Below are 115,343 nucleotides of genomic sequence, written 5' to 3' on the forward strand. Positions count from 1 at the left end.
GCACTTAATTCTGATAAACTCAATTCGCTAATCGCTTGTTCTGCCTTTGGTGTACCAACGTCTTTTTTTGTTAATGCAGCCGCTTCTAAAATTGCTTCAGCCAGCTTATAACTTTCTGGGTGAATGCCTGTAGTATCGAGTGGATTTTTTGCCTCTGGGATACGTAAGAAACCGATTGCTTGCTCATAAGTTTTTGCACCTAAACGTGGAATTTTTTTTAGTTGCGCACGTGATGTGAATTTTCCGTTTTCACCGCGCATTATTACGATATTTTCTGCTACCGTTTTCGATAAGCCCGAAACATATTGTAACAGTGACGCTGACGCTGTATTTACATCAACACCTACTTGGTTTACCGCTGTCTCTACGATAAATGTTAGTGATTCAGCTAGCTGTTTTTGAGAGACGTCATGCTGATATTGTCCGACACCAACTGCTTTTGGTTCAATTTTTACTAATTCAGATAAGGGATCTTGTAAGCGACGTGCAATCGATACTGCGCTACGCTGCTCTACTTGTAAATCCGGGAACTCAGCACGTGCTACATCTGAAGCTGAATAAACGGAAGCTCCCGCCTCATTGACGATTACATATGCAACCTGCTCATCTACTTCTTTTAACACTTCCGCAATAAATTGCTCTGTCTCACGTGAAGCAGTCCCATTTCCAATTGCAATAATGCTTATTGGATACTTTTTCAATAATTTTATAATCGTTGCTTTTGATTTCGTTGTATCTGATGTCGTATGCGGATAAATTACACCGATTTCAATCATTTTCCCTGTTTCATCAACTACAGCTAATTTACAGCCTGTACGATAAGCCGGGTCAACACCTAATACCATTTTACCGCGCATTGGTGGTTGTAGTAATAAATTACGTAAGTTTTCCGAGAAAATATGAATCGCCTGTGTTTCACCTTTTTCGGTTAACTCTGAGCGCAATTCGTTTTCAATGGACGGTTTAATCAGGCGTTTATAGCTATCTAATATCGCTAATGTCACTTGTTCGACAGATGGACCAACAAAGTTTTTCGGAATGAAGTGCAATTCCATTTGTGTTGTTGCCTTCTCAATAGGTACGTCAATTGTTACGCGCAATATGTCTTCCTTTTCCCCACGATTTACTGCTAATGTACGGTGAGGTGCTATACGAGAAACCGGCTCTTCGTATTCATAATACATTTCGAATACTTGTTTTTCGTCTTTTTCTGCATTTTTTACAGCTGTTACAAGCTTCCCTTCACGCCAAGATAATTTACGCAGCTTTTCTCGAATTGTGGCATCATCTGCAAAATATTCCGCTAAAATATCACGCGCACCTGCTAATGCATCTTCTATAGATGTAACACCTTTTTCTTCGTTTATATAACTAGCAGCAAGTTGCTCTACTGATTGCTTTGTAAATTTTAATATGTGCTCAGCTAGTGGTTCTAACCCCCGTTCTTTGGCAATCGTTGCTTTCGTACGTCGTTTTTGCTTATATGGTCGATATAAATCTTCAACACGTTGTAATACTGTTGCCGCTTGGATGGCTTGTTGTAATTCTGCTGTCAACTTGCCTTGCTCAGCAATTAAGCGTACTACTTCTTCTTTTCTCGTTTCTAATTGTTGTATGTAATGATAGCGATCTTCAATGGCTTTTATTTGTACTTCATCTAGAGAACCTGTAACTTCTTTACGATAACGCGCAATAAACGGTACGGTATTCCCTTCTTCTAATAAGTCAATAACTGCTTGTGCTTGTTTCGGTTGTACATTTGCATCTTGTGCAATCATTTGTAGCATTTTCTTCTGTTCCATCGTGCCACTCCTTTACGTTTGAACTCCTTTTAGTTTACCACTAACAATCCTTTGTTACTCTTGAAAATTCGCAATTTCACCCACAAAAAAAGAGTCCACTTGTGCAAAAAATCAGTAGACTCTAAACGGTTATGATGATATTCCGCCACTTGAAACAATAGCATCTTGTAATTTTTTTATCGCCTTGCGCTGAATACGCGAAACATGCATTTGTGATATGCCAAGTCGTTCACCAGCTTCTTTCTGGCTTAGCTGATCTAAATAGGTAAATTGGATAATTTGACGCTCGCGATCATTTAACACATTCATTACATCCGTTACGATCATACGACGATTCGTTATTTCATAACCGTCATCCTCTTTACCAACGACATCGAATAAGGAAACGGTACTACCATCTGAATCGGATTCAATCGAATGATCCATCGATAACGCTTGATAACTACGCCCCATCTCCATCGCTTCAAGCACGTCTTCTTCTTGCACTTCTAAATAAGTTGCAATCTCACTGATCGAAGGTGAACGCTGCAACTCTGTAGTTAGTGCTTCTACTGCTGATTTAATGCGTGGTCCAAGCTCTTTAATTCGCCTTGGTACATGTACATCCCATGTTTTATCTCGTAAAAACCGTTTAATTTCACCAACAATTGTTGGCACAGCAAATGCTTCAAAGCTTCTGCCAAAGGAAGGATCAAATCGTCGAATCGCACCTAATAAGCCAAGCATACCAACTTGTACAATATCATCATAATAAGATTTACCATGAGAATATTTACGAGCAATTGACTCTACTAATTGTTGATAATGAAGTACTAAGTTTGTCTGTGATTCCTCGCTGGTATGCTCTTGATATTCTGCAATCCAATTTAGTACTTCTTCTCTTGATGAATTTCTAGGTAGTGATTCTTTCGACATTCCCCTTCACCTGCTCTCTCGAGACATACTTTGTCATGAAAACCGTTACGCCGCCTTCATTATTAATTTTCACTTCATCCATTAAAGATTCCATTAAGTAAATTCCTAATCCACCCTCACGTAAAAGTGCTACGTTTTCATCCTCATGATATGGACCGATTTTAGATTTTACTTCTTCAAAGTTAAAGCTTACGCCGTAATCTGCTACCATAATTTCAATTTTGTCACTGTAAAGTGCACAGCCAAGTACTACTTCTCCACTTTCGCCTTTATAAGCATGATGAACAACATTTGTTACCGCTTCACTTGTTGCAATTTTTAAATCTTCTATTTCGTCATAAGTGAATCCAACACGCACAGCTAAACCAGAAATCGTTAAACGAATGACACTAACATATTGCGATTTAGCCGGCACTCTGATTTCGATATAATCAAATGCTTTCATCATTTCATCTCCAACTCCTCGTCGGTTTCAATACTCATTAATTCACTTAATCCTGTAATCTCAAATAATCGTACTAAACGACTAGATAAATTCACTAATTTTAACGATGCGTTTTCACGTGTTATCTTTTTGTAAAATGCCACGAAAATTCCTAAACCCGTACTATCCATATAATTCACTTTCGATAAATCTAACTCAATTTTTCGTCCTTCTACAACTCTAACTGTTTCTAACTCTTCACGTAATACAGGGACTGTAAACGTGTCGATTTCCCCTTCAATATAACCTCGTAGCACGTTGCCATCTTCTCTAAACTGAACATTGACATTCATTATTAGACACCTCCATCTACTGAATTATATTAAAATTCCCTTTTTCTGTGTAATTAAACCCATTTTCTTAGATTATTTTTTTATAAAAACCACAGTAAAATCATCTTCTAAATCAAATTCTGGCATAGCTTTTAAATAAGCGTATATTTGCTCACACATTTCTTGTGCCGTAAGATGGTTATAACTCAACGCCAATTTTTTTATGACATCACGCGGATCTATATCTCCCCGTTTGCGGAAATCGGTCACGCCATCTGTAATCATTAAAATAAAATCGTTGTCCCCCATTTCAATCTCATATTGAGGGTAGTTAACTTCAGGCATTACGCCTAATAACAAACCTTTAGACTCTAAATCATAGAAAGTTTGTTCACTCGCGCAATAGTAAATTGCCGGTTCATGACCAGCAGAACCATATGTAAACAGACTGTTTTCAACATCATATGTGCCATAAAACATCGAGACAAACATACTATCATCAACACTTTTTTCAATGATGCGATTTAAAACGCCTAAAATATGCGATGGCTCATTCGTTGCATATTCTAACGTATCCAAACCATACTTAACCATTGACATACATAGTGCTGCTGGTACACCTTTGCCTACTACATCCGTCACAGCCACGCTAACATAATGTTCATCATCACTTAAAAAATGTACATAATCGCCATTCATTTTACGAATGGGAATGGATACCATACCAATATCAATGGCTTCAATTTTCGGAATTGTTGTCCGAAGAATCATATCTTGAATTTTCGTTGCTACATTCATCTCAATACGTAATTCTTCTTGTTGTTCTAGTAAACTTTGATGTTCTTTTAATGTCAGCCCAAAATGCACCATGATTTCGATTAAAAAATCAAAGCTATGTGAAACATCCTCCGACACATTCGGATAAATATGTTCAATCGCATATTTATGAATATTAATCACTTCTTCAGGCGTTACCTTTTTCTGAATCAATTGTCGAATAAAATTTTGGCCGATATACAAATTTCGTTCAGTTTGATTCTCTAAGTAATCAGATAATATTTTCTGATATTGAATTTGTAATTCTTTCAATTATCATCACTTCCTACTACACCCATTTTTCAATTATAACGATTGTCCCTTTACCGGTAGTTGACTGAATATCCATCGAATCCATCAGTCTTTTAACGCCTGGTAAACCCGCACCAAGACCGCCCGAGGTAGAATAGCCATCTTCCATCACTTTTTTTAAATTATTTATACCGGGGCCTTTGTCAGCAGCGATAATACGTATTCCCATTTTGTCCCCTTCATTAATCCGTTCCATTGTTACTTCTCCTGCACGAGCATATAAATAAATGTTTCGAGCAAGTTCACTAATTGCAGTTGTAATTCGAGCTTGATCTACCGCACCAAAACCTATCGCCTTTGCTTCGTTCCTTCCAAGTTGGCGTGCAGCTACAATATCCCATTCTGTTATAATCTCTACGGTAGCTTTTGAATCCATCATAGCGCCTCCAATTCCTTAAGTTTTCTTTAGGGGAATTAACGCGTAACATAAAAATTTTAAATAGTCAATTTATTATAACAAACTTCGTCACTCTCTGTGTAATTTATGGTAATAGTCTAAATTTTACAAAAATATACAGATGGTTATTTTCCATTTTACTGCATAATTCTACTTTTTACACTATTTAAAACTTGTTAATTCATAATATATTTTAAGATTCTTCCCTAAAATATGCTTCGACTAACTATTTTGCAAATTATTGATTTTTTATGTGGATATACTGCGTAATAGATTGATTTTCGATTTATAGTATCCATTCTTTTAATTAAAAATCATAAAAGTCCTCAGCATTGTATTGATTTTAGCCTATTAAAAAAACACCGAAACGATTATGTTCCGATGTTTTTTTTATGTATTAAAATTTTACAAGTCCTAAACTAATACCAAGTGCCATGTCCACTTCATGCATTAATTTGGCATCCAGCTGTGTAATTCGATCTGTTAATCGAGATTTATCAATAGTACGCAATTGCTCAAGCAAAATTACCGAATCACGTTCAAAACCATACTTTTTAGCATCGATTTCAACATGGGTAGGTAATTTTGCTTTTTGAATTTGCGCAGTAATTGCAGCGATAATGACTGTTGGACTAAAACGATTACCTATATCATTTTGAATAATAAGAACAGGTCTTGTACCACCCTGCTCTGAACCTATAACTGGTGATAGGTCAGCAAAAAAAACGTCTCCACGTTTTACAATCAAATTGTCATCCCCCGCTTACGAGACGCTCCACCATATGTTCCGCTTCATATTCTGCATGTAAGCACTCACTGCAAATCGTCAGATTAATTTGCGACATTTCCACATAGCCTTTCATTAAAGCTTCCCGTATTTGATTTGGTTGCATATGCTTTGTATATTCCTTAGCCGCTAAATACGTAATCATACCACCATTATTCGTACCACGACCAAACTTTCTTTCAAATTGTACAATTAACTCATTAGGAATATTAATTACTACTTCTTCTACATCAATAATTTCTTTTGCGTACAAAACAAGCACCTCCACCGAACATTCCATTTCCATACCATTCTAGCATTGAATGGCTACAAAGAAAAGACAAGAAAGTAAAAAAACTGACAATTCTCGCAGTGGGAAATGACAAATAAGTGAAAGTACTTATTTTAATCCGCATTTTTTCGACAAAACTCACATTACAATTACTTATATACTCTAGGAACCCGGGCTGTAATTACACAAGGTACTTCATAGTTAATTGTTTCTAACTTATTGGCCCAGTCATCTAATGTAATTCTCTCTTGCCCTTGATGACCGATTAAAACAACAGGTTCTCCAACATTATATGCTTTTGGTAGTAAAATCATACTTTGATCCATACAAATTCGTCCAATTATTTTAGATCGCTCGCCACCTACAAGTACCTCTTGCCCACTGAGCTTGCGAATCATCCCATCTGCATAACCGATTGGAATTGTACCAACATAAATATCTTCCTCTGCTGTAAATGTCGCACCGTACCCTACTGACTGTCCTGCTTTAAGCTGCTTTACATGAACTAACTCCGTTTGTAACGAAAAAGCAGGTTGAATCGGGAAAGGTAAAATTTCTCCAACATATGATGAAGGAAGTAAACCGTACATTGAAATCCCAAAACGTACTGCGTCATATTGTAAAGATGTATCTTTTACTAACGCGGTTGCTGTATTTGCAACATGTACTAGTCTTGGCTTCGATGGCAATGCCATTAACAACTCCTTAAATAAGGATACTTGGTTGTCAAAGTACAAAGAATCTTCCTCATCAGCCGTTGCAAAATGTGTAAAAATCCCATCTAAAATAAAATGCGGTGAAGCTATGATCGATTCGTATAAAGGTATTAGCTCTTCTCTCGAATCCACACCGATACGCCCCATACCTGAATCAATTTTAATGTGCAACTTCACTGGCTGTGACTGCGGAAAATATGCAGCTGCACGCTCTAACCAGTCTGTTGAAAAAACAGTGAGGGTAATATTTTCCTTTGCCGCATATGGAATAAAGTTAGGTGGTGTTGCACCTAGTATTAGCATATCAGTTTTTGGGAAATGTGCTCTCATATGTACTGCTTCATCCGGTGTTGCAACTGCGAGCATTGTCGCCCCTGCTTTGATTGCTGCTTTTGCTACTTCAACGTCACCGTGCCCATATGCGTTCGCCTTTACGACGGCAATAATTTGCACATCTTGTTGGAGGTACTGTCGCAATGACGTAACATTTTGTTCAATTGCTTGTAAATCGATTACTGCTTTTGTAGGTCGAAAGTTAGTTTGAATATCCATAATAATTTTACCCTCTTTTTGTAAATTTAAACATAATTTTGAAAACTATTTTTGACTACCTTCTTGAACACTTGCCGCTACTTCTAATAATTCTTCTTTCGAAAGTTTCGTGGATGCAATGAAGAATGACATGCCATCTTTGTCCCATTGAATCGAATGCTCTGTAATAGCGCCAATTGTATCCCCTAAATCAGCTGGATCTCCTGTAGAAAACACAGGTAATATACTTTCATTATAATTTATTGGCTGTTGCATCATCGTAAATGGCTTTTCCCCTTCAAACGTTAAAATGACACGTGAATTTCCATCTTCCTGCACTTCAAGCTCATCTGTTAATTTTGTATGAGCCCAATTCACAGTTGGATAATATACTTTGAACTCAGTGTTAACTATATCGGCACTAGCTGCCTTTTTTTCCTCATCATCTGAAAATTTTTCTACTGCATATTCTTCTGCCTTATGTTGTACACCTAATTTAATATCTTTAAATTGAATAACAACTTGCTCTTGTAACTCCCCGTCTAATACACTCACTTTTGTTGGCAGCATCGTTTTTTTGTTTATTGAAATTTGTTGAACCGGTAATGCAGTACGGTCTACATTTCGCGTTTCAAGCTCAAATACAAAGTTTTCTTCATCTTCTGTCATTACTAAATTTTTATCCGCTATTAAATCTTCTGCTAACGCACCAATTAAATATCCCTGGCCATTTTGCTTCGGCCATTCACTTTGAAACTTATGTGTTTTACGTAATGCCGGTGTAACAACAAAAACCCCTTCTTCATTGCGAACAATTAGTTGCTGCTCTGTTTCACCTTGTGGATTAACCGATACACGGTAAAAATCTGGTTTCGTATGCCATACATTTACATCATAAATCCTCGGTTCGCTTCCTGTTTTTACTTCCATAGATGCCGTTAATTCGTAGCCTTTTGCTTCACTCCACTTTTTATTGACATCTTCAATCACTTCTTCCTGCGTCACCTTGCCACAAGCCGCTAGAAAAATACAAAATGCGACAACTACGAGCAATCGAATGTTCACTGCTCCACCCTTTCCTTCATCTGTTCTCGATAAAACAACATATGAAAGAAAGAAGGCATGTATGTATTATTGCATTAAGATTACTTGTGCAGCAGCTGTCGTTTTCGTATGTGTAATGGAAATAAAACCATTCACCAGATCTCCGTCAAAGTAAAGCACGGGCTTCCCTATCTCATCTTTTAATATTTCAATTTGCATCAGTTCGCAGTCTTTCCCTATCCCTGTTCCATTTGCTTTAGAGTACGCTTCTTTCGCTGCAAATCGCCCCGCTAAAAACTCAACCTTTCGTGCGTGCGAAAGCGGTTCAAAAATTTTTAACTCTCTTACGGTTAATATACGTTCGACAAACTTTTTTGAGCGCAACATCATTTTTTCGATACGCTCTAATTCAATTAAATCTAATCCTATTCCTTTAATCATTTGAAGGCTCTCCCTTTCTTTTACGTAATATTCCAATGTATAATAAAAATAATTCGTTGTTTGTAGGACATTATCGAGGTGGAATATGTTTATTCGTAGAGAAAATTTTAAACAATACATTACGTTATATCCAGTTGTGTCGTCAATTATTGCCATCAATTTCATCGTTTATTTACTAACATTAGTTCCCGGCTTTGGTGAGCGACTTTTATATACTGGCATGAGCGTAAATGGTTTGATCGCTCAAGGTGAATGGTGGCGCATCATTACATCAATGTTTTTACACGTAGGCTTTACCCATGTGCTTTTTAATATGTTTTCATTATTTTTATTTGGTCCTGAGCTCGAAAAAATTGCAGGCAAGATGCGCTTTTTAACCATCTACTTTTTAGCAGGCATTTTTGGTATTGCAGCAACTTATTTAACGCAAGAACCGACCTATGCAAGTGTTGGTGCTAGTGGTGCGCTTTATGGGATTTTCGGCGCATTTGCCGCTCTTGTCTATTACACAAGGCATTTATTCCCTCAGCTAAAGCAAATCATCTTACCGTTAATCGTCATTAGTGTTATTATGACATTTTTAACGCCAAATATTAATATCGCTGCCCATCTTGGAGGGCTTATTGCCGGCTTTATTTTAGGAATTGTTTATTTCAACCCGAAAAATATGGTACGTTGGCGCGAAAAAAATATTCGACGTGTAAAATAGAAAGCAAATGAGACCGCCCCAAAACGAGAGCGGTCTTTTTTATTTTTCATACCAACATAATATCGTTTCCACTTCTTGCTGGTCAATGTGACGTACTATAGCCGATGCTCCTGTCATCCCAGACATCACTACAATTTTCGCCGAACCAATATCGCGTCGTTTTTGGAAATAGGTTTGACGGCCTTGCGTCACTTGAATGCGCTTTTTCACCGCAAAAAAGGTAACGCGACTAATCACACGAGACACAATCGTAATTTGGTTTTCGTAAAGTGTGTAGCCTGTTGTTTTGAACTGCCATCTACCTAATAAAATTATCGGCACTATTAGTAATAACGACAATAAGCCATACGGATAAAAGAAATACGATATAAGTCCAACGAGCGGAACAAACCAGATAAAATCAATTCGATAAAAAAATGGAAGTGCTTTTTTTGGCGGCTTCACATGTGAGGATAATGAAAAATCATAATCCGGGAACAGTTCCTCAAGCGGCGTAAGTAGCTCTTTCTTTGCAATTAACGGCAACAAAATGATTTTTTTATTTGCTTCTCCGCTAAAACCACCACCAGCACTTTCTACAGCTACTGAAGCAAGACCTAGTAATTGTTGAAATGGATTTTCAACAATTTTAATTGCTTGCACCCGGTTCAACGGAATAGTCACACGCTTTTTTTCAATTAAGCCACGAGTAATAATTAATCGTTCTTGCTCTTTTGACACCGTGAAATTATAGTAATTTAAACATGTAAAACCAACCGAAATAATCCACGTTAAAAGTAGTACGAGCGCAATTATAATCGCCACCGCAATAAAACTATATTTCATCAAAAATGCAACTTCATCATAGATCGCATCAAACGGTATAAACTCCGCAAATTGCGAAACAGCTGCAAACACCCCCGCTAGCACTACTCCCATACCACTTGATGTCGTCGCAAGTAACAATAACTCCGGAATTTGCATTTTATGTACAACCGTTGATGGAACTTTTTCAATAATCGGCTGTTCGTTTTCTTCTATTATAGCTTGTTGGTTTTTCGCATACTTCATTCGAATTTCAATTTCATCGGCTGCTGCACGTGTTACAGCTGTTAATTCCGCTTCTGGTTTCCCATTTTTGCTACCAGCTGTTTCAATTTGTACTTCAACAAGCTTAAAAATTCGGTGAAATATACCTTCTTTATAATTTAAGTTTTGAATTCTTTCAAATGGAATATATCGCTTCTTTTTTACAAATAGACCGTATTCAACGCGGAGTTCACTATCCTCAAACCAATAAACGAAAGTCCACCATTTAATTCCCCCATTAATGATCGTCCAAAGTAAAACAACAGATAGAATCATTAATGGTACCATTTCTCCAAAAAAGTCTTTACTACGGTAATCAAAATTAAAGTTAAATCCATTCGCCACTATAATGATAGCAATTGGCACTAATAGGTCCTTCAGTGCCTTCACAACATTAATTAAAACTGCCGCAGGATGAAGTTTAAACTTTTCATTAGACATCATCTTCCGCCACCCTTGCTAATTCCGAAATTTTCATACGTAACATATCCGCGTATTCTAACTCTAGCATCGGAATAGTATGAACTGTTGCCGCTGACGATATTGAAATGTTTGCTAAATTGTATTTTTTTAATATCGGACCTTGCTCTGTATCAACATGCTGTACACGCACCATCGGAATTAAAGTACGTGTCACAATAAATAAGCCGCTTTGAATTTCAATTTCTTGTTCACGTACTTCATAGCGCCAAATTTTCCAACGAATATTCGGGAAAATTATGATTGAGCAAATGATTGATAATACAACAATTACAATCATCAGCCATTGAATCCATACTGGCCAACTGAATTTAATTGTTAGAAATACGGCACCAGCTGCAAGTAATGCTAAAATCATCGTTTGAAAAAATCCATACAAACGCCAAACAGTTACCGCTTTTTTAGGTAATTGGTTTTGTGGTTGTGCTCTCATTTTATTTACACCTCGTTTTCTCTATCTAGATATACGATTTAAATGATATTTCGTTTCACTTTTATCATACTATAACACTTCCATGTTCTTGAAACTTTACATTGATTTTATTTTTAAACTAAAAAACACATCCGCGAATTAACGCAGATGTGCTTTGGATTGTATAAATTAGTCTTCGCGACGTTGACGAGGACGACGGTCACGAGAAGATGAACCTTCGCGGCGTCCGCTTCCTTCACGACGACCGCCATCACGACGTTCGCCACCGCGGCCACCTTCACGACGACGATCTCCACCGCCATTACCACCACGACGGTCTCCACCACGGCTACCTCCACCACGGTTGCGGTCATTACCACCACGACCACGGTTTCCACCACCATTAGAACGTTCACGACGCATTGGTAATGGACGCTCTTCTGTTAACGTAACAGGCGTTGCATCTGGCTCTTTTGTAATAGACTTAAGTGCAGCTGCCACTAAATCTAACGCTTCGTTATTTGCTAATAACTGAGCTGCTAATTCACGGTAGTTGCCTAAATCATTGTTTTGCACTAATTCCACCAACGATTGCATTGCATCTTCTTGTAAGCCTACTAAAGCTTCTTCAGATGTTGGTGGACGTAAAGGATTCATACGTTTTTTCGTAGTTTCTTCTACGATACGTAAGTAACCCATTTCACGAGGTGTTACAAATGTTACAGAAGTACCTTGTTTACCAGCACGGCCAGTACGACCAATACGGTGAACGTAAGATTCTGGATCTTGTGGAATATCAAAGTTGTAAACATGTGTTACACCAGAAATATCTAAACCACGAGCAGCTACGTCTGTTGCGATTAAGATGTCAATTTTACTTTCTTTAAATTGACGTAATACAGAAAGACGTTTTGCTTGTGATAAGTCACCGTGAATTCCTTCTGCTAAGAAACCACGTAAACCTAATGCTTGAGATAACTCATCAACACGACGTTTTGTACGACCAAAGATAATCGCTAACTCTGGTTTTTGAGAATCTAATAAACGAGAAAGTGCATCGAACTTCTCACGCTCAGTAGCTTTTACAAAGAACTGCTCAATGTTTTCCATTGTTAATTCTTTTGCTTTGATTTTAACGATTTCTGGGTTTTTCATAAATGTTTCAGCAATTTTGCGGATTGCAGGTGGCATTGTTGCTGAGAATAATAACGTTTGACGATCAGATGGAACAGACTCTAAAATCGCGTTAATGTCATCAATGAAGCCCATGTTTAACATTTCATCTGCTTCGTCTAATACTAATGTTTGTACTTCGTCTAATTTCATAGTACGACGGTTAATATGGTCTTGAATACGACCAGGTGTACCTACGATAATTTGTGGTTTATTTTTAAGCGCACGGATTTGACGACTAATTTCTTGTCCACCGTAAACTGATAATAATTTTACGCGCTTATCATAACCTAATTTATAAAGTTCTTCTGAAACTTGGATTGCTAATTCACGAGTTGGAGCAATTACTAAAGCTTGGATATTCGGATTTTTAGGGTCGATTTTCTCGATTAATGGAATACCGAATGCAGCTGTTTTACCAGTACCTGTTTGCGCTTGACCTAATACGTCGCGGCCAGCCATGGCAAAATTAACTGTTCCTTCTTGGATTGGTGTTGCTTCTTCAAACCCCATACGCTTAATTGAACGTAATGTAGATTCACTAATGTTTAATTCTGAAAAATTTGTCAAACTCTTCAATCTCCTTTTTCCTATTAAGTTGACAAATGGTTACATTTTCAGATAAAATGGCGGCAAATTTCGAGCCATTGTAATTGGAACGTTTCCGTTACTAAAAAATTCTCTCTACTTACAAAATGTAGAGTCTCTTATATGAAAGGAAAGCCCGGTCATTGCCGAGCGGTTCGATTCTACAGTTTCTTAATTGCAATGCATTTTTAAAAAATAGAATAAAACCGTTATCAAAAAAAAGCACTCTTCACCTAAAACGCTTGAAGAGTCTTTGCACAAAATGTATCCATTGCTTTACATAGTCTAACACGGGAGTTCTCGGTATGCAACGTTTATGCTTATGTGAATTGTTATATACTATGCATCATTTAAAAATTGAAAGACCTTTTGAAACCAGCTTTCGCAGTCATCACTATAGCAAATGTGATGTTTTCCCTGCTCAGAAATATACAGTCTTTTTTCTGAAGATTGAAGTAAATTTTGCAAATAAGCTGCTGTAGAAAATGGGACAATCCCATCCAATCTCCCTTGTACAATAAATGTCGGACACTTTATATTTTGAATATACGGTGCTGTTTTTTGCACAACACGTGTAAATTCTACCGTGGCAGATAACGGAACATGCTTAAACTTAAATTTGTAGCGTGCAAATAATTCATTATCCCCCAATTGATGATGTATGAAATCTTCGGCCATTAAACGAATATCTTTTATAAGTTGTGTCGGACTAATATATTTTGCGGCCGCACTAAGTAAGACTAACTTTTTCACCTTATAACGAATTGCTAAATACATCGCGATAACCCCTCCCATTGAAAATCCAACTACGATAACTTCATCAACCTTTTTCTTTAAATTTCGATAGGCAACTTCCGCTTCCATCATCCAATGTTCCGCTTTATAACCTTTCATCGCCAACTCTTCTGCCTCACCATGTCCTGAAAAAGTTAGGATACTTACTTCCCACGTTGTCCGCTGCTGAAGAAAATCTACTAAAGGTTGTACCTCATAAGGGCCACCTGAAAATCCATGTAAAAAAAGTATACCTGTCGACACAACATCACCTGAATTCATAATTTTTTGTTTATTTTTCCCGATAAAATTTTATACATTTAAGAAGAAAGGAATGGAATATGAAATCTTTGAAAAGAATTTATTGAATTTATCGTATAGTAACAATCAATATTTAGATACATTATTCAAGGAAGATTGGCATGTTGAAAATGGGTCGCTATTTAAAGGCGAGGAAAATGTTGAAAACATGAACGATGAGCTTGATCTCATTTTATCGGATATGGGCATTGTAGCAACCATTTTCTTAAATGATACTCGTATCGCGACGAATGTCAAAATTGATGGTAGACGCGCTGTCGGTACATTATCTAAACTCATTCATAGATTCAAATTTTAACAAACAAAAAGACGTAGAATCATAGCTTAAATGCTGATGACTCCACGCCTTTTGTTGATCAATTATTGCGCTACGTTTTGTATAATCGTTTCAAGTTTCATGCCGCGTGAACCTTTTACTAAAATGAGTGTATCTTCCGTTGCGTGCTGTTTGATCGTTTCAATAATCGGCGCATAATCCGTTTCTGAATAAACAAGAAGTTCCGAATTAAATTGACCTTGTAGCTTTTCATATAACCATTTCATGCGTGGGCCATATAAGCATACATAGCTCACAACGTCCGCATCGATATGTTGGGCGATTTCTTCATGCATTTGTTGCTCGTCATCACCTAGCTCCAACATATCTCCTAGTACCAACCATTTATCGCCGCGAATCGATGTTTGATTTACAAATTGAACTGCTGCATGCATGCTTGTCGGTGCTGCGTTGTAAGCGTCATTAATGAATAACACATCGCCAACAGGAATCAGCTGCATACGCATATCTGTTAACACGACTTGCTTTAATGCCGCGCGAATTTGCTCGTCTGTCAAACCGAGTGCTTTACTTACAAGCATCGCGTTTAGCGTATTTTTCACTTGGTGCTCACCTAATACCGAAATGAAGAAATCTCCGTCGATTGCACCTTCAACGTGGAATCTGCTCCCTTCAGCGTTTGCTACAATATTAGATGCAACTAAATCTAAGCCTTGTGTAAAGCCAACTGATTGGGTTCTTAAAGTCGGCTGTTTTTTAATAAGGTTTTGTAATAATGGCTCATCACCATCAAAGAATAATACACCATTGTCATCTAAACCTTGAATGATTTCAAACTTTGCCTGTGCAATGCCTTCACGAGAGCCTAAATCTTGCATATGTGCTTCACCGATGTTTGTAATAATCGCATAGTGAGGGCGCGCTAACTTCGTTAAAAATTCAATTTCACCAAAGCCGCTCATACCCATTTCAAGCACTGAAATCTCTGTGTCTTCATCTAGCTGTAAAATCGTAATTGGTAAGCCTAATTGGTTGTTAAAGTTCCCAATTGTTTTTTGTACTTTATAATATGGTGCTAATGCGCTCGCTAAAATATCTTTCGAAGATGTTTTACCGTTCGAACCTGTAATGCCAATAAATGTTGCTCGATGCTCATTACGGTAGCCCTTCGCCATTTCTTGTAGCGCAATTTCTGGATTATCGACAAAAATTAGCGGTAAGTGCTGCGGTGGGTTTGGTTCATCATTCATCCATAAAGCTGCCGCTGCCCCTTTTTCAAACGCTTGCTCAACAAAGCGGTGACCATTTACAGCCTCTCCTCGAAACGGAATGAATAAATCTCCTTGCTCGATTGTACGTGTATCAATAGAAACACCTGTTACAACGGTTTCTGGAAATGCTTGATTTTCAATGTTTAGCCAATTTGCTAGTTGTTGTAAATTCTTCTTCACGGTTTCCCCCACTTAGTCTCTGTTGTATTGAAGTTGTTGTTTCTCGGTATGGCGCTCAACTGCAAGCGCGATTAAATTTTTAATTAGCTCTGGATACGGCATATTTGTATGTTGCCATAATAATGGATACATACTTACCGGTGTAAAGCCTGGTAAAGTGTTCACTTCATTAATAAAAATTTCATTGTCTTCGGTAACGAAGAAGTCTGCACGTACTAATCCAGCTCCATCAATTGCTTTAAATGCCTTTTTCGCCATGTCTACTAAGTTCTCATACACTTGCTCTTCTAAAGGGGCTGGAATAATTAACGCTGTTGAACCGTCTTTATATTTTGAATCATAATCGTAAAACTCAGTCATCGGCTTAATCTCACCTGCTACCGATACTTTTGGCGCATCGTTTCCTAACACAGCTAGCTCAATTTCACGTGCTGTAACTCCTTGTTCAACAACGATTTTGCGGTCATATTGTAAGGCAAATGCAATTGCTCTTTCTAACTCTGTAGCATTTGAAGCTTTACTAATTCCCACACTTGAACCTAGATTTGCAGGTTTTACAAACATTGGATAGCCTAATGTTTCTTCACATTTCGCTGTATAGCCTTGCTTGTTGCTTTCCCACTCACTGCGAATAAAATGTACATATGGCACTTGAGGTAAGCCTGCCATTTCAAATAGCTGCTTCATCGTTACTTTATCCATCCCAGCAGCAGAACCCAGTACACCGTTACCAACGTAAGGAATATTTAATACTTCTAAAAATCCTTGTACCGTACCGTCTTCCCCATTAGTACCGTGTAATAATGGAAAAATCACCTCGAATGGATTTGCCATATGTGCCGAAATGAATTGCATAATATTATTATCAGATTGCTCTGATGTTGATGTAAATTGTAATTGTTCGATTGATTGTGCGGCTTCTGTTAGTTGAGGTCCTACACGCCATTCACCATTTAATGTAATAAAAATCGGAAAGACATCAAACTCGCTAAAATCTAAAGCTTGTGTTACTGCCTTCGCTGTAGATAGTGATACTTCGTGCTCGGCGGACTTACCACCATATAATAAACCGATTCTTTTTTTCATTTCTTTGACCTCCAGTTTTCACTATTTTCTAGTGTACCATTTCTATCAATTACGCCTCGGCTAACTTTTGTCCAGATTTTTTTCAAGTTCACTTAAAAAATCCCTCTAAAAATCTGTGACATCCGCCGAAGCATTGGACCAACACGATGTTGGTCACTCAGGCGTTGTCGCACGATGCGGCGCTCTTAGCCTGAGTTCCTCTAATTCAGTCCGAGTTTGAACCCCCACTGAATCAAGTTAAAACGCTAGCGAGCATTCGTCATAAAAACACCCACTGCTTATTTTGCTGTGAGTGTTAACTAATTTGTATTAATTCATCATAGCTTAGTTTTAAAATTTCATTTAAGTCGTCCCATACTTCATCTGGGTAATCATAGTCACTAAGCATTCGGACTTCGACTCCATAATGAGCATTAGGCTTATCTAATTTATATAGTGACAGTAACGCGCCTTCCTTCACATAAGGTCTATATAATCGTAATGTTGAAGGATCAATTGCTGGTGAATTATTTTTACTTTTTCTCCGCCAAAAATTCCCTGCGCCTTCTTTTTCTTTAATCATCTGATTAAATAAATTCGACACGAGTATTTCAGAATCCCCGATAAAACGATAATAAACTTTCGTCATTTTATCTGCAACGGATGAATAGTACGTATAACGGTTTTGTAATTTACTAAAGAACGGTGTCGCGAGTGGCTCACGCTTATGACTTAAATACAGCAGCTCTGCCTGTTCAAGCGGTGTTAGTGCATTGACATTTTTTTCAGATGCAAAATCAACCCAGCATAAATCCCGCTTTAAATCTATTTCTTTTTTCAAAAAACCTGACATATCTTCATTCGTTACAAAATCGAATTGCGTATGCATATTAAACGAGCCATCTTCGTAAGCGTGATTTAACAGCAAAATATTTTTCATCGGCTCAACAGAAGTAATAAATTGCTTTACTGTTAACCCGCTATATACGACAAAATGTTCTACATCGTTCATATGTATATAGATATGATGCATAAAATCTTCTGCTGCCTTCACTTTCTTCGCCACGAAACACAACTCCTTTAATACGAATAATAGATTTATTATATGACTTCTTGTGCAAATTTGAAACATTTTATCCTTTGTTTCGTCCAACATTTAAGTCAAAAGAAGTTCAAGTATTTTTCCTAAGAATATGATACAGTAAATAAAGCAAAAAGCTTTGTTTTCTGCACTTATTCTACTTTACATAAAGTAGCGCCTCAATACAATGAGTAGAGATACTTACGCTATGTAGAGTAATCTAATAATTATTTTAGGTAGATACAAAAAATACATTCCTTAATTTGTTAGTATCTTTAACCCCTAGAGTGATAAATCAATTACGCCTTGGCGTAATTGCGGACATACTTGGCATTTAACCCACACATATAGAAGTGGAGGACTTTTGTACCTGTCGCTTTGCTTACGGTACAATAAAATATGCTGAAGAAAGTTAAAAAAACATAAGGTGAAACGATATGGATACAAACAATTATAATTTTAATAAGCGTTTCGATTGGCCGCTTACCATCATTTTATTTTTATTTCTTGTGGTCAGCCTTAGTGCCATTGCATCTGCTCAAACTTCAGGGCAATATGGGGGAAACTACGTAATAAGTCAAGCGATTAACTATGTTATATTTGCCTTTATAGCAGGGGTTGTCATGTACTTTGACCCCGACCAATACAAAAAGCTAGCATGGCCTCTTTACGGCATTGGCCTAGTACTTTTAATCGCCGTTGTTGCTATCCCACCGTCAACTGGTATTACGTTATATCGAAACGGGGCACAAAGCTGGTTCATAACACCGATTGGTAGTATTCAGCCAGTAGAATTTATGAAAACCTTTTATATTTTGGCAATTGCATACTTAATTAGTAAGCACCACGAAAAATTCCAGAATAAAACGATTAAAACGGACTTCGCTTTACTTGCTAAAATCGTTGCAACATTAATCGTTCCTTTAGCATTAATTATGCTGCAACCTGACTTAGGCTCGAGCCTTGTATTTATTGCCATCACTGCAGCGCTTGTAGTCGTTGCAGGAGTTACATGGAAAATCATTTTACCGCTATTTGGTGGGGTAGCCGTTATTGGTGGCTCACTTCTTTGGATGGCGCTGTATATGCAAGATTTCCTTGAAAAAACATTTGGCTTCCAACCATACCAATTTGCGCGAATTTATTCATGGATAGATCCCTATTCATATGCAACATCTGACGGCTATCACTTAATTACATCACTAAATGCAATTGGCTCTGGTGAAATTTTTGGGAAAGGCTTTATGTCACGTGAGGTGTACGTAGCCGAAAACCATACTGACTTTATTTTTGCTGTCATTGGGGAAGAATGGGGCTTTATTGGTGCAAGTGCCGTTATTTGCTTATACTTCTTACTGATTTATCATTTAACAAAAACAACGCTTCTTTTAAAAGATCCGTTTTGTACGTATGTTTGTGCAGGGATTATTGCAATGATTACGTTCCACGTATTCGAAAATATCGGGATGACGATTCAACTATTACCAATTACCGGTATTCCACTTCCATTCATAAGCTACGGTGGTAGTTCGATGATGGGAAATGCACTCGCAATTGGTCTAGTCTATAGTATGAAATTCCATTACCGCACATACATGTTTACATCAAATGATCCAGACGATGAATAAAAAATGAATATAAAAAGCGACCGCAGTCTATAACTTGCGGTCGCTTTTTTAGTTTTGTGTTTGTGGAGTTTGCGTTGGTGGTGTTAATACTTTTAAGAGCTCAAGACGCGATTTTGTAACTGTCGCTGTAACACCGACTTTTGCTAAATTGCTAACAATTCGTTTTAAATCTAATTCTTTCGCCATTCGGTACACCTCAAGCTTTCCTATTGTAATTTATATAACGAATTCGATTCTAAAAAGTTTCAATTCCAAAGGTCAGACCTTATACCTCTATATATTACCACAACAATCAAGGTCTAAATTTATCAGATTTGTTACAAAAATAATTCTCTAAATTATTATTAACCAATTCATCACGAAATAAACGAATGAAATAAAATTCCGATTATTCCCCTTCATTTCTTTTTAATTAATAATTTACACTATGTTCGCAGTAAAAACGATAGGTAATTTAAATTAATGGATGTTTAGCAAACATTATAGGTGGAAATATTGTAGATAGAAGGCACATTTTGTCGTTATATTTCACTTAAGAATAAATAACTCCGCATCTCAATATGATACATTACGTCTTCTTACTTAACTAAAGTTTAATAGGAGGTGCTTCATGATGAACAATTACGAAAAAAATATATACATTCCAAAAGAATTAACAAATTTCCATACTTGTTTAACTCAGTCTGCTGAACAAGTGGCGATTTTAACCCCTGTTTCACAACCGGCATTTTTGCATGAAAGTAAATTTGCAGGACTACCATTTTTAACACATGAGTTGGAACATCCAAAAGATGAATACAACCAATATATGCTATTGTTAGCACAAATCAATTTTGCTGAATTTAAACTAGAGAAGCCTTTTCCAGAGGGCGGCATTTTACAATTTTATATTTCCCAACATTGCTACGATAAAGTTAAATTTCATTCACAGTATTGCCATTTCAAAGTACAATTTTTATCTCATCAGGAAGACTATAAGAATGGTCTCCATGACTTTACGTATTTGAGAGATGTCAATTTAACGCATTTTCCAATTCAGCAGGAAATGAAGCTGCATGCTACAACACAATTCGAGCCCGTTTCCGCTACAGATTACCGATTAATTGACTATTTCAATCCAGAAATAATGACAGCTTCTATTACTTTAGATGAACGTTCATTCGAAGATGTTTATTTAGAAAGCTATTTAGCAGCCGACCATAAAATCGGTGGTTATCCTTACTTTATTCATGAAGATTTCCGTAAACAATCCTACTATTTACAGCATTACGATACATTATTATTGCAAATTGTATCGAATGATGAACAATATATTATGTGGGGCGATAGTGGTATTATTAGCTTCTTCATCAACTCTGATAAACTTGCAAATCAGGATTTTTCAGATATTTACTTCCATATCGAAGAATACGATTAAACGATACTTGTTACACTGGGCAAATAAAGAGCCGAGTGTTTCTTTTTGCGTTCAAACATTTTACGTTATAATAAGAACAATACTAAAGCACCCTTCCCGTACTGAGTGAGCAAAACGCCACATCCATGTGGCATGCCCCCAATCACTCACATCGTGTGAGCCTCAGACATTGGATATTCTTCCTGCGAAAGTATGCGCACTACCACTTTTGTAAAAGGAACCGAAAAGATTGAAGGGACATAAGCTTTAACTTAGACAGCTTGTAAAAGAATTATGCATGCTTATCTTTTTAGATTAAACATAACGTATGCAAAATAAAAAAAAGTAGGTGAACTTTTTGAGTGCGATTATTGATAAATATTATCTTGTTCCAATCGTTCTCTTCATTAATGTCATCTTTGCGATTACCGTCATCTTTTTAGAGCGCAAAAAACCTTCATCCAGTTGGGCTTGGCTACTCGTACTTTTCTTTTTACCGTTTGTCGGATTTTTATTGTATTTACTTCTAGGTCGCCAGTTACGTAAAAAACATTTATTCCGCTGGGATGGAAAAAAGGATATTGGTATTGACCGCCTCATAAATTATCAAATCGAAGCAATTAAAAATGACCAACTCGAATATCGTACCGATCATGTAAAAGAATACAACCATCTTATATATATGAATTTAACGACAAATAATTCCGTCTTAACACAAGATAATTCCGTACATATTTTTGATGATGGTGCCGATAAATTCGAAGCGCTTATTAAAGATATTCTTACAGCAAAAAATCATATTCATATTCAATACTACATTTTCAAACTCGATAATTTAGGTCAACGTATTTATAACGCTTTATTAAAAAAAGCAAAACAAGGTGTCAAGGTACGGATTTTATATGATGAAATGGGCTCACGTGGTGTACGGAAACGTCACTTTAAAGAGCTCCTTGATTTAGGTGGTCAGGTAGAAGTATTTTTCCCATCGATTTTACCGCTTATCAATCCACGCTTAAATTTCCGTAATCACCGTAAGATTGTTGTCATTGATGGTCGAATTGGCTATATTGGTGGTTTTAATGTAGGAGATGAATATCTTGGATTGTCCGACCGATTTGGTTATTGGCGCGATACACATTTGCGCCTTGAAGGTAGCTCTGTGCATCCACTACAAACACGCTTTATTTTAGACTGGAATCAAGCAAGCGCCAAAAATGATATTCAATATGCTGAGCGTTACTTCCCGATCATTCCGCAAAAAGGAACTGCCGCATTACAAATTATTTCAAGCGGGCCTGACACAGATTGGGAAGTAATTAAAAATAATTATTTACGCTTAATAACCAATGCAAAACGTTATGTTTATATTCAAACGCCGTATTTTATTCCAGACGAATCATTCTTTGATGCTGTCCGTGTTGCGGCACTCGCTGGGATTGATGTACGCATCATGATTCCAAATAAACCGGACCATATGTTTGTTTACTGGGCGACTTATTCCTATGTCGGCCAACTCGTCGAAGCTGGTGCGAAAGTATATCATTATGAGAAAGGCTTTATTCACGCCAAGATGATTGTTGTTGATGATGAGGTAGCATCTGTTGGGACTGCCAATATTGATGTGCGAAGCTTTAGCTTAAACTTTGAAGTAAATGCTGTTTTGTATGACCGCATTTTGGCACATCAACTTGCAGAAATTTTTGAGGGTGATATGTTAGATAGCGTAGAATTAACACATGAACTTTATAAAAATCGATCAAATATTATTAAATTTAAAGAATCTATTTCTCGACTATTAACACCAATACTATAAAAAAAGTGTGAGGAAAGTTATTACTTTCCTCACACTTTTTTACTCTATCCCTAAATATTCTTCTAACGTAACGCCTGCTTCATATACTTTTGTGGCCAAGTCGCCATCTAAATAGCGGAAATGCCATGACTCATACATAAACCCTGTAATATCCTCTTTCCCTAGTGGATAACGTAAAATAAAACCGTACTTGTGGGCATTGTTAACAAGCCATTGCCCTGCCTTCGTTTCTCCAAAGGCACTCGTTAACCATAGATCCTCACGCCCCTTTTCACCAATATCGAATGCTAGTCCTGACTGATGTTCTGAATAGCCAGGGCGTGCGCTATAACGGTCCGCTGCATCTTTTCCATCCTTCGCTACATAACGATCATAAAGTGACGTTTGGTATTCATAGGATCTGAAACCACTGAAAGCCACTAATTCGATACCTTCTGCTTTTGCGGCTGCTGCCATTTTTTCAAATGCCGCTACTGCAGTAGGATCCTCACCCTTATTGTAGTTTGCCGGTAACGGGATTTTTTTGTTTACAATCAGAACACCTTTAACATACGTTGGTTCTGTTGCTGGCTGTTGCTCCACTAGATAGCCATTAACAACTTCTGGTTCAGTTGAAGGTTGCTCGGTTTCCGTTGTAGAATCTATCGGTTTCTTTTCGGGATTGTCTTCCGGTAGTTCAGTAACACTTGATTCAGAGTCGTCCACATTATTTGTTTCATCCACTTCATTCGTTTCTTCTGACTGTTGCTCATTTTTAGCATCATTTTGCAATACAGAAGATTGTGCAATATAGTATTTATAATAGACTGAGCCTAAAATCGCGATTAATAATACACATGAAATCGATACAATCACTACAATAGGACTCTTTTTTTTCTGTTTTGAGTTCATTACCATTCGCCTTCTTCTTTAATTCTTTTACTTTATCCATTTAACATTATAACAACAACTAATACCGATAAAATGGCAAAGATCATTGACATTTTACGCATCCAATTTGCTTCTTTGTCATGCCCCTTTTCTTTAAACGTTCTTGAGCGGAAAAAGTTTGTTATTGTAAACATAATTGTCATCGATAAAATTGCTGCATCCATGTTTTGCTTAATAATAAAAAACAGTGCCGATAAACTCGAAGCCGCTACTAAAACAAGCGAAATCATTCTTTCATATTTTTTCATGAAAATCTCCTTACATTATATTGATAGCATTATTCATGATTATATACCAAAATAAAAAACCCTCCACCCTTTTGCCTCAATCATGCAAATAAATTGCACGAAAACGAGCGTAATATAAATGGAGAGTTTTATATGATTGTTCATAACCATTGCAATTCAAATACAGCACAAAAAGTATCCGTTCTAATCAAAAGATCTTCATAATTTAAACAATTACAACGCTTGGATCACATAATTGAAGACATGTAATGAAACATTATACGTTTTCGTACTCAACTTCTGTCATTTCAAAGCGGAAAAACTCATGATGTAATTCGTCGCGGAAGTGTTTTGGTGTAACTCCTGTGTATTTTTTAAAAATACGTGTGAAATAACTTTGATTACAGAAATGGAATTGCTCCGAAATAGATGTAATGCTCTTATTCGTATGACGTAAATAATATTGAGATTCTTCGACACGGCGAACATTTAAATATTCTACTAAAGTAATACCTACGTGTTCACGGAAAATGCGAGATAGATGGCTCGTACTGATATGGAAATTCGCCGCGATGCTCTCTACCGTTAAGTCATTTTCAAGCTCGTCGTTTATGTACATTATTACTTTGTTCACCGTTTGATGACGGAACGTTGGTTGCTTACGATCTGCGATAAAATATACATAAAAATCGATTAAGTCATCTGCAAACTGTAAAAATTCTGCATCCTTCATTTTGTTTTCAACCATATCTGCACATGCTAAATTAAACGCAAAGGCCTTTTTTGAAGGCACTTGATTATCTAATAGCTTACGTGCAACAATAGAAGATAAAATCACAAAATATTGACGTACTACTTTAATAACTTGTTTTCCAAAACGTAAAGACAAAATATCAATAATTTCGTGTAACGTCTTTTTCGCCTTCGAAGCCTCTAAATGATACACTTCAAATAAAAGTTTTGATTCTAGTACGAAAAAATCTTCGATGCCAGCATATTGATTGATATTATCAATTTCTTGGAAGTAGCGTTTTGAAATTGTTTCCGAGATTGAACGTTGATGTAGTTGCATAAATTACCCCATCTTTCTTCAGAATGGCTATTCTGTTTCTTGTTCGAAAAACTTTAATGCTGTCTTTCACACATGCAGATAGAAGTGTTTAATGCAGCAACCAATCTACCTACAATTTTATAAAAATATTAAATTTCGCTATTTCGCTAAGTAGTCAATACTTAAAGTCAATTTATTAAGCGAAGTGATTATTTATACGATTCTAAAAAATAATCAAACAATACTCTGTTTTAACATAATATTGTTTGCATTATTAGTAACTATAGAGAATATTACCATATTTTACGTTTTCCTTTCAACCTAATTTTAACAATTAATATAGTTCTAAATCATTATGTTACTTCCCTTTTTTTGAAAAAAATGCGCTGAATACATTGAATAATCATGATTTCATGCATCTTTTCATGCATCCAATTTTGTTATTATTATCCAAATTATAGTTACTGAAATCTCCACTTTACTTTGTTAGATATAATTTTTCAATAATAAAAAAATCTTCTTAACCTAATTTCTTTAAATATGTAGTAAAATAGTTCATAATTGTATAAAATGCTTATAAAGAGGTGTTAGAGAGTGGATCCAAAACAAATAGAAGAAATTATGGAAGTCATTAAAGAATTTTTCCCGGAAAATACGTCAATTGCTATTTCAGATACAAATGAGTATATATACTACCAAGCTAGCAAAAAGGTAGATTTAAAAATCAAGCCTGGCGATCCAATTAAGGAAGGTTCAGCTGCTTTTAAAGCTTTAACTTATGGTCAAAAAATCAATTCATACATCGAATCTGATGTATTTGGTGTTCCATACTACGGTATGAGTATTCCATTAGTTGAAGAAGGCGAGACAAAAGGCGCTATTACAGCGATCTTCCCTCAAAAGCCTTCACCATTTTTAACAAATTATATTACAGTTAAAATTGATGATTGCTGGTACCCGATTAAACATAACCAAGTGATTTACCTTGAAACTCAATTACGTAAAACTTTCGTAAAAACGATGCATCGCGAAGGTTACCACCGCTTAAATTTAAGCGACTTAGAGCTATTTTTAGCGCCTGATTCTTTCATCCGTTGTCACCGTTCGTACATCGTTAATATTGACTTCATTGATGAGATTCAACCAGATTCTCATTCTACATTCTTATTAATTATGAAGGATGGTACTCGCATTCCCGTTAGCCAACGTTATGCTAGCTACTTCCGTCGTTCATTAGGATTCTAATATATAAAAAGCGATTTCTCACAAGAGAAGTCGCTTTTTTCATGACTTAGTTATATAACAGTTGGTCTTTTTATCGCTTTTTTCAGTCATTATTGCATAAATTTGCTACATCGCCCTCATTTTCTATATCTCATCCGACGTTTAATTTGTCGTTTTTGTCGCATTTTATCTCTAAATAACGTTTTTTAAGCGCTTTTATACATTCCACAAAGAAAATGTGACAATTTGATGATAGTATTAATGTAAATGTCAGTGTAAGAGCTGACGAAAAAACAGAAAATTCCAACAAAAATTTTCTTTTTGCTCAAACCATCAAAAACTTTTTAGGGGAGGATTTTTTAATGGATCCACGAGTTGAGAAACGTTTAGGTTTAAAACAATTAGCAGATAAAATCGTATCTGCACAAGAAGCTGCTGCTTTAATTCAAGATGGCACAGTAGTAGGTATGTCTGGATTTACTCGCGCTGGAGATGCAAAAGTAGTTCCAATGGCTTTAGTTGAACGCGCTAAAACTGAACAAATTAAAATTGACGTATATACAGGGGCTTCTTTAGGTCCTGAAGTAGATAACCACTTAGCAGCTGCTGGTGTTATCAATAAGCGCGGTCCGTTCCAAGGTGATGCGGTAATGCGTGGTTTAATTAACAAAGGCGACATCAAGTACGTAGACGCTCACCTTTCTCACAATGCTGAGTTAGTACGTCAAGGTATTATCGGTCCAATTAAACACTTAATTTTAGAAGCTGTTGCAATTACTGAAGATGGTTTAATTATCCCAACTAACTCTGTTGGTAACTCACCAATCTTTGCTGAGTATGCAGAAAACATTATTATCGAATTAAACATTTCTCACCCTGAAGCATTAATCGGTATTCACGACATCTACATTCCAGGTGAACAAGGTAAGCGTGAAGCGATCCCAATGACAAATGCTGAACAACGTATCGGTGAAATCGGTATCCGCGTTCCTGTTGAGAAAATCCAAGCAATCGTTATTTCTGAAGAGCCAGATGCTCCTTCATTAATCGTTCCTCCAGATGAGGAAACACAAAACATGGCAAACATTTTATTAGACTTCTTCCGTGATGAAATTAAAGCGGGTCGTTTAACAAATGAACTTATGCCATTACAATCTGGTGTAGGTTCTGTTGCGAACGCTGTATTAGATGGCTTTGCTGATTCAGAGTTCGAAAACTTAGTTGTTGCTTCTGAAGTATTACAAGATGCAGTATTCAACTTAATCGATGCTGGTAAAGTGCGTTTTGCAGCTGCAACTTCAATTACGTTAACAAAAGAGCTACAAGATAAAGTTTACGGTAACTTAGAAGCTTACGCTGATAAAATTTGCTTACGTCCACAAGAAATCTCTAACCACCCAGAGCTTATCCGTCGTTTAGGTTTAATTTCTATCAACACGGCTCTTGAGTTAGATATTTATGGTAACGTAAACTCTACACATGTTTCAGGTACAAAAATGATGAACGGTATCGGTGGTTCTGGTGACTTCGCACGTAACGCTCGTCTTGGTATCTTCGTAACGAAATCTTACGCAAAAGGTGGCGCGATTTCTTCAATCGTACCAATGGTTTCTCACGTAGACCACACTGAACACGATGTAGATGTAATCGTAACGGAACAAGGTATCGCGGATTTACGCGGTCTTGCTCCTAAAGAACGCGTTGAATTAATTATCAACAACTGTGCTCACCCAGATTTCAAAGAGCAATTATGGGATTACTACAACCGTGCTTACGAAGCAACTGGTGGCGCGCACACTCCTCACATCTTAGAGGAAGCTCTTTCTTGGCACGTAAACCTTGCTAAAAACAAAACAATGAAAAAAGAAGTAGCAAAAGCTTAATTTTTTCCAAAAATAAAATGCGATGCGGTAGAGACATCTAACCGCATCGCATTTTTATTGTTGATGTTGCTGCTCGTTGTATTGATCTATCATTCGCTGTGCGCCACCTTCACTAATGAACTCATTCTCATCAATAGCTAAAGTCTTTTTACTTGCCGCGCCTTCAGCAACGTCACCTGCTACATCGCCAACTGATTGGATATGTTCTTCTTCTGTAGAATATTGCTTGTTGCTTTGGAAGTTTTGTTTTTGTTCGTTTACTGCTTTTGTTGCTCTATCACGTGCTTCATTAAGGAAGACCATCGCTTTATCACGATTTTCCTTCTTACTTAAAAATGAAGCAGCTCCTGCTAATAATCCTGCAACTACAACGCCTTTCCCTTTAAATTTAGCCATTGTTAATTACCTCCTAAATCTTGATTATTACACGTTATTTATATTACCCTTTCATAGGCTTATTCAAACATCTTCAGAAATATGATTAAAAAACACCTAAAATGGGAAATATAATTATAATATGATAAAAAGGAGTGCTGACCATGTTCCAAAATAAAGAAATTCAATACAAAGGCATTGAAGTATTAAGTTTATTAGGGGTGGCGACATTCCTAACGTTCGTAATTTCCATTTTTATAGGTTAAAAAAAGGACTGCGCGAAAAGTAAATACTTCTCGCGCAGTCCTTCGTTCATGTATTAATTATCCGCTGCAGGCGGTGCTTCTGCGGTGGTCGAAATACGAACGAATGCTAAAACCGTCACATCGTGTGACAACGCATTCATGACAAGCATCGTGCTGGCCTCCATCCTCGGCGCAAAGGAGGTGTCCCAGAATCACTTCTCGGACACCCCCTTTTTTATGCCTTTAGATCATCATAGGTATCGCTTTTTTCAAATGCTGATACTACATAGCTACAAATGGCATTCATTTTCAAATTGTTTTCACGTGCATAATCTGCTGCTGCGTCTAATAATTTTTTGGCTACCCCTTGCCCACGCAGTACATCAGATACATATGTGTGATCCATATTCATAACTCCGTCACGCAAGATCCATGTAATTTCTGCTACGCGTTCACCATTTAGCTCATACTCAAAAGCTCCATAATTATTCCCTTTGTCTCGATACGTAAATTCCATATTTCTCCCTCCTCGTTATTTTTACTATAGCATAATCATGATTTAATCAAACAAAAAAGCTCCCAAAAATTGAGAGCTTTCTATGTTTATTATTCTTTTGAGAACCAAGAAGAAATAGTGTCGATTAAATTATTAAAGAAGTTTTTCACACTTTGCCAGAAGCCTTCATCCTCTAATATCGCACCGAATTTTTCATCAAATGTAGCGGTTAAATCTGAAAGCTGATCCGACCATTTACTAAAATCGATATTTAAGTTACTAATACGATCCATTAAATCTACTAATAATTGACGGTCCGCATCACTTAAGTTAATTTGGAATTTTGCCAACTGGTCTTCAACAATTTGCTGTACCTCTTCTTTTGTTTCTGGTTTATTCTCAGCAATCACTTTTTTAATTTGTGTTAATAATTCTGCTACTTGCTCATCTGTTACCCCTGCAGATTCTGCAAGTGATGTTGCTACTGATAATTCGTCATTTGCTACGTCTGTACGCTCAATATCAAGTTTTTCACCTGTTTTTACTTCGTAGGCTTTATAAATCCCTACTAGCGCAGAGTGTCCAGTTACTGGCTTCGGTGCCGCAATTTCAACGATGGCATCTTCAATACCAGCTGTTAACATAGCGCTTGCATACATTTCTGAAGTAACTTGTGTAATATTTTCTGGTGTTACAATGCTAATTACAAGCCCTTTCCCTTCATCTTGACGTGTAATTTTTGCAGAAGAAAACATGCGTGAGCTTGGATTTGAATCTTTAATATATTTGGCTAAATCTTGACCTGTTATGGTAATTTCATCTACTTCAGTTTCTTTGTCTACACGTAAAGCCGTTTTGACTGTTTCCTTTTCATCTGCAGATAAGTTACCTCCATAAACAACAATTGGTACACCTAATTTTTCGTTAATTGGATTCTTTGTTTCTGTCGATGCAGCTGATGCGCTAAATGGCAGTACAATTGATAGCATTAAGGCAAGAGCAGCAACTAGTGCGATCCATTTTTGTTTCATAATATTTTCCCCCTTCGAAATATATATGCCTACGCATGTACATTCAATTATTAATACGAATAAAAAAAGTAAAAGGTTTCATTGGAAAGATTTACCTTTTACTTTTTTTCATCGTACATTTTTATTATTCGATCAATTACGCCCCGGCTAATTCTCGTCCTAGCCTAGGCCTGCACGATGCAGGTCAGTTAGCCGTTATCGCATGGATTCGATGAACTTAGGCAAACCTTCTAAATTAACTCCTTTAAAAAATCTGTAACATCCGCCGAGCATTAGGTCAACATGAAGTTGATCATGAAATCGTTGTCACAGGACGTGAAGCTTTTAGCCTTTGTTCCCCTAGTCAGCCGAGGTTTGTAACGCCTGCTGAAGTAAGTTAAACGATTTCTGTCCAACCATCTTGCTGCGTAATTTTACGCGCTTTCATTAATGTACCTAATGCACGTTTGAAAGCCCCTTTACTCATATTGAACATTTCTTGAATTTCTTCTGGTGTTGATTTGTCTCCGAATGGCATTTTGCCGCCCACGCTTTCTAAATAAGCAAAAATCTTTTCAGCATCATCACCTAAACGTTCATGTTTACGCGGTAAAAATGAGCCATTTAGTGATCCATCTTCTTTTACGTCGATAATACGCACGGTTACGTCTTGACCTAAACGTGGCTCAGCCATCATTTCTGATTGATGCACAAAAATACGATACGGAGCTTCTACACCAAGTAAAAATGAGCCTACTGGTAATAAACGATACGGGCGAGCTGAAATTGTTTTGTTGAACATATCTTCTAACGCGCCTTCGTACATGTCATTTACTTTTTCTTCTGTAATGAGACGGCCAAATAAATCACCATTACGATCTGTACGTAATGTCATGTATAATTGGTCACCTGGCTCTGGCCATACCTCTTGGATTGCTGGTAAGTCTTCTGCGCGTACGAGCACCTCGCGAGACGTTCCAATATCACAATAAGCGCCTTCTTTTGTTACTTTTAATACACGCGCCCAACCGTAATCTGCCTCTGTAATTTGAGGAATTGCTGTTGTTGCCTGTAAGTCGCCACGACGATCCGTATATAGAAATACTTTTACTGTATCACCAATCGCCACTGTTTCTACTACATCTGAGGCATTTAACGGAATTTCGATATCACCGTTTGTTAAAATATAGCGTGAACCTTGCTCCTCTAATACCGTTAAATTAACAACTTGTCCTGATTTCATTAATTGATTCATTTTGTTCTCCTTTTTCCTGTCAATCATTACATACTATGATTTGATTTCATTTCTTCAAGCTTCCTTGTCACTTGTGGTTCATCTTCCAAAAGCTGCACAAGGTCTGCAATTCGATCGATTGAATTCCAGCTCAAGTGGTGTTCGATGCCTTCTACATCTTCATAAATTCGTTCTTCATCAACCCCGATTAAACGCAAAAATTGTTCCAGTAACTCATGACGTTGTACTAACCGCTTACCTAATTTTTGCCCTTTTGGCGTTAATGTTAACCCTCTATATTTTTCGTAGACTAAGTAACCATCTTTATCTAACTTCTGTACCATTTTCGTTACTGAGGAAGGTAGAACAGATAAAGCTTCTGCAATATCGGACACACGCGCATAACCCTTATTTTCAATCAATAAATATATTTGTTCAATGTGGTCCTCCATGCTAGGTGTTGGCATAACTGTTCCCTCTCTTTCCAATTGCTCTTTTAAGTGTACTACAATATTAGACAAAAAGTTAACTGAAAAACCGTAATACTAAATAAAAGAGACGATCCAAGTTATAGCTCAAACTTGAATTGTCTCTTTTCATTTCCTTATCCAACTTTTAAACGTTGCAAAACCTCGAACTGTTGCTTTGCTTATAGTACAAAAAGAATTTGCTGAAGCAAGTTTAACCAGTTTAAAAGGATTTCTCTTTAATGGCGAGGATATCGACCGACCATATGAAGCGCTCGAATAATTTGCTTATTAATCTCTTCAATATTTTCTGATGTATTAAGTTGTTTGAACACGTCATCTCTTGCTTTTTCAGAAGCAACATAGCGAGAGGGTAAAGCATTAAGTGCAATTGCATTTACATCCATTTCGCACTGTTCACAATGGCAAAAGGTTTGATACTCAACACCATGAAGAAGGAAGCTGACAAGTCCTCGAACAATTTCTTCAGTCACATTTACTAATTTAAAATTAGACATCCCTATTCTTCGCCTCATTCGACTTCTATTTTATCTAGTTAATAATATAACGTTCTCAAGGATAACTCAAGATTTTATAAATCTAAAATAAAAAATCGCCATTTCAGCACTTTTAATAGTATAAAATTACCATTTCCAGGTATAAAACATTTTTATTTCGTGCCATTTTTCATCAATCTTAAGGCATTCAAAATGACAAGTAATGTTGCCCCAATATCTGCAAAAATAGCAATCCACAATGTAAGCCATCCTGGAATTACAAGTAAAATTGCCATTAATTTCAACCCAAGTGCAAACGTGATATTTTGCTTAATAATTGTCAATGTTCGTTTACTTAGCTTCATCGTAAATGGAAGTTTTGTTAAATCATCACGCATGAATACAATTTGTGCTGTTTCAAGCGCTGCATCTGAACCAGCGCCACCCATTGCAATTCCTATATTGGCTGATGCTAACGCTGGTGCATCGTTTACACCATCCCCTACCATTGCAACAGAACCATATTGCTGTTGCAGTTCTTTCATTGCTTGAAGTTTATTTTCTGGTAAAAGGCTCGCACGTACATCATCAATTGCTAACTGACTCGCTATTTTTTCGGCAGTTAGTGGGGCATCGCCTGTTAGCATTACAGTATGTTGAATGCCATTAGTATGAAGCATTTCAATCACAGTTTTGCTTTCTGGGCGAACCTGATCGGCAATCGCAATTACCCCTATCACTTGTGTAGTACTTGCTGCCACAATAACAGAATAACCTTTAGAAGATAAATTTTTAATCCTTGTCATAGAATGCTCGGAAACTGTGACAAGAGAATTAATCCAGCTGGCACTTCCTACATATATAATGTCACCTTCTACGGTTGCATAGGCACCTTTCCCCGTAACCGATTGGAAATTTTCAGTAGAAGGAATGTGAATTTTTTCATCGAATGCTTTCGATAAGATTGCACGCGCTAATGGATGCTGTGATTTCTTTTCAACAGCAGCCACTTTTGCGAGCAACGTATGCTCCTCACCAACTTCAGTTATAACTTCCATTACTTCTGGTTGCCCTTTTGTTAACGTACCCGTCTTATCAAAGGCTACCGCTTGAACTCGACCCAATTCTTCTAAATAAGCACCGCCTTTTATTAGCACTCCTTGGCGCGCAGCATTTCCAATTGCTGTGACAATGGCTACCGGAGTTGAAATAACTAATGCACAAGGGCAACCTACTACTAGAACTGCTAATCCTTGATAGATCCAGTGTGTCCAATCGCCAGTAATTATACTTGGAATAATGGCTACTAAAAGAGCAACAAGCATAATAATCGGTGTATAATATTTCGCAAAACGATCAACAAATTTTTGAGAAGGGGCTTTTTGTGTTTGCGCTTCTTCTACTAAATGAATAATTTTAGCAATTGTTGTATCTTCAACACGCTTGGTTACCTTTACTTCTAAAGCACCGGCTTCATTTATTGTTCCTGCAAATACATGGTCTGTTATATTTTTCGTTACAGGGATGGATTCTCCAGTAATAGCAGCTTGGTTAACTGTAGAGCTCCCTTCTACTACAACACCGTCCATCGCAATTTTTTGCCCCGGTTTTACTAATAAAATATCCCCAATTTGAATCTCTTCAGTTGCTACTTCTATTTCATGAACATGCTCTCCATGTGCACGTTTAATAACTGCATTTACCGGTGCAAGTTCAACTAATTGTGAAATCGACTGTCTCGCTTTATTTATCGAATACGCTTCTAATGCTTCACTTACTGCAAATAAGAATACAACGATTGCGGCTTCTTGCCATTCTCCAATTATCGCGGCTCCAATTATCGCAATCGTCATGAGCGTTTTCATATCAAATTCGAAGTGGCGTAAGTTTTTTATACCCGTTTTAAAAATCGGATAACCTCCTACAATTATCGCAATTGCATAAATGCTATTTACGAAAATATGTCCCTCTCCTAAGAAGAAACTACAAAGTATACCCATTAGTACGAAAGTTAGCGCAAATAAAGCCAATTGATTTTCTTTCTTTTTCAAGAAAGGTTGCTTTTTCGTTCCCTTTCGTTCACTTGCCTTTGAAATTTTTATTCCATCAAATGCACCTGCCGCTTCTAACTGCGCAATCGATACATCGCCCGTAACCGTTAATTTAGCAGCTCCAAAATTAAGTTGTACGTCCGTTACTGTTTCAATTTCTTTTATATTTCGCTCGAATTTTGCAGCACAATTTGCACACGATAAATTTTCTAAGCGATATTGCTCGGTTTTCGTAGCCATCGTTCTCACTCCTTTGAATGCTCGTAAGCTATTTTTACAATTTGATAGACATGCTCATCTGCTAGTGAATAATACATCAGCTTGCCCTCACGCATTGATTTCGCCAAGCCATTGTCCTTTAAATTACGTAAATGGTGAGAGGTTGTCGCAATACTCGCATCAATAATCGCTGCTACATCACATACACAAAGCCTTTCCTCGATAGTTAATGCGTACACGATTTTTAACCTTGTTTCATCTGCAAGCACCTTTAATAGTTTTGAAACATGGGCTAGATCGGGCATTTGCGTTTTCACCTTTTCAACAGCCTGCTCATTTATTTTTGTAATTTCGCACGTTTCCTTCAAAATATCCACCTCATTCAAAGATCTATTTGAATGTATTATAGCTTATGCCATGTCACATTCAAAGGTTTATTTGAATGAAAAAAGCTCCTCCTTTTTAAAAGAGAAGCTTCCCAAAATCAATTCCCCCCGGCGTAATTGCGTCCAGATTTTTTTCGAGCCAAATCGAAAAAAATCTGTGACATTCGCGGGGCTCAACTTGGTTCAGCCGGGGTTTTAACCCCCACTTATAGAGGTAGAGTACTTCTGTACCTGTCACTTTGCTTATGATACAAAAAGAATTTGCTGAAACAAGTAAAACTTATTCAGCTTTTAAAAGTAATTCATAGCGCATATCCATTTCCCCATTAATCTTTGTTGTATGGTAATGACCGTTTACCCAGTTCGATACTTGGCTGTCGTACCATTTCGATTTAACATGACCACTTTGACCTGGGCCAACAATATGTTGAGCGGACGATAAATCATTCAAATCTGCAACGAAGCGCCATGATGCTCCATGGTTTACATTGCCATTTCCATCTTCAGCAGCTGCTTGTACGGTAACGCTAGAGCCACCTACTGCTAAATTATCAGGATTTAAGTACTCTGCAATAAAGCTAGACGCACTTGATAAAGGGTGATTGAATGTAAGCTTATTGTAGCTACCCCATTTCCATTTCGAAACAGTTTTACCGAACTGATCTTGAATGGCTAATACTGCGTCCTCAAAGGCCTTATAAACAAATTTATCTATGCCACCTTCACCTTGAATCCAGACACCTTCATTTCCAGCGTAGGCATCACGTAACATTTGGTTAGTGATTTGTGGTTTCGCAGGCATTAATTTATACATATCAGCTGGCATGGCATCTTCAAATAATGCCTCTTTCATATTTTCAATTAAAAAATAATATACAAGTGGTGCACCTTGCTCTTGATCGTCATAGTACTCCCACTCTTCTAGTAATGTAAGTTCTTTTGCATACTTGCCTTCTGTATCTTGCTCCTTAATCGTAGCCAGTAAGCTCGGTAAAAATTCCTCGGCATGTAGATTTTTCTTATCCATTTGTATTGCTTTCATATCGGAAGACGTCAATTTTAACTGTTTACCTGTTTCCTTATCGTATACAGGTGTTTCAATCATTTCGACAATGCGTTCATAACGATATGGCTGTGCCCAAAGGTTTGATAAATGATAGGGATATTCTTTGCCCACAACTTCATTGTTGGCTGTTGCAATATAACCTTCTTTTGGGTTAATAACTGACGGTAGTTCGTCAAACGGGATATAGCTTTCCCAACCGTATTCTGATGAATTACCTGGTACTGGCAATGCGCCTGTACCTTGTTTACGAATTGGTACTTTACCGTTTGCTTTATATGCAATTTTGCCATCTGTTGATGCAAATACGAAATTCTGTGCTGGTGCTTTAAAATCTTCTAATGCTGTTTCAAACTCTTCCCAGTTTGTTGCTTTGTTAAAGCCTAGGATGGCTCTTAATTCTTGCGTTGATTGAAGTGCTGTCCACTGCATAGAGAACACTTCTTTAACCTCTGTTTCTTTTAACATAATGTTTGAAATAATAGGACCGTGACGTGTTTCTACTACTTCAAACTCTATCGTTTCGCTATCTTTTACTTTAATCGGCTCTTGGCGAACAGTTGCGTCCTCCCAATTTCCATCATATTCAAATTGATATGGATTTTCTGGGTTCGGCACTTCAATATATAAGTCTTGAACATCTGGATTTACATTCGTTACGCCCCAAGCGATTTCTTCGTTATGCCCTAAAATAATTCCTGGAATCCCCGCGAAAATAACACCGCTTACATTTTGTTCTGGTGATTGTAAATGCATTTGATACCAAATAGAAGGCGTACTTAACCCTAGATGTGGATCATCTGCAAGTAATGGCTTGCCAGATTCCGTCAACTCTCCGGCTATTACCCAGTTGTTACTACCATTAAATTCTGGTGGTAAATAATCTGGTGTAAACACGGATGCGATATCTGTTTCTATATTTAAGTTTGCTTCAATAATCGATTTTGCGTTTTCTGGATACTCAACAAATAATTCTTTTGCCTCTTCTTCAGTATAGTTTTGTAATGCCCAGGAGCGGAATGCTTGCTGATTCCAGTTACCACCTAAATCGTATGCCATATATTTACCGATTGTTAATGAATCAAGTGGTGTCCATGGCTCAGGTGTATAGCCTAATAGCTTAAATTCAAATGAAAGCTTACTTGTACCCTTTACTTCATCAATGAAAGCATTCACTCCGTCAGCATACCATTCTAATATTTGTTTTGATTCTTCATCATAGTCTTCCCATGAAAGTTCTGCCGCATGTCGCAAGCTAAATGTACGGAAGTATTTATCAGTTTGTACCGCAGCCTCCCCAATTACTTCAGCAAGTTTACCACTTGCTTGACGACGCGATAAATCCATTTGGAATAAACGATCCTGTGCTTGTATATATCCTTGTGCACGGTAAAGGTCAGCATCTGATTTTGCATTAAGATGTGGAACCCCTTCACCATCCCGTGTAACTACGACATCGTCATCTAAAATTTTGACAACTGCCTCCCCTTCAATTAAAGGCTTTGAATTCGATACGTATACATGTAACCCTGCAACTGCAACCCCACCCAAAATAATGACTACACCAATAACCCAAATAACAAAATTGACCCATTTGCGCCATTTTGGCTTACTCATTTGTTGTGCCATGAAATCCACCCCTTCAGTTCTTAGGATCAATTACACCTCGGCGTAATTGCGTCCAGATTTCTTTCGTGATTGCTCGAAAAATTCCTCTGAAAAATCGGAGACATCTGCCAGAAGCTTTGGGCCAACACGATGTTGGTCACTTAGGCTATGCCGCACGATGCGGCACTTTCAGCCTAAGTTCAACTCTTCAGCCAGGGTTGAACCACCAATGAAACAAGTTAAATGAAGAAAAAACGTATTGGTATTTTAACCCAATGCGTTTTTCTATTTTACACTATTTTCAATTTTAATACGATAGGACAATGATCGCTACCTAACACATGCGAATGAATCGTTGCCTCTTGTACTTGCTCTACTAAATGATTGGATACAATAAAATAGTCGATGCGCCAACCGATATTACGTTCGCGCACTTTATTCATATATGACCACCATGTAAAGTGATCTGTTTCATTTGGATGAAAATGACGAAACGTATCGGTAAAGCCGCTTGCTAATAAATCAGTCATCTTTCCACGTTCCTCATATGTAAAGCCAGAATTTCCAATATTCGATTTCACGTTTTTTATATCGAGCTCTTCATGTGCCACGTTTAAATCCCCACAATAAATGACAGGCTTCTTGGCATCAAGTTCCTTTAAATACAACGCCATTCGATCTTCCCAAAAAAGGCGTTCTGCTAAACGCGTTAAATCGCGTTTCGCATTTGGAACATACGCATTTACTAAGTAAAAGCTAGCATATTCAAGCGTCAAAATACGCCCTTCATCTGGAGCTACCTCATCTTCTATCCCGTAACGTATAGAAATCGGCTCATGCTTTGTAAAAATAGCTGTCCCTGAATAGCCTTTTTTAACGGCAACATGCCAGTATTGATGGTAGCCTTCGAGTTGGAGCTCAATTTGCCCTTGTTGACATTTAGTTTCTTGTATACAGAAAAAATCAGCATCTATGTCGTGGAAGTAATCTAAAAATCCTTTTGTAACACATGCACGAATGCCGTTTACATTCCATGAAACAAACTTCATTCCTTCTCCCCCTCTACAAAATTTGTATGTTCGGAAAAATTTTTAGCTGAAAAAATAGATTTCGTACATAATCGTACGAAATCATACTTTTTTGCATTATGAATTTCTAAAATATCTTTTGCCCTAGTATATATTCACACCAAAGCTAACGAACACTCGTATTTAAATGTTAGGACGATTTTAAGCTTCATCTTCTCCAACAATTTTTACTTCCATTTCTAAATCAACATCAAACTTTTCTTTTACTGTACGCTGTACCATTTGAATCGTTTCAATGTAATCTCTTGCTGTTGCATTGTTTTTATTTACAATAAATCCAGCATGCTTTGTCGACACTTCTGCCCCTCCGACCCCTTTACCTTGGAGTTCGCTATCTTGAATAAGTTTCCCAGCAAAATGTCCAGGTGGTCGTTTAAAGACACTTCCAGCTGACGGAAATTCAAGCGGTTGCTTTGATTCACGTTGGAATGTTAAATCAGCAATTTTTTCATCTATTTGCTGTTGATTTCCTTTAGCTAATTCAAATGTTGCCGAAAGTACAAAATAACCATTTTTCGCGATAATGCTTTTTCGATAAGAAAGCTCCAACTGGTCATTCGATAAGACGAGTAGCTCGCCTTCTTTCGTTACAACAGTACAAGATGTAACAACATCCTTAATTTCTCCACCATATGCACCAGCGTTCATTGCCATTGCACCACCGATAGATCCTGGAATGCCACACGCAAATTCAAAACCAGTTAAGCTTTGTGACGCTACTTGTTTTGACACCTCTTTAATTAATGCACCACTTTGTGAAAAAACCGTAGTGCCTTCTACGCGAATTTCATTTAATAACGTGAAATGTAATACAATGCCACGCACGCCACCATCACGAACAACCATGTTCGAGCCATTACCTAACATTAATAATGGTACATTGTTTTCATGTGCATATTTAATAACTGCAATTACCTGCTGTTCTGTTTTTGGAAGTACTAATACATCCGCATTGCCGCCTAATTTTGTCATTGTATATTTTTTTAACGACTCATTGGTCTTAATATTTGTTGTTGGAATCCACTGTAATAAATCATTTGCCCATTGTTGAATAGTCATAAATAATACGTTCCTTTCTTGTAAAGCTTCATACCTTCTTAGTATCTGTTTTTAGCAACCGTTTTACAAGTAAAATACGACTACTTATAACCATTTTTTCGACCAAACTTCGATTTCTCGAACAGCCTGCTCCAATGAGTATCCTTTTTCTGTTAAATTGTATTCCACACGAATTGGTACTTCCGAATATACTTTACGCTCGACGATTTCTTCTTTTTCGAGCTCCTTTAAACGTTCTGAAAGTAGACGCCCACTAATTGGCAATGCAGCCTCAATCGCATTGAATCGCTGCGGCCCTTCTAATAATTGATAAATAATTAAAGCCGTCCAACGTTTCCCTACCAGTTCCATTGCTTTTGACAAGCGTGGACATAAAGCTGTTTCCTTCATATTATCACCCCGTATTTAACATATTACGAATTCTTTTCTTATTAAATGCATAATCTTATATTAACACCTTTTTTTAATTACGAAAAGTAAGTAGCTTACTTTGAACAAAATACCATTGTATATTTTAGAGATATATCTTATGATTAATTTATACATTTGTTACATATTTTGGAGTGATATTATGACGACATATTCTGTTGACACGTTCCATTCTTCAATTAACTTTTCAATTAAACATATGATGATTACAAAGATTAATGGCACATTTGATTCGTTTTCTGCACATATTGAAGCAGATGATATTGAAACCTTTACAAATGCGTTCATTCGCTTTGAATTGGATGTAGCCAGTGTTAATACGCGAGATACTTCAAGGGATCAACATCTCATTTCTGCTGACTTTTTCTATACTGATCGTTTTCCAAAAATTATTTTTATCCAAAAATCGATTGAAGGTACAAACAATTCTTTTAAACTTCATGGGGACCTAACGATTAAAAACATAACAAGACCTACTACTTTTGATGTTATTTATACAGGGCATGTTAAAAATCCTTGGGATGGCGATACATATGGCTTTACTTGCACGACTATTATTAACCGAAAAGATTTTGGTCTAACATACAATGCCGCGCTCGAAGCAGGTGGTCTTTTAATCGATGAACTCGTTACCATTAACGTTGAATTACAGCTGAATATACTTAAATAACAGGTAAAAAGGTCACTCGCGAAATGTAGCGAGTGACCTTTTCTAATATTTAGTACAACAATTATGCTGTAACTGTAGCTAATTTTTGAGCTGCTGCTTTAACGTTTTCTAAACCAGTAGCAATGATGTTTTCTGCTTCTGCAGGATTTGCATTGTGACCTTCAATAATTACTTCTTCTACTTTTTGCATACCATAAACGCCACCAATTACACTGTTCATGTAGTTAACTGACATTTCCATAGGAGCCATTTCTGGCGTAGAGTAGTAACCACCACGAGCATTTAATAAGATGTATTTTTTGTCTGTCATTAAGCTTACTAATTGACCTTGCTCATTATATTTGAATGAATAACCAGCGCTGTAAGTATAATCAATGAATGATTGTAAAGCTGCAGGAATTGTTAAGTTCCATAATGGGAAAGCAAATACTACTACATCTGCTGCATCTAATGCTGCACGAGATTTGTTCATTGAATCAACTGAAGCTTGCTCAAGAGCAGTTAATGCTTCACCATTTTGTAATTTACCGAAAGCATTGAATAATTCTTGACCGAAGTATGCTAAGTTTTCTTCAAATACATCAAAAGTTGTTACATTTAAACCTTCAACTGTAGCTGCTTCAGCCATGAAAGTGTTATACATTTTTGTTGAAATTCCGTCTGGACGGTTATTTGCTTTTACTACTAATACGTTTGTCATTTTACTTTAAACTCCCTATATCATATATTTTTGTTTTGAAATTATATATCTCCATTACAAGTATCTCTAATTCGAGGTACTTTTATATAATAAAGGAACAACCGTAAAAAATCAATACGATTGTTCTCAGACTTTAGGCTGAAATTAAATTCCGCAGGATTCGTCCGTACACGTAATCCCATTTCCGCCCTGCATTTTTAACGGTTTACGTAACCCTGCCTCTTGTGCTGCTTTTTCAATTGCTTGTTCAAACACTTCTTTTGGCTGAGCCCCTGAAATACCGTATTTTTGATCGATGACAAAAAACGGTACACCGCGCACGCCTAGCTGCTGTGCAATAGCAATATCTTGTTGCATCTCCGCTAAATAGTCATCGTTTGCTAGTACTGCCTGTGCTTGTTGACGCTCTAAACCAACTTCTTCAGCTAAATTTAATAACGTTTCATCATGTCCTATTAATTGACCTTCTGTAAAATAGGCCTTTAATACTCGCTCTGAAAACGCTTTTCCCTTGTCTTTCGTTTCAGCCCATTTCGCTAAACGATGGGCTTTTACTGTATTAGCATTTTTCATGTCGTCAAAGTTGAAAGCTAATCCAACTTCACTTGCTCGCGCTACTACATTTTGGGTCATTTTTTTTACTTCTTCAATTGACATTCCATACTTTTGTTGTAAACCCTCATAAATCGGCTCTGACGCATCTTCTTTAACAGTCGGATCTAATAAATAACTTTTCAGCTCTACTTCAATTGCCTCTCCGTAACCGGCCTGCTCTAATACATGTTCTAATTGTGTCTTACCAATATAACAAAACGGACACACATAATCTGACCATACTTCTATTTTCATTTTCCTCACTCCTTTTCGAATTCATTGTACTGACTCCACTTTAAAAGTACAACTAAATCAATTACGCCTCGGCGTAATTGCGTCCAGATTTTTTTCAAGCTCGGGGCCACAGGACGTGGGCCAGTCAGCCGTTGTCACACGATGTGACGTCTTTAGGCTGACTTCCTCTTTAAAACTCACTAAAAATATCTGTGACATCCGCCAGGGCTTGGGCCAACACGATGTTGGTCACTCAGGTGTTGCCGCACGATGCGGCGTCCTTAACCTGAGTTCCTTCATTCAGCTGGGGTTCGACCACCTTGAAAGAGTTCCATTTTAGCATTAATACCCCCCTGTAGAAATAGGGGACTTCTGCTGAATCAAGATAAACTTGTATAAAATAACGTTCAAATAATCATACTGAAAAATAAAAATGAAAAATAAAAGGTGATTCTTTGAAACAATCGCTCTGGCTATCTGACCAGCAACCTATATCTGCCCCATCTGTTCAACAATCTATTACTTGCGATATTTGTATTGTAGGTGGGGGCATTAGTGGCATTTATAGTGCCTATTTATTGGCTAAACAAGGCTTTTCTGTCGTCCTAATCGAAGGACTATCGCACTTTGCTAACGGTACAACTGCTTATTCTACTGGCAAATTAACGACACAGCATCAATTAATTTATTCCAAGCTTTCGTTAGAAGATGGGTTACTCTATTACAAAGCAAATCGACAAGCAATCGAACAAGTTGTTGAGCAAAACCCAGAGAGCTTTTCACGCGCCACTTCTTTTTTGTATAGCACCACTAAATTAGGCAAAGAACAATTAACCGAAGAAGCCAAACGCTATGAACAGTTAGGTATTCCTTACATCGCTACAAAGGATACAGAGCTGTCACTATCAATTGAATTAGCACTTGGCATAAAAGACGAAGCGCAAATTAATCCAGTCGCCTTTACAAATCACTTTGCATCATTGGCAAGAAAACATGGGGCAGAGCTCTACTTAAATACACGCATAACAAGTATTGACTTGAAAAAGCGTCATTTATTAACAAGTTTGGCGCATTCTATTCACTACAAAAAGCTTATTTTATGCACCCATTACCCAATCGAGGCAATAAAAAATTTAACTATGCTTAAATTGCAAATTAGCCGTTCCTATTTAACCGCTACAAAATGCAACGAACTACTTGAAGGCCAATATTTAAGCATTGATACACCCGGTCGAACAATTCGTACTGCAAGCATTGATGGGAATCCCTATTTTATATACGGGGGCTATTCACACATAGCGGGAACGAATTCAGAAGTGAATTACTATGAATCCCTTCAGCAAGAAGTACAGGCATTGTTTGAATTGCCAGCACCAAGCTTTTGTTGGGACGCTCAAGACATGATGACTTTCGACCAAATTCCATTTATTGGGCAAGTAAATCATACAGATGACTCTCTCTATATTGCAACAGGCTTTAATAAATGGGGCTTATCTTCATCACTTGTAGCAGGGCAATTACTTTGCGATTTATTAAAAGGAATAAAAAATCCAACTAGCGATTTATTTTCGCCGAGTCGGTCTAATTTTGGGAAAGCATTATATTTTATGTTGCAAAATGGAAGTTTTATCAGTAAGGAATTCATCAAGGGTTATCTTACGCGAAGAGATGCACCGCGCTGTACTCATTTAGGCTGTAAAACAAGATGGAATGAAAACGATGAGACATGGGATTGTCCTTGCCACGGCTCACGCTACAATAAAGAAGGACAAGTAATCGAGGGGCCAGCTGTCTATCCACTGGACATAAAAAAATCCGGTCATTCCACTTAAGGAATACCGGATTTTTTGCTTGTTATTTTAAGCCTTCTGTTAATACTGGAACGATTTGTTTTTTACGAGATACAACGCCTGGTAAAGCAATACGGCCATTTACAATTTCTGCACCGAAAGCTTTTGCAGCTGCTTCTGCCACTTGACCTGTAGCTACTGCCGTTGAATCATTGTTTAAAATGTCTGTTACAACGAAGAAGAATAAATCTAAACCGTTGTCCGCTACATTTTTGTTTAATAAGTTTTCTAACTCTGTTTGACGACCTAATACATCCTCGATATCCACTGCGTTTACTTGTGCAACGGTTGCTTTGTATCCACCAAATTCGAAGCCTTTCGCGTCTAATGATAATAAATCTTCTAATGATTTATCAGAAAGATCTGCCCCTGCTTTTAACATAGCCAAACCGTATTCTGCAGCGTCCACACCAGCGATTTCAGCTAATTCGGCACCTGCTTTCACATCTTGCTCTGTGCAAGTTGGTGATTTGAATAATAATGTATCCGAAACAATTGCTGATAACATAAGACCCGCTATGTTTGCAGGAATTTCTAAGTTATTTTCTTTGAATAATTTGTTTAAAATTGTTGCTGTACATCCAACTGGCTCTGCACGGAAGTATAGTGGATCAGCTGTTTGGAAATTTGCAATACGGTGGTGATCGATTACTTCGGTAATTTGAACGTCTTCGATTCCATCAGCTGATTGTTGGAATTCGTTGTGGTCTACTAAAATTACTTGAGCTGCTTCGTCTTTTACGTTAGAGATTAAGCGAGGTGCTTCGAAACCAAATTTATCTAAAGCGAATTGTGTTTCGTTGTTTATTTCACCTAAACGCACTGCTTCTGCATCTACACCTATTTGTTGTTTTAAGTACGCATAAACGATCGCGGATGTAATTGTATCTGTATCTGGATTTTTATGTCCGAAAACTAGTGTTTTACTCATGAATTGAGCCTCCTATATGAAATGCTTTTCGATTACCATTTTAACATAACGCTATGAAGAGAAGAATAGAAGTTTTCTTGTAGTTTCCTGTTTAAAATTTAATATTTTATAATAAATTTATGATATTTTTTACGGTTTTGTTATACAATAGGTTTTGGAAATGAAAAGAAATGAGGAATTAATAAATGAAAAAAATGGAAAAGAAATATATTCCATTGGCACAGTTTTTTGAAACATGTACTCAAAGTACATTTACTCTTACATATGAAGAAATTCAAAATATTATGGGTCATGAACTACCAAATGCAGCGTATTTAAACGTGAGCTGGTGGAAAAAAACAAAAGCACCTTCAACACATTTTTTTGCTTGGATTAACTGTGATTACTATGTAACTAATGTAACTTTAGGGCATTCTGTAACATTCTCAAGCGCTGAACAAGATGTCGTGAGTGATGATAAGCCTCAAAGTACATATATTACACGTCCAATTGAAGCTAATGATGCTCGTGCTTATATCAATTTACAAGAAGAATTATTCGCTCAGTCTCCATTTGGCTATTATACCCATCAAGAACGCAATTTAACGGTACAACAAGTACGCAAAACAATTGCAGATTGGCGCAAAGACAAAACAAGTACCATACTTCTTTGCATTTACAATGGACAATTTGCGGGCTATACAACGCTATTAGGTAATACAGCTTCTCGTACAAAACATATTGCAAACGTGCGCATCGCCATCCACAATGATTTCCAACAAAAAGGCCTTGCTACTGTTCTCTTAAAGGAAGCTGAAAAATGGGCTCGCACAAATGGGATATCACGTTTTGAAGCAAGTGTGACAATAACAAATACGATTGCACATCACTTGTTCGACAAGTTAAATTACTCCAAAGAGGGCACACGTACTCAAGCAATAAAAATCGATGAACAATTCGTCGATGAAGTACTATATAGTAAAATTTTTTAATAAAAGAGACGTAAAGGTCCCCTATAACCTTTACGTCTTTTTCATTGGCCAATCGCTATTAATTTTGATTGCCTTCTTTTTTGCTGTAGTTTAAATCCCTCATATTGCTGTGGCTGTTTACTTACCATTTCTTCAACTAACAAATGTAATAATGCAAAAATCGCAATCGTACATGTAGCGCCACCTTCCTGCGCAGACGGAACATATAAAACAATATTAGCAGGTTCATCTGTTTTTAAAGGTTTATCACGAATAGCTACGACCTTGACATTTTTATGTTTCGCGATTTCTACTGTAGTAGCCACATCTTCATACTCTTCATCTAATGCAAATACTACCAATAATGACTGCTCATCCATCATCGCAAGCTGTTGTGCAATTTTGTCTGCTTCATGAGGTATGAAAAATACGTTCTCCCGTAGCATCGTTAAATTATTGTACATCCAAAACGCAGCTGGTGCAGATTGTCTAAATCCTAAGAAATGAATACGTTTAGTGCTATGTAATAGTTGAATCACTTGTTCGACATCATGCTCCACTAATCCGTTAAACGTTTTTGAAATACCCGCTAAATCACGTTTTACAATTTGGGCGCCAAGTTGATTATTTTTTATTTTTTTCGTAGGCAATGCTTTTTTTACAGCGGCCACTTCGCCTTTATCAATCAAGTGTGCCTTAATTTGATCTTGCAATTCACCAAAACCGGATAAATCCATCGCATAACAAAAACGAATAACTGTAGACTCACTAACATCTGCTAAACGGCCTACTTCAGAAGCGATTTGTGTCGCTACAACATTCGGATTATCGCTTACAAATTGGGCTACTTTACGCTGCCCTTTAGATAAATGAATGTACTTTCTTTTAATCTCATCACAAATACTCAACTTTCTCCCTCTCCTTTTCTCACTATCTATTTAACCTCAATAAAACTTGTGACTCTTACCAATTCGAATAAAATAAATCCCCAACCTAAGCAAGCTTATGTGTACACGCCTAAATTAGAGTAAGCTAACAGTGCTATGTAAACTTCCGTACAACAATCCTAATAATAAAGGATACATTATCATGAATATTAATAGAATTCAATGAGTTTTCAGAAAAAACTTCAACTAGCTAAAGAATCAATGTTTTTATGTATAAAATTGACATAATTTTGTAAAGATTAAAAGAATACATAAAGAATTACTAAGAGTGCACTTTTCTTATATAAATACTCAGATTAAATATAGTGTATATCGGATGTTTAAAAGGGCTCATTTCTGTATGAAATGAGCCCTTTAATAAAGCAATTATTGTAATTCTGTTTGCTTTGTTTCTTTCCCTAAGAAGATAACCGCCAGTACGCCAATAACAATTGCTACACAGAAAATCGTAAAGATATAACTAATATCATAGCCTTTCGCAAGCAGTGACCCTACAAGTAGCGGTCCAAAAATACCACCTACACGTCCAATCGCCGCAGCCATCCCTGCACCTGTACCGCGCACAATTGCAGGATATTGTTCTGGTGTGTACGCATATAACGCACCCCATGCACCTAAATTAAAGAACGATAATAACATGCCTGAAATAAGCAATGTTGTTGCAGTTTCAGCACCACCAAATACAAATGCACTCGCAGCTGTCCCTAAAAGATATGTAACAAGTACAAATTTACGTCCGAACTTTTCGATGAACCAAGCAGCTGTAAAATAACCTGGTAATTGTGCTAACGTCATAATTAACACATATTTAAAACTTGAAATTAAATCGAACCCTTTTCCAACCATAACACTTGGTAACCATAAAAACATGCCATAATATGAAAATACAACTGCAAACCATAAAATCCATAGCATAAATGTATTGCGTGCATATTTCTTATTCCATACTTCTGCAATATTTTGAAAAACTGAACGCTTTTTTGATTCAGCTTTTACTACAAACTGCGGTGAATCAGGTAGCTTTATACGTATGTATATTGCATAAAGCGCTGGTATTGCTGTTAGTAATAATGCAACTCGCCAGCCTTCAATTGGCCAGAAATCTGCTGGAATAACAAAATATGAAATAATAGCGGCAATTAACCAACCACCAGCCCAAAAGCTTTCTAATAATACAACGACGCGTCCTCGTTCTTCTGCTTTTACACTTTCTGAAACAAGTGTTGAAGCAACTGGTAGTTCACCACCTAGCCCCATCCCTACAAAGAAACGTAACATTAAAAATGCTGTTAGCGTTGTCGTGAATGCTGACAACCCACTTGCAACAGAAAATAATATTAACGTCCACATAAAAATTTGCTTACGCCCAACTTTATCTGCTAATACGCCAAATAAAAGTGCACCAACAGCCATTCCAATAGAGTTAATTGATCCGATCCAACCCATTTGGCTACTATTTAATCCCCAATCTACCGCTAGTGCGGCAATAACGAATGAAAGAATACCGACATCCATTGCATCAAACATCCAACCAACACCCGCAACGCCTAACAGCTTATTGCGTGAAAGTGGCTGTGCTTGTTGTTTTTGCTTTCCCATTTTACTCCCCAACCTTCCATGTGTCTTTACACCTGACTTAACATTTTCTATCATACATTTGTTTCTCAAAAGTGACAACTACTTTCTAATTTATTGAATAGTTTAGACAATTTATTTTTTCCTATTGAAATAGACACCTTATAGGTTTAAAATGTCTTGTATATAAAAACAACTGTTCACCTAGTGAGAACATAAGGAGCTAATTTGTCTATGTGGAAAGGTCTAATCGAAGAATATAAACAGTATTTACCTGTTACAGAAAATACACCCGCTTTATCTTTAAATGAAGGAAACACACCTCTAATCCCTTTAGTGAACTTATCAAAAGAGTTAGGAATTGAGCTTTACGGTAAAATCGAAGGCGCAAACCCAACTGGTTCATTTAAAGACCGCGGCATGGTATTTGCTGTAGCTAAAGCAATTGAAGAAGGTTCAAAAGTTGTTATTTGTGCTTCTACAGGTAACACATCTGCGGCAGCAGCTGCTTATGCAACGCGTGCTGGTATTCAATCAATCGTTGTTATCCCAAAAGGAAAGGTAGCGCTTGGTAAACTTGCTCAAGCTTGCATGTACGGTGCAAAAATTATTGAAATCGATGGTAACTTTGATGATGCCCTTAATATTGTGCGCAAAATTGGTGAAACTACTCCAATCGCACTTGTTAACTCGGTCAATCCATACCGAATCGAAGGACAAAAAACAGCTGCTTTTGAAATCGTTGATCAACTTGGTCAAGCACCAGACTATTTATGCATTCCAGTAGGTAACGCTGGTAACATTACAGCTTATTGGAAAGGATTTAAGGAATATAATGAAGTAAAACAATCAGGTCTGCCTAAAATGTACGGCTTTGAAGCAGAAGGTGCTGCTGCTATCGTAAAAGGTGAGCCTATTGCTAATCCAGAAACAGTCGCAACAGCTATCCGTATCGGTAACCCAGCTAGCTGGAAATTTGCTGAAGCCGCACGTGACGAATCAGGCGGTATCATCGACTCAGTAACAGACGACGAAATTTTAGCAGCATACCAATTAATTGCAGGCCGTGAAGGGATTTTCGTTGAGCCAGGCTCTGCTGCATCATTAGCAGGTGTTATTAAATCTGTAAAAGCAGGCAAAATCGCTGAGGGTAGCCGCGTTGTTACTGTATTTACAGGTAACGGCTTAAAAGACCCTGATACAGCAATGAGCGTTTCAACTGTTGACCTAGTATCGCTTAAAAACGATGAACAAGAAATCCGTAACTACATCGAAGGCGTATTCAGTCTATGAGTAAATGGCAAATCAAAGTCCCTGGCAGTACAGCAAATTTAGGACCTGGATTTGACTCAATTGGACTTGGACTTTCTCTTTACTTAACGTTAGACGTAACATTGCAAAATGAGTGGGAATTTGTTCATATTGGTGAACACGTTCCTACTGACACAACAGTTGAAACACATTTAATTTATATAATTGCACAGCAAATAGCCGCACAGTACAATACGAACTTAAAACCATGTAAAGTTGAAATGACGAGCGAATTGCCACTTGCGCGTGGTTTAGGTAGTAGTGCTGCGGCAATTGTTGCAGGGATTGAATTAGCAAACCTTCTAGGAGGTTTAAATTTATCGACCCAAGACAAGCTCAATATTTCTTCCCAAATTGAGGGACATCCTGACAATGCAACAGCTTCTGTTCTTGGTGGATTAACAATTTCTTCAATGGATGAACAAGGTATTGTGGATACACTGCATATTCCAGAAGTAGATGCAGCTTTTGTCGTGTTCATTCCAAATGTTGAGCTAAAAACAGCGGATTCACGAGGGGTTTTACCTCAGGACTTTAATCGAGGCTATGCAGTACGAGCAAGCGCTAACGCAAATATGCTAGCCGCATCACTCATTGCAAAAGATTATGTACGTATCGGTCATTATATGGAACAAGACCTGTTCCATGAACCATTTCGAGCAAAGCTAATTCCAAACTACTCTGAAATTCGTTCAGCTGCTAAACAAGCCGGCGCATACGGTACAGCATTAAGCGGTGCTGGTCCAACATTAATTTCTATTATACCAACCGCTATTCAAGAGCAATTCCTTACAGCTATGAACGCACAGTTTCCAGAACATCGCATCGTCTTAACACAAGCAGATGCTATAGGCTCTCGCGTTGTGGCATATGAACAAAAACATTAAGTGGTGAGTGCATTTGAGGTTTTATAACTTTTAATGCACTCTTTCTTTTTTGATGCATCTTCAATCATTCCTCATACTAAAGACTGACATTTTACTATTTTTGCATACATCTCTTACTAAACGGGTATATTAAGTAATCTACAAGTTGAAAGGGGTAATGTATATGAAAATTGCTGTGATTGGAGCTGCTGGTAAGGCAGGGACTCATATTTTACGTGAGGCAATTATGCGTAACCACGATGCTACAGCCATCATTAAAAATAGCGCAACGTTACAAGTCGAGGATGTAGCTATTATTGAAAGTGATTTATTCCATTTAACAAAAGAACAACTTGCTCCTTTTAATATTATTGTGAATGCCTTTGCCCCACTACCAGGAGAGGCACATTTACATGTTACAGCTGGAAAGCACTTAATATCGTTATTAGAAGGTACCGACAAAACACTATTTGTCGTTGGAAGCTCGGGCTGCCTCTTTGTTGATAAGGCACATACAAAACGTTTAATGGACACTGAAGACTATCCAGAACAACTCGTCGCAAATGCTAAGGCACAATTGCAAAATCTACAAGACTTAGAAAATTCCTCGATTCATTGGACTTTTGTCATTCCTTCTGCGATGTTCGATTCAGACGGGCCACGTACAGGACATTATATAACGGGCAATGAAAAACTATTAGTTAACTCACAATTTAATAGTTATATAAGTTACGCAGACTATGCCGTAGCCCTATTAGATGAAATCGAAAATAACGAACATAAAAACTCAAGCTTCACCGTTGCATCAGAAAACGTAACGACCGCTTCTTAAGTAGTAAGAAAAGCGCTAAAGCGCCCTTCCAGCCCCGAGTGGGCAAAACACCACATCCATGTGGCATGCCCTCAATGATTCACATCGTATGAGCCGCAAGTTTTGGAGAGCCCGATGCAAAAGTAAACGCACCACCACTTTTGCAGGTGGGTTCTAATGGTGCGAGGGGCTGCGCTTTAGCCTAGACACTTTGGAAAATTTTATATTTTCTTATACTGTTAAAAAAATAAAAGCACAGAAATTTTTAGTCTGTAAAATTTCTGTGCTTTATTAAATTCCTAATTATGCAAGCAGTACTAAGCTTACTGCCATAACTGCCATACCTGCAATTAAACCGTAAATTGATGAATGGGCTTCATCATACTTCTTTGCTGCAGGTAATAATTCATCAATGGAAATGAACACCATAATCCCTGCAACCCCAGCAAATATAATCCCAAACATTGTATCAGTCATAAACTGCATTAAAATTAAATAGGCGATTAATGCACCAATTGGTTCAGATAAACCTGAAGCGAACGACCATTTAAACGCCTTCATACGCTTACCTGTCGCATAGAAAATTGGAATTGCCACGGCAATACCTTCTGGGATGTTATGAATCGCTACGGCAATCGCAATTGCAATCCCAACATTAGGATCCTGTAATACTGACATAAACGTCGCAATCCCTTCTGGGAAATTATGTATCGCAATTGCAAGTGCTGTAAATAATCCCATTTTCATTAAACGATCTGCTTCAATATCTCCCTGCCCAAGACTTTGCGCTTTTTGTACATCTTCTACTGATTTTACTTCATGTGGGTTGTTACCCTTTGGAATAAAACGGTCGATTAATGCAATGACAAACATTCCACCAAAAAAACCAACTATTGTGAGCCAATACCCCATTTTATCGCCATGAACATTTACTAATGCAGCTTTTGCTTTCACAAAGATTTCAACAAGTGAAACATATATCATGACACCTGCTGAAAAACCTAATGCAATCGATAAGAACCTTTTATTTGTACGGGTAGTAAAAAAGGCAATTAAACTACCAATCCCCGTAGAAAGCCCAGCAAAGAGCGTTAAACCTAACGCTAATAATACGTCATCACCCATATGATTCTCCTTCTTCATTCTATTAATTAGTCTTATTATAACCTCAAAGTTTCCTTCACTCAACTTTTTTCAATAAGGTAACATCTTATGTTATAAGCCAAATTTCATAGCAAAAAAAGACTGTCCAAAAGGTGTTTCCCTTTTGAACAGTCTCGTCTCATACCAATATAAACCTCTTTTTACGGTGGTCAAAGTTACTTCTTCGTCATTCTCTTAGTTGTTTATATTTACGATCACGTAGCTCGTACCATATTACACAAATAATAAACCATGTATAGCCTATACTCCATCCTGCAAGCACATCAGTAGCAAAGTGACGGCTTTCTGCAATACGTGATAACCCTATTAAGCAAGCTAACACAATGGCAGCAATCCATACAAGTGTTGTGCGTTTATGGTTCGTTGTTATTTTTGAAAATAAATAAGCTAACATAAATAAGTAAAGTACACTCATTTGCGAGTGTCCAGATGGGAAGCTATAAGAAGTTAATTGCTCTGCAATTTCAGGTCGTTGGCGCTCAAAAAATGCCTTAAGCCCCTGATTGATTGCCGTTCCAGCTGCCATCGTTAACACAACATACAACATTACACGGTAATTTTTTTCCTTAAGCCAAAAATAAAAGAACACCATTAATGTCACAATGGCAACAAACACCGTTTCACCTAAATAATGAAACAACCCTATAAATTCATTACCGCGCAGTATAGATGCAATTCGTTCATCAAACGCGATAAAGCTTGAAGATTTATAATTAAATGCCATTACTAAAAAAACGGCAAATGTAACAAGTGCTAATGGATATGCCCACTTTTTCAAATTTATTTCCTACTTTCCAATCTAACAATTCTTACATGTATTTTAACATAGTGTCCCTTTCAAATAAAAAAACTACTTCACCTTTTGTTCGGATGAAGTAGTTGGACAATAAACTTACTCTATTACTCTACAACAGTATAGTTACCATGTTCCATTGAAATCACAAATTCTGGCTTCGGCGGTTTACCACCGTGCTCAGCAATTTGCTTTTTATGACCAGCAATATGCTCTGGACTCTTTTCCCAAGCCTTCCATGCCTCTTCTGATTCCCAGCGAATAATCATGACAACTTCTTCTTCCCCACGACGAACATTTTTCACTAATAGTTCGCGACTGATGAAGCCTTCGCGTTGCTCTAATAATGATGGACCTTCACCTGGCTTTTTGCTAAAGCGTTCAATAATTTTATCTGAATTGCCTTCTGTTACTGTCCATTTACGGATTTGTACGAACATCAAAATCGCTCCTTTTGAAAAAGCATGCCTCAAGTTTGAGACATGCTCCGTATTCATGAAATTATTTTAATTCGTTTAAGATTTCATCTAACTTGTCAACTTCAGTTGTTACACCGTTAGAAGAGAAGTACCAGTTTACCCCATCAAGGTAAACGATTTTGCCTTCTTTATAAGCACGAGTTTGTTTGATAATATCATTTTCGATATCAGCTTTGATTGTTTCTACATCAGAAGCTGTACGGTCGATAATTAATAATACTTCAGGGTCTACAGAAAGGATTGATTCATAAGAGAAATCCGAACCGTGTGAAGATGAAGTAATTTCAGTTGTTGATGGTTTGAAGCCAAAGTCATTGTAAACGTAAGCAAAACGAGAATCTGGACCGTTATCGAAACCAGAGATTTTCTTGTCGTTATACATTGCTACTAAAGCATTTTCATAACCAGCAGCTTTTTCTTTCACTTGGTCAACTTTCGCTTGTAAGTTTGCTTTTAACTCTTCTGCTTTTTCTTCTTTACCGAAGATTTGAGCAGCTAAGTCTACAGTTTCGAATACACCGTCGACATAGTTTTCGTTGTCAGAACCAATGAATACAACGTTTGGCGTAATCTCTTTTAATTCTTCATAGAACGGTGCTTGACGACCAGAGATGAAGATTGCATCTGGGTTAGCAGCTGCTACTTTTTCGAAGTCAATTTGTTTTAACGAACCAACGTCTGCTACTGAATCGTTTACGTATTTTTCTTTAATGTGAGTTGGGATGTTCCCTTTACCACCGTTTGCTGCTATACCAACGATACCTTCAACGCCTAATGCATCAAGTGTATCTAAGAAGCCATAGTCGAATACGATAATGTTATTTGGAGCTTCTTCAAATGTTACATCTTCGAAAGTAATTGATTTACCGTCTTCTGTTTCACTACCTGCAGTAAGTGGAGATACAGTCATTGGGAATACTGGTGCTTCTGTAGCTGCATTTTCTTTGCTATCAGTTGCATTCTGCTCAGTAGACGCTTGATCGTTTGTACCTTCTGTTTTTGACTCTTCATCCGAGCCACATGCTGCTAACATTAATGTTAAGGCTGCTGCCGTTAAGAATTTCCACTTTTTCATTTCTACTATTTCCTCCTAAATTGATACCACCAATCGAAAGTGATAATCGTTTTCATTTAACTAACGTTAGTCTAAAGCAACTGAGTAATATTGTCAATCGTTTCCTTGAAATCAAGATTCATTCTCAATGGATTTCAAGGAATAAATGCATAAGCGAGTAAAACTTATACATTTATTCATTAATTAGCTATGTGAATTAAAATACACGCAAATACGACAGCCATCTTGCTCTTGAACAGGAATATGCATATCATATACTTCACGTAATGCTTCAGAGTTAATAATTTCATGTGTCGGGCCATCTTTTACAAGACGTCCATTTTTTAATGCAACGATGCGATCTGAATACACCGATGCAAAGTTAATATCATGTAGGACAATAACAACCGTTTTCCCTAACTCATCCACTAGCTTACGTAAAATTTTCATAATTTGAACCGAGTGCTTCATGTCTAAGTTATTTAACGGCTCGTCCAGTAAAATGTACTCCGTATCTTGTGCAATAACCATCGAAATAAATGCACGTTGTTTTTGACCACCTGATAGCTCATCTAAAAATTTATCCTGCATATCACCCAGCGTCATATATTCAATTGCACGGTCTATATGTTCTTCATCTTCTGGTGTTAAACGACCTTTTGAGTAAGGATAACGACCAAATGCTACAAGCTCACGCACCGTCAAGCGAACATTAAGATGATTTGACTGACGTAAAATTGCTACTCGCTTTGCAAAATCATTGGATTTCATTTTTTTGACGTTATTTTGATCTAATAATATTTCACCAGTATCTGCATCCATCAGACGGCTCACCATTGATAGTAAAGTTGATTTACCTGCACCGTTTGGTCCGATAAATGATGTAATTGCTTTCGGCTGAATCTTTAATGTGACATCTTCAACAACTGGTTTTTTTCCAAAGCTTTTAGAAAGCCCTTTAATTTCTATCATGCTGCTTTCCTACTTTCTCTCAATATTAGATAAATAAAGTACAGACCACCAACAAAGTTAATAATCACGCTAATTGTTGTACTTAACTCAAAGACATGCAGTACTAAGAACTGCCCACCGACAAGTGCAATGATACTAATTAAACTGGCACCCGCAATTAATACGGAATGCTTGTACGTTGCAAAATATTGATACGCTAAGTTCGATACGATTAACCCTAAGAATGTAATCGGACCAACTAAAGCGGTAGAAGTCGCAATTAAAACAGACGATAAAATTAATACTTTTAAAACGATATTATCATAGTTAACACCTAGGTTCATGGCATTTTCACGTCCTAAAGACATCACGTCTAAATCACGTAATAATCGATAACCATAAATAAAGGCTGCACCTAAAATAACAAGTGCAATTATTAATAGCTCCGTTTTCACATTCATGAAGCTCGCGAATAAACGAGCCTGTAAGCCTTCATATTCGACAGGGTCTATAATTACTTGAAGGAATGTTACAAAGCTTCCGAGTAATGTCCCAATAATCATCCCCGCAAGTAATAGTAAGAAAATCGGATATTTATCGGCACGAAATAAGAAACGATATAAAATTAGTGCGAATAGCACCATCGCAAAAATCGATAACCCGAAGTTTAAATAACGGCTCACAACGAAAATCGATGCTGAACCAGCAAAGAAGAAAATTATTGTTTGAACAACTTCATACATCGAGTCAACACCCATCATAGACGGTGTTAATAAACGGTTATGTGTTACCGTTTGGAATGTTACCGTCGCATAGGCAATCGCTGTACCTGTAATAATCATTGCCAGTACGCGCTCTACACGTTTTGGAAAGGCATAGCTAAAGCCGCCCTGAATATTATAAAAACAGAATAATAATACACAAATAATCGCAATAACTGCTAACACTATTAACTTCGTACTATTTTTTCGCATATGCTTTCCCCCTAAATAACATGACTAAGAAGATTGCACTGCCGATGACAGCAACTGTCGTATTAACTGGAATTTCGAACGGATACACAATAATACGGCTAATAATATCACAGAATAATAGGAATGCAGCCCCTAAGAAAATCGTATGTGGAATCGTTTTACGTAAATTGTCTCCTAAATATAACGAAACTAAGTTCGGTACGATTAATCCTAAGAATGGAATAATCCCGACTGTTAATACTACTGTTGTGGAAATAAGTGCTACGAGTACTAAACCAAGATTTAGCACAGTACGATAACTTAAACCTAAGTTTTTTGCGAAATCTTCGCCCATTCCGGCAACCGTAAATTTGTTGGCATATAAATACGCTAGAATTATTGCTGGAACTGCTACATAAAGTAGCTCATATCGCCCTGACACAACAAGCGTAAAACTCCCTAAGAAGAATGTGTCAACACTTTGCATTACTTCTGCTTCGTACGCAATAAATGTAGAAATTGCGCCGATAATATTCCCATACATAATCCCGATTAGTGGAACGAAAATAACGTCCTTGATTTTTATACTTTCAAGAAGACGCATGAAAATCATCATACCGATTAGTGCAAATGTAAAACTGAAGATTATTTTCTCCATATAACCTACACTTGTAAAGAATACCATCGATACAACAATACCAAGCTTTGCAGCGTCAAGTGTACCCGAAGTAGTCGGTGATACAAACTTGTTACGACTTAAGCTTTGCATAATTAAACCTGAAATTCCCATCCCTGCCCCAGCAAGTATGATCGCCATTAATCGCGGCACTCGACTCATTAAGAAAATCTGCGTTTTATCTGAATCAAGGTTCAATAAATCAGATGGATTAATGTCGATTGCTCCGATAAATAGTGATACGAAGGACAAGATGATAGTTGCGACTACAAGCATCCAAAGTCTCATATCATTTTCCTACTATTCTCTATATATTTTTATGTTCTCACTGAAAATGAGAATCATTTTTCCCTTCATTATTATATAATTGCTGATAATGAAAATCAAACACCCTATTTCAAACTAAAACTGCATTGAAATGAAACAGACAAAAATCGAGGTCTTTTTAGCAATAACACTATTGATTTGAACTAATTATGTATTTTATTTTAATTTTCAAAAAACAAACATTAAACTGTAATAAGTATTAATTTTTTTGGGGGGCAGTGTCTGTCTCATGTATTACTATCACTGTAGGCTGCTTTTCACGGTGGTCGCAAGTAAAGAACGAATGCGTTGTCACGTCCTGTGACAACGCATTCATGACTAGCTTCGTGCTAGCCTCCACTCTCGGCTTAAAGGGAATGTCCCAGAGTCACTTCTAGGACATTCCCTTTTCCATTAGATAGAAAAAATTCGTTTTTTGATGGTGTATTTTTCAAGTGCATTACGATTTACTTGATAACCCAAACCAATTGCTTGCGGCACTGTAATATAGCCGTTATCCACTGTTACTTCTGGCGTAATAAGATCCTCATCCCAATAACGACTTGATGCTGCCGTATCACCTGGCATTGTGAAGTTTCCGAGACTTGTAAGTGCAACATTTTGCGCACGACCAATGCCCGCCTCTAGCATTCCCCCACACCATACGGGAATATTTTTCTCCGCGCAGTAATCATGAATGCGTTTTGCTTCACTAATGCCACCTACTCGGGCAATTTTTATGTTTACAACACGGCATCCACCAGCTTCAATAGCCTTTCGAGCATCGTTTAAAGACGTAATACTTTCATCTAGGCAAATCGGTGTTTTAATATGCTTTTGTAACGTAGCATGGTCAACAAAATCATCATAGGCAAGTGGCTGCTCAATCATCATTAAATTAAATTCATCTAGCTGCTTTAACAGCTCTATATCATTTAATGTATACGATGAATTGGCGTCTGCCATAAGTGGCACATTTGGAAACGCATTGCGAATCGTACGTATAAGTTCAACGTCCTTGCCTGGTTTGATTTTTACCTTTATACGTTTATAGCCTTCATCTAGAAAGCGCTCTATTGTGGCAATGAGTTGTTCCTCAGTTGGTTGTAGTCCAATGCTTATGCCCACTTCAATTTTTAGTTGCGTACCACCAATCACTTCAGCTAAAGATTTGTTTTGTTGCTGTGCATAAATATCCCATACTGCGCCTTCAATTGATGCTTTTGCCATTTGATTCCGGCGAATTGGGCGGAAAATTTCATATACTTCATCAGGATGTGCTATTTCGGTACCTAATAACGTAGGAATTAAAAAATCCTCTAGCATATGTAGCGATGTTTTAAAAGTTTCCTCCGTATACGAAGGTTCTTCAAACGCAACGCCTTCCCCCCAACCGATCGTGCCGGATTCATCCTTTGCTTCAAGTACGATGAATTTCTTGTTTTGCATCGTACCTAGGCTCGTTGTAAAAGGCGTTTTCATGTTCATTTCGACTTCATATAATATTACTTCTACTAATTTCATAATGAGCTCCTATTACAGAGCAAATAGCGTACGCTTTACAAGGACGTAATGGCTAATGTGCTCATCTTTTTTGATGAGATGAATAATTTTATAGCCTTGCTTAAACATTTCCTGCATAATATGGCGTGTTTTATAGCGCCAATCCTCCGCTAATGCTGGACTTTCTACTTTGATTTTTTGAAAGTTTGTCGGAATCGGTAATAGGTATGCGTCATAAATCAATGCTTCCCCTATACGAAACGTTTGCTTAGGATCTAGTGTTGGTAAACCAACCATATTAGGAGAACACTCTACAACTGGTCTCGCCTCTTCGATTAATTCATCCACTTTGGCATCCCATCGTAAATAATCGTTATCGACAAGTTGCCACTCCACCCAAAGGCGATCTGTCGGTAATGAGCGGTTGAACGGGTCTTCCATTTCACCATAGCAATTTTCAATATACGTATCACTGTGGCTTCGTAATTTTGTGAAGTTTAAAAACCCATTACGCGCTTCAAGCGGATCAAACGTCCATCGGCAATTGCGATAACCTCGATCAATCGCAAGATCTTTTAAGTAAATCTTCAATAGCTCGCCGACACCTTGCTCACGATAATTGCGCTTGATACCAAGCATATGTGAATATAAATAAATCGATTCTTCCATATAGCCTGGACAGCTATAATTAAAGCCAATAAGCTCGTCATTTAAATATGCACCTAATACAATGCCCCCAGTACGAATCGTAGCAATTGTTTGGTGAACTGGTATACTACCAACTGCCCAAATATCATGCTCTAACTTGCTTGCCTCTTCAATTTGCTCAATTGTAGTCAATTCCTTAATCGTTACTGATTTTAACATACTTTTTCCTCCCCTGTAGTTACCTTTTGTAAAGCTAAATTAACAGCTCTTTCCAATATTTGCAATCCAGTTAAAAGTTATTTTACGTTAAACTCTATTTCTGGATGATGTAACCTCAGGAATAATCCGCTCCCTATCCCTAGCATGGAAGCTTTAATATACGGGCGCTTTACCGCATACTAATGAAATCTTCGCCACCTGATGTATAAACTGCTTCTTTAAAATAGTGCATACCAACTTCTTCAACAGTGGCTTGTGCTAATAGTTGCTCGGCATTAGGATGCCCATCATGCCTACAAAAATGATTGGTACGTTTCATGCCATAACGCATCAATATCAGAACGAAATATCACGCGTGGAATACCTTTACCTATATCTACGTACAACGCCCCCTTCCAGCAGTATCACTTTAATATTTTCCAATATTCTTATAATTCCAATTATAACCTACTACAGTATTAGTAAATAGCCTTGTTTCTATTATTCCTTTTCACCTAAAAGTAAAACCCCTGTTTTATCTATAAAACAGGGGTTTTACGAACTATTTAATGCCGCGCATTGCTTTTGTAATGATTGGCGAAGTGAATAAAATAATCAGACCAATAACAATTGATAAGCCACCTATTACACCAAAGTACGTTGTTTCTGAAACTAGCTCATAGACACGAACTAGCTGTGCGTTAATTGCTTGTGCCGCCGCTGATGCTAAAAACCATAATGCCATTGTTTGACCCGCAAATGCAGCCGGCGCTAATTTTGTTGTAGCAGATAACCCAACTGGTGATAATAATAACTCTCCTACAACTAATAAAAAGATTGACAGTACGACCCATAATGGATTTACTAAATCGCCTTCTGGTGTTAATACAATTGCCGCAATTAGAATCAAGAATGAAGCACCTGCAAAGAATAAGGAATAGGCAAATTTACGAGGTGTTGATGGTCCTGTATCACCTAATTTTGTCCATAATAACGCAAATAATGGTGCCATTGTGATAATGAATAACGGGTTAAACGATTGGAACCATGCAGCTGGAATTTCAAAGCCCCATAAATGTAAATCTGTACGTGTATCGATGAATGTCGCTAAAATCGTTGAAGCTTGTTCAGCGATTGCCCAGAACATTACCGCACAAATGAATAAGGGAATATAAGCTAATAGACGTGATTTTTCGTCTACGTTTGTTTTTGGACTACGGTACATATAAGTAATAAATACTATAGGAATCATGACACCTAAGAATGTAATTAATAGCGAGAAATTTTCAACGCTTGCATTACCGGTCATGTATGCCAATGCTCCTAAAGCGAGAATTACGAAACTACCAATTATAAAGTTACGTGCTGTTGTTTTCTTCTCTGCATCAGATAATGGGTTTGGCGCTACAGAGCCTGCTAAACCAAGGTTCTTCTGTGACATTAAATAAACAACTAGCCCAATGAACATACCTACTGCGGCAACACCAAATCCTGCGTGGAAGCCCCAGTTTTTTTGAAATAAACCAACAAGTAATGGCGCTGTGAAACCACCTAAGTTAATACCCATATAGAAAATAGAGAAGCCTGAATCACGACGAGCATCAGTAGGCGCATATAAATCACCGACAACTGATGATACGTTTGGCTTCAGTAAGCCTGTACCAATGATAATGAAGAACATTGATAAGTAAAGTGCTGCTGCACCAAGTGGTAACGCAAGTAAAATATGACCGATCATAATTAATATACCGCCATAGAATATCGCTTTTCGCGTACCTGTAATTCGGTCAGCAATCCAACCACCGATAATACCTGACATGTAGATTAACGAACCGTAAATCGACATGATGATGTTTGCTTGCGTACGATCCAATCCTAAACCGCCATCTTTAAGCGAGTAGTACATGTAGAATAATAAAATAGCACGCATGCCGTAATATGAAAATCGCTCCCAAAACTCTGTAAAGAATAAAGTAAATAGCCCTTTAGGTTGTCCTACAAAGCCAGTTTGAGGAACTGATTTCACGATTTCTTCTTTAGAATACATTTGAAATTTCCTCCGATTTAATAAATATTCTGACAATTAATTTCATTGTCATACCAGTAGTAAAAGCATTTTAATACTCTAACGTAACAATTAAACAAAATCAAGAAAAAACTAAAATGTTATAATATTACTTTTTTTCGTTATTTTCTGATAAATTAATCAAGAATCCATCATCAATATCCAACTATTATAGTTTATTCTCTTTCAGTTACAAAATGGTTTGACTTACTGAAATGAAATAATAAAGGACTCGTCCAAAGCATTTACTTTTTTTAGCAACGTCTGTCTCATGAATTAATTATCCGCTGTAGGTTGCTTTTCGCGGTGGGCTTAAGTAAAGAACGAATGCTAAAAACGTCACGCCCTGTGACAACACATTCATGACTAGCTTCGTGCCAGCCTCCATTCTCAGCGCAAAGGGAGTGTCCCAGAATTGTTTCTAGGACACTCCCTTTGCTTCGTAAATTATTTCAATACATATTTTTCATATTTATTATAATCCGCTTGTTTTAGTTCTAATGTTAGTAGCGTACCTTGTTCTTCGTACGCTGTTTCTAAAATTGTTGCCTGTTCATTTAAATGGGAAACAACTGCACCTTGTTCGTATGGAATGAGCATTTGGCATGTTACGTAATCCGAGAAGATTTGCTTACGAATCATTTGAAGTAATTCATCTAAGCCCACTCCCTCTTTAGCTGCAATCCAAATATTATCACCGCTAATTAACGGATATTCTAAATTGGCCAAGTCCGATTTGTTATACACATAGAGTGTTGGGATATTTTCAACATCAATAGCTTTTAATGTATCGTTTGTCACGTCCATCATGAAACGATATTCTTCATTTGACACATCAACGACATGCAGAAGTAAATCTGCCTCACGTGCTTCTTCTAACGTCGAACGAAAGGCCTTTACTAAATGGTGTGGCAGCTTACTAACAAAACCAACTGTATCTGTTAGTAAAAATGATTTGTTATCCTCTAATTCAATATTGCGCACCGATGTTTCAAGTGTGGCGAACAGCATGTCTTTTTCGAAAACCTGCTTTCCATCGTCCTGACCCATTTTCGCTAACAGTTGATTCATGATTGTTGACTTACCTGCGTTTGTATAGCCGACTATTGAAACGACTGGCACAGCATTTTTACGGCGTTGCTTACGCTGTGTTTCGCGCTGTTCTTTTACTACCTCTAAATCCTTTTTAATTTTGGCGATTTGGTCCTCGATTTTACGACGATCTAGCTCCAGCTTTGTTTCCCCGGCACCACGGTTTTTAAAGCCACCACCTGTACCACCACCTTGACGTGAAAGTGAAGCATGTAAACCTACTAGGCGCGGTAGCATATATTGGAGCTGCGCAAGCTCTACTTGTAATTGTGCCTCGCGTGTTTTGGCACGGCGACTGAAAATATCTAAGATCAGCATCGTACGGTCGATTACTTTACAATCTAAATCGCGCTCTAAATTACGAATTTGCGATGGGGATAATTCATCATTAAAAATGACGATATTCGCATCTGCTTCTTCATAAAATGCCTTAATTTCATCAATTTTTCCTGTTCCAACATAATGAGACGGTGTGACACGCTCTAAATTCTGTGTCACCATGCCGACTACGTCTACATTTAAAGCTTCTGCTAAATTTGCTAACTCTTCCATTGAATAATCGAAGTGCTCGTCTTTTTGTAAGTTCACGCCCACTAAAATGCCGCGTTCAATTAATACTTCTACCTCTTTCAAACAGATAGCCTCCTCAAAGGTTCATTCTATCGTTCAATCGTAACATACATTACAAAAGCCTGTACAATCACACCATATAACGCATTGTGATAAAATAGAAGTAACAATATTTTTCATTATAGAAAAGGCGGTTTTTATGGAATTTCAACAAATGAAAGAGCAGTTGGTCGCTCTTTTACAAGATAAAACACTAATTCAAGCAACGATCAGTCAGCCTCGCCAAAAATCAAACGATATAAAACGTGTAAAATTAAAGCCAGTTGAATTACGCGGTGATTATGTGATTCAGCTTGAATATCAATATGAGCGCATTTTAAAACACGAAAACTTACCACTTACCGATGTAGCAGCAAAGCTAGACGAATTATTTGAACATTTTCGCCAAGTACATGCAGAATTCACGGAGCAAACGGTGCAAATCCAATTATCAAAGAAAAACAAAGTGCTATGGAAATCAAATGCGAGCGCCTCAACAAAGCAAGTGAACTTATCACATAATCGTAAAAAACAATATTTGTTAGATGACTCACGCGTTCATCCGTTTTTAGTACGTTTAGGCGTGCAAGCAGAAGACGGCAAAATTAAAAAGCAAAAGTACGATAAATTTAAGCAAATTAATCGCTTCGTTGAATTCATTGACGATTCTCTAGCACATTTACCAAAGGATAAACAAATCCGTATTTTAGACTTTGGCTCAGGGAAATCGTATTTAACATTTGCGTTATACCATTATTTAAAAGTAGAAAAAGGGTTAAATATACGTGTTACTGGGTTAGATTTAAAGAAAGAAGTTATTGAAGAATGTAATCGCATTGCACAGGATTTACGATATGATGATTTAGAATTTTTAGTTGGGGATATTAATGATTACAATGATGAAACAGCGGTTGATATGGTTGTAACCCTTCATGCGTGTGACGTTGCAACCGATATGGCTTTAGCACGTGCTGTTAAATGGGGCGCGAAAGTGATTTTAAGTGTACCTTGCTGTCAGCATGAACTGAACCGACAACTTCAAGCCCCGGAATTATCGATTATGACACAGCACGGCTTAGTAAAAGAACGCTTTGCCGCACTTGCGACCGATTCAATCCGTGCCGAGCTGTTATCACTTGTTGGGTATGAAACACAGCTATTAGAGTTTATCGATATGGAAAATACGCCGAAAAACATTTTAATTCGCGCCTACTTTACAGGAAAGCAGCCAACTGACGAACAACGTGCGAAATATGTCGAATTTGTGAGATTTTTAAACGCAAAACCATTTTTGCAAAAAGAATTACAAGATTTCTTATAATAGCGAAACACTTTCTCCCTTAAACTTATTTTCGCTAAAAATTGACTAAAATTAACGCAAAAGTCACACAATCCTTTTGTTACAGAATTGTAAAGTTTAAGACGTAATGAGTAAATTTTATGTAGATTTTTTTTAGATTTTGTTATGATTATTAGGTTGGTTTGATTATATAATTCCAGGAGGCAATTCCATGTTTAGTCCAAAAAAACAAGATCCATTTTTCGCAGCATTGTTAAAAATTGCTGAAAACATGCGTGAAGCCGTTCATTACGCAAATGATTTCCGCATCGAAACGGTTGCTGATTTAAAGGAAATTAGCGTTCGTATGAAACAATACGAAACAGCTGGCGATAAATTAATACATGAATTAATCGTGATGTTAAATAAATCATTTATGACACCAATTGAGCGTGAAGATATTTTATCTTTAGCGATTCGTATGGATGACGTATTAGATGGTACAGAAGGAACAATCGGACACTTCGAAATGTTCTCATTAACTGAAATTGACGATTCAATGCGCAACTTCTTAGAATACATTGCGAAATCATCTGATGAAATCGTGAAAGCGATGGAACTTTTGAACAAAAAAGATCTTGTTGGTATGCGTCAGCATGCAATTTTAATTAAAGATTATGAGCGCGAGTGCGATGAAGTATTGCGTTCTTCCATTAAGCAACTGTTCTTAAATGAAAAAGACCCGATTCGTTTAATTAAATTTAAAGACATCTACGAACAACTTGAAGAAATTGCAGACTACTGCCAAACAGTAGCGAACACAATCGAAACAATTATTATGCGTAACGCATAATCATAGGGAGTCTTAATAAATGAACACACTATTAATCATTACCGTATTAGTTGTCGTATGCGCATTACTATTTGACTTCATTAATGGTTTCCATGATACGGCTAATGCGATTGCCACATCTGTTTCAACGCGTGCTTTACCACCACGTGTAGCGGTATTAATGGCAGCCATCATGAACTTTATCGGTGCCATTACATTCGTTGGTGTAGCAAAAGCGATTGCTTCTGATATCGTTGATCCGTTTTCACTATCAACACCTGAAGCACCATTAATCGGTTCTGTTGTTATTTTAGCTGCTCTACTTTCTGCCATAACGTGGAACTTAGTAACTTGGTATTTCGGTATTCCGTCTAGTTCATCTCACACGTTAATTGGTTCGATTGCCGGTGCTGCGATTGCTGCTTCTGGTTTTGGCGTTTTAAACTACAGTGGCTTTTCAAAAATTATTATTGCGTTATTATTGTCACCAATTATCGCCATTTGCGTTGGTTACTTAATGATGTCTTTAATGAAGTTCTTATTTAAAAACATGAACCTTTATAAAACAAATAAAGGGTTCCGTATTATGCAAATTTTCACCGCAGCTATTCAATCGTTCACACACGGGACGAACGATGCTCAAAAGGCAATGGGGATCATTACGATGGCTTTAATTGCGGCGAATTGGCAAACAACTGATGATGTACAAGGCTGGGTTCGTTTTGCCTGTGCCCTTGCAATGGGTTTAGGGACTTCGATTGGTGGTTATAAAATCATCAAAACAGTCGGCGGTAAAATCATGAAAATTCGTCCAGTAAACGGGGCTGCAGCTGACCTTTCTTCTGCATCAATCATTTTCGGGGCAACTTTAATTCACTTACCCGTTTCAACAACACACGTTATTTCATCTGCCATTATGGGTGTAGGTGCTGCACAAAACGTGAAAGGCGTTAACTGGGGAATAGCTCGTAAAATCGTCACAACTTGGATTATTACAATGCCAATTTCAGCTGTAATGGCTGCAATAATTTATACAGTATTAAATATCTTCTTTTAACCAATAAAAAGCCTCCAGAATTCTATAACTTTTCTGGAGGCTTTTCCTTTTTCCGCCAAATCAATTACACTAGAAGTACTGAAATAGAAAGGCGGTATTTTATGAAGAACTTTGCAGCAATTGTTACGAAATTTTCAAAGCCGGTTGTCGCCATTTGGTTTATTATCCTTGCTATATTTGCATTTTTTGCTCTTCAGCTTCCTTCTAAATTGCAAGGGGATGGGTTTTTCGTAGATGGTGATCATACATACGTAACAAACGAGCTTTCTGAGACATTTGATTTACCCGCAAAAACGATTTTTGTTTTATTTAAAGATAAGTCCGACGATGAAATTACGTCGATTATGGAAAAACTCGAAAATATGGATGCCGTTCATGCAGTGACTTCTCCAGTAGGCAATGCCGCATTAAATAAAAACGGCTACGCTTATGGACTACTTGAATTTGATAATACAATTACCGATTACTTTCCTATTATCGATGACATTCGGGAAATTACTGAGGATGAAAAAGGCATTTCGATTACAGGGGAGCCCGTTATTTCAAAAGATATTAACGTAGCGAGCCAAAAAGATTTAATTAAAGCCGAGGCAATTGGCTTACCTATCGCTTTAATCGTTTTATTATTAGCATTTGGTTCAATTGTAGCGTCATTATTACCATTAATTATTGGTGGCGCAACAGTTGTTATCGCACTCGGTATTTTAACGCTATTAAGCGATTATTTTAATTTATCGATATTCGTCATGAATATTGTGCCGATGCTTGGCTTAGCATTAAGCATTGATTTTGCGCTTTTATTTATTAACCGTTACCGTGAAGAACGCGAAAAACATACGGTTGGCGAATCCGTTCAAACCGCAATCCAAACAGCTGGACGCTCGATCATTTTCTCTGCACTATGTGTCATGATTGGCTTAGGTGCAATGGTCGTTATTAATGTAGAGATTTTTATGAATATTGCTCTTGGTGGCACAATCGTTGTTTTCCTTGCAGTGCTAACAGCGTTAACCTTTTTACCAGCAACGATTACACTCTTGGGCGATCGTTTAAATAAAGGGCGTATTTTCCGCGTAAAAGCAACCGCTTCACGTTGGCAAAAGTTTGCTGCTTTCGTGATGAAACGTCCGGTTGTCATTATTTTTGTCGCTATTCTTTTACTATGTGTGGCGATGGTTCCTATTAAAGATATAGCGTTAACGATTCCTTCGACTGAATCATTACCAGCGTCCTACGAATCACGCCAGACTTTCGATACCCTAGATGAAACATTCGGTATTGGCGAAAATACGCCTGTCTTTTTACTCGCTGAAAACGATGACACTTGGGATACGACGGAGGGACGTGAAAAGGTCTTTGATATTCAACAGCAACTACTAGATGATCCAATGGTAGATCGTGTCACTTCTATGTTTACAGTAGCAAACATCGAATCGGTTGAAATGTGGGAAATGGTCAATAGCAACCCACAAGCACCAGGAGCACTTGACGAGGTTGCTGAAAACTTTATTCAAAAAGATAAAATGTATATGGTCGCTTATTTAAACACAACCGGTGCGACATCCGAAGCGCAGGATTTTGTCCGTAATTGGATGAATAAGGATTTAGGTGTGGATTTCGCATTATCTGGACAAGCAAAGTTCAATCAGGAAATTTTTGATGAAATTGCGAATAAAGTGCTTATTGCCATTGCAATCATTATTGTTTCAACGTTTATTATTTTAATGATCGCGTTCCGTTCCATTTTAATTCCTTTAAAGGCGATTTTAATGAATATTTTAGGACTTGGCGCGACATTCGGTATTTTGGTTTATATTTTCCAATACGGGCACTTTGGTATTGAAGCAGGCACAATTGTATTAATTATTCCGGTATTAGTATTCTGTTTAGTCTTTGGCTTAAGCATGGACTATGAGGTATTTTTAATTTCGCGGATTCAAGAGGAATATATAAAAGGGGCTACGAACACGAAGGCTACGATTGATGGGCTTGTTGCAACAAGTAAAATTATTACCTCTGCCGCACTTATTATGATTGTCATTACCGGAGCATTTGCGTTTACCGATGTAATGCCCGTTAAACAAATCGGGGTCGGTATAGCGATTGCCATTGCGATTGATGCAACGATTATTCGCCTCATGCTCGTACCAAGTTTCATGAAACTGTTTGGCGATTGGAACTGGTGGCTACCGTTTAGAAAAGGAAGATAATAACGTAAAAAATGGGCTTGTCCGGAAATTGATTTCTGGACAAGCCCTGTTTTTGAAATAAAGTATACCATGTTCATTCAAATATTGACTATTGTTCACTAGCTTAAGTGCAGCAATGTTTCATAATTAATCATTGCTGACTTTGAATAGCTTGGCTGTTCACTTTCGTCTTGGCGATCATTATGCTTTTGCTCATTTGGCTCCCATAATACATAGAACGCCTGAATAACAGCTACGATAATAATGGAAGCGACTAAAATTGTGCCTATAATAATTTTGACCATTTTATTACCAGACATTTCTTTTGATTGATGCTGTTGCTCCATACTCCATTTCCCTCACTTATCTATTTTGAAAGTCGGAAACCTTCTTCACGTAAATATGCGATTGCATCATCACGTGTCCCGAATGATTCCTCTAAATTTCCTTGGTGATAAATGTTCCATGAACGATTGTTAAATTCTAGCTCTAGCTTTGTGCCTTGGCGTGATGTCCAGTGTTCAATAATTGGTGTATCATCAATTTCTTCTGATAAGTAATCGATAGCAGCTTCGATAATTTCGCGTAGTTGCTGTTCGCTATAATCGCGAATATTGACTAAGCCCTTATCGCTTGCTTCTTTTTCGTATTTTAGTAAATCCCCTACAAATATAAAGCCGTTGCCATTTGGATGTAGCTTTTCAACGACGATTGTTTTTTCGTAAAGGCTGTCTTCAAAGTGATAGTTTAAACGCTTTAACGAAATTTCTTTTTTCGTTAGTTGCGGAAACGACTCGATAATTGCTTGTTTTTGTTCAAATGTTAGCATTGTTTGCTCCTTTAATAATTCTTCTCAAGTATTAAGTATACCGTTTTCGCTTTAAATAAAAAAGAGAAGCACATGCTTGTCACATATGCTCCACAATTTACACAGACTTGGTCATCTCTTTTTTGATTTTTTGGCGTTCATGGTAAATGTTTTGTACCACTACTTTAATAACACAATACGTTGGAATTGCAATAATAATGCCGATGAAGCCGGCGATATTTCCTGCCGCTAAAACAAGTGAAATAACTGTTAATGGGTGAATATCTAATGATTTCCCCATTACATTTGGCGTGATTAAGTTACTTTCCAGTTGCTGTGCCACTAATGTAATGACACACACCCAAATGACTAATACTGGGTCTTGGATAAGCGCGACAATCACTGCTGGTACAAGCGATACCCATGGACCGATGAACGGAATCATGTTCATGAAAAATGCAAACAGCGCCAATAATAACGAGTATTCCAATTTAATGATTAAATAACCGATAAACATCATAGTGGCCAGTAAAAAACTTACTAACACTTGTCCTTGTACATAGCTACGTAACACTTTATCAATATCTTCTAATGTTTTCTTAATCCAAGAACGCGTGTCCCCTGAAAAGATATCATAAATATTAGGTGCAAACTTTTCATGATCTTTTAACATAAAAATAAAGAAAAACGGTACTAAAATTAGTGTAAACGTCACCGATACCGCACCACTTACAAAGTTCACGAAATAACGACTACTCGTTATGGCAATGTCTTGAATGGAGCTTGTAATAGACGCGACAAATTCATCCACTTGTGGTGGTAATATACCGGGGTTTTCTATAATATAGTTAACCGCCTGCTCAATTTGAGTCGCAATTGTTGGTGCATTTTCTACTAGGCGATTCACCTGATTGGCAATTGGATTGCCAATTAATAAGAAAACGCTTGTTAAAACCCCTGCTAATAAGAGCACAATGGTTAATAAGCTCCCCCATCTTGGCATACCTCGTTTTTCGAGTAAACGTTGCAATGGCTCGGTAATATAATACAGCACGCCGCCTAATAATAATGGCATCATAATCGTTTTAAAAATAATGATAATTGGATTAAATAAATGATAAATTTCCATGAAATATTTTATGATTAATAAGGAAATTAATAATCCTATTCCAAATTGAAACCACAGTTTCCTCGTCATTAACTCACTTCCTTTTTTGCTTTCTTCAAGTAAAACCTACTATAATACTTTGTACATTTTAGCATGCCATAAAGTGTCATTAATTACAAAAGAAAAAGGACATTTTGCTGTTAAAATTAAGCAAAATGTCCCCAAATTATTTCTTATAAATTTTTATCATCAACAGCATTTAAATAATCTTCAATAGTACCAATAACGGATTCTACACAACCCTCTTCAAATGGTGAAATTAATCCAGCCTCTTCTACTAGCTTCGTGAAGGCAAATGATCCACCTAATTGGCAAAGGTGTAAATAATCTTTCCATGCGCCTTCGAAGTCTTCACCTGAGCGTTTCCAGAATTGGAATGCACAAATTTGCGCTAATGTGTAATCGATGTAATAAAACGGGCTTGCATAAATATGACCTTGACGTTGCCATACTGCACCAGATTCTAAATAGTCGTGCCCATCGTAATCGCGGTGTGGTAAATACTTCGCCTCAATTTCTTTCCATGCCGCATTACGCTCAGCTGGAGTCATTTCAGGGTTTTCGTACACAACGTGCTGGAACTCATCAACTGACACTCCATATGGTAAGAATAATAAGCCACTGCTTAAATGTGAGAATTTGTATTTCTCAGTTTGATGCTTAAAGAATAGCTCCATCCAAGGCCATGTGAAAAATTCCATACTCATTGAGTGAATTTCACAAGACTCATATGTTGGCCATAAGTACTCTGGAATTCCGATGTTACGGCTAGAGTATACTTGGAATGCGTGACCTGCTTCGTGCGTTAAAACATCGATGTCACCTGATGTTCCATTAAAGTTTGAGAAAATAAACGGCGAATCATAGTCTTCAATAAACGTACAATAACCGCCACTTTCTTTCCCTTTTTTCGCAACTAAATCCATTAAATCATGCTCAATCATATAGTTAAAGAATTCGCCAGTTTCTTTAGAAAGCTCGTCGTACATTTTCTTCCCGTTTTCAACAATCCACTGTGCATCGCCTTGCGGTACAGCATTCCCCGTTAAGAACGATAAGCCTTCATCATAAAACTTGAACTCGTCTACACCTATGCGCTCTGCTTGGCGTGCGTATAATTTCGACGCAAGTGGCACGATAAATTCACGTACTTGCTCACGGAATTTTGCAACCATTTCTGCATTATAGTCTACACGATTCATGTTGACATAGCCTAGCTCTACATAGTTTTTAAAGCCCAAAGTAGTTGCGATTTTATGACGTAGCTTAACTAATTGATCATAAATTGAATCAAACTTTTCTTTGTTTTCTGCAAAGAAATTAAAGTTCGCTTCACGTGCTGCTTTACGTACAGCACGGTCTGTTGATTCTGCATATGGTGCTAATTGTGCTAATGTTAATGTTTTACCATCAAACTCAATTTGTGCCGATGCAACTAGCTTGCTATATTCAGACGTTAATTTGTTTTCTTGTTGCATTAACTCAATGACTTCTGGTGAGAAGCCTTTTAACTGATTTTCTGCTAATGCAAATAGTTGCGTGCCCCATTTCTCCTCTAGTTGCGAACGGAATGGTGATTTTACAAGCTCTGTATAATAGTTAAATACTAGTTCTTCTACTACAGGACCGATTTCATCAAAGTGATCACGCTCTTTTTGATAAAACTCATCATTCGTATCAATCGAAGCACGAATATAGACGATATTTGCCATTGTTGAATACGTGTTGCGGATTTTGTTTAGCTTATCAATTACTCCACTTTGCGCTTCAACGGAATCCGCCGCTTTAAATTCTTCTAAAAGAACCACATATTGTTCTTTCATGTCATCTAAATTTGGACGTTTGTAATCAAATTCTTTAAATGTAGCCATTATTATCACCTCATAATTATTTCGGTAACCGAAATTCGTATAGTTTATTATTTATTATATTCTAACAAATTGCAAATATAATCAGAAAATTTAAAGCAATTTTCAATATTATAACTGAAATAACAATAGATTCATATTAATAGTCTCTCAAATTATCAATTTAAATGAAAGAAATCACATTACCATTAGTGATAATGTGATTTCAAATTTTTGAATAATACGACTACCTATCGTTGTGTCTTTTTCATCTATTATTCTCATAATTATATTATTCTTCTTACATATATTTTGGGTGATTCAAACTTTAAATGGCAATAACTCTAGCATAACGCAGACATATTTAACCATTTACCAATAAAAAAGGTCTTGTCTGGAAAGTGATTTCCGGACAAGACCTTTGCGCCGAGGTTAGAGGCTAGCACGAAGCTAATCATGAATACGCTATCACCGATCGTGACATTTTAGCATTCGTTCTTTACTTACGACCAACCTGATAGCAGCCAACTGCGGATAAATAACACATGAGTGGACACTGTCAAAAAGTAAACACTTTTTGGACAGCTCCCTTTGAGCTTTTTATTCGCCTAAATCAGCATTATGATAAACGCGTTGTACATCTTCTAAATCTTCTAACGCATCGATCATTTTTTCGAATTTTGCTAAGTCATCACCAGCTAATGCTACTTCTGTCATTGGTAACATCGCTAACTCTGCTACTGTAAATTCTTCAATACCAGCACCCTTGAATGCTTCTTGTGTTGCATGGAACTGCTCTGGCTCTACATAAACGATGATTGTGCCTTCTTCATCCATAATATCACGCATATCTAAATCTGCTTCCATTAAGATTTCAAGGATTTCATCTTCTGATTTGCCTTCAACCCCGAATACTGCAGTATTTTGGAACATGTGCGCTGCTGAACCAGATACACCCATGTTACCGCCGTTTTTACCGAATGCTGCACGAACTTCTGAAGCTGTACGGTTTACGTTGTTTGTTAAAGCATCAACGATAACCATTGTACCTGCTACGCCGAAACCTTCGTAGCGTAGCTCGTCAAATTGCTCGTCGCCGCCACCTTTAGCTTTGTCAATTGCTTTTTCGATGATATGTTTTGGTACCGAATATGTTTTCGCACGCTCTAAAACGGTTTTTAATGCGCGGTTTGATTCTGGATTTGGTTCACCAGATTTTGCTGCTACATAAATTTCTCGACCAAACTTTGCATAGATACGACTGTTAGCTGCGTCTTTACCAGCCTTTTTGTCTTTAATGTTATTCCACTTACGACCCATTTTGTTCACTCTCTTTCGATATTCTATTGATAACGTTATATAAAACGAAAAAATATTTTTTAACTTAATTATTATACTTGAACTCTAAAAAAAAGTGAAATTACTTAACATAAAATGGACTTTAGTTGAAGAAATTAAATAACTATTATGCGTGTGGTAAAGTCTCTTTCAATACTGATACTTGCAAATTAATATTCTATATGTTAATAATTGAATTGTAAAATAATTTACGTTTTGTAAATTAACTAACTATATGGAGGCTCTTAAAATGAGATTAAAAGGTAAAGTAGCGATTATTACAGGCGCAGCAAACGGGATGGGTGCCGAAGAAGCAAAATTATTTGCAAAAGAAGGCGCGAAAGTTGTAGCAACAGACTTTAATGAAGCAAAATTACTTGAAGTAGAAGCAGAAATCAAAGCAGCTGGTGGCGAAATAACTGCGATTAAGCAAAACGTTATTTCTGAAGACGAATGGAAAGCGGTCGTAGCGAAAACAATTGAGTTATATGGTAAAGTCGATATTCTTGTAAACAATGCGGGCGTTGCGAGTCCAAATAGTTTCGCTAATATGGAAATGGACGAGTGGAATGCCGTTATGGACATCAACTTAAATGGTTGTGTGTTAGGGATGAAATACTGTATTCCAGAAATGAAAAAAGCGGGCGGCGGTTCTGTTATTAATATTTCTTCTATTGGCGGTATTGTAGGGATGGCTGGATCAAGCCCTTATACAGCTGCAAAAGGTGCATTACGTGCATTATCTAAATCAGCTGCAGTAGAATACGGAAAAGATAAAATTCGCGTAAACTCATTACACCCAGGTATTATCGTAACACCTATGACAGCACAATCAATGGAAGTGGCAATGCCTTATTACGAACTACATACGCAATTACCTTACTTTGGCCAACCAGAGGATATAGCATATGGCGTCGTATTTTTAGCGAGTGATGAATCGAAATTTATGACAGGTGCAGAGCTTGTTATTGATGGTGGATGGACAGCTCTATAAAATTATGGAATCATGGAATGAGAGCAATCTTGTTTCATGGTTCTTTTTCTATGCAAATAATTTATTTTCCTGTCATAGTTGGAACTGAAAAGCTCATGGATGTTTTATCATTATAATTAAACTGAAAACATTGGTAGTATTAACAGATTGGACGAAATTACGATAAGAATTAAAGTAAAGAAGAATCATGATTAGAGGAATATACAGATAGGTGTGATGTACTTGAAACTAGACGCTAGACAAGTTCAGTCTATAAAAAAATTGCATAAAGCGTATCTTTCATTACTACTAGAATCCAATGAAAACATGTCTATCCAAAGCCTTTGCTTGGAGGCGCGAATAACGCGGCCAACTTTTTATAAATTTTACAAGGATCCCATGGAGCTACGCCTACATTTACATGAAACGTTATTGAATAACTTAAAAGCTTGCTTACAAATTAACAATCCAAAAGATATGACTGATTTTGGTCCAGAAGAATTGCCTGAAAATATGTTGTGGCTTTTTGAACATATTTTAGAAAATCAATTGGCTTATGAAGTTTTATTAGTTAATCAACCAGATGGGCTGTTTATTAAGTCTTTTAAAGAAATTTTGCTAAAGTACATTGACGATGGAGTTACAACGACAAAAATACCTCCACAACATATAAGAGCGCAAAGATCATTTGTTGTCCATTATGTTGCAGGTGCCTATATGGAAAGCATTACGTGGTGGATTCAAAATAATTGTATGCATGATGCGTCTTTTATGGCGTTAAAATTACTTGAACTCTCCTTACATGGCCCTTATAAAGTAGAAATTCAATGGAAAAAATAAAGTAGTGCTTGGTACATGGATGTTCTAAGGGATATGTATCCGGCACTCTTATTTAATTTGCCATAAACAGATTGATTATGGAGATAAAACATACATGTGACTTCATCCATAGAATTTCAAGATTGCTCGGGTAAGTGTGAATTTGTTACGAAATCAGAAAGATACATAATGGCTGTAACCCAAACCACATTGGCAATAGATTCAAAGATAATCATTACATGAATCGTGCGAAATGAATGAATTTCCCAAATCAGCTTAAAACCCTTAGTTAATTCTTGCCTTTTGGAAGCATTCATTTTCCTTTCGAATGGCGTATGATCAATAACAAACATACAAATAGTGTAGAAAGCACAATGAATTACGTTCAGGATTACCTAATTTTCCTTCTGTAGGATACATTCAATTAAGTTACTTACATATTATTGTATAACAACCATAATTTATAAAAGTTTTATTGTATACTAACTGTGTAAGTAATATTTCATATTAAGGGGCGGATTCAAATGATTATCGTAACAACTGAAAATATTGCGCATCATCAAATTACAGAAGTAATAGGTCCGGTATTTGGTTTAACCGTTAGAGCTAGAGGGATTGGCAAAGATATCGTAGCTTCACTAAAGGGACTTGTAGGCGGAGAAATCAGTCAGTATACAGAAATGCTTGAAGATGCTCGAAAGCAAGCGATGGATCGAATGGTGCAAAACGCTACGGCAATGGGTGCAAATGCAATTATTATGATGCGTTTTGACTCTGGTGAAATTGGGCAAAATATGAGCGAAATTGTTGCTTATGGTACAGCTGTTATTGTGGAGAAAAGATAGCGAATGGGATGGATTGTAGGGTTTTATGGTATCCAATTGTTAATTCTCATTATTTTAATAATCGGTTCATGGTTCTTTTGGGATCGTCGCTTCAAAACAAAACATGGTAAACACGTTCCTAAAGGCTTCGAACGTACAAATGAAATATCGATTGATCCGAGTACAAACAAGCGATTAATTGTTTACTTCCACCCAGAAACCGGCGAGCGTTTCTATAAAGAAGAAAATAATAATTAACATGAAAAGGCGCCTGACTTCAAACAGGTACCTTTTCTTTTTTTGGTTTTTTCTAAAATATTTTTTCTATCGTTGTCACAAATCGATAACCAATTCAGTTATATATGCCAGAGAGGAGGGGGAACGTATTGACTGCATCAAATACACCTAGGGAAAATACTGAGTTTGCTACAAAATCTATTGTAGTACAAGTTCAATCGGGCAATATTCAAGCCTATACAGAAATTATCCGTAGCTTTCAAAAACAAATCTATATTTACTGTTATTATCTACTGGGAAGTAAGGAAGAAGCGGAGGATGCGGCACAAGATATTTTTATAAAAGGATTAGAAAATATCCGTAATTTTTCATATACAGTCTCATTCTCAGCATGGCTTTACAAAATTGCACATCACCATTGTATGGATATACTTAAAAAGAAAAACAAAAGCTACAAATTTTGGACAAGTTTTAAGAAGGAACAAGCACACGATCAGAGTCATAGGCAAGCATATGAATATGATGATTTCATTCACGAGTTATTAGAAAAGTTAAGTGTGGACGAAAGAAGAATTCTGCTACTTAGATCGATTGAAGAATATAGCTTTGATGAAATTGCTTCGATTATGGAACTTAAAGCAACGACTGTTCGAAAAAAATATGAACGATTACGTAAAAAATTGCTGAAAGAGAAAAAGTTGGGAGGGGAAATTTATGAACACTCGCTCAAAACAGAAGGATAAAGAGGTAACTCAGTTAGAAAGATTCATTCGAGAAACACCTGTGGAAGTTGATTTGGTAAATCGTACTATGAGCAAATATGAAAGTATTCGTAATACAAAGCCGTCTGAAAAATTTAGAACTCGTAAGAACTTACGTCAAAGAGTCATGATGATTACCGCCTCCGCAGCAATGATTTTTAGTTTGATCATTATCACGGGTTTAATTTCACCAACGATGGCGGCGACGATGAAAGAAGTGCCTTTATTATCATCTGTTTTTAAATTTACAAGGGATCTTGGTCTACACGCCGCAGATGAAAAGGGATTCTCAACAAAATTGAATACAAGCGTTACGCATGAAGGCTTTACATTAAATGTAACAGAAGTAGTGTTTGACGGTACACGTGTTGCAATTGGGATTGAACGCCATCATAAAGAAGGTGAAAATTCAAAAGAAAGTTTATCAGATCAAATGAGTAATATTGAATTTTTACTAAATGGTGAACCACTGAATCACACTAATTTTAGTGGTGTTTTTAGACAGCCAAGTAAGGATAAGAATTCCGTAATTCTTGAATTTTCAGATTTGAAAAATCAAGGTGGAAGTCCTTTCCCAAAGCAGTTTAATTTGACATTATCCACTACAATAACCGAGATTTCTGAACCTTTTAAAATGGATATTCCAGTGAGTGATATTGGTAACTATGTAAACCTACAACCTAATATAAGTAGAAAATACAAAAATAATCAGTTTACTATTGAACAAATTATACTAACTCCCATTACAACTAGTATTACGACAAGAATAGCCTTGCTTGATAAATCAACTTCTGTAGATTTCCGGGAAGGAATAAATATCGAAGTTTATGATGAACAAGGGCGTGAACTAAAACTAATTCATGGCAATGGTCGGCGTGAGACAAATAAAGGAAATAGCGATTTAATTATGGATTTACGGTTCCATCCATTTGAAACCTTACCAAAAGCTATTACAATTAAGCCATATATTAATCTTATTAATGACTATCCAAAAGGAACATATCAAGAGGATGAAAATGGTGACCCAATAATTCAATACATCCCTGAACTAGAAATAACAATACCGATTAAATCACAGCAATAAAATAGTAGAGCAAGTGAACCAGTGTGCCAAACGATGAATTAACAACGTTTTGGCTTTTTTCACGGGAATTTTACACTAATAATTATTTGAATGAAAAAGAAGTTTTTAGTTCAACCTAAATTGTTCAAGTAACTATCAGTGTGGTAAAAGTCATAATGAACTTGGTGTGTGGATTTATATTGATAAATCGGAATCATTCGTCATTTTACATCTCATATGCTTTTTGTTAAAATTGCTAAGTCACGTCAGTCGTCTGATGTAATAAAATGGAATATTGAAAGCGAATGTTTTCTTCCTAAAAATATTAAAAAGGTGTCTATTATGAACGTACTATGGGGAATTGGCGGTATTTTTATCGTCTTAATAATTGCTTTTCTTTTATCAAGCGCTAAAAGTTCAATTAAGTGGCGCACAATTTTAGTGGGATTAGCAATTCAAATTTTATTTGCTTTTATTGTTTTAAAATGGGAGGCCGGTCGAGAGGTACTTGAAAGTTTCTCCAACGGCGTGCAACATTTAATTTCTTATGCGAATGAAGGAATTTCTTTCTTATTTGGACCTGCAGCAGATACAGAAAATTTTGGGTTTGTTTTTGCCTTTCAAGTGCTAACCGTTATCATTTTCTTTTCTGCTTTAATCTCGGTTTTATATTATTTAGGCATAATGCAATTTTTAATACGCATTATCGGTGGAGGACTTTCGAAGCTTCTTGGGACAAGCAAGGCGGAGTCCATTTCAGCAGCTGCAAACATCTTTGTTGGGTATACAGAAGCACCACTTGTCATTCGGCCGTTCATTAACAAAATGACAAAGTCTGAGTTATTTGCCGTTATGACAGGAGGACTTGCATCAGTCTCTGGTTCGGTTTTAGTCGGATATGCATTGTTAGGTGTGCCTCTAGAATATTTACTTGCAGCAAGCTTTATGGCTGCCCCAGCTGGGTTAGTTTTAGCTAAAATCATGATTCCAGAAACAGAAGTTATTGATGAAGGAAACTTTAAGTTAGAAAAAGATGATTCTTCTGCGAATGTAATTGATGCAGCTGCACGAGGTGCAAGTGATGGGATGAAGCTTGCAGTGAATGTTGGAGCTATGCTACTGGCATTTATTGGTATTATCGCATTACTTAACGGTATACTTGGTGGTTTAGGCAGTATCTTTGGTTTTGAAGACTTAACACTTCAAGGCATTTTAGGTTACCTGTTTTCACCATTAGCGTTTGCCATTGGTGTTCCATGGGCAGAAGCTGTTCAAGCTGGTTCATACATTGGGCAAAAACTTGTGTTGAATGAGTTTGTTGCTTATGCATCATTTGGGCCAGCGATTGCAGAGCTTTCTGATAAAACTGTTATTGTAGTTAGTTTCGCTTTATGTGGTTTTGCAAACTTAAGTTCAATGGCCATTTTATTAGGTGGCTTAGGGTCATTAGCACCAAATCGCCGTTCAGATATTGCTCGTTTAGGAGTTAGAGCTGTTGCTGCGGGGATGTTAGCTTCCTTATTAAGTGCGGCAATAGCAGGGATGTTTATTTAAATATGTAGGATCTAGAGTGCCAGGTGCAGAATATACATGCGCCCGGCACTTTTTTGAGCCATATTCCCACCGAAGCAGCTAAAAGTATAGGTAGATTACTATCCGTTTTTCATATATAAAAATAAGGCACTTTTTGTTCAAAATTGAACAAAAAGTGCCTTTACTATTGTACTGAGGAGCTTATTTACCAAGTTTTTAATTTAAATGCCCCTATTTCTTAGATTTCTTTTCAGCTACTGAATTAATCATATCTGAAAATTCCTTTGAAAACTCTTCTTTCGCTTTGTTTGGTGCAATTTTTTGGTTTTTCGGTGTTTGAGGTAACGAACCTTTGTTGCTGCTTTGACCTTGCTTATTATCTCTTCCCATCATCCATCTCTCCTTTCATTTTGAATCGTTCTTAATATGGCATGGAATTTGATTTTCAATAACAAAAAAGCAGAATTGAAAAAAATTTATGTGGACTAACCTAATTTCATAAGAAAACATTAAATATTTCTAAAAAGGGTATGAATAAAACAAGACCTACTCAATTATTTTGGGAGCGTTTTTCTATGACAAGAGTTAGTATGAATACGTACTGCGTGGTCGTCCTTTATCACTATCCTCGGGTACTAGATCAAAACACTACTAGCAATTTTTAGCTAATCAACATATGTAGTAATTTTTCTTTTTTATTTTTCTAAAACGTACCTTCGATTTGCCTCGTCTAATGGTCAAATCAACAACGAAAGGAGCAAGAATGATGATGCTTTCTGATGAACGTGCTTTTAGTGAAGCAATGGAAGAATACAGCGATTATTTACTGCGCATCGCTTACCTCTACGTAAAAGATTGGCTAGTTGCAGAAGATATTGTGCAAGATGCTTTTTTGTCCTACTATGTAAAGTTCGAGCAATTTGAAGAACGTGCTTCACTCAAAACATACCTTGTGCGTATTGTGATTAATAAATGTAAAGACTACTTAAAGTCTTGGAAATATCGCAAGCTAACCTTAACGAATCATTTTTTTAGTGCTAAAAAAGATGCGGCTACCGCAATACAAAATGAAGAACGTCTTGATATTGCCAATGCCGTACTGAGTTTACCTATCCATTTGCGTGAAGTCATTATTCATTATTATTACGATGAGTTATCCGTTTTAGAAGTCGCCTCCTTATTAGCACTTTCCGACAATACCGTTAAAACAAGATTGAGGCGCGCACGACAGCTATTAAAAGAACAGCTTTCACATGACGAATGGGAGGTGCTTTCACATGAATGAATTGAAACGTCAGCTCGATAAAAAAATGGGAAATACATCACAAAGGGTAGAACGCATTATGAATAACATTAACGATAATAAACGTCAAAAGGAAAATAAAAAAGCTCCACAGAAATTGTACTATGTCACATTCGCTGGGTTTATAGCATTGTTGGTTGCAATTACGATTATCACCAATCCATTCTCATCAAATAGTCCAAACACTGCAACACCAGTGCCAACTGATTCAAATAAGCCAGCAATTCAAATAGAAGAACCTGAAGACTATAGTGAAATTCTAAAAAAATTCTTCAAGCAAGACGGTGATGTTGCTCACTTTTTAGGTACTGGTAATGAGTTTGCAGGCTTTACGGAAACAACGACTTGGTTATCTAATAATTATGTGCAAATTTTGGAAGATAACGGAGGGGCCGTTTCTCAAAAGGTATACCGCATTACAAAGGAAACAATCGAACTCATCTACCAAGATATTGCCGAACCTACAGCAAAGGTATTTACTAATACTGAGTTAACATCACTAGCAGCTATCCAAACAGTTTTACAATGGCCACTTGTAGATGGGGACTCCATTGATGATATATCTGTTCAATTACCTGTTGAAATAAAAACACCATATAAAACGTTTTCAAATACAATCATGCTTAGCGAAATTGTTGAAAGTGGGAAAAATGACTACTACTATGCAGAGGGGTACGGCCTAGTCGCTCGTATTTTCAAGACAAGTGATGGCTATCAAATTGCGTCTTTCCTTGCCTCAATTAATGAGCCCCCTGCAACGACATCTGACGAAAAAATTTCTTTTTTAAATGTAGATACAAATAAACAAGAGACACTTCTGCTACAAAGTTTACCATTCATTGATAAATTGCATCCTTATACATCAACCGATGATTTTGAATTAACATACGACCCACTATTCTCAACAGACAACGGTGAGTTCGGGGTGTTCACCACTTATTGCAATGATTACAACTGTCAGCTAGCATTTGTGATGCGAAATGCTGATCGCATTACAAGTGGTCCTATCGTTTATGCACGTATGACAGGTTTTAAACGTTCACCAAATTTCGAAAAAGTGATAATTGCGTTACAATCTCCAGAGCTATATGAAGATACGTTTATTGAACGTTCCATGCTAAAAATAATTAATGTCCAAACAATGCAAGTTGAAGTACCAACTTCTCAGGAAATTTACTTTAGCGAACAAAGCTACCCAATATCTTATTACGATTGGGTAGATGACACAACGATTCAACTTGAAGTGGCAGATGTTAATGATGCAGAAGCGAGCACGATTTATAATTGGCAAAAAAACAACAAACCGACAATTACAATCGAAGCACGTTTACCATAAAAAATGCCCACCATCTGAATATCAGATGGTGGGCATTTGAATTTTTAGTTAGTTTAGTCTATCAAAATTTTCTCCAGTAACACTTCGCAGCCCTCTAAACATAAATCATATGTTTCCTGAAAATCACCTGTATACCATGGATCTGGCACATCTTTTTTATGCGGTGTTAAATCTAAGAAACGAAACACTTTTGCATGTCCTTCCGCGCGTAACATCTCAATCGTATTACGGACATTGCTATCGTCCATGCATACTAAATAATCAAAATCTCGTAAATCTGAACTACGTAATTGGCGCGCCTTCATTCCGCTTGTTGAAATGCCATATTCCTGTAACTTTGCCTTCGTTCCTCTGTGTGGTTGCTCGTCAATATGGTAATCACTTGTCCCAGCCGAATCGACTTTAATTTTACTTGTTAATCCGTTCTTTTCCACTAAATCACGCATGACCGCCTCAGCCATTGGCGAACGACAAATATTGCCCAAACAAATAAATAACACCTGTTTCATTGATTTCGCTCCTTATTTAAAGAAGCTGCACGAAAAAATTCGTACAGCTTACACAATTATTTTATTTCTGGATGTTTTGCTTTTAATTCGTTTGTTAAACGAAGTAATTCTTCTTCTAAAAATTGCACTGATGCATCACGGCCATCCTTACCTGATTCCACTGAAAAGGGCTTACCGTAAACTAAATAGCCTTTTTGACGCTTGAATACACCCTTTGCATCTTTTGGTCCGATATAGGCAGCTGGCACAATTTGTGCTTTAGACAACTGTGCGATTGTAATAGCTCCTGCTTTTAACTCTGAATTTTCTGAGCTACGTGTACCACTTGGAAAAATGCCTACAATCTTTCCTTCTTTAATTAATTGACGAGGAATTTTAATTACACTCGGCCCTGGGTTATCACGGTCAACTGGGAAAGCATTGAGCTTTGTAATTAACCAGCCTAGCCCTTTAATATCGAAAAGCTGTTTTTTCGCCATGAAATGAATTTCACGCGGCAACATTGACGTACCTAAATTTAAAATATCAATATAACCATTGTGAGTACAGGCAACTATGAAGCCGCCCTCTTTCGGAACATTTTCTTCGCCGTACACTTTTGCCCTTGCTCCATTTACGCCTAAAATTACGTTTACTACACCTGCAATAAATTTATACACGTTTTAATCCTACCTTATTCTTTCGTTATGCTTCTATTGTAAGCGATAGTGATTACGAGCTTCAACTGAAACTATTTCACATTTACTTTTGAAATGGCCTCAACTAAGCCTGACAACCAATCTTGTAAATTACTAAATGTAAAGCCTAAGCCTGTTGCCTTATCATTTTTCATATACCAAGAAGCTGGAATCGCGTATGGTGAACGAATTTCATCTGTACCGAGCAATGCAATTTTTGCACGTTTATTCGTTTTGTCTTCAATTAAAGAAATTAAATCCTTCAATGAGATAATCCCGTTCGCTGTTGCATTTATTGGGCCTTCTACATCATTCATACCAACCCATGCTAAAAATTTGGCTGCTTCTGTCGCCTGAATAAATGACATCTCCGCATCCATATTAACAAATCCGATTGGCTCATCGTTTAAAATGCGCTCGACATGGAAATGCAAGCGGCGTGTGTAATCATCTTCCCCCATAACAATTGGGAAACGTACTGCCACAACTGGGAAATTGGCCTCTTTATAAAACACAGCCTCTGCTAATCGTTTGCCTTCTCCGTAAGTAAATTCATGCGTATCCCCCATACGAATTTCATAGTCATATGGGTTAAAATCCTCTTCCGCATGGGCTGTACCGTTTGCTTCGTATGTTGAAAGTGTCGATGTAAAAACTAGTTTTTTTATTGAACCATTGAAAATTTCACATAGCTGCTTTGCTTCATTTGGAGAATAACAAATATTATCGTAAACAACATCAAACTGTTTGTCTGCTAATGCTTCTTTAAAGCTTGCCACATCTTTGCGATCAACTTTAATATGTGTCACGTTCTTGCCGAAAGGATTTTCTGACATGCCACGCGTCACAATCGTTACATCATGCTGTTCTGCTAATAAATTTTCTACTAATTTTCGTCCAAAAAATCGTGTGCCGCCTAATACTAAAATATTCATTGTTCCCTACCTCATTCCAATTAATATGTCTAAATCAATCGTGATATGTTGAAGTTCAATGTTTTCCTTTTGTTCAATATGCCATCCCATTGGCGTCATTTCTAGTAATTTTTGTACAAGATTTGGTTTTAGCGGAATCGTATACGTTACACGCTTTACATCAACATTATTAAAGCTTGCCGTAAATCGAGCTACCGTTTGCTCGTTTGTATAATTTTCTTTTTCAGAATCTGCAAATGCCTGCACACGCAATTCTTTCAAATAATTTTCCTGTGGCACAACTTTAATAACCTTACCACCTGGTTTTAATAAACGTTTGAATTCCTCATAATTGGCAGGTGACAAAATATTCAAAATACAATCAAATGAGGCTTCATTATAAGGACTATTTGCTAAATCACCTACACACCATAATTGATCCTCATAAAATTTAGCTGCCGCCATAATCCCTTCTTTTGAAATATCGACACCAATTCCCAACGCCCCTTCAAGCTTTTGGCAAATTCGATGTAGATGTGAGCCTTCACCACAGCCCGTATCTAAAATAATAGGATGTTGGACGTTTATTTCCCCGGCAATAACTTGTTGTACATTGTCATATATTCCTGATTGAATCACTTCATGACGCGATTCAAATAATTCCTTTGAATACATTGACTGTATTGGACGACTTAATAAATATATATAGCCTTGTTTTGCAACATCAAAAGAATGGTTCGATGGGCAACTCATTTTACCTTCATCACTCATTGTCATCTGTTGTTTGCAAAGTGGGCATGCAAAAATTTCAATTGATTGTTGAAGTTGTTGAATGCTTTGCGCGCGTTTTGATAATAGACCCATCATTGGATCCTCCTTCTCTTGTTGTCGCTAGTATCGTACCACAAATTATTTAAAATTAGAAAAACACAAATCGCGCTAAACTAATACCAATTGATGTAGTTTCTTATGTGGATTTCCTAAAAACATTTGCTATCCTAAGCACCCAAGAAGTTATTCGCGGGCGTCCCCTTTGCGCTGGCCCCCTCAAAAATCACTTTACTATTTATATAATTCTTCTACCGTCACAAATTCATAGTTTTCCTGTATTAAATATTGAATAACAGCCTCTAATGCTTCTGCCGTTTCCTTATGAATATCATGCATTAAAATAACGCCACCATCTTTCGCATGTAATTTTACATTTGCAAGTGTTTTAGCAGGTGTTTTATGCTGCCAATCCATTGTATCGATGTTCCACAATATCGATTTCATCTTGATTTCATCACGCACGTTTGCATTAATCGCTCCGTATGGCGGACGGTATGTTGTTGGATATTGTCCTATTGCCTCAAATATCGCATTGCTAGCACGGTCAATTTCGTCATGCAATTGAGCAGGTGTTAATTTTGTTAAGTTTTTATGGCTCCATGTATGGCTAGCAATTTCATGACCTTGTTGTGCTGCTAACTTTACAATTTCCGGATGCTTTACTACATTCAATCCAATTACAAAAAATGTCGCTTTTACATCATACTTTTGCAATATAGATAAAATTTGTACTGTGTTTTTATCGTTAGGGCCATCATCAAATGTTAGCGCAATTCGTTTGCGCTGTACTTCTTGCTGAGGTTTTTCTATCAATTCCTTTTGAGGCTCCTCTTTTGGTTCCTCTTTTGGTTCTTCTTGTTTCACCAATATTTCACTAACCGTTATGTATGCTTCACAATCACGGATATAACGGGGAAGTCCACCATTATTCATATAAAAAGGCGAGTTCCAATTCATTTTATCCCATTTTTGCTGTGGTAATTGCTTTACAAATTGTTCATAACCTTGTTGCTCGTTATACGTTGCACTAATATGCATATTCTCTGCTTTTGTACCAAGTGGACTTTTTAACCACCAAAAAACAAGTGAACTCACTAATCCAAATAAAATACCAATCATTAATATATTTTTGCTCATCATGCTGTCCCCCACCAGTCTATTCTATCTATTTAGACGTATGAGGGGTATTAAAAGTTGATAAATAATAAAAAATAGGGCTCAGAAAATTCCCGAGCACTATCAATTACACCTTGGCGTGATTGTGTCCAGATTTTTTTCGAGCCTTCTCGAAAAACTCCTCTAAAAATCTGTGACATTCGCCAGGGGTATTGGGCCAACACGATGTTGGTTACTTAAGCTTTGCCTCAAGACGCAGCGCTCTTAGCCTAAGTTGATTAATACAATCAGAGTTTGAAACCCCGCTGAAGCAAGGTAATAGTTATCTATTAGTAGGCTGTCCATCCAGCATCAGCTGTAATGACAACACCATTTACAAAATCGGAGTCTTCTGATGCTAAAAATAAGGCTACACGTGCAATATCGTCCGGTTCACCCGTACGTGGATTAAATCCAGCACCTGCCATTGCACGAGAAAGACCGTCCTCATTCGGACTTTGGAAACTTGTACTAATATTTGTATTCACACCACCTGGGGCAATTGCATTACATTTAATCCCTTTTTCTGCATATTGGAAAGCCGTATTTTTCGTAAGCCCAACTACCGCATGCTTTGCCGCTGTATATGCCGCACCTGCACGTGAACCATACAGCCCACCAACAGAAGCTATGTTAATAATTGTACCTGCCCCTTTTTCTAAAAAGACTGGCATCGCTTGACGAATTCCGCGCATAACACCTTTAACGTTAACATCAAATACGCGATCCCACATTTCATCTTTCACGTCACCTACTGGAGAGAAATCATCCATAATGCCTGCGTTATTTACTAAAATATCAAGTGTACCGTAACTATTTTGAGCAGCTTTAATTAACTTGTGGATATCTGCTTCCACTGCTACATTTGATACGACAGCAGTTGCCGTACCACCTAATGCAGTAATTTCTGAAACAGTTGCTCCTGCACCTTCAAGAGTCAAATCTGAAACGACTACTTTTGCGCCTTCCTTTGCAAATAATATGGCAATTGCTTTCCCCATACCTGAAGCTGCCCCTGTTACAACCGCTACTTTGTCTTTTAATCTCATGAAAAAACCCCCTTATCAGAAATTTTTACTACAAATAGCATTTCGACAATTAGATAGTAAATTCCTTGAAAGTTTATTCTACTTTTCATTAAGAATGTGTCTAAAACTTACACGTAGCTAGCCATAAGAAAAGGACTTGTCCGGAAAGTAATTTCTGGACAAGCCCTTAAATATTAAACAGACACTGTCTTATCTGCTTTTAAAATAGCATTCTTTTTACTCATTGAGCCCTCCAATGTAACGAATAGTGTTTGAATGTCTGTTTCGGAAATGACGTTCCCCTTTATAGAGCTCGTCCACTTTTTTAGATCTTTCATTTTTAACACTTCTACATTGTCTGATTGAATTTCAATTTGCTGAAATGAGCAATCATCCGTAAATAACACAACCGATTGGAACGCATGTTCATCAACTTCAGCTAGCTGATCTCGTAAGGCAAACATAAGACGCTTCGTTTCATGAATTGGATTACTAAATGTACGACTTTTTCCCTTATGTAATAACTCTTTCCATTCGTGATCACGTTCACGACCATTAATCCAACCTGATTTTGCTCTAATGTTCATTACATAGATACCCGACTCATGTAATAACATGGCATCAATTGTTTTTAGTGCATCGTTTACTGGTACTTGTATATTCACCAAAATTTTATGTGTGCCATTTACTTGATCTAACACACCCACAAGTTTGTACAGAGTACGGATTTTTTTACTAGTTAACAAATCTAAATAGGAATAACTCGTCAATTTGTAAAACGTTGAATTATCATGACGGTATATATTCACCATAAAATAACCGATAGTAAAAATTACTAATATTATTAGTAGTAGCGTCACAGAGCCCACTCCTTGCATTATGCTTCATTATCACTCATTTTAACAAACCTCGTGGGCCTTTTCTATACACCTATAGACTACTTTTACTATTACAATTGCCCTTTATGAATTGAGCAAAATAACAGAAAAGTACTATTAATCACCATGTATTTAGTGACTAATTATCATGTTGAAGTAATGTGACAAGCTGCTCTAATTTCTCAATTGTATATGTTGGCTGAATAGTTGATGTTGGTACTTTTTTTAATGGATTTAGCCAGCATGTATCGATACCAGCTCCCGCTCCTCCAATTATATCTGCGCTATATGAATCACCGATAATCATTGCCTTTGTTGGGTCAAAATGCGGAATACGGTCAAATACATAATCAAAAAATGGTTTCATCGGCTTTTGATAGCCAGTATCTTCAGAGACAAATACTTGCTTAAAGTATGGTGCTAATCCTGTTACTTGTAAACGTTTGTATTGTGTTTCAGAAACCCCGTTTGACGTAATATACAACTCATTTTTTTGTGCTAATAGTTGAATCGTTTCTAAAGCTCCCTCTACAAACACATTGCTCTCTGCTAAGTAGCTGCGGAATTCTGCATCCAATGCAAGCCCGTCCGCTGTGCGTCCAAAATGTTCAAATGTTTTACCAAAGCGTGTTGCCATTAGCTCTTGACGAGTTACCAGTCCTTGCTCTAAAGAGTTCCACAGTCCACTATTTAACTCATGGTAAAAACGTTCTACTTCTGGTGTTAGCGGGAAATCATGCGCTGCAAATAATTTTGGTAAAGCTATTTTTTCTGCTTCTTTAAAATCTAATAATGTATCATCTAAATCAAAAAATAAAAATTGGTAATCCTTCATTATTCAAAAACTCCATTTCGTACCGTCTGATTCTTCTACCTTATCATAATCACCTCAAAATATTAACTATTTACACCACTTAGTTAAATCGTGTAACATGCCTATAGTGAAAATATAGAAAGAAGGTAACCTTCATGGGTTTTGATGTTGATCCGCAACTCGTCTTTATTTTAATGTGCTTCGGATTTTTAGCGGCTTTTATTGATTCAGTTGTTGGAGGAGGAGGTCTTATTTCGTTGCCTGCACTTATGTTTAGTGGGCTTAGTCCCTCTGTAGCTGTTGCGACGAATAAGCTTGCAGGTACGATGGGGTCATTAACAAGTACAATTACATTTTATCGTTCTGGTAAACTAGATATTAAATCCGTAAAAAAATATATTCCATTTGTATTTTTATTCTCCATGATTGGAGCATGGATTGTACATTTGCTTGATCCGAATGTGTTGAAGCCATTGATGCTCATTATGCTTGCGGTCGTTGCGGTATATACGATTTTAAAAAAAGATTGGGGAAGTACTACCTCGGTTAAGACATTATCTAAACCAAAATACATTTTATTTTTTATTATTATCGGGCTGATTGGCTTTTATGATGGCTTTTTAGGTCCAGGGACGGGCTCATTTTTAATCTTTGCATTTTTAATGGTCGGCTATGATTTTTTGAAAGCAGCTGGTAATGCCAAATTATTAAATCTCACAAGTAATATTGCGGCCTTGCTGATGTTTATGTATTTAGGGCAGGTCAATTATATGTACGGGCTCATTATGGGGGTATCACAAATTGCTGGTGCGATTGTTGGTTCACGCTTTGCAATTCGGCAGGGAAGTGGTTATGTACGTGTGCTGTTTATCATCGTCACTTTTACACTACTCGCTAAAAATGCTTATGATTATTTCTTTTAATACACTAGACAAAACAAAAAAGCAATTTTTCTCAGCAGAGAAAAATTGTTTTTTATGGACGAAAAAATTGCTTTTCATTCCAAGTACGCTTTTTGTTGTACAGTCTCTTTTTATAGAAAACTGATGATGATATACCAAACAACCGGTACCAAAAGGGCGGGTAGCATATTCAATGTTTTGCTATCCTTTATCCCTAAAATCGATAACCCTGACGCGAAAATAAGCACACCACCAACAATGGATACTTCCGCCATTAAGCCTTCCGTTAAAAATGGCTCTAAATAACCCGCTAATAAATAAATGCCGCCCTGCCAGAAAAATAGGACAACCGCTGAAAACATTATTCCGATGCCGTATGTTGCTGCCAATGCTATCGACGTTACAAAATCCAGCGTGGCATTTGTTAATAAATAGGTATGGTTATTATGTAATGCACTTTCAATCGGTCCTAAAATCGATAATGTGCCGATACAAAATAATAAAATGGCGGTTGAAAGCCCTTTGTTTAAATTCGAATTTCCAAAGCGGCCAACAATCCTATTAAATCTTCCAGCTAGATTAAGTGCCGCACCGACAAAGCTGCCAATTGCCAAGCTAACAATAAATAATACGGGATACGCACTTTTCGGCATATTTTGCACAACTGCATTCGCACCTAAAGCGACCGCCGCAAAGCCCATTGCATTAAATAACGTTGCTTGATACTCCTCTTTAATACCCTTTTTCAATACTGTACCAATTAGCGTCCCTAAAATAATCAATACTGTATTGACAATTGTTCCAAACATACGTCAAATCTCCTCATTCTATGTATGAAAAAACTCCGAAAAACTTCGGAGCTTTTGTAAATTATCTCGCATTAAGGGACAGTAAGACGCCCACTTCAAACTGGCAAGTGTTAAGACAGCTAAGTGGGCGATCCAATGTCTCTAAAAGCCCGATTGGTGAAGACTAATGCTCGGTGAGGGCTGAGGAACCTCCCCCTCCATCGAGCAAAGTTTCACTTTATTGCATTTCTTTTGTTGGTCCCATTACAGGTGGTACGTTTAATCCAGCTTGACGCAATAATACCGTCATTTGTCCAACGTGATGCGTTTGATGCGTAATTACTACGCGTAATAAGGCGCCGCGTTTCATTGTACCGCCAAATGCCGGTACTTCTTCAAGAAGCTGCTCTTCTGTCAAAGATGCTACTTCTTTTTTATAAGCTTCGCGCACTTCTTCATACATTTCTACGATTTCAGCCATCGTTTCAGGTTGTTCCATATCTGGACCAGGTGCTGGAATTTGTAAGCCAGCAAAGTGACCAAATGCTCCTGCCACTTTAACTAAATGCCATGATAGCCAACCTAAAGAGTTATGGCCTTCCACAATGGCCACTTCCATCTTGTCATTCGGAATTGCCTGCATTACTTTTAATGCTCCTTTAGATGCATTTGCCCATTCTTGAACAAAATCTTCTGCTATACGATACATGTATAAATCCCCCTTTTGTTTAACTATCACTATCATACATAACTCTCTAGCATTACGCTATTTCAGTGGCTTACATATATGCTTTCATCATTTGCCACATTGCCACTTTTTCATTGAATGATTTAATATTCTTCCCTGGAATAGGACTTGTTGATGGCATTTTTTTGTATGCACGGTTTTCAAGTACCTGTAAACCAACATGCTTTTTAAATACATCCAAGCTTTTACTACCATTAAACAAGACGAGTTGAACTTGTGGGTATTGTTCAAACAACTTTGCAAAGTCATTCGGTGTTTCGTTTTTAATCGTCGCATCTAAGCTACCTTTCCGTTCACAGCTTGCAATCGAATCCCATAACCCGATTTTATTTGAACGTAAGAGAGCTATTCTTTCTTCATAGTTATCTGGAATTTCAACTTGAAAAAGTTCACCGATAATTGGCCAAAAGTGGTTACGCGCATTGCCATAATATTGCTGTTTGTCGAGCGATTGCTTACCCGGCATCGAACCGACAACTAATATACGCGTGTTTTCATCAACAATTGGTGGCAAGACATTTTGAATAGGTTGCATTTCATCACACACTCTCTACATTTGCTTCAATTAGTAAATGAGCATTTTTCGTAAACAATTTTCCCAGCTACTACGGTTTTCAATGCCGTTGCTTGTAATATTTCCTCTGGCGTACAGGTTAACAAATCAAAATCTAAAATCGTAAAATCCGCATCAAAGCCCTCTTTTATCAGTCCGCGCTCATGCTCCTTACAAATCGCTTGTGCACTACCAAACGTATACATTTTCACCGCTTCATAGCGCGTTAATTTTTGCTCAGGAGCATATCCATCATGTGTATCCGTGTTTTTTTTACGTTCCACTGCAGCATAAATCGTTTCAAACGGACTAATCGCTTCAATTGGTGCATCTGTACCTGCCGCACAAATTAACCCTTCCTCTATGAATGTTTTCCACGCATAGACATGCCCTTTCCGGTGATGCCCTAACTTTTCAAGCACCCACGGAAAATCAGACGTCACAAATGCCGGTTGCAAATCCAAAATAACAGGAAGTTTCTTTATACGCTGTAATTGGCTATCCGAAATATAGCAGCAATGAATTAAACGATCACGCTTTCCTTGTGGTACAGGATACTTCTCTAAATATGTAAGCACTTGCTCAACACCAGCATCGCCAATTAAATGAATCGCTACGGCCTCATTATATTTACGTGCTAATTGAACAAGCGTCTCTATTTGTTCATTCGTATGAATAAGCATTCCTTTATTTGTTGCGTCATTTGCATATGGTTCAAGAAGTGCGGCAGTTGAACCACCAAATGAGCCATCTGCATAGAACTTCATCGCACCTGGCTCAATAAATGGTTCGTTAAACGCCGCATGTTGTTCATTCATCTGTTCAAATACGGAGTGATGGCGCAGTAAATTCACACGGAAGTTTTTATGCTCTCCAACTGTTCGCTGATATGCCGTTAATGGATTTGTATATTCTCCAAAATAGCCCATCTCCTCCGTATGACCACCTGTTAAGCCATAACGCTGCATATCTGCAATCGCCAGCTCTAGTGAATGTACTAGACTTTCAATGTACGCCTCGCCTTGCTGCTGGAATGTTTCGGACACACTATTCATCGCTTGCTCATATAATAAGCCATTCAATTGACCATCCTCCGAGCGTCCAAACTTTCCGCCTTTAGGATCTTGCGTGGTAACGGAAATATTGGCTTGCTCAAGTGCTGCTGAATTCACGAGCGCAACATGGTGACAAATGCGGTTTAGATACACTGGATTAGATGTAACTGTATCTAATTGTTCTATTGTAGGGATAGCACCATCTGTAAATTGATTTTCATTCCAGCCGTCCCCAATAAGCCACTGCCCCGGTTCCAGTTTATTCACAGCTTCACCGATCAATTGCAAAAGCTGTTCTCCACTTTTAGCTTTTGTTAAATCTAGGCGTTTCAGTTTTTCACCGTGCCCTATCATGTGTAAATGACTATCTACAAAGCCTGGATACATTGTCATGCCTTGTAAATCGATTATTTCATCTGCTAACGGCTGTAAATTGTCTAGTGTTCCTGTTGCGAGTATTTTTCCACTCTCAACAAGTACGGCCTGCACTACTTCCCACTCATTTTCCATTGTGTAAATAACGCCATTTGTCCACAGTTGCTTCATTATAATATCCCCATTCTACATATCAAAAACTTGTCGTGTATACGGCTCTCCAATATTCATATGGTCTAAAATGGATTCATATGAGCCTTTGTAAATGAACGTAATTTCTTCAAGTTCCGAGAAATTTTCAAAATAGGATTTCGCCAATGTCTCGACAAACATTGCTGCTCCAGCCGAACCTTGAATGGAATAAACATCATCACCTAAATTTAAAATCAAGCTTTTATTATCATTCTCAAAGGTATAATCTAATAGCTCCACATCATGCTTATTGACATTTTCAAAAATAAACGGTACAAAATCCGCATCATTGCCTGCAAACGTTACTTCAAATGGCATTGTATATTCCGCATTACTATCCGCTTTATAAAGTACAATTACTTCTGATTCTTCTAAGTTACCTTGCCCTGTATTTGTAGGATTTTTTTCATCCGTTCCACAAGCAGCTAACACAACCGTCATTAATAGTACAAAAACTAACTTTTTCATGCGCTCCCACTCCTTATGATTTATTTACTTTACGATAACGAATAAAGTATCAATTTTCAAATTAAAACCCCCTCATCGTTTAGTACGTAGAAAGGGGGCATTTATCATTTTATATAGCTCTGAATTTCTTTAATAATATCTGCTAATTCACGATCCGTAGTTTGAATGCGAATAAACTCACTTTCTAATGCGTCGAACTCTTCAACAAAACGTTGACGTAATGCTTCATCATTTAATTGGTCATCTAAAAAGCCTCGCCCGCGCGCATCTAAACGCATTTGACGCTCCCCTTCTTCTACATCTAAATAGAAAATGTAATCTGGCTTACGAATTGAGTACAGTTCTGTTTCGTATTCATATTTGACATCTACACCTTTTGCTCGATGCGAAACAACTGTATCGATATAATGGCGAATACAATAAATATTGTTATCATGCTCAGCCATTTTTTCATTGATTACTTCTGTTAATTGAACGTTCGACGCTAAATAGTATAAATAATGTGCTGTTGGTGACTGATGGAATAACTTTTCATCAATATCATGACGATTCGATGAAAACGGATATGGCGGTGATTTTAATAATGAAGAACCTAAATCTTCAAAGTGCAATTGATCGCCAACTGTGCTTGTACCACTACCATCTAAACCTGTAATAACAACTAATTTACCCATGAAAGTTCATCTCCTTTCGAATCCTCAAAAATGTACCATATTTCACCTATTTCGTAAATGAAGCACGGCATAAATGTTCATTTTCTGTCACAATATTTACCAGTTAATATCCAAGATAGAAAATAAAATATTTTCTAAAAATATTGACAATGATTATTCACTACACTAATATTAAGGAACACTAAATAATTTAAAACATGTAAAGGAGGCTATGGCTATGATGAACCCAATTGTAAAACCACACACAAATAACACAATATCATACAAGCCTACCTTAAACCTTTGTTTTAAATGTTCATTCGGACGTATATAAAAGGCGCAGGTACGGTCATACCTGTGCCCTTTTTCGTTTTGACACCTTTTCGAAAAATCGGATAGGTGTCTTTTTTGTTTGTATAACAGACAAAAACGGCACAAATTTAGTGGAAAAATTCTTGAGGAGGGCTTTGTATGATGATTTTCATGCAACGAAAACTATTAAGACAGGATCTCTACGATGATGGGTAGCTACTTAACAAACTTTAAAGAAAGAAGGTACACAGACCATGTTTAATGTATTTGTCAAACTGAAATGGTTTTTTAAAGAATACCGCAAGCAATACACCCTCGCGATTACTTTACTAATGATAGCGAGCGTTGTCGAAATCTTGCCACCTTGGATTTTAGGTGAAGCAATCGACACGATGACAAATGGTGAAATGGATAATACACAACTATTCAAATATGTAGGGTTCACGCTAATTGCAGCAGTGGCGAGCTATTCGCTGAACTTTGTATGGCAATATCAGCTATTTGGTGGCTCTATTGCCTTGGACCGAATTTTACGTAAAAAATTAATGCATCAATTTTTACAAATGACTCCAACGTTTTACGAAAAAAACCGTACTGGTGATTTAATGGCCAAAGCAACAAATGATTTAAATTCCGTTACATTAACAGCTGGTTTTGGGATTATGACGTTAATCGATTCAACTGTCTATATGGCACTCATTATTTTAGCGATGGGCTTCTTCATTTCATGGAAGCTAACATTTTTTGCAATGCTTCCAATTCCAATCATGGCAATCATCATTCAATATCTAGGTAAAATTGTTCATGAGCGCTATATGACTGCACAAGAGGCATTTGGCGAAATGAATGATAGCGTACTTGAATCAGTTGCTGGTACACGTGTTATTCGTGCCTATGTTCAAGAAACAAAAGACGAACAGCGCTTCAGTGATATGAGCGAAAATATTTTCGCGAAAAATATGCGCGTTGCTTACATTAACGGTCTTTTCATGCCAATCACAAAAATCGGTACTGGGATTTGTTATGTGATCGCACTCGGTTATGGTGCTGTACTTGTTTCCAATGGGCAATTAACAGTCGGTCAGCTTGTATCGTTTAATGTTTATTTAGGCTTAGCAATTTGGCCTATGTTTGCGATTGGGGAATTAATTAACGTTATGCAACAAGGGAGTGCTTCTCTAGACCGTGTACAAGATACACTAGATTACGAGGCAGATGTAAAAAACCCATTAGCTGCAACAGCTTACGCAACACCAAACTCTATTGGATTCTCTGAATTCACATTCCAATATCCTTTATCTCAAGCGAAAAACTTACAGCAAATTTCTCTTAATTTACAAAAAGGGCAAACGCTTGGAATCGTCGGAAAAACAGGTGCTGGAAAAACGACATTCATCCGCCAGCTACTGCGTGAATATCCGCTTGGTGACGGGCACATCGTGATTAACGATACAGATTTATCAAATATGAACAAAGAGCAAATTTTAGACTGGATTGGCTATGTGCCACAAGATCACGTGTTATTCTCACGTACGATTCGTGAAAACATTCTATTCGGTAAAGAAGATGCAACGAGGGCTGATATTAATGAAGCGATTCGTTTAGCAGACTTCGAAAAAGACTTAACAAATTTACCACTTGGCATAGAAACACTTGTTGGTGAAAAAGGCGTTTCATTATCAGGTGGGCAAAAGCAGCGTGTATCCATTGCACGTGCCCTAATTAAAGACCCAGAAATTTTAATTTTAGATGATTCGTTATCAGCGGTAGACGCGAAAACCGAATCAAAAATTATCGAAAACATTCAAACAGAGCGTGCTGGAAAAACGACCATTATTTCTACACATCGCTTATCCGGAATTCAACATGCCGATGAAATTATCGTGCTTGACGATGGACTGATTGTAGAACGTGGTACACATGAAGAGCTTCTTCAATTAGGTGGTTGGTATAAAGAACAATTCGACCGCCAGCAGCTTGAGGAGGTGGAATAATGAGCACTTCAAAAAGACTTTACAACTACGCATTAAAATTTAAAAAGCCGATTTTCATCGGATTATTCTTACTAACACTTGCGGTTGCAACGGATATCGCCGGACCATTTATCGCTAAGTATATTATTGACCATTACATGACACCAGGAAGCATCGAAGCGAAACCAATCGTTATTTTACTAGCGATTTTCTTCCTACTTTCTGTGTTAACAGCCGTGTTCCGCTATGCGATGAATATTTTCTTACAGCGCGGTGCGAACCACGTCATTCAACAACTACGTAAAGATGTGTTCGGACATATTCAAAAGCTTCCAATTGAATACTTCGATAACTTACCAGCCGGGAAAGTTGTTGCTCGTGTAACGAACGATACCGAAGCCATTCGCAACCTTTACGTAACCGTACTTTCTCAATTTGCCAATAGTCTTATTACGATTGCAGGGGTATATATTGCATTATTCATTTTAAATTGGAAAATGGCATTATTTGCACTGCTGCTAATTCCAATTGTCTATATATGGATGATTTTATATCGTAAATACGCATCGCAATACAATCATGTTATTCGTACAAAAATTGCAGATATTAACGCAATGATTAACGAATCGATTAACGGTATGACAATCATCCAAGCATTCCGTCGCGAAGATCAAATGAAGGTTGAATTCGATGAAATGAATGACGAACATTATGCATACAATCGCAAACTATTAATTTTAGATTCTGCGACAAGTCATAACTTAGTCAATATTTTACGACTGTCTATGTTTGCTGTATTTGTCTACTACTTCGGTACACAATCTATGACTTTACCAGAAGCTGTATCAGCCGGTACTCTATACGCATTCGTTGATTACATCACACGTTTATTCAATCCGATTACGAACATGGTCAACCAGTTCTCTCAATTAGAACGTTCACTTGTTGCCGGATCTCGTGTATTTGAGCTACTCGACCAAAAAGGCGAAACAGTAAGCTTACAACACATTGAGCGCTATAAAGGAAATGTTGTATTCGATAACGTATCATTTGCTTACAAAAACGATGAGTACGTATTAAAAAACATTCAATTTGAAGCAAAACAAGGTGAAACGATTGCACTTGTAGGTCATACAGGTTCAGGAAAAAGTTCGATTATGAACTTATTATTCCGATTCTATGATCCACAAAAAGGACGGATCGTTATTGATGGGCAGGACATTACAAAGCTGCCGCGCCAAGCGATTCGTGAGCATATGGGCATCGTATTACAAGACCCATATTTATTTACAGGGACAATCGCATCGAACATTAGCTTGAATGACGAACGTATCTCACGTGAAATGGTGGAAAAAGCGTTAGAGGCTGTTGGTGGTGAGCGTGTATTATCAAAATTTGAAAAAGGTATAGATGAGCCTGTTATTGAAAAAGGCAGTACACTTTCTTCAGGGCAGCGTCAGCTCATTTCATTTGCACGTGCATTAGCGTTTGACCCAGCAATTTTAATTTTAGATGAAGCAACTTCGAATATTGACTCCGAAACAGAGGAAATTATTCAACACGCGATGGACGTATTAAAAAAAGGACGTACAACGTTCATCATCGCGCACCGCTTATCAACAATTAAAAATGCCGACAAAATTTTAGTATTAGACCGTGGTGAAATTGTTGAACAAGGAAATCACGATGAACTCGTTGCCCTAGGTGGTAAATATGAGCTAATGTACCGATTACAATCAGGTGCACTCACTTCATAAAACAAAAAGCGTATGGAACCTTCAAATGAAGACTCCATACGCCTTTTATTATTTTTGTAGCTTTTTATTCGGCCAATACGACCATTTCCCAAACACTGTAATAAGTGCTGGTACTAAAAGTGGACGAACAACAAATGTATCTAGTAAGATACCAACCGCTGTTACGATACCAAACTGTACTAACAACTGAATCGGTAATGATGCCAATACTAAAAACGTGCCTGCTAAAATTAATCCTGCCGATGTAATAACTGCACCTGTTGACGCAATCCCCTCACTAATTGCTTTTTTATGTGCAACACCGCGCTTCCGATTTTTCCAAATATCTGAAATCATGAAAATATTATAGTCATTTCCAAGCGCAATAATAAATACGAAGCTGTATAACGGTATCGCGCTTGCCATCGCCTCATGTCCTAAACCATAATGAATAATTAACCAGCCCGCGCCAAGTGCCGAGAAGAATGAAATCACGACTGTAATCATCAATTGAATCGATGTAATAACCGCACGTAAATATACTAATAATACAACGAAAATAATAATAATCATGACTGGCTGAATGAGCTTTTCATCACCAAGCTGTACAACCTTTTTGTCTAACTGTGCGCTTGTTTCGCCACCAATCCAAAAATCACTATCCGTTAAATTATGATCTCCTAAAATCGATTTTATGTCCGTTTTCATTTGCTCGACGTCATCCATCGCGGCATTAGAATACGGATCTTTGTTTAATTCAATTTCATATAGTTGAATCTCGGCATTTTTTGAACCTGTACGCACATCCTTTACTAATCCAACGTAAGGTAAATCTGCTATTTGCTGTTGAATATTCAGCTCCGTACCTTGTGTATCAACTAATAACTGAACCGGTGCTAATTCGCCTGCTGTGAAGTTTTCTTCGATAATTTTAAAGCCTTCACGTGATTGCATATCTTCTGGGAATGAAGAAATTAAATCGTAATTGTATTTTATATTCGTTGAGGTAAATGCTAATCCGATTAAAATTGCACCCGCAACTACGATAACTAACCACGGTTTTGCCGTTACAATTTCCCCTACTGCACGCATAAAACGGTGATTTTCTTTTCGAGCTTTTAGCGATTTATTTTTCTTTTCCGCTTGTGCCTTTTCTGCTACCTCTGTACGAGGAACAAATGGCCAAAAAGCCGTGCGCCCCAAAATGCCAAGAGTGGCTGGTAATAGTGTCACAACTGCAAAACCGGTAATAAGTACCCCAAAACTAAATGGGACAGCAAAGCGCTGGAATGCACCATAATCTGCCAACCCTAATGTAGCCAAACCGATAACAACGGTTAAACCACTCATAACAATGGCACCTGTTGATTCACGAACTGCCTGTGCAAGTGCTATAAATTTATTTTCCTCTATTAACAATTTGTCACGATAACGCGTGATTAAAAATAAACAATAATCTGTCCCAGCACCGAATAATAGTACAATCATAATCGATACTGCTTGTGCATCCTTATCAATCAAGCCATTTTCAGCCATTACCCCAAGTAATGGACTTACGACTAAAAAGGCAATTCCTACAACAACTAATGGAATGATCGCTAAAATTGGCGAACGATAGATAACAAGTAAGATGACTAAAATAATGATGACTGTTGCAATCATTAACTGTACATCAGCCGATTTAAAAAGGTCTGTTGCATCTACCGAAATCCCAACTGGACCTGAGAAGCGTGCATGTAAGCCTTCATCTTCTAACTTATTTTCGTATGGATTATCACCAAATTGCGCTTCTGTTTTTTCAGTTAACACTTGTAAATTTTCTTTTAATACTTCCGTCGTTTCGTCCGCTGAGAAGAAAATCGGTGTTACTAGCGCAGCGCTATTTTCTGATAGTATACCCATTAACGCCTGCACGGGCATTTCATGGAATGGCGGAATCGTTTCTTGCCCTGGTAATGGGTTTTGTGCTAATTCCTTATAAAGCCCTTGAATATTTGATAAGTCTTGTTCTGTTAAACCAGATTCGTTATACCATGTAATCAGTAGCGGAATCCCACTATCTGAAGCAAATTGCTCCTCGATGATTTTGCCAGCTTGAACTGATGTATACGTTTCCGGAATTTCTTCACCAGCATAGTTTTCTACATTGTTAATTTGCGGGAAAATAAATGCTAATACCACTGCAAATACAATCCATAATGCTACAACAACCCAGCGTGTATTTTTCCCACCCATCAAACTTCCCCATTTTTCTAATGGATGCTTGGACATAACCTTTCAACCCCTTCATGAGTTACTAATTATTAAATAAAAATTACCATACTCTACCACTACACAAATATTGTACAAAAACAGAAAAAAATATGGCAAGCAATTTCCTTTATGCTTCTTCAATAGAAATAATTCCATGAGAATGTACAATTTCACTAAAAAGGTAAGAAATTTCTCAGCGAAATTCTCCTATTCGAATCGTGATATTTTAAAGCAGTAAAAAAGGAATTGGAGATTTAACGCTTCCAATTCCTTTTGTTTTAAATCATTTGTAATGTTGTCACACATGTCCCATCTTCATCAAACGTTGTTATCTCACCTGATACTTTCTTTCCATCATGCACCATTTCAATAACAAACGCTTCGTTGCGTGGTAACCATAAATCGATGAAACCATTTTCTAATGTTGTTACTGTATCATCAAAAATAACCTCACCGTTTTCATTTTCAATGAAAACGTCAATATCTTTTGCGACAAGCTCTCCTTGGCAACCTGTTAAGCTGTGGTCTTTACAAGGATGTGTATTTGTAAAATACGGTGCAATTGAGACGAAAAACTCATCCGTCGGTAATGCATAATGTGTTTCGTTCCCGTCTTTATCTGTCACGATTAGTTGTTGTGACGTAATCGATGCTTTTTCGTTTGTTGTTTTATTTGAACTATAGTTTTCAATTAACCCTTTAATATCATCGGTTTGCCCCTGTGTCACCGTCGTTTTAGCTTGCCGCTCGCCCTGTTGCGGTTGCTCGGTATTTGCTTTACTTTCTGTTTGTTGTTCATCACCACATGCTGCTAATACCGCTACTGCTAACAGACTCACTGCCACTAATTTCAACTTCATTTCATCTTACTCCAATCTTTTTTACTTTTATTGTAATTGAAGACAAATAAAATAGCTGTGAACAATATCGGAAGGTTGAAAAGCATTGCCCTTTTTACCATAGGCTTTCGTTACTATTTAGTTGCTTTTTTTATTCAATTGTAGATGTAAATTTGGATTCATCTATATTTTTCGTTATCCTCAATGAAAGAAATTTACTTTTCACTACTGCTATTTATTAACGTTTAAATTGTAAATTTTCTTCCTCTAATGCCGTTTTTAAGATCGGCATCGTAGTAGGACCTACACCATGTAATGCTAAAATCTCTTTTTCACTATAATCCGCAAGCTGTTTAAGCGATGTAATTCCTTCATGTAGTAATGCATTACGAGCAGGCGATGATAGTCGTGCTAAGAAACCTTCTGTTGGCTTGTTTTCCTGCTCACATTTTGGGCAAGTGCCACAGTCTGTACTTTTATAATAACGATGCCCCTTTGGACAAATGCGCAATGTTCGTTCGCGGTTCACCATAATTTACCCTCCTTAAAATGACTACTTCTTTCAATGTAGCGCATTGTACAATACATTGTCGACCGATGACTACTTGTCATTACATGAATGGAAAAAGCGAAATGATGCCTTTTCCTGTATTGGCGTTCTTTCATAACAACTAAAAAATCCGCTGTACGAAAAATTCATACAACGGACGTTGGTTTATGATTTTACTAAATGGTTGTCGGTTACATTACGAATCATATAATCAAACGCGCCCAGTGCAGCTGTTGCACCCGAACCCATAGAAATGACGATTTGTTTGTAAGCCGTATCTGTGCAATCTCCTGCTGCAAACACACCTGGGATATTTGTTGCACCGTGCTTATCAACGATGATTTCACCGTGCCCATTCATGTTTACAGCACCTTGAAGGAATTCTGTATTTGGTAATAAACCAATTTGAATGAACACACCTTCTAACGCAATATGCTTTTCTTCTCCAGATACGCTATCGATATAAGTTAAACCATTTACTTTATCGGTACCTGTAATTTCTTGAGTTAATGCGTTTGTAAGAACGGTCACATTTTTTAATGAACGCACACGCTCTTGTAGTACTTTATCCGCCTTTAATTCCGAGCCACGTTGAATTAGTGTTACATGATTGACGATACCTGCTAAATCAATTGCCGCTTCAACACCAGAGTTACCACCGCCGATTACTGCCACGTTTTTGCCTTTGAAGATTGGCCCATCACAGTGTGGACAGTACGCAACTCCTTTGTTTTTAAATTGCTCTTCACCTGGTACATCTAATTGACGATAGCGTGCACCTGTTGAAAGAATAACTGTTTTCCCTTTTAATACCGCACCGTTTTCTAATGTTACTTCCACGAAATCTTTTTTCTCGATTTTCGCTGCTCGTTGAGACTTCAGTACATCGATATCATAATCTAATACGTGCGCCTCTAAGCTTGATACGAATGCTGGACCTTCTGTAGCCTTCGTTCCGATAATGTTTTCAATCGATAACGTATCATTCACCTGACCACCGAATCGGTCTGCTACGATACCTGTACGAATACCTTTACGTGCCGAATAAATCGCAGCCGAAGCACCAGCAGGACCACCACCAACAACTAATACGTCAAATGGGTCTACATCAGCAAACTCTGAACCATCCGATACTTCACCAAGCTTCGTTAAAATTTCCTCTAACTCCATACGACCGCCACCGAAGTTTTCACCGTTTAAAAATACGGTTGGTACTGCCATAATGTCGCGTGCTTTAATTTCATCTTGGAACGCGCCACCTTCAACCATTGTATTGGAGACGTTAGGATTTAACACTGCCATAATGTTTAATGCTTGTACAACGTCAGGACAGTTATGACATGTTAGGCTTACGTATGTTTCGAATTTCATTGGCTGTTTAATCGCTTGAATACGTTTTACAACTGCCGCATCTACTTTCGGTGCACGACCAGAAACTTGTAATAACGCTAACACAAGTGATGTAAATTCATGCCCTAGTGGTAAACCTGCGAAAACAATCCCTGACTCTTCGGCACCTACTTTGTCAATACTAAAACTTGGCGTACGTTCTAATAACGCGTGCTGCACCGTAATACGTGGTGACATTTTTTCTAATTCTTCTACAAGGTTTAACATATCTTGGGACGTTTTATCGTCGGCAACACTTACTTTAATAAGTAAATCGCCTTCAAGCATCGTTAAATACTGCTGTAATTGCGCTTTAATTTGATTATCTAACATAGCATTTGTTGCTGTGACTATAACGCACTATTGTTTTACCAAAAACAGCGCATATACACTCTCTCACAGCAAACAATTCACCTCTTTCCTGTATTATTTCATAAACAGAGAGCCAACCTATTTTAATTCCCTAATTAAAAACAGAGCGACAAAAATCAATCCACTAAGGTTAATTTTTGCCGCCATAAAAGTTTTATTGATTAACGAGTAACCGTTAGATTTTACCTACTAAGTCTAAGCTTGGTGTTAACGTTTCGCCGCCTTCTTGCCATTTAGCTGGGCAAACTTCACCTGGATTGTTACGTACGTATTGAGCTGCTTTAATTTTGTTAACTAAAGTTGAAGCATCACGGCCGATACCACCAGCGTTAATTTCTACTGCTTGAACAACGCCATCTGGATCGATGATGAATGTACCGCGCTCTGCTAAGCCATCTTCTTCATTTAACACATCAAATGCTTTTGAAATTGTGTGTGATGGGTCACCAATCATGATGTACTCAATTGTACCGATTACATCAGAAGTGTCATGCCATGCTTTGTGTGTGAAGTGAGTATCAGTTGATACTGAGTATACTTCAACGCCTAAAGATTTTAATGTAGCGTATTCGTTTTGTAAGTCACCTAATTCCGTTGGGCAAACGAATGTGAAGTCTGCTGGGTAGAAGCAAACTACTGACCATTGTCCTTTGAAGTTTTCTGAAGTTACGTCGATGAATTCACCTTTTTGGAACGCTTTTGCAGCGAATTGTGCGATTTCTTTACCGATTAAAGCCATGTGTATTTCCTCCTTAAATGTATATAAATGATTAACATTATAATTATTATAAAATAATTATTATTACCGTTTAGATTATCTTATATTAACCAAATTTAGTCAACCTATTCGCTCTAGAAATTAAAAATCACTTCTTCAATTATTACCATTCTTGCTATCCATCTAGATTTAACCGATTTATGTCAAAAGAACACAAAATCACTACTTAATGTATTTATTTTCTAACAAATCCGTTTTGTTTTTCTATATATCCATTGTATTTTTGTCTAAAATAATATTTTTACATGACAAAGTTCATTTTTCCAAACATGAGAAAAAGGAGTGTCCTAGAAGTATTTCTGGGACACTCCTTTTTCGCCGAGGATGGAGGCTAGCACGAAGCTATTCGTGAATGATTTGTCATAGGATGTGACGGTTTTAGCATTCGTTCTTCCCTTCTGGCCACCGCAGAAGCACCGCTTAAAGCGCATTATTACTACACGAGGTTTTCACTCTCACGCTATTTTATTTGATTCTCGCTTAAGTGTATTTTTGTTCAATAATTGAGAAAAGCTAAAATAATATTTCTAATTCACCTGTTTGATCCACTAATTTATCGAGCAATACATCAAGGTGTTGCACGGATTCCGAAACATCTTGATGTATTGAAAACAGTTCCTCACTATTTGCCGCTTTTAAATGCTCCACTAATGATGATTTTTCTTATGTGGGTTCATCGGAAAAGTTATCCTTCTCTAGCTAACCTAAAAAAGCCAAAGTCGATTTCCCCGACTTTGGCTTTTTTTTATACCGATTAGTTTGTAAATGATAAAACAGCATTTGAGTACTTCGATAACATTTTAGCAGCCTCATTTTTTGTTGTGTACTCGAACATACGAATATCGTTTGGATTATTGAAAATTGTTACTACCCACATGTTTTTTCGCTCCTTTTTATCAATTACGTCTTTACGTAATAACGTCGAGATTTTTTTCAAGCCTACAAAAAAATGTCGCTTAAAACCTATGACAGCCGCCGGGGGATTGACCCCACGCAAAAGCAAGTAAAAATTAGTTTGTGTATGATAAAACGGCGTTTGTATATTTTGCTAATTGTAAAGCTGCTTCATTTTTTGTTGTGTATTCGAACATACGAATATCATTTTGATTGTTAAATACTGTTACTACCCACATGTTTCATTTCTCCTTTTTTATAAAGCTATATAATAAAATTGTTCATTCTCTAATGACATTTGCAACTTGTTGTATAACACCTTACTTGACTCTCATTCTACTCCGATTTTTAGAAAAAGAAAGTAATATATTTAGCTTTTCACAATGTGTTCAAAAATAAACCGCTTTCTTTGAACACTTTGTGACACATGAATTTTCAACGAATAAAACGCAAATTAGAGAAAAATTCCACAAGCGAGCAACTACTGTTGTAGTACAGAAGAAAAGCGGTTCAAAACGATTTTTAAAGCTTCATATTTTAGGTGTATGTATAAAATGAAACTTTGCTCGGTGGGGAGTTCTCATTGCACACTTAGCTTAATCCTGACACTTGTCAGTTGAAGTGGACGTCTTACTGTCCCTTAATGAAGTTAAAATGTGTATACTAAAAAGATAGGGGGGATGATAAACATGAACGAACAACAACTACTAAATGACGGCTATCGGAAATACACAGGTGAAAAGATTGACGTATTTTTCTCAACAGGCATCTGTGAGCATTCAGGAATTTGCGTAAAAGGCAATCATGATGTTTTTGACACAAAACGGAAGCCATGGATTATTGCTGATGCCGCTTCAACAGATGTAGTCGCAGCTCTAATTGACCGGTGCCCATCTGGTGCCTTACAATACATTCGAAAAGGGGAATAATTTTGCAAACATTAATTGAAGAAGCACGCGTTGTTACAACAGAAGATGGTCAAGAGCTTGGTGAAATGACATTCGTCAAATCCAATAATGAATTTTATATTATTGATCACACCGCTGTAGCTGATGCAGCACGTGGTCGCGGTGTTGGACAAGAGATGGTAAAAACCTTTGTCGAGCATGTCCGTGCCAATAATCAAAAGATTGTGCCGCTCTGCCCATTTGCCAAGGCTCAATTCGATAAAAATCCAGAATATCGAGATGTATTAAAATAATATATTTAAAGCCCGATGAAAGAATTCTAAACTCTAAGCATCGGGCTTTTCATCGCTTTGAACCGGATACTTCCATGTTAGACATCGAAAATGCAATTGAAAGCCTCATATAAACAACAACAGCATACAGGATGTTCGGTACTAACCGCTTCATCCTGTATGCTTTTCCTATCCATTACGTTTTAAATAACCCATTGCAGTATTTGTCCACTGTTCAACTTGTGCTTGACGTACTGGATCATCCGCCGCTTTTTGCATCACTTTAGAAGTTAACGCCTGTGATGAATCACTAATTTCATTTAACACATCGCCTGTATTTTTCAAGGATTGTATAACTCCTTGCACAGTCTCTATTTTGTATTCAATATCATATTTCATTTTTTCCGCAGTTGTCGCCAAAAGCGTTGTTTGCGTTTGAATGCCGTTCATTTGCTTTTGAATACCTTCCGAATGTGCATGCAAAATCGTCATTGTTTTTTTTATTGGCATTATGACTGCAATAATGCACACGATTAGAATAACAACAGCTAGTATTAATAGGATTACCGATGCTAATAGCCAACTATTCACCTTAACGCCTCCTACTCATTTTCTTTATTTTAATTTATTTTATTATATATACCCAGTTTCCCACTAGCGATAAGTAAATTTTTAACCATATTCATGAGTTGTATGCTATTAGTATTTTTCAGAAAAACGGAAATTTTTATTTTATATATTGACAAGTGTTTTACTTGGATTTATTATAAGATTCATAGCAAATGACAACTACATATTTTCTTATCAAGAGAGATGGAGGGACAGGCCCTTTGAAGTCTCGGCAGCAGCTATACATAGCGTTGTGCCAAATCCTGCAAGTATACACTTGGAAGATAAGAGCAAAAGTAATGGTAACTATTCAACTTTCGTATCTTATTTTCTAGATGCGAAAGTTTTTTTATTGTCTCAAGAAGGTTTCGTATCGAGCATTTTATAGTAAAGGTGGGTTTTGAAATGATTGAATTTTCAAATATATCAAAAGTATTTAAAACGAAAGATCGAGAAGTTCATGCTGTACGCGATGTCAATTTAACCATTGACCAAGGTGATATTTTTGGGATTATCGGTTTTAGTGGAGCTGGTAAAAGTACATTGTTACGCCTGGTGAATTTACTTGAAGCGCCTTCAACTGGCTCCGTAAAAATTCAAGGAACCGATTTAGCAACACTATCTCAAAAAGACTTACGCCAATTACGTCGTCGCATTGGGATGATCTTTCAAAATTTCAACTTAATGACGTCAAGAACGGTTGCCGGTAATATCGGCTATCCGCTGAAATTAGCGGGCACACAAAAAGCAGAAATCGACCGTCGCACAGCAGAGCTTTTAAAGTTTGTTGGCTTATCTGAAAAAGCACGTGACTATCCTGAACAACTATCCGGTGGGCAAAAGCAGCGTGTTGGCATTGCTCGTGCGCTTGCAACAAATCCAGATATTCTAATCTGTGATGAAGCAACCTCAGCACTTGACCCAGAGACAACTGCTGATATTTTAAAGCTATTAAAAAGAGTAAATGAAGAATTCGGCATTACGGTTTTATTAATTACGCATGAAATGAATGTCATTCAATCCATTTGTAATCGAGTAGCCGTAATGGAGCAAGGACGAGTTATTGAGCAAGGCGATGTTTACGATGTCTTTACGCAACCGCAACATCCAACAACGCAGCGCTTTATTCAGTCGGTGCATCAGGACATTCCTTCTGAGCAAATTTTAAAAGAGTGGCAAAAATCAGGAGGACAGCATTTATACCGAGTATTGTTTAAAGGATCGCTCACGCATAATCCTCTACTATCCGAAATTACGCAAAAACATCAAGTACCATTCAACATTATTTATGGTTCGGTACGCGAGTTACAAAATAAATTATTCGGTAACCTACTCATTTCGTTCCAAGGAAATGATGTTCAAGTAAAGAAAGTAATCGACGAACTTTCACAGCAAGTTGAAATAGAGGAGGTACAGTTACATGAAAGTTGATTGGAGTACATTTTGGCCGAGAATTATTGAGGCAACAGGTGAAACGCTTTATATGGTAATTTTGACGCTTGGTTTCGGCTCAATTCTTGGTATATCTATAGGAATACTTCTATTCGTAACACGAGAAAACAATATTTTAGAAAGTAAGCTAACGTTTAACTTACTCAACCTATTAATTAATATTGTGCGACCAATTCCATTTTTAATTTTCTTAGTAGCCATTTCCCCACTTACACGTATTGTTATGGGCACAACAATTGGTACAAGCGCAGCGGTTTTCCCAATGACCATTGCAGCAGCATTTGGAATTGCCCGTATTGTAGAAACAAATTTAATTAGCATTGATCCAGGCGTAATTGAAGCTGCTAAAGCAATGGGTGCTAGCCCGCTGCAAATTATCTTTACGGTATTAATACCAGAAGCTTTAGGACCTCTAATTTTAGGGTTAACATTTGTCACAATTAGTTTAATCGATTTCTCAGCTATTGCAGGTACAGTTGGCGGCGGTGGTTTAGGTCATATCGCCATAACTTATGGCTATCAACGATTTGATGGTAGCGTCATGATCGTCACAGTTGTCATATTAATTATTTTAGTTCAACTCGCTCAATGGCTTGGCAATACTTTAGCAAAAAAAATCTTAAGACGATAGGAGTTCAAAACTTATGAAAAAAATCTTATTAACAGCTGTTACAGCTTTATCAGCCTTTGCATTAGCAGCTTGTGGTGACGACAACGAGGTAGTAAAAATCGGGGTAAACGGTGCGGATGGTGCACAATGGCCCATTTTAGAAGAGAAATTAGAAAAAGAAGGTATCGAAATCGAGCTTGTAGAGTTCGCTGATTACACATTACCAAACAACGCATTAGCACAAGGTGAAGTTGATTTAAATGCATTCCAACATATTTCATTCCTTGCAAGCTATGTTAACGAAAGTGGCAATGAATTAATTCCGCTTGGCTCTACAGTATTTGCGCCGCTTGGTTTATATTCTGAAAAAATTACAGACATTAACGAAATCAAAAAAGGCGACAAAATTGCCATTCCAGATGATCCATCAAACCAAGCACGTGCATTACGCTTACTTGAATCAGCAGGCTTCATTGAATTAGCTGAGGACTTTGGATTATTCGGTGATCCCACTAAAATTACAGCAAATAAATTAAATTTAGACATTATCCCAATGACAGCACAGCAAACACCTCAAGTATTACCTGATGTGGTAGCCGCAATTATTAACAACGGCATTGCAGGTCAAGCGGGCTTAAATCCTGGAGAAGACCCTATCTACCGCGAATTAGCTGAGGATGAAAGCATCTATCCGTATGTCAACATTATCGCTGCACGTGCAGAAGACAAAGACAATGAAGTGTACCAAAGAATTATCGAACTATACCATACAGAAGAAATTGAAAAGGCTATTAAAGAGGATTCAAATGGCGGTTCATTAATGACAATCTTAACAGACGAAGAGCTACAAACAACCTTCGAAGACTTAAAGGTGCAATCGAAATAAGAAGGGGGCATTTCCATGACAGTTACAGTTGATAACGAAACAATTATTGCAAAATCAGTACAAAAAAATAGCGAAAAATATATTTCTACAAGTAAGGCCATTCACGCGAATCCGGAAATCGGAAACGAAGAAGTGTTTGCAAGCGCACAGCTTGTAGCACTTCTAGAAGAAGCAAACTTTGATGTAACAACCGCGGTTGCTGGTCATGAAACTTCTTTTTACGCACAAAAAGATAGCGGCAAGCCTGGTCCGACAATTGCTTATTTAGCGGAATATGACGCTTTACCTGGTTTAGGCCATGCTTGCGGTCATAATATTATTGGTGTGACAAGTGTTGCTGCTGCAATCGCATTAGCCGATACATTATCTGCTACTGGTGGTAAGGTAATTGTACTTGGTACACCTGCAGAAGAAGGCGGTCCAAATGGGAGTGCTAAAGGCAGCTTTGTAAGTCACGGTTACTTAAAGGATGTTGACCTTGCCTTCATGCTACACCCTTCTGGAAAAACAGGTGTGACAAATGAATCGCTAGCCGTTGATCCTCTTGATTTTCATTTTTACGGACAAGCCGCGCATGCATCAGCTTCACCCGAAGAGGGAATTAATGCACTAGATGCCGTTATTCAATTATTTAACGGTATTAACGCACTACGCCAGCATGTGCCATCTGATGTGCGCATTCATGGTATTATTACGCATGGTGGTGACGCACCGAATATCGTACCAGAATATGCATCAGCTCGCTTTTACATTCGTGCATCATCTTGGCCGAAAACAGAAGAAGTTTCAAATAAAATTCGAAAAATTGCTGAAGGTGCGGCACTTGCAACTGGAGCTACAGTGAAAATCGAACGCTTCCAAAACGAAGTAAAAGACCTTGTTGTCAACGAAGTAACTGATCGTATTTTAGCCGAAAAGCTAGAAGCACTTGGAGAAGATGTTCACCCACGTGGTCACCGTTCTCCAGGCTCAACAGATGCTGGAAATATTAGCTATGAAGTCCCTACTTCTCACGGCTATATTAAAATTGGACCAAATGATTTAATCGCACATACAAATGAATTCCGTGAAGCAGCAAATTCAGAGCATGGTTACCAGGCACTTATTACAGGTGCCATTGCTCTTGCTCAAACAGGCTATACATTTTTACAAAACCCATCACTATTAGATGAAGCAAAGGTTGCACATCAGCAAGCACTAGAACAAAAAAACGCATAACTAAAAAACATCAACTCGCAAAAAATAGCGTGAGTTGATGTTTTTTCGTATACGGATTACATTGAAGGAACTGTCCAATATAACGTCTCAGACAATCCCCTTTCTACTATAAATACCGACGCGCACCTGAGTAATTCTTTTTATACGCACCTTGATTCATTGATTCAATTTTCACTTTAGAAGCATAGTGCGGGGCATGCAGCATTTTCCCATCCCCTACATAGAGCCCTACATGATATACCTGCCCTTTTCCTCCGTTATAAGCGAAAAAAACGAGGTCCCCTGGCTTTAAATCTTTCTTTGCTACAGCTTTTCCTCCCGTTGCCTGATAAAACGAATCACGCGGAATCATAATACCATGTGTTCGGAACACACCATATAAAATACCCGAGCAATCATAACCCCAAGAGGACGTGCCTGCCCACAAGTATGGTAAATCTAAAAAGCGCTTTGCTTCTTTAATAATCGTATCGGCAGTTGGTTTTGCAATATCACTATACTTTTGATATGACTTGGCATCACTTTTCTTTAAGAGCTTAATGCCGTCACTTGGTGTTTCTACATAATAATATGTATTATCTTCTTCTATTACAGGTAATATTGTGGCATAACTAATTTCTAAAAACTTCTTTTTCGTCTCATCATCTAATAACGTCGTTTTCTTTGCAGTAATGATCGCCTTTAAGCAGTCATCATAATTTTTTGTCGTTGCAACAACATGCGTAACTGGAACCCAACCTGGATAACCCGCCTTTAAATACGGTACATATTGGTCTTTAGCAGCAATACGTTGCCACTTTCCTTTAGTATCTAATAGCGACACTTCATCCCCATATAAAGCTTGTGTATCGGTTTTTCCTACTAACCATTTCTTTTGTGCCAATGATAACGAAGAAATCCACTTTTGCATTTCTACTGGATTTTTCGTTGAAGGATAGTCCAATTCACGCGCTTGATTCGATTGGTGCCATAAGTTTGTTACGGCCACATCAACTACATAACGCTTCTTACCAGTATCTATGGCACAGCTTTCATATACGGGCTGTTCCGGTTCGGTTATACGTATAGCAGGCTCTATAATACGAGCTAAATACGAAACAAAACTTCCGCGTGTTATATTGACATCCGGTTTAAATTTTTCATTTTTGGCAGGAATAAAAATTTGATTTGCAATAAATGCTTGCACCGTTTTGTAGTCATTATGATTTTTCGGAATATCCACATATTCTTGTGATGCCTCACCAGTTAATCCATAAATTTGAGCTAAAATTTTAATAGCTTGCGCACGAGTTACCTTTCCATCTGGATTAAATTTTCCATCATAACCTACCATAATGCGGGCATTAAAAATTGCAGCAATTACTGGCATTCTCTCATCATTTGCAGCAATATCTGAATAGGTAGGAATATTATTGTACTCTGGTTCTAATTGTAATGTATGCATTAAAATTTCAGCCATTTCATACCGTGTAATTGGATTATTTGCTCTAAAGGCTTTATTTGGTGTCAAAGTTATTCCACCATAATCACTCAATACCATTAATTCCTCTGTTAATTTTGAATCGTCCGGCACATCATTAAAAACTTGCGCCTGACTAATTGAAACGGCACTTGTAAGTACGATAGTGATTACAAGCATTTGCAAAACTATTTTTTTAATCATCTCTCTACCCCGATCTGTTTTTCGACAACATTTCTTAATAATCTTTCTATAACCCTATTAAATATATACTCTTTCACTATAAATTTATAGAATAATTGTTAATTTATTCATATTCAATAAATTTTTTGAATATATATCTTATTTTATGTCAAAAAACATTTTTCACGTGAAACAAATTACGACATATTGAGCTATGAATCGCTTTTCAAGTGAATGGATTTTT

Annotated in this window: 115 protein-coding genes and 1 riboswitch (1 of these 116 cut by a window edge); of the genes, 35 read left to right on the top strand and 80 right to left on the bottom strand. The window is 37.2% G+C overall.

Translation table 11 applies throughout. The features are described from left to right. The 11 genes from O7776_RS18315 to acpS all read right to left on the bottom strand — a co-directional run. A protein-coding gene (locus O7776_RS18315; RefSeq protein ID WP_274308347.1) for a Tex family protein crosses the window boundary here: on the bottom strand, positions 1-1,802 show its 5' portion. The gene continues 370 nt to the left of window position 1, outside the view; 1,802 of the gene's 2,172 nt are visible here — the first part of the coding sequence; the start codon lies at positions 1,800-1,802; the stop codon falls past the left edge of the window. A 129-nt stretch (positions 1,803-1,931) separates the two neighbouring features. Then, positions 1,932-2,717 (bottom strand): RNA polymerase sigma factor SigB, encoded by a 786-nt coding sequence (gene sigB, locus O7776_RS18320; protein ID WP_274308348.1) that lies wholly within the window; start codon positions 2,715-2,717, stop codon positions 1,932-1,934. Next, positions 2,695-3,162, bottom strand: a complete 468-nt coding sequence (gene rsbW / locus O7776_RS18325) for an anti-sigma B factor RsbW (RefSeq protein WP_274310543.1) — start codon at positions 3,160-3,162, stop codon at positions 2,695-2,697. The genes sigB and rsbW overlap by 23 nt, the downstream gene beginning before the upstream one ends. Then, complete coding sequence (locus O7776_RS18330) at positions 3,162-3,494, bottom strand: STAS domain-containing protein (RefSeq protein ID WP_274308349.1); 333 nt, start codon at positions 3,492-3,494, stop codon at positions 3,162-3,164. The genes rsbW and O7776_RS18330 overlap by 1 nt, the downstream gene beginning before the upstream one ends. Before the next feature lie 72 nt (positions 3,495-3,566). Then, entirely contained in the window at positions 3,567-4,562 is a 996-nt protein-coding gene (locus O7776_RS18335; RefSeq protein WP_274308350.1) for a PP2C family protein-serine/threonine phosphatase, read from the bottom strand. 16 nt (positions 4,563-4,578) lie between these two features. Further along, positions 4,579-4,977, bottom strand: a complete 399-nt coding sequence (locus O7776_RS18340) for an anti-sigma regulatory factor (RefSeq protein WP_274308351.1) — start codon at positions 4,975-4,977, stop codon at positions 4,579-4,581. 418 nt (positions 4,978-5,395) lie between these two features. Beyond that, complete coding sequence (locus O7776_RS18345; RefSeq protein ID WP_241370793.1) at positions 5,396-5,746, bottom strand: type II toxin-antitoxin system PemK/MazF family toxin; 351 nt, start codon at positions 5,744-5,746, stop codon at positions 5,396-5,398. 4 nt (positions 5,747-5,750) lie between these two features. Further along, positions 5,751-6,038: a transcriptional regulator gene (locus tag O7776_RS18350; protein ID WP_274308352.1), complete on the bottom strand. Its 288-nt coding sequence runs from the start codon at positions 6,036-6,038 to the stop codon at positions 5,751-5,753. Between the two features lie 167 nt (positions 6,039-6,205). Then, entirely contained in the window at positions 6,206-7,324 is a 1,119-nt protein-coding gene (gene alr / locus O7776_RS18355; protein ID WP_274308353.1) for an alanine racemase, read from the bottom strand. A gap of 45 nt (positions 7,325-7,369) precedes the next feature. Further along, positions 7,370-8,368 (bottom strand): LolA family protein, encoded by a 999-nt coding sequence (locus tag O7776_RS18360; RefSeq protein WP_274308354.1) that lies wholly within the window; start codon positions 8,366-8,368, stop codon positions 7,370-7,372. Positions 8,369-8,434: 66 nt separating this feature from the next. Then, entirely contained in the window at positions 8,435-8,788 is a 354-nt protein-coding gene (acpS, locus tag O7776_RS18365) for a holo-ACP synthase (RefSeq protein ID WP_274308355.1), read from the bottom strand. An 85-nt stretch (positions 8,789-8,873) separates the two neighbouring features. Between acpS and O7776_RS18370 the strand changes: the two genes are divergently transcribed. Then, on the top strand, positions 8,874-9,497 hold the full coding sequence (locus O7776_RS18370; RefSeq protein ID WP_274308356.1) for a rhomboid family intramembrane serine protease: 624 nt from the start codon (positions 8,874-8,876) through the stop codon (positions 9,495-9,497). A 39-nt stretch (positions 9,498-9,536) separates the two neighbouring features. Here the strand turns inward: O7776_RS18370 and O7776_RS18375 are convergent, their stop codons facing one another. The 4 genes from O7776_RS18375 to O7776_RS18390 form a co-directional block, all read right to left on the bottom strand. Further along, positions 9,537-11,006, bottom strand: a complete 1,470-nt coding sequence (locus tag O7776_RS18375) for a PH domain-containing protein (protein WP_274308357.1) — start codon at positions 11,004-11,006, stop codon at positions 9,537-9,539. After that, positions 10,999-11,478 (bottom strand): PH domain-containing protein, encoded by a 480-nt coding sequence (locus O7776_RS18380; RefSeq protein WP_274308358.1) that lies wholly within the window; start codon positions 11,476-11,478, stop codon positions 10,999-11,001. The genes O7776_RS18375 and O7776_RS18380 overlap by 8 nt, the downstream gene beginning before the upstream one ends. A 168-nt stretch (positions 11,479-11,646) precedes the next feature. Further along, positions 11,647-13,200, bottom strand: coding sequence for a degradosome RNA helicase CshA (gene cshA, locus O7776_RS18385; protein WP_274308359.1), 1,554 nt, complete (start codon positions 13,198-13,200; stop codon positions 11,647-11,649). Positions 13,201-13,557: 357 nt separating this feature from the next. Beyond that, positions 13,558-14,256 (bottom strand): alpha/beta hydrolase, encoded by a 699-nt coding sequence (locus O7776_RS18390; RefSeq protein ID WP_274310544.1) that lies wholly within the window; start codon positions 14,254-14,256, stop codon positions 13,558-13,560. 70 nt (positions 14,257-14,326) lie between these two features. On the opposite strand from O7776_RS18390, the gene O7776_RS18395 reads away from it, so the two are divergent. Further along, a complete protein-coding gene (locus O7776_RS18395) occupies positions 14,327-14,611 on the top strand; it encodes a cache domain-containing protein (RefSeq protein ID WP_274308361.1) in 285 nt (94 codons plus the stop codon). A 62-nt stretch (positions 14,612-14,673) separates the two neighbouring features. Here O7776_RS18395 and O7776_RS18400 read toward each other — a convergent pair whose 3' ends face one another. The 3 genes from O7776_RS18400 to O7776_RS18410 form a co-directional block, all read right to left on the bottom strand. Next, a complete protein-coding gene (locus tag O7776_RS18400) occupies positions 14,674-16,041 on the bottom strand; it encodes a UDP-N-acetylmuramoyl-tripeptide--D-alanyl-D-alanine ligase (protein ID WP_274308362.1) in 1,368 nt (455 codons plus the stop codon). A gap of 12 nt (positions 16,042-16,053) precedes the next feature. Then, on the bottom strand, positions 16,054-17,127 hold the full coding sequence (locus O7776_RS18405) for a D-alanine--D-alanine ligase (RefSeq protein WP_274308363.1): 1,074 nt from the start codon (positions 17,125-17,127) through the stop codon (positions 16,054-16,056). A gap of 295 nt (positions 17,128-17,422) precedes the next feature. Beyond that, positions 17,423-18,172, bottom strand: coding sequence for a hypothetical protein (locus O7776_RS18410; RefSeq protein WP_274308364.1), 750 nt, complete (start codon positions 18,170-18,172; stop codon positions 17,423-17,425). 452 nt (positions 18,173-18,624) lie between these two features. Between O7776_RS18410 and O7776_RS18415 the strand changes: the two genes are divergently transcribed. Beyond that, entirely contained in the window at positions 18,625-19,815 is a 1,191-nt protein-coding gene (locus O7776_RS18415) for an FtsW/RodA/SpoVE family cell cycle protein (RefSeq protein WP_274308365.1), read from the top strand. A gap of 48 nt (positions 19,816-19,863) precedes the next feature. On the opposite strand, the gene O7776_RS18420 is transcribed toward O7776_RS18415, so the two are convergent. Further along, the gene (locus O7776_RS18420) at positions 19,864-20,001 is read right to left on the bottom strand and encodes an Lmo0850 family protein (RefSeq protein ID WP_274308366.1); all 138 of its coding nucleotides are present in this window, start codon (positions 19,999-20,001) and stop codon (positions 19,864-19,866) included. Between the two features lie 424 nt (positions 20,002-20,425). Here O7776_RS18420 and O7776_RS18425 point away from each other — a divergent pair, with 424 nt between their 5' ends. Both O7776_RS18425 and cls read left to right on the top strand, forming a co-directional pair. Beyond that, complete coding sequence (locus O7776_RS18425) at positions 20,426-21,232, top strand: YwqG family protein (protein ID WP_274308367.1); 807 nt, start codon at positions 20,426-20,428, stop codon at positions 21,230-21,232. A gap of 328 nt (positions 21,233-21,560) precedes the next feature. Continuing rightward, complete coding sequence (cls, locus tag O7776_RS18430) at positions 21,561-23,027, top strand: cardiolipin synthase (RefSeq protein WP_274308368.1); 1,467 nt, start codon at positions 21,561-21,563, stop codon at positions 23,025-23,027. Positions 23,028-23,066: 39 nt separating this feature from the next. Here cls and O7776_RS18435 read toward each other — a convergent pair whose 3' ends face one another. The 3 genes from O7776_RS18435 to O7776_RS18445 all read right to left on the bottom strand — a co-directional run bounded on the left by O7776_RS18435 (position 23,067) and on the right by O7776_RS18445 (position 25,256). Beyond that, positions 23,067-23,918, bottom strand: coding sequence for a M15 family metallopeptidase (locus O7776_RS18435; RefSeq protein ID WP_274308369.1), 852 nt, complete (start codon positions 23,916-23,918; stop codon positions 23,067-23,069). 32 nt (positions 23,919-23,950) lie between these two features. Then, positions 23,951-24,205 (bottom strand): hypothetical protein, encoded by a 255-nt coding sequence (locus tag O7776_RS18440; RefSeq protein WP_241370812.1) that lies wholly within the window; start codon positions 24,203-24,205, stop codon positions 23,951-23,953. Positions 24,206-24,461: 256 nt separating this feature from the next. Continuing rightward, on the bottom strand, positions 24,462-25,256 hold the full coding sequence (locus O7776_RS18445) for a helix-turn-helix transcriptional regulator (RefSeq protein WP_241370813.1): 795 nt from the start codon (positions 25,254-25,256) through the stop codon (positions 24,462-24,464). Positions 25,257-25,829: 573 nt separating this feature from the next. On the opposite strand from O7776_RS18445, the gene O7776_RS18450 reads away from it, so the two are divergent. Continuing rightward, complete coding sequence (locus O7776_RS18450) at positions 25,830-26,480, top strand: LytTR family DNA-binding domain-containing protein (protein WP_274308370.1); 651 nt, start codon at positions 25,830-25,832, stop codon at positions 26,478-26,480. Positions 26,481-26,821: 341 nt separating this feature from the next. Next, positions 26,822-28,342, top strand: coding sequence for a succinyl-CoA:acetate CoA-transferase ScpC (locus tag O7776_RS18455; RefSeq protein ID WP_274308371.1), 1,521 nt, complete (start codon positions 26,822-26,824; stop codon positions 28,340-28,342). A gap of 54 nt (positions 28,343-28,396) precedes the next feature. On the opposite strand, the gene O7776_RS18460 is transcribed toward O7776_RS18455, so the two are convergent. The 12 genes from O7776_RS18460 to O7776_RS18515 form a co-directional block, all read right to left on the bottom strand. After that, the gene (locus O7776_RS18460; RefSeq protein WP_274308372.1) at positions 28,397-28,738 is read right to left on the bottom strand and encodes a 3-oxoacyl-ACP reductase; all 342 of its coding nucleotides are present in this window, start codon (positions 28,736-28,738) and stop codon (positions 28,397-28,399) included. Between the two features lie 459 nt (positions 28,739-29,197). Beyond that, positions 29,198-29,479 (bottom strand): GNAT family N-acetyltransferase, encoded by a 282-nt coding sequence (locus O7776_RS18465; protein ID WP_274308373.1) that lies wholly within the window; start codon positions 29,477-29,479, stop codon positions 29,198-29,200. A gap of 89 nt (positions 29,480-29,568) precedes the next feature. Beyond that, entirely contained in the window at positions 29,569-30,489 is a 921-nt protein-coding gene (locus O7776_RS18470) for a DUF1002 domain-containing protein (RefSeq protein ID WP_274308374.1), read from the bottom strand. 376 nt (positions 30,490-30,865) lie between these two features. Next, positions 30,866-31,723 (bottom strand): CvfB family protein, encoded by an 858-nt coding sequence (locus tag O7776_RS18475; protein WP_274308375.1) that lies wholly within the window; start codon positions 31,721-31,723, stop codon positions 30,866-30,868. 26 nt (positions 31,724-31,749) lie between these two features. Then, positions 31,750-32,169, bottom strand: a complete 420-nt coding sequence (mntR, locus tag O7776_RS18480) for a transcriptional regulator MntR (protein WP_274308376.1) — start codon at positions 32,167-32,169, stop codon at positions 31,750-31,752. 239 nt (positions 32,170-32,408) lie between these two features. Continuing rightward, positions 32,409-32,687 (bottom strand): late competence development ComFB family protein, encoded by a 279-nt coding sequence (locus tag O7776_RS18485; protein WP_241370821.1) that lies wholly within the window; start codon positions 32,685-32,687, stop codon positions 32,409-32,411. Between the two features lie 152 nt (positions 32,688-32,839). Next, a complete protein-coding gene (locus O7776_RS18490; protein WP_274308378.1) occupies positions 32,840-34,957 on the bottom strand; it encodes a heavy metal translocating P-type ATPase in 2,118 nt (705 codons plus the stop codon). Positions 34,958-34,962: 5 nt separating this feature from the next. Further along, positions 34,963-35,307, bottom strand: a complete 345-nt coding sequence (locus O7776_RS18495; protein ID WP_274310545.1) for an ArsR/SmtB family transcription factor — start codon at positions 35,305-35,307, stop codon at positions 34,963-34,965. Between the two features lie 295 nt (positions 35,308-35,602). Continuing rightward, positions 35,603-38,014 (bottom strand): penicillin acylase family protein, encoded by a 2,412-nt coding sequence (locus tag O7776_RS18500; protein ID WP_274308379.1) that lies wholly within the window; start codon positions 38,012-38,014, stop codon positions 35,603-35,605. Between the two features lie 269 nt (positions 38,015-38,283). After that, entirely contained in the window at positions 38,284-39,042 is a 759-nt protein-coding gene (locus O7776_RS18505; RefSeq protein WP_274308380.1) for an exodeoxyribonuclease III, read from the bottom strand. A 180-nt stretch (positions 39,043-39,222) separates the two neighbouring features. Next, positions 39,223-40,140 (bottom strand): UDP-N-acetylmuramate dehydrogenase, encoded by a 918-nt coding sequence (gene murB, locus O7776_RS18510; protein WP_274308381.1) that lies wholly within the window; start codon positions 40,138-40,140, stop codon positions 39,223-39,225. 84 nt (positions 40,141-40,224) lie between these two features. After that, a complete protein-coding gene (locus O7776_RS18515) occupies positions 40,225-40,530 on the bottom strand; it encodes a winged helix-turn-helix transcriptional regulator (RefSeq protein ID WP_241370825.1) in 306 nt (101 codons plus the stop codon). 181 nt (positions 40,531-40,711) lie between these two features. Between O7776_RS18515 and O7776_RS18520 the strand changes: the two genes are divergently transcribed. Continuing rightward, complete coding sequence (locus tag O7776_RS18520; RefSeq protein ID WP_274308382.1) at positions 40,712-41,239, top strand: YceI family protein; 528 nt, start codon at positions 40,712-40,714, stop codon at positions 41,237-41,239. Positions 41,240-41,300: 61 nt separating this feature from the next. Here the strand turns inward: O7776_RS18520 and O7776_RS18525 are convergent, their stop codons facing one another. Further along, positions 41,301-41,939 (bottom strand): FMN-dependent NADH-azoreductase, encoded by a 639-nt coding sequence (locus O7776_RS18525; protein ID WP_241370827.1) that lies wholly within the window; start codon positions 41,937-41,939, stop codon positions 41,301-41,303. A gap of 144 nt (positions 41,940-42,083) precedes the next feature. Continuing rightward, complete coding sequence (locus tag O7776_RS18530) at positions 42,084-42,788, bottom strand: DsbA family oxidoreductase (RefSeq protein WP_274308383.1); 705 nt, start codon at positions 42,786-42,788, stop codon at positions 42,084-42,086. Between the two features lie 434 nt (positions 42,789-43,222). Between O7776_RS18530 and O7776_RS18535 the strand changes: the two genes are divergently transcribed. Then, positions 43,223-44,599 carry an FAD-dependent oxidoreductase gene (locus tag O7776_RS18535; RefSeq protein WP_274308384.1) on the top strand — a complete coding sequence of 459 codons (1,377 nt, stop codon included), beginning with the start codon at positions 43,223-43,225 and terminating at the stop codon, positions 44,597-44,599. A 22-nt stretch (positions 44,600-44,621) separates the two neighbouring features. On the opposite strand, the gene O7776_RS18540 is transcribed toward O7776_RS18535, so the two are convergent. Next, positions 44,622-45,548 (bottom strand): manganese-dependent inorganic pyrophosphatase, encoded by a 927-nt coding sequence (locus O7776_RS18540; RefSeq protein ID WP_274308385.1) that lies wholly within the window; start codon positions 45,546-45,548, stop codon positions 44,622-44,624. A 185-nt stretch (positions 45,549-45,733) separates the two neighbouring features. On the opposite strand from O7776_RS18540, the gene O7776_RS18545 reads away from it, so the two are divergent. Continuing rightward, positions 45,734-46,519: a GNAT family N-acetyltransferase gene (locus tag O7776_RS18545; RefSeq protein WP_274308386.1), complete on the top strand. Its 786-nt coding sequence runs from the start codon at positions 45,734-45,736 to the stop codon at positions 46,517-46,519. Between the two features lie 41 nt (positions 46,520-46,560). Here O7776_RS18545 and O7776_RS18550 read toward each other — a convergent pair whose 3' ends face one another. Further along, entirely contained in the window at positions 46,561-47,406 is an 846-nt protein-coding gene (locus O7776_RS18550) for a MurR/RpiR family transcriptional regulator (protein WP_274308387.1), read from the bottom strand. Positions 47,407-47,811: 405 nt separating this feature from the next. Further along, on the bottom strand, positions 47,812-49,044 hold the full coding sequence (locus tag O7776_RS18555; protein WP_274308388.1) for an MFS transporter: 1,233 nt from the start codon (positions 49,042-49,044) through the stop codon (positions 47,812-47,814). A 210-nt stretch (positions 49,045-49,254) separates the two neighbouring features. On the opposite strand from O7776_RS18555, the gene thrC reads away from it, so the two are divergent. The 3 genes from thrC to O7776_RS18570 all read left to right on the top strand — a co-directional run bounded on the left by thrC (position 49,255) and on the right by O7776_RS18570 (position 52,029). Next, the gene (gene thrC, locus O7776_RS18560; protein WP_274308389.1) at positions 49,255-50,313 is read left to right on the top strand and encodes a threonine synthase; all 1,059 of its coding nucleotides are present in this window, start codon (positions 49,255-49,257) and stop codon (positions 50,311-50,313) included. Continuing rightward, positions 50,310-51,218 (top strand): homoserine kinase, encoded by a 909-nt coding sequence (gene thrB / locus O7776_RS18565; RefSeq protein ID WP_274308390.1) that lies wholly within the window; start codon positions 50,310-50,312, stop codon positions 51,216-51,218. The genes thrC and thrB overlap by 4 nt, the downstream gene beginning before the upstream one ends. A 163-nt stretch (positions 51,219-51,381) precedes the next feature. Further along, on the top strand, positions 51,382-52,029 hold the full coding sequence (locus tag O7776_RS18570) for an NAD(P)-dependent oxidoreductase (RefSeq protein WP_274308392.1): 648 nt from the start codon (positions 51,382-51,384) through the stop codon (positions 52,027-52,029). A 282-nt stretch (positions 52,030-52,311) separates the two neighbouring features. Here O7776_RS18570 and zupT read toward each other — a convergent pair whose 3' ends face one another. From zupT to hflX, 12 genes are all read right to left on the bottom strand, one after another. Continuing rightward, positions 52,312-53,133, bottom strand: a complete 822-nt coding sequence (gene zupT, locus O7776_RS18575) for a zinc transporter ZupT (RefSeq protein WP_274308393.1) — start codon at positions 53,131-53,133, stop codon at positions 52,312-52,314. 205 nt (positions 53,134-53,338) lie between these two features. Then, entirely contained in the window at positions 53,339-53,950 is a 612-nt protein-coding gene (locus O7776_RS18580; RefSeq protein WP_274308394.1) for a phosphatase PAP2 family protein, read from the bottom strand. Positions 53,951-54,072: 122 nt separating this feature from the next. Continuing rightward, positions 54,073-54,405 carry an antibiotic biosynthesis monooxygenase family protein gene (locus O7776_RS18585; RefSeq protein ID WP_274308395.1) on the bottom strand — a complete coding sequence of 111 codons (333 nt, stop codon included), beginning with the start codon at positions 54,403-54,405 and terminating at the stop codon, positions 54,073-54,075. Positions 54,406-54,466: 61 nt separating this feature from the next. Then, positions 54,467-55,519 carry a siderophore ABC transporter substrate-binding protein gene (locus tag O7776_RS18590; RefSeq protein WP_274308396.1) on the bottom strand — a complete coding sequence of 351 codons (1,053 nt, stop codon included), beginning with the start codon at positions 55,517-55,519 and terminating at the stop codon, positions 54,467-54,469. A 183-nt stretch (positions 55,520-55,702) separates the two neighbouring features. Beyond that, complete coding sequence (locus tag O7776_RS18595; protein WP_274308397.1) at positions 55,703-56,470, bottom strand: iron ABC transporter ATP-binding protein; 768 nt, start codon at positions 56,468-56,470, stop codon at positions 55,703-55,705. Then, on the bottom strand, positions 56,467-57,423 hold the full coding sequence (locus O7776_RS18600; RefSeq protein ID WP_274308398.1) for an iron chelate uptake ABC transporter family permease subunit: 957 nt from the start codon (positions 57,421-57,423) through the stop codon (positions 56,467-56,469). Before O7776_RS18600 ends, O7776_RS18595 begins: the two co-directional genes overlap by 4 nt. After that, a complete protein-coding gene (locus tag O7776_RS18605; RefSeq protein WP_274308399.1) occupies positions 57,410-58,366 on the bottom strand; it encodes an ABC transporter permease in 957 nt (318 codons plus the stop codon). The genes O7776_RS18600 and O7776_RS18605 overlap by 14 nt, the downstream gene beginning before the upstream one ends. A gap of 432 nt (positions 58,367-58,798) precedes the next feature. Beyond that, a complete protein-coding gene (menC, locus tag O7776_RS18610) occupies positions 58,799-59,908 on the bottom strand; it encodes an o-succinylbenzoate synthase (protein ID WP_274308400.1) in 1,110 nt (369 codons plus the stop codon). A gap of 12 nt (positions 59,909-59,920) precedes the next feature. Further along, positions 59,921-60,754, bottom strand: a complete 834-nt coding sequence (locus O7776_RS18615; protein WP_274308401.1) for a GNAT family N-acetyltransferase — start codon at positions 60,752-60,754, stop codon at positions 59,921-59,923. A gap of 169 nt (positions 60,755-60,923) precedes the next feature. Beyond that, the gene (locus tag O7776_RS18620) at positions 60,924-61,073 is read right to left on the bottom strand and encodes a hypothetical protein (RefSeq protein WP_274308402.1); all 150 of its coding nucleotides are present in this window, start codon (positions 61,071-61,073) and stop codon (positions 60,924-60,926) included. A 222-nt stretch (positions 61,074-61,295) separates the two neighbouring features. Next, the gene (locus tag O7776_RS18625; RefSeq protein ID WP_274308403.1) at positions 61,296-62,780 is read right to left on the bottom strand and encodes a peptide MFS transporter; all 1,485 of its coding nucleotides are present in this window, start codon (positions 62,778-62,780) and stop codon (positions 61,296-61,298) included. Positions 62,781-63,245: 465 nt separating this feature from the next. Further along, positions 63,246-64,523: a GTPase HflX gene (gene hflX, locus O7776_RS18630; protein ID WP_274308404.1), complete on the bottom strand. Its 1,278-nt coding sequence runs from the start codon at positions 64,521-64,523 to the stop codon at positions 63,246-63,248. Positions 64,524-64,659: 136 nt separating this feature from the next. Here hflX and O7776_RS18635 point away from each other — a divergent pair, with 136 nt between their 5' ends. The 4 genes from O7776_RS18635 (at position 64,660) to O7776_RS18650 (ending at position 69,877) form a co-directional block, all read left to right on the top strand. Beyond that, complete coding sequence (locus tag O7776_RS18635; protein ID WP_274308405.1) at positions 64,660-65,820, top strand: class I SAM-dependent methyltransferase; 1,161 nt, start codon at positions 64,660-64,662, stop codon at positions 65,818-65,820. Between the two features lie 190 nt (positions 65,821-66,010). After that, positions 66,011-66,631 carry a DUF47 domain-containing protein gene (locus tag O7776_RS18640; protein WP_274308406.1) on the top strand — a complete coding sequence of 207 codons (621 nt, stop codon included), beginning with the start codon at positions 66,011-66,013 and terminating at the stop codon, positions 66,629-66,631. Positions 66,632-66,650: 19 nt separating this feature from the next. Further along, the gene (locus O7776_RS18645) at positions 66,651-67,667 is read left to right on the top strand and encodes an inorganic phosphate transporter (protein WP_274308407.1); all 1,017 of its coding nucleotides are present in this window, start codon (positions 66,651-66,653) and stop codon (positions 67,665-67,667) included. 101 nt (positions 67,668-67,768) lie between these two features. Further along, on the top strand, positions 67,769-69,877 hold the full coding sequence (locus tag O7776_RS18650) for an MMPL family transporter (RefSeq protein WP_274308408.1): 2,109 nt from the start codon (positions 67,769-67,771) through the stop codon (positions 69,875-69,877). 98 nt (positions 69,878-69,975) lie between these two features. Here the strand turns inward: O7776_RS18650 and O7776_RS18655 are convergent, their stop codons facing one another. The 5 genes from O7776_RS18655 to O7776_RS18675 all read right to left on the bottom strand — a co-directional run bounded on the left by O7776_RS18655 (position 69,976) and on the right by O7776_RS18675 (position 74,999). Then, positions 69,976-70,203: a hypothetical protein gene (locus O7776_RS18655; RefSeq protein ID WP_274308409.1), complete on the bottom strand. Its 228-nt coding sequence runs from the start codon at positions 70,201-70,203 to the stop codon at positions 69,976-69,978. 20 nt (positions 70,204-70,223) lie between these two features. Then, the gene (locus tag O7776_RS18660; RefSeq protein WP_274308410.1) at positions 70,224-70,685 is read right to left on the bottom strand and encodes a hypothetical protein; all 462 of its coding nucleotides are present in this window, start codon (positions 70,683-70,685) and stop codon (positions 70,224-70,226) included. A gap of 97 nt (positions 70,686-70,782) precedes the next feature. Beyond that, a complete protein-coding gene (locus O7776_RS18665; protein ID WP_274308411.1) occupies positions 70,783-71,862 on the bottom strand; it encodes an AI-2E family transporter in 1,080 nt (359 codons plus the stop codon). A 143-nt stretch (positions 71,863-72,005) separates the two neighbouring features. After that, positions 72,006-73,703, bottom strand: a complete 1,698-nt coding sequence (locus O7776_RS18670) for a M3 family oligoendopeptidase (protein WP_274308412.1) — start codon at positions 73,701-73,703, stop codon at positions 72,006-72,008. Positions 73,704-74,279: 576 nt separating this feature from the next. Beyond that, a complete protein-coding gene (locus O7776_RS18675) occupies positions 74,280-74,999 on the bottom strand; it encodes a YebC/PmpR family DNA-binding transcriptional regulator (RefSeq protein WP_274308413.1) in 720 nt (239 codons plus the stop codon). A gap of 268 nt (positions 75,000-75,267) precedes the next feature. Between O7776_RS18675 and O7776_RS18680 the strand changes: the two genes are divergently transcribed. The 7 genes from O7776_RS18680 to O7776_RS18710 all read left to right on the top strand — a co-directional run bounded on the left by O7776_RS18680 (position 75,268) and on the right by O7776_RS18710 (position 81,248). Further along, the gene (locus O7776_RS18680) at positions 75,268-76,011 is read left to right on the top strand and encodes an SDR family NAD(P)-dependent oxidoreductase (RefSeq protein WP_274308414.1); all 744 of its coding nucleotides are present in this window, start codon (positions 75,268-75,270) and stop codon (positions 76,009-76,011) included. 222 nt (positions 76,012-76,233) lie between these two features. Further along, the gene (locus O7776_RS18685; RefSeq protein ID WP_274308415.1) at positions 76,234-76,830 is read left to right on the top strand and encodes a TetR-like C-terminal domain-containing protein; all 597 of its coding nucleotides are present in this window, start codon (positions 76,234-76,236) and stop codon (positions 76,828-76,830) included. Positions 76,831-77,333: 503 nt separating this feature from the next. Beyond that, positions 77,334-77,654, top strand: coding sequence for a YbjQ family protein (locus O7776_RS18690; RefSeq protein WP_241370858.1), 321 nt, complete (start codon positions 77,334-77,336; stop codon positions 77,652-77,654). Positions 77,655-77,657: 3 nt separating this feature from the next. Further along, a complete protein-coding gene (locus tag O7776_RS18695; protein WP_274308416.1) occupies positions 77,658-77,891 on the top strand; it encodes a hypothetical protein in 234 nt (77 codons plus the stop codon). A gap of 128 nt (positions 77,892-78,019) precedes the next feature. Continuing rightward, positions 78,020-78,613, top strand: a complete 594-nt coding sequence (locus O7776_RS18700) for an RNA polymerase sigma factor (RefSeq protein ID WP_274308417.1) — start codon at positions 78,020-78,022, stop codon at positions 78,611-78,613. Next, positions 78,585-79,715, top strand: a complete 1,131-nt coding sequence (locus tag O7776_RS18705) for a DUF4179 domain-containing protein (RefSeq protein ID WP_274308418.1) — start codon at positions 78,585-78,587, stop codon at positions 79,713-79,715. Before O7776_RS18700 ends, O7776_RS18705 begins: the two co-directional genes overlap by 29 nt. 321 nt (positions 79,716-80,036) lie before the next feature. After that, positions 80,037-81,248, top strand: coding sequence for a NupC/NupG family nucleoside CNT transporter (locus O7776_RS18710; RefSeq protein ID WP_274308419.1), 1,212 nt, complete (start codon positions 80,037-80,039; stop codon positions 81,246-81,248). A gap of 210 nt (positions 81,249-81,458) precedes the next feature. On the opposite strand, the gene O7776_RS18715 is transcribed toward O7776_RS18710, so the two are convergent. After that, positions 81,459-81,617, bottom strand: coding sequence for a YfhD family protein (locus O7776_RS18715; RefSeq protein WP_274308420.1), 159 nt, complete (start codon positions 81,615-81,617; stop codon positions 81,459-81,461). Positions 81,618-81,993: 376 nt separating this feature from the next. Between O7776_RS18715 and O7776_RS18720 the strand changes: the two genes are divergently transcribed. Beyond that, entirely contained in the window at positions 81,994-82,512 is a 519-nt protein-coding gene (locus tag O7776_RS18720) for a sigma-70 family RNA polymerase sigma factor (protein WP_274308421.1), read from the top strand. Further along, a complete protein-coding gene (locus O7776_RS18725) occupies positions 82,505-83,866 on the top strand; it encodes a hypothetical protein (RefSeq protein WP_274308422.1) in 1,362 nt (453 codons plus the stop codon). Before O7776_RS18720 ends, O7776_RS18725 begins: the two co-directional genes overlap by 8 nt. Before the next feature lie 53 nt (positions 83,867-83,919). Here the strand turns inward: O7776_RS18725 and O7776_RS18730 are convergent, their stop codons facing one another. The 8 genes from O7776_RS18730 to O7776_RS18765 form a co-directional block, all read right to left on the bottom strand. After that, on the bottom strand, positions 83,920-84,375 hold the full coding sequence (locus tag O7776_RS18730; protein ID WP_274308423.1) for a low molecular weight protein-tyrosine-phosphatase: 456 nt from the start codon (positions 84,373-84,375) through the stop codon (positions 83,920-83,922). A 56-nt stretch (positions 84,376-84,431) separates the two neighbouring features. After that, positions 84,432-85,034: a lysophospholipid acyltransferase family protein gene (locus O7776_RS18735; protein ID WP_274308424.1), complete on the bottom strand. Its 603-nt coding sequence runs from the start codon at positions 85,032-85,034 to the stop codon at positions 84,432-84,434. A gap of 71 nt (positions 85,035-85,105) precedes the next feature. Further along, positions 85,106-85,987, bottom strand: a complete 882-nt coding sequence (locus O7776_RS18740) for an NAD-dependent epimerase/dehydratase family protein (RefSeq protein WP_274308425.1) — start codon at positions 85,985-85,987, stop codon at positions 85,106-85,108. Between the two features lie 6 nt (positions 85,988-85,993). Continuing rightward, positions 85,994-86,830: a putative RNA methyltransferase gene (locus tag O7776_RS18745; RefSeq protein ID WP_274308426.1), complete on the bottom strand. Its 837-nt coding sequence runs from the start codon at positions 86,828-86,830 to the stop codon at positions 85,994-85,996. 198 nt (positions 86,831-87,028) lie between these two features. Next, complete coding sequence (locus tag O7776_RS18750; protein WP_274308427.1) at positions 87,029-87,934, bottom strand: polysaccharide deacetylase family protein; 906 nt, start codon at positions 87,932-87,934, stop codon at positions 87,029-87,031. Between the two features lie 308 nt (positions 87,935-88,242). Further along, the gene (locus O7776_RS18755) at positions 88,243-89,001 is read right to left on the bottom strand and encodes an SDR family oxidoreductase (RefSeq protein ID WP_274308428.1); all 759 of its coding nucleotides are present in this window, start codon (positions 88,999-89,001) and stop codon (positions 88,243-88,245) included. Between the two features lie 173 nt (positions 89,002-89,174). Further along, on the bottom strand, positions 89,175-89,840 hold the full coding sequence (locus O7776_RS18760) for a nuclease-related domain-containing protein (protein ID WP_274308429.1): 666 nt from the start codon (positions 89,838-89,840) through the stop codon (positions 89,175-89,177). Positions 89,841-89,997: 157 nt separating this feature from the next. Beyond that, complete coding sequence (locus tag O7776_RS18765; RefSeq protein WP_274308430.1) at positions 89,998-90,693, bottom strand: YjjG family noncanonical pyrimidine nucleotidase; 696 nt, start codon at positions 90,691-90,693, stop codon at positions 89,998-90,000. Positions 90,694-90,827: 134 nt separating this feature from the next. Here O7776_RS18765 and O7776_RS18770 point away from each other — a divergent pair, with 134 nt between their 5' ends. Beyond that, complete coding sequence (locus O7776_RS18770) at positions 90,828-91,595, top strand: TSUP family transporter (RefSeq protein ID WP_274308431.1); 768 nt, start codon at positions 90,828-90,830, stop codon at positions 91,593-91,595. 110 nt (positions 91,596-91,705) lie between these two features. On the opposite strand, the gene O7776_RS18775 is transcribed toward O7776_RS18770, so the two are convergent. The 6 genes from O7776_RS18775 to O7776_RS18800 form a co-directional block, all read right to left on the bottom strand. Further along, on the bottom strand, positions 91,706-92,383 hold the full coding sequence (locus O7776_RS18775; RefSeq protein ID WP_274308432.1) for a DUF554 domain-containing protein: 678 nt from the start codon (positions 92,381-92,383) through the stop codon (positions 91,706-91,708). Positions 92,384-92,600: 217 nt separating this feature from the next. Next, entirely contained in the window at positions 92,601-93,071 is a 471-nt protein-coding gene (locus tag O7776_RS18780) for a DinB family protein (protein WP_274308433.1), read from the bottom strand. Between the two features lie 70 nt (positions 93,072-93,141). Beyond that, positions 93,142-93,645, bottom strand: coding sequence for a DNA-deoxyinosine glycosylase (locus O7776_RS18785; RefSeq protein ID WP_274308434.1), 504 nt, complete (start codon positions 93,643-93,645; stop codon positions 93,142-93,144). Positions 93,646-93,671: 26 nt separating this feature from the next. Next, positions 93,672-95,264 carry an amidohydrolase gene (locus O7776_RS18790; RefSeq protein ID WP_274308435.1) on the bottom strand — a complete coding sequence of 531 codons (1,593 nt, stop codon included), beginning with the start codon at positions 95,262-95,264 and terminating at the stop codon, positions 93,672-93,674. 15 nt (positions 95,265-95,279) lie between these two features. Further along, on the bottom strand, positions 95,280-95,753 hold the full coding sequence (locus O7776_RS18795; RefSeq protein WP_274308436.1) for a fructose-2,6-bisphosphatase: 474 nt from the start codon (positions 95,751-95,753) through the stop codon (positions 95,280-95,282). A gap of 104 nt (positions 95,754-95,857) precedes the next feature. After that, entirely contained in the window at positions 95,858-96,427 is a 570-nt protein-coding gene (locus tag O7776_RS18800) for a nucleoside/nucleotide kinase family protein (protein WP_274308437.1), read from the bottom strand. 545 nt (positions 96,428-96,972) lie between these two features. Between O7776_RS18800 and O7776_RS18805 the strand changes: the two genes are divergently transcribed. Both O7776_RS18805 and O7776_RS18810 read left to right on the top strand, forming a co-directional pair. Next, positions 96,973-98,712, top strand: coding sequence for an ABC transporter ATP-binding protein (locus O7776_RS18805; protein ID WP_274308438.1), 1,740 nt, complete (start codon positions 96,973-96,975; stop codon positions 98,710-98,712). Next, positions 98,712-100,448, top strand: coding sequence for an ABC transporter ATP-binding protein (locus tag O7776_RS18810; RefSeq protein WP_274308439.1), 1,737 nt, complete (start codon positions 98,712-98,714; stop codon positions 100,446-100,448). Before O7776_RS18805 ends, O7776_RS18810 begins: the two co-directional genes overlap by 1 nt. A gap of 48 nt (positions 100,449-100,496) precedes the next feature. Here O7776_RS18810 and O7776_RS18815 read toward each other — a convergent pair whose 3' ends face one another. The 7 genes from O7776_RS18815 to O7776_RS18845 all read right to left on the bottom strand — a co-directional run bounded on the left by O7776_RS18815 (position 100,497) and on the right by O7776_RS18845 (position 107,741). Continuing rightward, complete coding sequence (locus O7776_RS18815; RefSeq protein WP_274308440.1) at positions 100,497-102,698, bottom strand: MMPL family transporter; 2,202 nt, start codon at positions 102,696-102,698, stop codon at positions 100,497-100,499. A gap of 260 nt (positions 102,699-102,958) precedes the next feature. Continuing rightward, positions 102,959-103,540 (bottom strand): CueP family metal-binding protein, encoded by a 582-nt coding sequence (locus O7776_RS18820; RefSeq protein WP_274308441.1) that lies wholly within the window; start codon positions 103,538-103,540, stop codon positions 102,959-102,961. Between the two features lie 217 nt (positions 103,541-103,757). Next, a complete protein-coding gene (locus tag O7776_RS18825; RefSeq protein WP_274308442.1) occupies positions 103,758-104,051 on the bottom strand; it encodes an RNA polymerase alpha subunit C-terminal domain-containing protein in 294 nt (97 codons plus the stop codon). A gap of 183 nt (positions 104,052-104,234) precedes the next feature. Beyond that, entirely contained in the window at positions 104,235-105,791 is a 1,557-nt protein-coding gene (gene ahpF / locus O7776_RS18830) for an alkyl hydroperoxide reductase subunit F (RefSeq protein WP_274308443.1), read from the bottom strand. 214 nt (positions 105,792-106,005) lie between these two features. After that, positions 106,006-106,569, bottom strand: a complete 564-nt coding sequence (gene ahpC / locus O7776_RS18835; RefSeq protein ID WP_241370884.1) for an alkyl hydroperoxide reductase subunit C — start codon at positions 106,567-106,569, stop codon at positions 106,006-106,008. A 793-nt stretch (positions 106,570-107,362) separates the two neighbouring features. After that, a complete protein-coding gene (locus tag O7776_RS18840; RefSeq protein ID WP_274308444.1) occupies positions 107,363-107,485 on the bottom strand; it encodes a hypothetical protein in 123 nt (40 codons plus the stop codon). A 133-nt stretch (positions 107,486-107,618) separates the two neighbouring features. Further along, positions 107,619-107,741: a hypothetical protein gene (locus O7776_RS18845; RefSeq protein ID WP_274308445.1), complete on the bottom strand. Its 123-nt coding sequence runs from the start codon at positions 107,739-107,741 to the stop codon at positions 107,619-107,621. 450 nt (positions 107,742-108,191) lie between these two features. Between O7776_RS18845 and O7776_RS18850 the strand changes: the two genes are divergently transcribed. Next, positions 108,192-108,431, top strand: coding sequence for a (4Fe-4S)-binding protein (locus O7776_RS18850; RefSeq protein WP_274308446.1), 240 nt, complete (start codon positions 108,192-108,194; stop codon positions 108,429-108,431). Between the two features lie 2 nt (positions 108,432-108,433). Next, complete coding sequence (locus O7776_RS18855) at positions 108,434-108,703, top strand: GNAT family N-acetyltransferase (protein WP_274308447.1); 270 nt, start codon at positions 108,434-108,436, stop codon at positions 108,701-108,703. Positions 108,704-108,871: 168 nt separating this feature from the next. Here the strand turns inward: O7776_RS18855 and O7776_RS18860 are convergent, their stop codons facing one another. Further along, positions 108,872-109,273 carry a DUF948 domain-containing protein gene (locus O7776_RS18860; protein ID WP_274308448.1) on the bottom strand — a complete coding sequence of 134 codons (402 nt, stop codon included), beginning with the start codon at positions 109,271-109,273 and terminating at the stop codon, positions 108,872-108,874. Positions 109,274-109,480: 207 nt separating this feature from the next. Beyond that, positions 109,481-109,582: riboswitch (SAM riboswitch) on the top strand. Between the two features lie 114 nt (positions 109,583-109,696). Between O7776_RS18860 and O7776_RS18865 the strand changes: the two genes are divergently transcribed. Genes O7776_RS18865 through O7776_RS18880 form a run of 4 tightly spaced genes read left to right on the top strand, consistent with a single transcriptional unit; the run spans position 109,697 to position 113,457 of the window. Then, positions 109,697-110,722 carry a methionine ABC transporter ATP-binding protein gene (locus O7776_RS18865; RefSeq protein ID WP_274308449.1) on the top strand — a complete coding sequence of 342 codons (1,026 nt, stop codon included), beginning with the start codon at positions 109,697-109,699 and terminating at the stop codon, positions 110,720-110,722. After that, entirely contained in the window at positions 110,712-111,374 is a 663-nt protein-coding gene (locus O7776_RS18870; RefSeq protein ID WP_274308450.1) for a methionine ABC transporter permease, read from the top strand. Before O7776_RS18865 ends, O7776_RS18870 begins: the two co-directional genes overlap by 11 nt. Positions 111,375-111,387: 13 nt before the next feature. Beyond that, a complete protein-coding gene (locus O7776_RS18875) occupies positions 111,388-112,239 on the top strand; it encodes a MetQ/NlpA family ABC transporter substrate-binding protein (protein WP_274308451.1) in 852 nt (283 codons plus the stop codon). Positions 112,240-112,254: 15 nt separating this feature from the next. Next, positions 112,255-113,457 carry a M20 family metallopeptidase gene (locus O7776_RS18880; RefSeq protein WP_274308452.1) on the top strand — a complete coding sequence of 401 codons (1,203 nt, stop codon included), beginning with the start codon at positions 112,255-112,257 and terminating at the stop codon, positions 113,455-113,457. Positions 113,458-113,563: 106 nt separating this feature from the next. On the opposite strand, the gene O7776_RS18885 is transcribed toward O7776_RS18880, so the two are convergent. After that, a complete protein-coding gene (locus O7776_RS18885) occupies positions 113,564-115,120 on the bottom strand; it encodes an NlpC/P60 family protein (protein WP_274308453.1) in 1,557 nt (518 codons plus the stop codon). Positions 115,121-115,343 lie beyond the last annotated feature (223 nt).

The sequence above is a fragment of the Solibacillus daqui genome, from assembly GCF_028747805.1.
Classification (GTDB): domain Bacteria; phylum Bacillota; class Bacilli; order Bacillales_A; family Planococcaceae; genus Solibacillus; species Solibacillus daqui.

What these genes read in the sequence shown, in the direction of transcription:
- ahpC (WP_241370884.1), bottom strand. Translation starts at nt 106,569, where the DNA reads ATGGCTTTAATCGGTAAAGAAATCGCACAATTCGCTGCAAAAGCGTTC.
- sigB (WP_274308348.1), bottom strand. Translation starts at nt 2,717, where the DNA reads ATGTCGAAAGAATCACTACCTAGAAATTCATCAAGAGAAGAAGTACTA.
- O7776_RS18815 (WP_274308440.1), bottom strand. Translation starts at nt 102,698, where the DNA reads ATGTCCAAGCATCCATTAGAAAAATGGGGAAGTTTGATGGGTGGGAAA.
- O7776_RS18705 (WP_274308418.1), top strand. Translation starts at nt 78,585, where the DNA reads ATGAACACTCGCTCAAAACAGAAGGATAAAGAGGTAACTCAGTTAGAA.
- O7776_RS18340 (WP_274308351.1), bottom strand. Translation starts at nt 4,977, where the DNA reads ATGGATTCAAAAGCTACCGTAGAGATTATAACAGAATGGGATATTGTA.
- O7776_RS18375 (WP_274308357.1), bottom strand. Translation starts at nt 11,006, where the DNA reads ATGTCTAATGAAAAGTTTAAACTTCATCCTGCGGCAGTTTTAATTAAT.
- O7776_RS18710 (WP_274308419.1), top strand. Translation starts at nt 80,037, where the DNA reads ATGAACGTACTATGGGGAATTGGCGGTATTTTTATCGTCTTAATAATT.
- O7776_RS18880 (WP_274308452.1), top strand. Translation starts at nt 112,255, where the DNA reads ATGACAGTTACAGTTGATAACGAAACAATTATTGCAAAATCAGTACAA.
- O7776_RS18605 (WP_274308399.1), bottom strand. Translation starts at nt 58,366, where the DNA reads ATGAGACTTTGGATGCTTGTAGTCGCAACTATCATCTTGTCCTTCGTA.
- O7776_RS18525 (WP_241370827.1), bottom strand. Translation starts at nt 41,939, where the DNA reads ATGACAAACGTATTAGTAGTAAAAGCAAATAACCGTCCAGACGGAATT.
- O7776_RS18545 (WP_274308386.1), top strand. Translation starts at nt 45,734, where the DNA reads ATGAAAAAAATGGAAAAGAAATATATTCCATTGGCACAGTTTTTTGAA.
- O7776_RS18590 (WP_274308396.1), bottom strand. Translation starts at nt 55,519, where the DNA reads ATGAAAAAGTGGAAATTCTTAACGGCAGCAGCCTTAACATTAATGTTA.
- thrC (WP_274308389.1), top strand. Translation starts at nt 49,255, where the DNA reads ATGTGGAAAGGTCTAATCGAAGAATATAAACAGTATTTACCTGTTACA.
- O7776_RS18720 (WP_274308421.1), top strand. Translation starts at nt 81,994, where the DNA reads ATGATGCTTTCTGATGAACGTGCTTTTAGTGAAGCAATGGAAGAATAC.
- O7776_RS18660 (WP_274308410.1), bottom strand. Translation starts at nt 70,685, where the DNA reads ATGCTAACATTTGAACAAAAACAAGCAATTATCGAGTCGTTTCCGCAA.
- O7776_RS18435 (WP_274308369.1), bottom strand. Translation starts at nt 23,918, where the DNA reads ATGAACTCAAAACAGAAAAAAAAGAGTCCTATTGTAGTGATTGTATCG.
- O7776_RS18765 (WP_274308430.1), bottom strand. Translation starts at nt 90,693, where the DNA reads ATGAAGGATTACCAATTTTTATTTTTTGATTTAGATGATACATTATTA.
- O7776_RS18370 (WP_274308356.1), top strand. Translation starts at nt 8,874, where the DNA reads ATGTTTATTCGTAGAGAAAATTTTAAACAATACATTACGTTATATCCA.
- O7776_RS18695 (WP_274308416.1), top strand. Translation starts at nt 77,658, where the DNA reads ATGGGATGGATTGTAGGGTTTTATGGTATCCAATTGTTAATTCTCATT.
- O7776_RS18780 (WP_274308433.1), bottom strand. Translation starts at nt 93,071, where the DNA reads ATGTATCGTATAGCAGAAGATTTTGTTCAAGAATGGGCAAATGCATCT.
- O7776_RS18555 (WP_274308388.1), bottom strand. Translation starts at nt 49,044, where the DNA reads ATGGGAAAGCAAAAACAACAAGCACAGCCACTTTCACGCAATAAGCTG.
- O7776_RS18800 (WP_274308437.1), bottom strand. Translation starts at nt 96,427, where the DNA reads ATGGGTAAATTAGTTGTTATTACAGGTTTAGATGGTAGTGGTACAAGC.
- O7776_RS18485 (WP_241370821.1), bottom strand. Translation starts at nt 32,687, where the DNA reads ATGTCTAATTTTAAATTAGTAAATGTGACTGAAGAAATTGTTCGAGGA.
- O7776_RS18640 (WP_274308406.1), top strand. Translation starts at nt 66,011, where the DNA reads ATGTTTAGTCCAAAAAAACAAGATCCATTTTTCGCAGCATTGTTAAAA.
- ahpF (WP_274308443.1), bottom strand. Translation starts at nt 105,791, where the DNA reads ATGTTAGATAATCAAATTAAAGCGCAATTACAGCAGTATTTAACGATG.
- O7776_RS18515 (WP_241370825.1), bottom strand. Translation starts at nt 40,530, where the DNA reads ATGAAGGAAACAGCTTTATGTCCACGCTTGTCAAAAGCAATGGAACTG.
- O7776_RS18730 (WP_274308423.1), bottom strand. Translation starts at nt 84,375, where the DNA reads ATGAAACAGGTGTTATTTATTTGTTTGGGCAATATTTGTCGTTCGCCA.
- O7776_RS18455 (WP_274308371.1), top strand. Translation starts at nt 26,822, where the DNA reads ATGGATCCACGAGTTGAGAAACGTTTAGGTTTAAAACAATTAGCAGAT.
- murB (WP_274308381.1), bottom strand. Translation starts at nt 40,140, where the DNA reads ATGACTATTCAACAATGGGCAAATGATTTATTACAGTGGATTCCAACA.
- O7776_RS18330 (WP_274308349.1), bottom strand. Translation starts at nt 3,494, where the DNA reads ATGAATGTCAATGTTCAGTTTAGAGAAGATGGCAACGTGCTACGAGGT.
- O7776_RS18500 (WP_274308379.1), bottom strand. Translation starts at nt 38,014, where the DNA reads ATGGCACAACAAATGAGTAAGCCAAAATGGCGCAAATGGGTCAATTTT.
- O7776_RS18665 (WP_274308411.1), bottom strand. Translation starts at nt 71,862, where the DNA reads ATGACGAGGAAACTGTGGTTTCAATTTGGAATAGGATTATTAATTTCC.
- zupT (WP_274308393.1), bottom strand. Translation starts at nt 53,133, where the DNA reads ATGGGTGATGACGTATTATTAGCGTTAGGTTTAACGCTCTTTGCTGGG.
- O7776_RS18425 (WP_274308367.1), top strand. Translation starts at nt 20,426, where the DNA reads ATGATGAACAATTACGAAAAAAATATATACATTCCAAAAGAATTAACA.
- O7776_RS18600 (WP_274308398.1), bottom strand. Translation starts at nt 57,423, where the DNA reads ATGCGAAAAAATAGTACGAAGTTAATAGTGTTAGCAGTTATTGCGATT.
- O7776_RS18405 (WP_274308363.1), bottom strand. Translation starts at nt 17,127, where the DNA reads ATGAAAAAAAGAATCGGTTTATTATATGGTGGTAAGTCCGCCGAGCAC.
- O7776_RS18395 (WP_274308361.1), top strand. Translation starts at nt 14,327, where the DNA reads ATGGAATATGAAATCTTTGAAAAGAATTTATTGAATTTATCGTATAGT.
- O7776_RS18470 (WP_274308374.1), bottom strand. Translation starts at nt 30,489, where the DNA reads ATGAAACAAAAATGGATCGCACTAGTTGCTGCTCTTGCCTTAATGCTA.
- O7776_RS18875 (WP_274308451.1), top strand. Translation starts at nt 111,388, where the DNA reads ATGAAAAAAATCTTATTAACAGCTGTTACAGCTTTATCAGCCTTTGCA.
- O7776_RS18810 (WP_274308439.1), top strand. Translation starts at nt 98,712, where the DNA reads ATGAGCACTTCAAAAAGACTTTACAACTACGCATTAAAATTTAAAAAG.
- O7776_RS18650 (WP_274308408.1), top strand. Translation starts at nt 67,769, where the DNA reads ATGAAGAACTTTGCAGCAATTGTTACGAAATTTTCAAAGCCGGTTGTC.
- O7776_RS18820 (WP_274308441.1), bottom strand. Translation starts at nt 103,540, where the DNA reads ATGAAGTTGAAATTAGTGGCAGTGAGTCTGTTAGCAGTAGCGGTATTA.
- alr (WP_274308353.1), bottom strand. Translation starts at nt 7,324, where the DNA reads ATGGATATTCAAACTAACTTTCGACCTACAAAAGCAGTAATCGATTTA.
- O7776_RS18790 (WP_274308435.1), bottom strand. Translation starts at nt 95,264, where the DNA reads ATGAAGCAACTGTGGACAAATGGCGTTATTTACACAATGGAAAATGAG.
- O7776_RS18740 (WP_274308425.1), bottom strand. Translation starts at nt 85,987, where the DNA reads ATGAATATTTTAGTATTAGGCGGCACACGATTTTTTGGACGAAAATTA.
- O7776_RS18420 (WP_274308366.1), bottom strand. Translation starts at nt 20,001, where the DNA reads ATGGCGAAAGAATTAGATTTAAAACGAATTGTTAGCAATTTAGCAAAA.
- O7776_RS18615 (WP_274308401.1), bottom strand. Translation starts at nt 60,754, where the DNA reads ATGTTAAAATCAGTAACGATTAAGGAATTGACTACAATTGAGCAAATT.
- O7776_RS18445 (WP_241370813.1), bottom strand. Translation starts at nt 25,256, where the DNA reads ATGCAACTACATCAACGTTCAATCTCGGAAACAATTTCAAAACGCTAC.
- O7776_RS18785 (WP_274308434.1), bottom strand. Translation starts at nt 93,645, where the DNA reads ATGCAACCTATTCAAAATGTCTTGCCACCAATTGTTGATGAAAACACG.
- O7776_RS18655 (WP_274308409.1), bottom strand. Translation starts at nt 70,203, where the DNA reads ATGGAGCAACAGCATCAATCAAAAGAAATGTCTGGTAATAAAATGGTC.
- O7776_RS18870 (WP_274308450.1), top strand. Translation starts at nt 110,712, where the DNA reads ATGAAAGTTGATTGGAGTACATTTTGGCCGAGAATTATTGAGGCAACA.
- O7776_RS18380 (WP_274308358.1), bottom strand. Translation starts at nt 11,478, where the DNA reads ATGAGAGCACAACCACAAAACCAATTACCTAAAAAAGCGGTAACTGTT.
- O7776_RS18795 (WP_274308436.1), bottom strand. Translation starts at nt 95,753, where the DNA reads ATGAAAAAGTTAGTTTTTGTACTATTAATGACGGTTGTGTTAGCTGCT.
- O7776_RS18750 (WP_274308427.1), bottom strand. Translation starts at nt 87,934, where the DNA reads ATGAGCAAAAATATATTAATGATTGGTATTTTATTTGGATTAGTGAGT.
- O7776_RS18725 (WP_274308422.1), top strand. Translation starts at nt 82,505, where the DNA reads ATGAATGAATTGAAACGTCAGCTCGATAAAAAAATGGGAAATACATCA.
- O7776_RS18625 (WP_274308403.1), bottom strand. Translation starts at nt 62,780, where the DNA reads ATGTATTCTAAAGAAGAAATCGTGAAATCAGTTCCTCAAACTGGCTTT.
- O7776_RS18775 (WP_274308432.1), bottom strand. Translation starts at nt 92,383, where the DNA reads ATGTTTGGAACAATTGTCAATACAGTATTGATTATTTTAGGGACGCTA.
- menC (WP_274308400.1), bottom strand. Translation starts at nt 59,908, where the DNA reads ATGAAATTAGTAGAAGTAATATTATATGAAGTCGAAATGAACATGAAA.
- O7776_RS18825 (WP_274308442.1), bottom strand. Translation starts at nt 104,051, where the DNA reads ATGGTGAACCGCGAACGAACATTGCGCATTTGTCCAAAGGGGCATCGT.
- O7776_RS18745 (WP_274308426.1), bottom strand. Translation starts at nt 86,830, where the DNA reads ATGGGTCTATTATCAAAACGCGCGCAAAGCATTCAACAACTTCAACAA.
- O7776_RS18850 (WP_274308446.1), top strand. Translation starts at nt 108,192, where the DNA reads ATGAACGAACAACAACTACTAAATGACGGCTATCGGAAATACACAGGT.
- O7776_RS18505 (WP_274308380.1), bottom strand. Translation starts at nt 39,042, where the DNA reads ATGAAGTTTGTTTCATGGAATGTAAACGGCATTCGTGCATGTGTTACA.
- O7776_RS18620 (WP_274308402.1), bottom strand. Translation starts at nt 61,073, where the DNA reads ATGAAACGTACCAATCATTTTTGTAGGCATGATGGGCATCCTAATGCC.
- O7776_RS18570 (WP_274308392.1), top strand. Translation starts at nt 51,382, where the DNA reads ATGAAAATTGCTGTGATTGGAGCTGCTGGTAAGGCAGGGACTCATATT.
- O7776_RS18805 (WP_274308438.1), top strand. Translation starts at nt 96,973, where the DNA reads ATGTTTAATGTATTTGTCAAACTGAAATGGTTTTTTAAAGAATACCGC.
- acpS (WP_274308355.1), bottom strand. Translation starts at nt 8,788, where the DNA reads ATGATTAAAGGAATAGGATTAGATTTAATTGAATTAGAGCGTATCGAA.
- rsbW (WP_274310543.1), bottom strand. Translation starts at nt 3,162, where the DNA reads ATGAAAGCATTTGATTATATCGAAATCAGAGTGCCGGCTAAATCGCAA.
- O7776_RS18475 (WP_274308375.1), bottom strand. Translation starts at nt 31,723, where the DNA reads ATGAATCAATTAATGAAATCAGGACAAGTTGTTAATTTAACGGTATTA.
- O7776_RS18490 (WP_274308378.1), bottom strand. Translation starts at nt 34,957, where the DNA reads ATGGCTACGAAAACCGAGCAATATCGCTTAGAAAATTTATCGTGTGCA.
- O7776_RS18680 (WP_274308414.1), top strand. Translation starts at nt 75,268, where the DNA reads ATGAGATTAAAAGGTAAAGTAGCGATTATTACAGGCGCAGCAAACGGG.
- O7776_RS18840 (WP_274308444.1), bottom strand. Translation starts at nt 107,485, where the DNA reads ATGTGGGTAGTAACAATTTTCAATAATCCAAACGATATTCGTATGTTC.
- mntR (WP_274308376.1), bottom strand. Translation starts at nt 32,169, where the DNA reads ATGCCAACACCTAGCATGGAGGACCACATTGAACAAATATATTTATTG.
- O7776_RS18530 (WP_274308383.1), bottom strand. Translation starts at nt 42,788, where the DNA reads ATGAAAATAGAAGTATGGTCAGATTATGTGTGTCCGTTTTGTTATATT.
- O7776_RS18585 (WP_274308395.1), bottom strand. Translation starts at nt 54,405, where the DNA reads ATGTTCGTACAAATCCGTAAATGGACAGTAACAGAAGGCAATTCAGAT.
- O7776_RS18415 (WP_274308365.1), top strand. Translation starts at nt 18,625, where the DNA reads ATGGATACAAACAATTATAATTTTAATAAGCGTTTCGATTGGCCGCTT.
- O7776_RS18690 (WP_241370858.1), top strand. Translation starts at nt 77,334, where the DNA reads ATGATTATCGTAACAACTGAAAATATTGCGCATCATCAAATTACAGAA.
- O7776_RS18465 (WP_274308373.1), bottom strand. Translation starts at nt 29,479, where the DNA reads ATGGAATTTACGTATCGAGACAAAGGGAATAATTATGGAGCTTTTGAG.
- O7776_RS18755 (WP_274308428.1), bottom strand. Translation starts at nt 89,001, where the DNA reads ATGAGATTAAAAGACAAAGTAGCGGTTGTAACAGGGGCAGCTTCAGGT.
- O7776_RS18885 (WP_274308453.1), bottom strand. Translation starts at nt 115,120, where the DNA reads ATGATTAAAAAAATAGTTTTGCAAATGCTTGTAATCACTATCGTACTT.
- O7776_RS18770 (WP_274308431.1), top strand. Translation starts at nt 90,828, where the DNA reads ATGGGTTTTGATGTTGATCCGCAACTCGTCTTTATTTTAATGTGCTTC.
- O7776_RS18675 (WP_274308413.1), bottom strand. Translation starts at nt 74,999, where the DNA reads ATGGGTCGTAAGTGGAATAACATTAAAGACAAAAAGGCTGGTAAAGAC.
- O7776_RS18540 (WP_274308385.1), bottom strand. Translation starts at nt 45,548, where the DNA reads ATGAGTAAAACACTAGTTTTCGGACATAAAAATCCAGATACAGATACA.
- O7776_RS18460 (WP_274308372.1), bottom strand. Translation starts at nt 28,738, where the DNA reads ATGGCTAAATTTAAAGGGAAAGGCGTTGTAGTTGCAGGATTATTAGCA.
- O7776_RS18670 (WP_274308412.1), bottom strand. Translation starts at nt 73,703, where the DNA reads ATGGCTACATTTAAAGAATTTGATTACAAACGTCCAAATTTAGATGAC.
- O7776_RS18440 (WP_241370812.1), bottom strand. Translation starts at nt 24,205, where the DNA reads ATGAAAAAATATGAAAGAATGATTTCGCTTGTTTTAGTAGCGGCTTCG.
- O7776_RS18845 (WP_274308445.1), bottom strand. Translation starts at nt 107,741, where the DNA reads ATGTGGGTAGTAACAGTATTTAACAATCAAAATGATATTCGTATGTTC.
- O7776_RS18715 (WP_274308420.1), bottom strand. Translation starts at nt 81,617, where the DNA reads ATGGGAAGAGATAATAAGCAAGGTCAAAGCAGCAACAAAGGTTCGTTA.
- O7776_RS18645 (WP_274308407.1), top strand. Translation starts at nt 66,651, where the DNA reads ATGAACACACTATTAATCATTACCGTATTAGTTGTCGTATGCGCATTA.
- O7776_RS18865 (WP_274308449.1), top strand. Translation starts at nt 109,697, where the DNA reads ATGATTGAATTTTCAAATATATCAAAAGTATTTAAAACGAAAGATCGA.
- O7776_RS18635 (WP_274308405.1), top strand. Translation starts at nt 64,660, where the DNA reads ATGGAATTTCAACAAATGAAAGAGCAGTTGGTCGCTCTTTTACAAGAT.
- O7776_RS18520 (WP_274308382.1), top strand. Translation starts at nt 40,712, where the DNA reads ATGACGACATATTCTGTTGACACGTTCCATTCTTCAATTAACTTTTCA.
- thrB (WP_274308390.1), top strand. Translation starts at nt 50,310, where the DNA reads ATGAGTAAATGGCAAATCAAAGTCCCTGGCAGTACAGCAAATTTAGGA.
- O7776_RS18595 (WP_274308397.1), bottom strand. Translation starts at nt 56,470, where the DNA reads ATGATAGAAATTAAAGGGCTTTCTAAAAGCTTTGGAAAAAAACCAGTT.